Raw genomic sequence first — 115,343 nt, 5'->3', positions numbered from 1 at the left:
CCGGAAACCATTGCGGCGATTGAAGCCTCAAAAGAGGGCAAACTGGCTTACTGGGGACCGATCCTCAAAGAGAACGCGCCACAGTCGGTGGTGGTGCCGCAGCCGCTTCAGGGCAACAGCTTCATGGTTGACGGCCAGAAAATCGAAGTAAAAGGCCCAACGCCAGACCGCACCTATGTGTGGATCCCGGCGCTAAAAGCGGTGGTGGGCGGGGTGCCAGTTGCGGGCAATAATATTCATCTGTGGGTGGCTGATACTCAAACGCCGCAATCGCGTGCCGACTGGCAGCAAACGCTGGAAAGCATCAAAGCCCTGAAACCGAAAGTGGTGGTTCCAGGCCATTTCCTGCCGGGCGCACCGCAAACGCTTGAGTCGGTGACCTTCACGCAAAACTACCTGACGACGCTGGAAAAGGCGTTGCCGAAAGCAAAAGATTCAGCTCAACTGATTGCGGTGATGAAGAAGCAGTATCCTGACTTGAAGGATGAGTCGAGCCTTGAGCTGGGTGCGAAGGTGCTGAAAGGCGAAATGAAATGGCCGCAGTAACCAGGAGGAGAGATGACAACTAACACTCTGCATTACATTTTCGACCCGCTGTGTGGCTGGTGCTACGGTGCAGCTCCGCTTGTCGACGCGGCTGGTGAAGTCCCTGGACTGTCGATTGCTCTGAATGGCGGCGGCATGATGGTTGGCAACCACCGTCGCACCATAGACGCGCAGTGGCGCGGGCACGTTATCGAACATGATGCGAGGATTGCCGCCATGACCGGGCAGCCGTTCGGCGATGCGTATACCAATGGCTTATTATTGGATACCACGGCAGTGATGGACTCGGCCCCACCCACTTGCGCGATTCTTGCGGCGCAAAAGCTGGCCGGGCGCGGGCTGGAGATGCTGCATCTTATTCAGGTGGCGCACTACCAGCATGGAAAGCGTGTGGCCGATTTAACCGTTCTTGAGGCGCAGGCCCTGGAACTTGGTTTACCCATCCCGGCTTTTAGCGCTGAAATGCAGGCCATCAAAGGTGAAATCCTGAATCAGCATATTGCTGAAAGCCGTGCGCTACTGGCGCAGCTTGGTGGACGTGGTTTCCCAACTTTTGCGCTTCGCAATAGCCTCGGGCAGTTACAGGTACTGGATGCCGGGCGCTACCTTGGCGATGTCCCTGCCTGGCAGGAGATGTTGCAGCGAAGCGTAGCTGGCGCTTAATCCCGAACCAACAAGTCCCCATAAATCTCAGTCAACAACCCGCCCGGCGCAAACTGCTTTTTAATCCAGCGGGTTACCTGCCCGGTGGCGGCATGCTGGGTTGCCAGCAGCATGCGTGAATCCTGGCGCGGGTTGTTTATCTGGCGTGTCACCAGCAGGCCGCTATCCTGAGCCTCGCGCACCATATAGCTGGGTAAAAAACCAACGCCTTCTCCCAGAATCTGGCACTGGCACTTGGTGTTGAAGTCTGGCACCAGAATCGCTTCTTGCCCATGCAGCAGCCATCCCACCTTTTTATTCAGTGTTGATGCGGTGTCTTCCACCATAATATTGGGGTACAGGCGCAGCTGGCTTTCAGAAATTGGCTCCGGCATAAATGCCAACGGGTGGGTTGGAGCGATAGCAAACTGCCAGTGAATCGCGCCGATTTCCGTGTAATCAATCCCGCCACCGTCGAGCAATGTATCTGGCGCACCAATCGCAATATTTGCCTGGTTATTGATAATTGAGTCCCACACCCCGTTGTACACCTCTGTCGTGATAGTAATCAGGCAGGTAGGGAACTGCTTTTTTAGTATTTGCAGCAGTTTTGCCGTGTGGCGCGGGGTGTAAAGCAGTTGGTTGATACAGATGCGTACCTTCACCTCAATTCCTTGCGAGATGGTATCAACACCGCGTTTTATGGCGTGGAAATCGTTAAGTAGTTCGGTTGCTTTGCGATAGAAATAGAAGCCGGACTCGGTCAGTTCGATACTGCGGGTATTGCGCACAAACAGCACCACATCAAGGTACGTCTCGATTCTTTTGATGGTGTAGCTGACGGCAGAAGTGGTGATCCCCAGTTCGACCGCTGCCTTACTAAAACTTGAAAGGCGCGCCGTGGTGGTGAACGCCAGCAGGTTCTCTTCGGTAAAAATGGAATTCATGCGCTACTCCCGTAGATCGGATAAGCGCAGCGTCGTCCGACAGCTACCCAATCCTATTGTTGAATGTATTTGTATTCCTTATGATCCGCGACTTTGCCTTGAACCATATTTAACACTGCCGTTACAAGTGATTTGAAGAGCATCACACTTCTTGAATCTCATTTCTCCCGCTATCTGCAAGGCCTGACGGCCTTCCTCATAGAGAGAGATAAAGAGCGGCGAAAGCTCTTCTATCATAGGTAAAAGATTGCTCTATCGCACATTTTGCTCACATTGTTGAATACTATTCAACAATGCTGTCATTAACGATGAATGATTTTTAAACGGATGTTAAAGCGCTCATAGTGTTGCTATTCTCAATTCATCAGAAATAGCAAAGTATGGGAGTATGGATATGTCTCAGAAAGAACTTATTGCAGAATTTCTAAGTGCAGCAGAGCAGGGGCATCTGGAAAACCTAAAACAATGTCTCAGTGATGGTGTAGATATTAACGCTACTAATCGTCAAGGGCGTACCGCAATTACACTCGCCAGCCTCCACCAAAAATATGACTGTGTGGAATATTTAATTGCAGCTGGTGCCGATATCAATAAACAAGATCAAACCTGTTTTAACCCCTTCTTGTTGAGTTGTCTTAATAACGACCTGACATTATTACGCCTGGTATTACCAGCAAATCCCGATCTGAATTGTTTATCCCGCTTTGGTGGCGTGGGAATTACCCCAGCCAGCGAAAAAGGACACGTTGAAATTGTCCGCGAATTAGTCACACGCACCGAAATTAACGTTAACCACACTAATTTTGTTGGTTGGACGCCATTGCTTGAAGCTATCGTGCTCAATGATGGTGGGGCGAAACAGCAAGAGATCGTCAAACTACTGCTGGATCACGGTGCCAACCCGCACATGACCGATAAATATGGCAAATCCCCACTGTCTCTTGCGCGTGAAAAAGGCTATCACGAGATTGCCGAACTGCTGGTTAACTTTGGTGCCTGATACACAGGAGATGCACTATCGCCGGATATCTTCAGCGGCAGTGCCTTTTTGCACAAACGGCAGATAGCGCTTTTTTCGCCCCGGATTTATACGGTGATACAACAGGTTATGTTGAGCAGGTGTTTGACCGGGCGGTGAATATTCACCTCCCTGAAAGGCAACAGATCTTCACTTTGCTCAGTACCGATTGTGATAACGCACCAAATAGCTGTCGTTTAGCAGTAGAGCATTGTCAGAACCACTTTAAGCCCGGTGAGCGGGTAATTTTTCACAGTAACGGCATTGATATTGGCACAGATAAACGCATCGATTTCTCGCGCTGTACACGCTGGCAACCTGAAGCGCTTTTTCTAAGCCACACACGAATAAAACAGACCGATTGGCAACATCTTGCGCAAATGACACAGGCCAGTGTCATACAAAGTTCGTCACTATTTTATTTTCATGGCGATAATATTTTCTACCAGGAAATGAGCCGCCTGCTGCAATTAAATCGAAAACAGCTTATATCAGCGCTAAATACAGGGAATTGCGCTGCGATTGAAAATGGAATAAGTGGGTTGCTAGGTTTAGGTATTGGGCTAACGCCATCTGGTGATGATTATCTGGCGGGCCTGAGTGCTGTTTTATTTATTACCGGACATCCTGCGCGGAAATATAGAGATATTTTTATTGTCGCACTGGAGAAAGAAAAACATAAAACCACGCAGCTAAGCGCTATTACGCTGCGTGAAGCTATTGACCAACGTTATCGTGAAACTATTTATAGTTTTATTTATCAGGTGGTCAATGGTGATTTGGAAAATATTCAGCAGTCTATTAACGAAATTAAAAAAATAGGGTCGAGTTCAGGATGCGACATGCTTTGCGGCATGGCGGATGCCTTTGCTTTGACCAAAATTAACGGAGGAAATTATGTCGACCAGGATTGTAATTAAAAAGAATACCTATTTTGATTCTGTCTCACTGATGTCCATTTCAACCAAAGCCAACCAGCTTGACGGTGTGGAACAGGCGTTTGTCGCGATGGCGACCGAGATGAACAAAGGGGTTTTAAAGAACCTCGGTCTGTTAAACGACGAGCTGGAACAGGCCAAAAATGGCGACCTGATGATTGTCATCAAAGGAGCGAGCGATGCGGCAAATGAAGCCACGCTTGAAGCCATTGAAGGGCTCTTCACCCGCAAAGACAGCGGCAATTCACGCCACGAAGCGCGTTACGCCACACTTTCCAGCGCACATCACAATATCCCGGAAACTAACCTCGCGGTGATTTCGGTCAACGGCGCGTTTGCTGCCCGTGAAGCACGTCAGGCGCTGGAAAACGACCTCAACGTGATGCTCTTTTCCGACAACGTTTCCCTTGAAGACGAACTGGCACTCAAGCAGCTCGCACACAGCAAAGGGTTGCTGATGATGGGGCCAGACTGCGGCACTGCGATTATCAACGGTGCAGCTTTGTGCTTTGGTAACGCGGTACGCCGTGGCTCAATTGGCATTGTTGGCGCGTCCGGCACTGGCAGCCAGGAATTGAGCGTGCGTATCCATGAATTTGGCGGTGGAATTTCACAACTCATCGGCACCGGTGGGCGTGATTTAAGCGAGAAAATCGGCGGCATCATGATGCTCGACGCCATCAAAATGTTGGAAGATGACGCGCAAACCGAAGTGATTGTTCTGGTTTCTAAACCGCCTGCTGAAGCGGTAGCCCGTAAAGTGCTGGAGAGAGCCAAAGCTTGCCGCAAACCGGTGGTGGTTTGCTTCCTCGGTACTAAAGAAGCACGTGAGGATGAAGCAGGTTTGCAGTTCGCCCGTGCCACGAAAGAGGCTGCGCTGAAAGCCGTTCTGCTTACTGGAATCAAAAAAGAGTCACTGGACTTACACCCGCTTAACTGGCCGCTGATTGAAGAAGTCCGTGCGCGCATGAAACCTGAGCAAAAGTACATTCGTGCGCTGTTCTGCGGCGGCACGCTGTGTGACGAAGCGATGTTTGCGGCACTGGAAAAGTACCCGGACGTCTACAGCAATATCCAGCCGAACCCTGAATACCGCCTCAAAGATGTGAATGTCAGCATTGCCCACACCTTCCTCGATTTTGGCGATGACGATTTCACCAACGGCAAACCACACCCGATGATTGACCCCACCAACCGTATTAGCCGCCTGTTGCAGGAAGCGCGTGACCCGGAAGTGGGCGTGATCGTAATGGACTTCGTCTTGGGCTTTGGCTCCCATGAAGATCCGGTTGGAGTGATGCTTGATGCCATCAAAGAAGCGAAAGTCATTGCTGCCCGCGAAGAGCGTAACCTGGAAATCCTGGGCTATGTGTTGGGCACCGATTTGGACACGCCATCGCTTGAAAAGCAGTGCCAGATGCTGACGGATGCGGGCGTTATCTGGGCTAGTAGCAGCACCAACACCGGTTTGCTTGCACGTGAGTTTGTTTGCAAGGAGAAAGCACAATGAGTTTATTCAACCAACCGCTAAATGTGATTAACGTCGGCATTGCAATGTTCAGCGACGATTTGAAAAAGCAGAGCGTTCCCGTGATGCAACTGGACTGGACGCCACCGGGGCAGGGTAATTTAGCTGTCGTTAACGCGCTCGATTCCATTGCCGCTCCGGCACTTGCCGAAAAAGTAGCAGCGGCTAACAAACTAGCCGTTGAGCGCATCATCCAGTCACAGCCGGTTTTAGTCGGTTATGACCAGGCGATTAACGTGGTTCCGGGTATGACGCGCAACACCATTCTGCACGCCGGGCCGCCTGTTGCCTGGGAAGATATGTGTGGTGCGATGAAGGGAGCGGTCACCGGGGCGCTGGTGTTTGAAGGGCTGGCGGCGAATATTGATGAGGCCGCACAACTGGCGGCGTCTGGCGAAATCATCTTCTCGCCATGCCATGAACACGACTGCGTAGGGTCTATGGCGGGTGTGACGTCTGCCTCAATGTTTATGCATATCGTCGAGAACAAAACCTACGGCAACCGCGCATATACCAACCTCAGCGAGCAGATGGCGAAGATCTTGCGCATGGGCGCTAACGACCAGAGCGTTATCGACCGTCTTTTCTGGATGCGTGATGTGCTCGGCCCAATGCTGCGTGATGCGATGAAACTGGCGGGTGAAATCGACCTGCGTTTGATGCTGGCGCAAGCACTGCATATGGGCGACGAGTGCCACAACCGCAACAACGCGGGCACCACGTTGCTGATTCAGGCGCTCACGCCGTGGATTATTCAGACTAATTTCACCGTCGCACAGCAGAAAGAAGTGTTCGATTTTGTCGCCAGCAGCGACTATTTCTCCGGCCCAACGTGGATGGCGATGTGCAAAGCGGCAATGGACGCAGCGCACGGTATCGAATACAGCACCGTGGTGACCACTATGGCGCGTAACGGCGTGGAGTTTGGCCTGCGCGTTAGCGGCTTGCCGGGACACTGGTTCACCGGCCCGGCGCAGCAAGTGATCGGCCCGATGTTTGCGGGTTACAAACCGGCAGATTCTGGGCTGGATATTGGTGATAGCGCGATCACGGAAACCTACGGCATCGGCGGTTTTGCTATGGCAACGGCTCCGGCGATTGTGGCGCTGGTGGGTGGCACCGTGGATGAAGCTATCGATTTCTCACGCCAGATGCGTGAGATAACGGTGGGCGAAAACCCGAATGTCACCATTCCATTGCTGTCGTTTATGGGCATCCCAACCGCCATTGATATTACGCGTGTGGGCAACAGCGGTATTTTGCCGGTGATCAACACCGCCATTGCCCACAAAGATGCGGGCATCGGCATGATTGGCGCCGGGATTGTCCATCCGCCGTTTGAATGTTTTGAGAAGGCTCTGCTCGCCTTTGGTGAGCGTTACTCTTTCTGAGGGATACCCCGATGACAAACGTTAAGCTTGAGTGGAAACGCGGTGACTGGGCGGCATATTTCGGGTTGATGACCAACAACCTGACCAACTTGCTGACCATGATGGGGTTACTCATTTTTGTGGTGGGTATTCCGACTGAGATTGTTTACGGGCGCATTGCGCCAGCCTTTGGGCTGGCGGTGCTGGTAGCGAGCATTTGCTACGCCTGGTTTGGCCTGCAACTGGCAAAAGAGACAGGGCGCAAAGACGTGACCGCACTGCCTTCCGGGCCAAGTGCGCCGTCCATCTTTACCGTGACGTTTTTGGTATTGATGCCGGTCTACCAGCAAACCGGCGACGCTGAGTTTGCGATTCAGATTGGCCTGGTGTGGTGTTTTGTTGAAGCGATGATTCTGGTGGGCGGTTCGTTCCTTGGCGAAACCATCCGCAAGATGATCCCGCGTACCGTTCTGCTTTCGTGTTTGTCGGGCTTAGGTTTATTGCTGTTGGCGATGAACCCGATGCTTCAGGCATTTGAAGCGCCGACGGTTTCCTTCATCGTGCTGCTGCTGATTTTCATTAACTGGTTTGGCAAAAAGCCGATTTTCGCCCGCATTCCAACTGGCTTATTGCTGTTGGTTGCCGGTACGGCGCTGGCGTGGGTTTCCGGCCTGCAAAGCCCGGAAGCGATCAAAGCCTCGATGTCCTCATTCGGCTTTAACCCGCCATCGATTCATGTTGATAGCTTCCTGCAAGGCTTGCCGCACGCGCTGCCGTACCTGGCATCAGCAGTTCCGTTGGGGCTTGCGAACTACATTTTCGACCTGGAAAACATCGAAAGTGCCCACGCGGCGGGTGATGAGTACAACACCCGTAAAGTGATGCTCACCAACGGCCTTGCCTCCACGCTCGGCTGCCTGATGGGGAACCCGTTCCCGGTCACGGTGTACGTTGGACACGCGGGCTGGAAAGCGATGGGTGCGAGTATCGGCTACACGCTGGCATCGGGTGTGACGATGTTTATCGTGCCGCTGTTTGGCCTCGGTGCATTCATGCTCGCCATTATTCCGATGACTGCCATTGTGCCAATTCTGGTGTTTATCGGCGTGGTGACGGCAAACCAGGTGGTGCGCGAAACGCCGAAGATAGAGGTGCCGGTTATTTTCATCTGCTTGTTCCCGTGGATAGCCAACTGGGCGCTGACCATGGTGAATAGCGTGATGGCAGCGGCCGGGACGTCGGCTGCAAAAATCGGCCCTGAAGCGCTGGCGCATAAAGGGGTGTTTTACCAGGGACTGGTGCATTTGGGCAACGGTGCACCGCTCGCCAGCATGTTGTGGGGTTGCGTGGCAATCTTCGCGATTATCAACAAGCCGTTACGCGGTGCAGTGGCCGCCGCAGTTGGTGCGTTGCTGGCACTGTTTGGCGTGATTCATGCGCCGATGGTCGGCTTTGCGCAGGGCAGTTCGCTGATGTTTGTCACCGCGTATTTGATGATGGGCGCGATGTTTGTGGTGAAGCATGTGCTTGACCGTCGTGAAGCGGCTTCTGAGGTTGTGACTTCCGTTTAATACTTCCCCTCACCCTAACCCTTTCCCCAGGGAGAGGGCCGGGGTGAGGGCGTCCGTACCCTAAGGATAAAAATAATGAAACAACTTGTGGTCGTGGCAATTGGCGGCAACAGCATCATCAAAGACAACGCCAGCCAGTCGGTTGAACATCAGCAAGTCGCGGTTAAAGAAGTGGCCCAGACGGTGCTGGAAATGCTCTCGTCGGATTACGACATCGTGCTGACGCACGGCAACGGCCCACAGGTGGGGCTGGATCTGCGCCGTGCGGAAATCGCCCATGAGAAAGAGGGATTGCCGCTCACACCGCTGGCTAACTGTGTGGCAGATACCCAGGGCGGTATCGGCTATCTGATTCAGCAGGCGCTGAATAACCAGTTGGGGAAACACGGAGACAAAAAAGCGGTCACCGTGATAACTCAAGTGGAAGTGGACAAAAACGACCCGAATTTCGCGCATCCAACCAAGCCGATTGGCGCGTTCTTTAGCGAACAACAGTGCGAGGCGCTAAAAGTGGCGCATCCGGACTGGCAGTTTGTGGAAGATTCCGGGCGTGGTTACCGTCGGGTTGTGGCGTCTCCAGAGCCAAAACGCATTGTTGAAGCTGATGCCATCAGCGCGCTTATCAAACAAGGCTTTGTGGTGATTGGTGCAGGAGGTGGCGGTATTCCGGTGATTCGCAGCGAAGAGGGCGATTATCAGAGCGTGGATGCGGTTATCGATAAAGACCTGTCTACCGCGCTGCTGGCTCGCGAAGTGAACGCTGACATTCTGGTGATCACCACTGGCGTGGAGAAAGTATGTATTCACTTTGGCAAACCAGAACAACGAGCGCTCGATGAAGTCACGGTTGAACAGATGGCGCATTTCAGCGAAGAAGGTCATTTCCCTCCGGGCAGCATGCTGCCAAAAATCACTGCTAGCCTCGCGTTCCTGCGCAATGGCGGCAAACGCGTGATTATCACCACACCTGAAAAATTACCTGCAGCCCTGCGTGGCGAGACGGGCACTCATATTGTTAATGCTTAAGAGTGGGAGAACTCAATGAATAATGCAGAAAAAAGCCGCCGTGAATTTTTAAGCGGTGGCGGTAAAGTGGCTGCTGCCTGCGCACTCTTTGGCGCGACTGGCTCAATGGCGTATGCTGCGAAACCAGCCTCCCTTGCCTGTGAGACGGACAATCGCATGAGCGCCATTAAAGAATCGCATTACTACCTCGACAACGTACTGCTTGAGGCGGGTTTTAGCCGCGACGGGCAGACTATTGTTGGCACGCAAACCGAACTGAAAACGCTGGAAATTAAAGACGGCAAAATTGCGGCACTGCTCGCAAATAAACAGCATCCCGATGCCACCCTTGCCCATTACGATGCGTCAGGGAAACTGCTGCTGCCAGCGATGCGCGATATGCACATCCATCTTGATAAAACCTTCTACGGCGGCCCGTGGCGTGTGCATAACCGCCCGGCGGGAACCACCATTCTGGACATGATTGCCCTTGAGCAAAAATTGCTGCCGGAACTGCAACCGGTCACTCAGCAGCGTGCGGAAAAACTGATTGATTTGATTCAGTCGAAAGGCTCGACCATCGCCCGAAGCCATTGCAACGTTGAGCCCGTTTCCGGGCTGAAAAACCTCGAAAATCTGCAAGTGGTTCTGGAACGCCGTAAGTCTGGTTTTAGCTGTGAAATTGTCGCGTTTCCTCAGCATGGTTTGCTGCACTCTAACTCCGTTGCACTGATGCGTGATGCAATGCAAGCGGGCGCTCACTATGTGGGTGGGCTTGACCCGACTAACGTCGACGGGGCGATGGAAAAATCCTTAGATGCCATGTTCCAGATAGCCATCGACTACAAAAAAGGTGTCGATATCCACCTGCATGAAACCAGCCCAGCCGGGATCGCCGCGGTGAATTACATGGTTGAAACGGTGGAGAAAACCCCTGAGCTGAAAGGCAAATTGACCATCAGCCACGGTTTTGCACTGGCGATGATGAACGAACAAGAGGTTGATGCGATTGCTACGCGTATGGCGGCGCAGCAAATTACTATCGCGTCAACGGTACCGATTGGCACCATGCATATGCCACTCAAGCAGTTGCAAGAGAAGGGGGTGTTTGTGATGACGGGCACCGACAGCGTTATCGACCACTGGTCGCCGTATGGCCTGGGCGACATGTTGGAAAAAGCTAACCTTTATGCGCAGCTCTATATGCGTGTCAGTGAACTGAATCTTTCACGATCCCTTGCGATTGCCACCGGCAATGTGCTGCCGCTTAATGACAAAGGCGAGCGTATGTGGCCAAAAGCACAGGATGAAGCGAGCTTTGTGCTGGTGGATGCCTCATGTTCTGCCGAAGCCGTGGCACGCATCTCTCCACGAACCGCGACCTTCCATAAAGGGAATCTGGTTTGGGGTGAACTTAGCGTGTAGTGCCAGGCTTACTGATCTCACGCTGTCAGATTGACTGCGTGAGATGTAAATAAGAAGCCACTCTATGAGCGGCGACGTAAATATTAACTCCGCCAGAAAGTCCTCGAAAACAAAATCAACACCGGATAGATCTCCAGTCGACCTAATAACATAGCCGCACACATTAAGTATTTTGCACTATCGCTCAACGTACCAAATCCTGCGGCAGTTTCGCCAAACCCTAAGCCCATGTTGTTAATACAGGCCGCTACGGTGGCGAACGAAGTTAACAGGTCATATCCCTGCAAGTTCAGCATCCAGATAAAAAAGCAGGTGCACACGACGTAGAGGAAGAAAAAACTCCACACGGAACGCAGCACTCTGTCATTAACAGGCGAGTTACCAATCCGAATACTCATGATGGCGCGTGGATGTGCCAGTTGATGTACTTCATGGCGGCTTTGCTTAAATAACACCAGGAAGCGCAGCGCTTTAATCCCACCGCAGGTTGACCCGACGCATCCGCCAAAGAAACTGGCGGACAGCAGCAGAACAATGGTGTGTACCGGCCAGGAAGCGTAATCACTGGTTGATAGGCCGTTATCGGTAATCATGGAGCTGGTCAGGAAAAAGGCATGAACGAACGAGGCGGGTAGGGCGTACATACCTGCGCGCCAGACTTCCAGTGTGATGATTAAAATCACAATGCTTGCGACCATCAGGAAGAATCTCAACTCCGCACTCTTGAGAAACGGCTTAATGCTGCGACGTGCCAGGGCGACAAAATAGAGGGTGAAGTTGATGGCTGAGAGCAATGAAAAAGCCCCGGCGACAAGCTCAATAGCATAGCTGTTGTAAAAGCCGATACTTTCGGTGCGTGTAGAAAAGCCACCTAATGAGACGGTAGAAAGGCCATGACAAAGCGCATCAAAGAACGGCATGCCGGCGAGTTTGTACGCAATCGTGCAGGCAGCACCTAGCAGCAAATAAGTCAGCCACAAACTTTTAGCTGTGTCTGCAAGACGTGGCGTGAGGCGCTCTTCTTTAAATGGCCCGGGCATTTCGGACTGATAAAGCTTCATTCCCCCAATACCCAGAAGCGGCAATACTGCTACAGCAAGCACAATGACACCGAGGCCGCCGATAAAGTTGAGTTGGGCGCGGTAATAGAGGATCGATTTGGGCAATAGGGAGACATCGTTAAAAACAGTGGCTCCGGTAGTTGTTATACCCGAAACCCCCTCAAACATGGCATCAGCTAGAGATACGTTATAGCTGTCATCCAGCCACAGCGGCATGGCGCTGATTACTGAAAAAAGCAGCCAAAACAAAACGATGATAATAAATCCATCGCGGGTTTCGAGTTGAATATTAGACCGACCAGTCATCACCCAAGCCAGGCTTCCAAGTGTAAAAGTGATGATAAAGGTATAAAGAAAGCCAAACAGGCTGCGTTCTTTTTCAATTAAAGCCAGCAACATTGGCGGGATCATCGTCAGGCTGTAGAGAACAACCAAAAAAGCGCACAGATGAATCACAATTCTAAAACGGGTTGATATATACATCAGAGAAACCCAGATACCTGTGTTATTCAGGTATATCAATCAGGTAGGGATGGCAAAGTATAGGGTATTTTGGGTAGGAAAGGTTATCTGGCTTTATTGTGAAGGGAAGCATTGTTAAATGGGCAACACAGGGGTTGCCCATTTAGAAGACAGATTACTTCTTGTTATAAACTTCTGCGGTGCCGTGAATTTTATTCTCGGTATCTGCAGAGGTTACAACATAAAACTTGCCACCCAACTCATCGGCTTTCTTGGAGAGTTCGGCTTTGGCATCAGATGGTGACAATTCACCACTGGTGGTGATGGTGCCTACTTTTACATACTGATCTTTATGGTCGTTATAGGCTTCTTTCGTCAACAGTTCTGCTGACAATGCACTGAATGATACTGCACCCAAAGTTAATGCTACCAATACACCCTTAGCTATCTTCATGACGAACCTCATCTTTGCTTATGGTAGATAAATTGTTTTCCCTACCTTTAGACTATGGTTCAGAACTGTATTTCTCGCCAGCTTTGGTAAAGAAAAATTTTGTTCAAAAATAGATGCATAAGAGATTGTTCAGTATTGAAAAGCATGATTATTGCTAACCTTATCTGAGAAAAGCAGATGCAGAGTGGATGGGCACCATCCACCCTTCGCCGGGTTTACGAGGTTACTTGCTCTGTTACCGGTGCTACTGAAGCTTCTTTTTGCGATTTATTGGCCTGTTCTTCGCGATATTTCAGGTTATCCCAGATGCGGAAGAACGGGTAATACATCACCAGCGAAATCCCGAGGTTGACGATTTGCAGCACGGAACCAGAAATATGCCCGCCGGTTGCCAGGTATCCGCTGACCACGATCGGTGTAGTGAACGGCAAGGCAATACCCGCAGGTTTGGCGACAAGCCCGGTGGTCATTGCAATATAAGAAACAATCACTAATACAACAGGGGTAAGAATAAACGGCACGACCAGATACGGGTTCATCACAATCGGAATGCCAAATACCATCGGTTCGCTGATATTAAACAGGCTACCGGGGGCGGCGATTTTACCCAATTGTTTCATCTGCGCACTGCGACTGCGGATCAGCATAAATATCACCAGTCCGAGCAGGGCACCGGTGCCGCCGGGGGCAATCCACAAGTCATAAAATTGTTGGGTGATGATATGAGGAATAGGCAAACCGTTCTGGAATGCTTCAAGGTTCTCCGACATATTGCTCAACCACACCGGGCGGATAAACACCAGTACGATAGTGTCGCCATGCAGGCCCAGCATCCACAAAATACCAATCAGCAATACCGAGATAATCATACCCGGCAGTGAACCGCCAACATGACTCATCGGGATACCAACCAGTTCGGTAATCATCGTATTGATGTCGCCAAATGGTGTTGCCTCAACTAACAGACGCAGCGCCAACACTACCGCTAAAACGCAGAAGCCAGGGATCAACGCCAGGAAGGATTTAGCTACCGCTGGCGGCACGCCTTCCGGCATACGGATAACCAGATTGCGGTTATTGATAAAGCGGTAAATTTCGGTTGAAAGCAGGGCGATAAGAATGGCGACGAACAACCCCTGGCTACCAATTTGCCCCATCGGCATCACGCCCTTCACTAACTGTGCCGCACCGCCCGTAGCGGGTGTAAACATGATGTGCTGCGGAATGGTCATGATAAATGCAACCAGAGACACGGCACCGGCAGTCAACGGATCAATTGTGCGGTACTTTTCCGCCAGGCGATAAGCGATACCAAAGGCGGAGATAATCGCCATGATGTCGTAGGTCGCTTTAACCGGATAGAGCACTTTTTCCTGCCAGGTTGGGCCGAAAAAGTCGCTCATCATTTGGGCATAACCCGGTATCGGCAGATAAGCAAAAATAAGGAAGAACGAGCCAATCAACATAAATGGCATGTTCAGAATGATACCGTCACGCACCGATAGCACATGCTTTTGCCCGGCAATTTTTAGCGCGGTTGGCAGTACATATTTTTCGATAATGGATTTGTTCATAGACATAGACACCCCCTGCCCGGATACCCTTCATACTTCAAGCCGCAGGTACGTTGGCGGCACCCGCGCGCCCCAGTCACATAGTTATTAGCTATGCTCCTGGGGACTTACGGGCTGGCCGCCTTCCTGCAACTCGGATTATTTTGGGTAGAATTATAATTTTATTTAGTCGTAGGTCGGATTAGCGTAGCGACATCCGACAACACGGGTTTAAACGTTAAACTGCGGCAACCACGCTTTGTTGATACTTAACACTTCATCGACCAGCGCAGACGCCAGATTGACATCAGCAACCAGCGGGTTCGCGACCAGCGCCAGTAACGCTTTTTTCTTATCGCCGTGTACCGCCGCTTCGATGGTCAAACGTTCAAAATCTTTAACTTGCTGAGTCAGGCCGTTCATCAGCAGCGGTAATTTCCCAAAGGCCAGCGGATGTGCGCCAAGGGCGTCAATCAGGCAGTTGGTTTCAATCACCGCGTCGTCTGGTAATCCCTGAATTGCACCGTTGTTAGCGGTATTCACCACCATTTCAATACCGAGATTATTATGTAAGGCGTTAATCAATTGCACCGCGACCTCGGAGTAGAACGAACCACCGCGCTGGCTAAGTTCTTCCGGTTTTTTATCGAGGTTAGGATCGGCATAGAGTTTAAACAGTGACTCTTCTACCTTCATGACGAGCTCGGCACGAGTGCCTTTAGTGGCGGCATCAGAGAGTTCATCTTCCAGCATGGTGCGCGTTTGCCAGAAGTAACGGTGGTAAGGGCAGGGAATGGCACCTAATGCGCGCAGCAAATCCGCAGGCCATGGAATCGCTTTAATGTTGTTCATGGAAAGCTGCTCCCCATCGCACAACATTTCGATCACTTCATGAGTGGCATCGCGTCCGTTTGCCAACACTTTATGCACCCAAACCATATGATTCAGGCCTGCAAAACGTAGCGAAACTTTGTCGTGAGGCAATTTCAGCATGTCGGCAATCATATGGTGCATCGTCACCGGCACATTACACAGGCCGATAATCTTGGCCTTGCTATAGCGCGAAACCGCTTCGGTCACAATGCCGGCCGGATTGGTGAAGTTGATAATCCACGCATCCGGGGCGAGACGCTCCACGCGGTGGGCAATATCGAGCATCACGGGAATGGTGCGCAACGCTTTTGCAAAACCGCCAACCCCCGTCGTTTCCTGGCCGAGAAGCTTGTGGCTTAAACCCAGGCGTTCATCGGCGGCGCGGGCGGGAAGCTGCCCCACGCGCAGCTGCGTTAAGACAAAACTGGAACCTTTGATGGCTTCGTCAGCGTCAAAATGTACGGATACCTTGACGGACTCCAGCCCATTTCTGTCGAGCATGCGACGGGCGAGGGCGGCAATAATATCGACTTTCTCGCGACCCGCTTCTACATCTACCAATGCCAGTTCCGCCATTGGCAGTGAAGCATGGCGTTCAATCAATCCTTCAATCAACTCCGGGGTATAACTGCTTCCCCCGCCAATAACGGTAATTTTCATCTTGTTCTCCGCCTGTCTCAGGCCATTAGGGCGAGGGCTTTATCCAGCACGCGATCGCCGCGCATGGTGCCGTAATCCATCATATCTATCACCGCGACAGGTTTCCCCAGCGGTGTGGAAAGCTCAGTCAGGCGCTGTAATTCGTACTGTACTTGTGGGCCAAGCAATACCACGTCGGCATGGCGCAATTGGCCTTCAATTTCGGATACCGGGATGGCATCAATTTCGATTTCCAGAGAACGCTTCGTCGCTTCGGTACGCATTTTTTGTACCAGCATGCTGGTGGACATCCCCGCAGCACAGCACAACATGATTTTTTTCATTACAACTTTCCCCTCATTTGAAAACATATTTCATACATTAGCTGTTTTAATTAGCATGTATGAAAATTATTTTCATGAGTGTGATCACTGTTGGATTATTTCCAGATGGCACTGAGGCCGGATGAATATGTGATCTCTATAGAAAAATGGATATTTAGGTCGAGCGTTGTATAGAATAATGTGTACGTGAATGAGATGGATTGAAAAATAATTTCAAACATTTATGATGTTTTTAACGAGCAGTTAATGCCGACATTAGGACGCCTCCTGTTATGGATATTGTTTACCAACTGGTACACGGGTTATCTGGCCTGCCAGCGCAAGAATCTCGTCTGGCACGCTTTTTCCTCGATAACTTCGCGCAAATACCCGAAGCAACGATGGAAGAGTTAGCGGCAAAGGCAGGGGTGAGCTCTGCCACGTTGCAACACTTTGCACGCAGCATTGGCTGTGACGATATCAATGATTTTATCGGCCAGGTGCGCCATCAGCAGCAGGAGAACAATCTGCAAGTCCCCGCAGCTCCTATGCTGGGCGATGCTGCATGGGTAGATCCGGGGGCACTGAAAGCGCTGGCCCTTAACGCTGGTATTGGTAGCGAAATACTCGACAGATTTTCGCACTCCATAGGGTGTGAAAATAACGGCGATATTCTCGGCCAGATCCGCAACCGTCTGAATGACTTCAGCCAGCAAGAATCTCGCGTGGCGCAGACCATTCTTGATGATGTCTCTTTTGCCGCATCGGCCACCATCGACCAGCTTGCGACCGCTGCGGGGGTTAGCCCGGCAACTATTACCCGATTTGCCCGAGCGTCAGGGTGTGACGATATCCGTGATTTGCGCATGAAACTGGCGCAAGCAAGCACACCGGTAGCTGGTGGCGATATAGCTTTGCCGTGGCGTGAAAAACTGAACAGGCTGCAAAATGCCCTAAATTCACAGTTTTGCGAACTGCAACCCGCAGTCATCAATCAGGCAGTTGTTCGTTTGAAACAGGCGAAAGCGGTGCATATTTTCAGCGCCAGTGCGGCAGATACGCCTTTTGCGAGCCTGTTGCAATATCGCCTGCTGACTCAGGGTTATCCGGCCAACATTTGTCAGGACCCAGCGCTGATGAGTATTACTGCATCGATGCTTGGTGCCGGACAAGTGCTGGTGATTTTCGCAGGCTCTGCACCGGAAAATGCACTGATTGCGGCGGCCCATCAGGCGCGTCGGCTGGGTGCTGAAATCATTTTCATTGGCCGGGATAGCGGCTCGTTTATTCACAGCGACGATATTCTGTTGCCGCTAACAGAAGTGCGCTACGGTTCGTTGTTAGTTATTGATTTGCTTTGTGAAGGGATTGATAGCTGAGCCGATGGCGTAAATGTCGGGTGTAGCGAATGCTAACCCGACCGGCAAACTATTTGATCAGAAAGCTGTTTCCAACGTTTCGAGAACGTTGTACTGCTCATCAACCAGTAACAGTGCTTTCCATTTGTCGAATGTCAGGCACGGATGGGAAGTGCTGAAGACCAGAATATCCCCCACCTGGACATCAGCACCGGGTTTGAGTTTCAGCATGGCATGTTGATCCATAATGCCGGTGGTTTCGATGGTATTAGTAGCCAATTCCCGTGATTTCCCTGCTCGATAATGCGCAACAGGTTGCGGCAAACCTGCGTCAAAAGCGCTATCTCGTTTGCCAAAATTCACAATCGCGCGGTCGCTTTCCGGTACGGATTGCACCATCGCAACCAGCTCCAGAGCCGAGACTAAATCTCCACCAAGATCACAGGCGACTTTATCGCGAGCCATAAGCTCGTCCTGCGCTTGCTGGTAAATACCGGCATCGTGCGTGATGTAACAACCTGGGCGAATAACAATGCGGCAGTTTGCCGGTTTTTGCGCGGCTAGCCAGACATTACAGACCACGTCATACCAAACAGAACCGGCACCCGTGAGGATAAATTCCCCGTCAACATATTGCTTTAGCTGGCAGGCGAGTACCGCGGCATCGCGCAGCAATGCTTCCACTTTCGGCTGCGGGTTTTCGCCGTGCAGCACGCCTTCATACAGTTCCAGACCACGTAAGCGCAGACCTGAGAGTGTAGAAATTTCTTCGGCCAGGGCTTGCGCCTGTTCAGTAGTACGACACCCACAGCGCCCGCCAGGCACGCCCAGTTCAATCAAAATATCAAGCCGTTGGTTATTCGCGCTAAAGAAAGCAGAAAGCGTTTTTGCGTTGGCGAGACTGTCAACGCAACACAGGTAATCGACATCCGGATACTGTGTTTTTAGCTGTGAAACCAGCTGCATATTTGCTTTGCCGACCAACTGGTTAACCATCAACACTCGTTTGATACCGCTAACCATCGCCATGCTTGCTTGCCAGGCGCTGCCGACACCTACCGCCCAGGCTCCGGCTTGCTGCTGCTGTTGAAAAATCCACGGTGTCATGGTGGTTTTCCCGTGAGGGGCCAGGGAGACACCGCGTGTGTCTGCGTAGCGCTGCATCCACTGAATATTGTTCTCCAGCGCGCCTTTTTTGATAACGGCTGCGGGTAAGCAAATGTCTTCGTTGAGGATATTCGCAGGGGTAAACATCAAGGCTGATTTGTGTGGTACGAGGTTACTGTTCTGGTATTTCATAACATTATTCCTTTGTGATTTTCATTTCTTTCAGACAGTGTGTCATTTGTAATTTAATGAAAAATATATGTTTTATTGAAAATAATGTGATTGATTGAATAAAAGTATCATAAATTCATAGGGGTTTTGAGTAGTCTTCCACTGTTTTTTACGCTTGTAAATGGTTAACTTTAATCCAGAACATAACGGGGGTAAGGAAGACATGAAGTTCGATTACTTGTTCAGGAATGTCACGGTTATCGATGGAAGCGGCGGAGCGCAATATCTTGCTGATGTTGCGGTGCAGGGCGATCGCATTGTGGAAATCGCGCCAATGATCAGCGGCTCGGCACATGAAGAAATTGATGGTAACGGCCGAGTGCTGGCTCCTGGTTTTATTGATGTTCATACCCACGATGACATTAACGTTATCCGGATGCCGGAGTACCTGCCAAAAATTAGCCAGGGTATTACGACAGTGATCGTCGGCAATTGCGGAATCAGTGCCGCCACGGCGACTATGAAGGGTAATGTGCCGGACCCGATGAATTTGCTCGGTGAAGTGGAACACTTCATCTACCCAACGGTTGCCGCCTACGCGCAAGCCGTAGAGCAAGCTAAGCCCGCGGTTAACGTTGGCACATTAATTGGCCACACGGCACTTCGTAACAATCATATGGATGACTTGTTCCGCGCCGCCACAAGCGAAGAAATTAGCGCCATGCGCGCGCAGCTTTTTGAGGCGTTGCAGCAGGGCGGTCTAGGGTTAAGTACTGGTCTTGCCTATGGCAGCGCGTTCCATTCCACAACCGAAGAAGTAATGGCGCTCGCGGAAGAGTTGGCGGCGGGGAAAGGAATTTACACCACCCATCTGCGCTCAGAATTTGAGCCGATTCTTGAGGCGCTCGACGAGGCCTTTCGCATTGGTCGTCATGGCAAAGTGCCTGTTGTTGTTTCACATCATAAGTGCGCTGGAGCAAAGAACTGGGGGCGGACGGTTGAAACATTGAAACTATTCGACAAGGTGCGCCAGCAGCAGGATGTGTCCTGCGACTGTTATCCCTATTCTGCGAGCTCTTCTACGCTGGACCTGAAACAAATTACCGACGAATTCGACATTGTGATTACCTGGTCGGAGCCACATCCTGAAATTGCCGGGCAGTCGCTAAAACAGATCGCGCAAAACTGGTCGATGACGCTGACTGAGGCAGGGAAATTGCTGATGCCGGCAGGGGCGATTTACTACAACATGGACGAACAGGACGTGCGGCGTGTGTTGAGCTACCCGGTCACCATGGTCGGCTCAGACGGCTTGCCGAACGATCCGATGCCGCATCCGCGTTTGTGGGGAGCCTTCCCGCGTGTACTGGGTCACTACAGCCGCGATGAGAAGCTATTTCCGCTGACTGTTGCAGTGCATAAGATGACGGGAATGTCGGCTGCTCGTTTCCAGCTTGACGGGCGCGGACTGGTGAAGTGCGGCTATTATGCTGATTTAGTGATGTTTGATCCTGAAACCGTGCGCGATGTGGCAAGCTTTACCGATCCGCAACAACCGGCTGCTGGTATTGAAGCGGTAATGGTTAACGGTGTAATGAGTTATGGTCGGGATCAACAAGTTATCGGGCGTGCCGGGCGGTTCTTACGTCGCTAAAACGCACCTTCATTTCGCCCCTCTTTCGAGAGAATGAAAACAAATAAGGAACAACAATGAGCATTAAACGTTATGGAGTCGGTGGCAGCACTGGAACAGGCGGGCAGCATTTACCCTTCGCAAAAGCGGTAGAAGCGGGTGGTTGGCTTTATGTTTCCGGGCAAACACCAATGAAAGATGGTGAAGTCGTTGAAGGTGGCATTATTGAGCAGTCGCGCCTGGCGATTCAGAACTGCGTGGACATCATGGAAAGCGCGGGCTACACCCTGGCCGATGTGGTGCATGTGAAGGTTTATCTTACCGACGCGCGCTATTTCCAGTCGTTTAACAAAGTGTTTGGTGAGTTCTTTGCCGAGCATCCGCCCGCTCGTGTCTGTTGTGTGGCTGACCTGGTGGTGGATTGTAAAGTCGAAGTGGATTTGACCTGTTATCGGGCAGACCGTTAAGGGTTTGCTTACTCACGTGGCTCCCTGCCACGTGCCCCCCGACTGAAGGGTGAAAAACGGCGCGATTGAAGCCGGAACCAAAGGTCAACGTCAAAACCCAAAGACAGCACTGAGCGGGTTTTGACCTTGTACCCGGTATAAATTGCCCCAGTGTTCGCCATAAGTCAGGGTTGAGCTGCCGGGAGCAGCGAAAGAGAGCGATCGTCGGGAACGAGTCGCGAGCGACCCTGATGTTGGGGATAAGCTGGGGTTTACCGCGCAGCGGCAATTTAATGACCGGGCGCCAGGATTATCAAGGAGAGGGCGTTCTCTCCTTGATACGTTCACCGTTTTCGGGAATTAAAGAGATAACTGAACGCACGGGTGAACGGAAAATGAGCGAGGCTTAAAGATCTCACCCTGACAAAATTACTGAGGCGCGTTGTGTGTAAGAGACAACTGCACCCGGCAAGCCGCTAATCCCCCAGAGGCTGCCTGTCCGCACCACCCCGATGGCTATCCAGGGCAAGTTTGATGCGGCGCAGGCGGTCTTTGGTCTGGTTTTTATTGGCCATAGCAAGCTCCGTCGCCAACACATCTACCATCGCTAACATCGCATAACGCGAGGTGCTGGGCTTAAAAATGTAGTCGTTTTCCCGCACTATCAGCGGCAGCACAATATCGGCGTTTTGCGCCAGCGGTGAGTCTTGCGGGGTGATGGCAATCACTTTTGCGCCATACTGCCGGGCGATAGCCGCACTTTCAATCACCTCTGGTGTGTAGCCTCCCAGCGATAAAGCCAGTACCACATCGTTGGGTGACACAGCCGAACACATCATTCTTACCAGCAGACCATCGCTCTGGCTGACCACTGGAAGGCCAAGACGGAACAGACGGAATTGTACTTCCTGGGCACAAATTGTGGAGCCACCGCCCATCCCGATAGCCAGAATTTGTCGGCTCTGGCTCAACCATTCCACTGCTTTGTTAAGCGAATCGGTATCGAGCGCCCGGCGATTAATATCCAGCACATTAATGATAGTTTCGTAGATACCTTGCACGCCTTCGAGGTCAGGCACATCCAGAATAAAACGTTGCCCTACCGCCAACGACTGTGCAAGTTTCACTTTTAGCTCGCGCACATCTTTGCAGCCAATCGCGCGTGCAAAACGGGTAATTGATGCCTGGCTGGTATCTGTAAGCCGCGCCATTTCTGAAATCGACAAAGTCGTAGCTGATTGCACATCATCGAGAATAAATTGCGCAATACGCTTTTCTGTCGTGGTCAGCTCCACAAAACGATCGGTGATACAGGAAATAATATCGATGGAAACAGACATGGCACGTCCCTGAAAATGGTTAAAAACTGCTGGTACTTTGTACCACAAAAATCATTTGCTGTGGGATTAGCCTGAGTTCAACTGAGGTTTAAGGGGGATGGTGTTGATGCTCCTCATCACCCGAGGCAAGAATATTATTTTGCCGTTGTTTGATTGCTGCTGCCTGGCTATTGTTTCTCTGGAAATGGTTTGTGTGCTAACAGTAGCCTTGTTTCCAGATATGGACTCATACTCATAATGGCTTGCTATTAATTAGCAGCGCTTTGATAGCTTAATGCCGCACTTATTCTCATTAAGTTGATTCGTGTTTGTTAAAAATAAACAAAAAACCGTTTTGTTATGTGCTAATAAGGCTGGTTTAATACTTGGGTTTAATACTTGGGTATAACACGAAATAATTACTCTGCAGAAAGAATATCCCCCTCAATGATGTTGGGGGATTGTTGTCATTTCATTCTTTTCTGGTGATGCATTCATTGGTGAGTGAGGTGTTACGAACGCTATCGTGATGTTTTCGATTGCATAGGTGTTTTTTTACAGAGCTAAATTCTGATTTTTTGTTTTTATTTATGCGGAAAATGCTATCGAAAATAGAATGATGTTGTATAGATTTTATTTTTTATGTTTGTTTTTAGATGGTAAGCCGGGCAGTCACCCTCTTTGTGCCATTTTTACAGTAATGTCTGTTTGTTCTATTATCAAAATAGTTAATAAAAACCAACGGGTTTATATTACTGGGCACAATCTTATCTTTTAAAATGCAATGCCAGCGATCTGCTGTCCCGGTCATTAATGCTTGAGATCTGGATAGTTACGTAGTCACTATCACCTGGAATAACTGCATCATGGAAATTAATGATACCCCCTTAGCTGAGAAAAGACTGGTTGCCAGATTTCTGGATATGTTCATCAAATTTGGTCTCATCCTCGCATTAGCCTCCTTCTGTTTTACTGTCATTTCGCCTTTTATGAATATGCTGCTGTGGGCACTTATTCTGGCAGTGACTCTCTATCCGCTTCATCAACGTTTTGCTGCGCGTATGGGAAATAAACAGGGATGGGCTGCGACCTTGCTGGTGTTGCTGGGAGTGTTGCTAATCGTTGTACCTACCATCGCGATGATTAGCTCCCTGGGTGATAGCGTCAGTGTACTTATTACGAAAGTCACCAGCGATAGCCTGGTCATCCCGCAACCTTCAAATCGCCTGGTGGCAATACCGATTGTGGGCGAAAAAATCTATGTCGTGTGGATGAAGGCTGCGACAGATTTACCGGCCTTAGTAAAAAGCTATGGCCCGCAGCTAGGTGAGATTACCCGCCAGGTAATTACCATTCTGGCTAGCATGAGTGGCGGTTTGATTGGCTTTGTATTCTCCTTTATCGTCGCCGGCATCATGATGGCCTGGGGCGCTCCAGGTGCAGCAAGTGCAACGAGTATCGCCACACGTATCACCGATGAAAGAAAAGGTCCTGCCCTGACAAAACTCTGTACCAATACTATTCGAGCAGTAGCGATGGGGGTTATTGGTGTTGCCTTCATTCAGGCGTTGCTGGCCGGTATTGTGATGGCATTCGCCGGTATTCCTGCCGTGGGGATCTTCTTCGTTCTGGCTCTGATTCTGGGTATTGCCCAGGTTCCAGTGATACTGGTTACCGCTCCGGCTATCGCGATTATGTGGATGACGGGCGACAATGGAACGGTGCTGAATATCATTTTCACCATTCTGCTGATTATTGCCGGTATGGCTGACAACGTGCTGAAACCTTTGTTGTTGGGGCGCGGTGTAGATGTGCCAATGCCTGTGGTGCTGTTGGGGGCGCTGGGAGGTATGGCAACCAACGGTATTCTCGGCATGTTTATTGGCGCGACACTGCTTTCTATTGGTTATAGAATCTTCATGGCCTGGGTCAAAGAAGGTCCGTCTGGCCCGACGTTGAGCGGGCAAGATGCTCTGTGAAGACAGATTCAGGCGCCTCCTGATAACGGGGGGCGCAAGCCTGGTCTTGAGCGCATGTACCACTCTGGGACCCGACTATAAAACCCCGCAAGTTCCGGAGCTGACGCAATGGCAGCCGGTGACGAAGAGCATGGCATCTGGCGTATCCCAGAACAGTTATGACCAGTGGTGGATACAGCTTAATGACCCAACACTTACCATGCTCGTCAACGAGGCCTTACGGAAAAACCCTGACGTTAAAATTGCCGGTCTGCGCCTGCTGGAATCACGTGCACAGTTGGGAATTGCAGAAAGCTTACTCTCACCTCAGGCAACCATTGGCGATGGGCAAGTCGTTACTGGCGGTCAACTACATGATGACCGTTACATTGCTAGCACCAACTACGGCGCGGGCTTTAACCTGGGATGGGAGATAGATTTCTGGGGCAAGTTCAAACGTGGTGTTGAATCTGCCGATGCGAGTTACTTCGCAACGCTTGCGCAATATGACGATATTCAGGTGCTGATGGCGGCACAAGTCGCACAGCTGTATGTGAATATCCGTACGCTTGAAGCGCGCCTGCAAATTACCCGCAATAACGCCAAAATTCAGCAGCGTAGCCTGCAAATTACAGAGCGTTTGTTCCTCAGCGGCAACAGTGCTGAGCTGGATGTACAGCAAGCGAGAACCCAATATCTATCAACCCTCTCAAGTATTCCTCAACTGGAAACCAGCCTGCGTCAGAGCCAGAACGCATTGAGCGTGCTACTGGCGCGAAAACCAGGTCCGTTACCCGAAATGGTCGATAGCACAGGGGTTCTTCCGAAGGGCAACCTGGCGCTGGTGTCGGAATTGCCTGCAGATTTGCTGCGTCGCCGACCTGATGTGCGAGCGGCTGAAAGGCAATTAGCGGCACAGTCAGCCTTAATAGGCGTGGCAGAAACTGAACTCTATCCGTCTATTTCTCTTATTGGCAGCGTGGGAATTAGCGCCCGAAATGGCGGTAGTAGCACTCTGTCCTGGGCGGCGGGGCCGACATTTAGCTGGAACTTGCTTGATCAAGGGCGGCTGGGTAACCAGGTGCTGGTACAAGATGCGCGGTTCCTGCAACTGCATGAACGCTACCGGGATACGGTATTTCAGGCTGCACGTGAAGTGGATGATGCAGCCGTTGCTTACGCCAATGACAAACAAGAGATCGATCTGCTGACCCAAACTGGGCAAGCGGCAAACCGTTCTTTGGATATCGCCAACACCCAATATCGTGAAGGTATGGCTGACTTCCAGCGTGTACTGGATTCACAAAGAGCCTTGTTCAATCAACAGGAGCGGCTAGTGAATAGCCGTGGTGCCCTGATGCGTGACTTGATTACGCTCTATAAGGCTCTGGGCGGTGGTTGGGAGAAAGGGCGGGAACGCCCACTGGTTGATAAGCAAACCGATGCTCATTTACGCCAGCGTGATAACTGGGTGCCTTTATTGGATGCCCCTTTGCCATCAGCAACGTTACCCAAAGAAGGTAAACAGCAATGACAGAATCCTCATCTCCGGCGGGGCAAGCCAGTCGACGTGGAGTGATAGGTCTCCTCGTGGTCATCATTTTATTGCTTTGCTGGTATCTGGCGGCGGACCGCCTCACGCCTTATACCTCTCAGGCAAGGATTCAGGCATTTGTTATCCCCATTGCTGCGGAAGTGGGAGGGCAAATCCAAAAGGTCTATGTTCGCGATAATCAGGAGGTCTCGCCGGGCGATAAGCTGTTTGAGCTTGATCCCGAGCCTTATGACATCGCGTTGGCTAAGGCTCGTTCGGACTATGAAACAGTGCTCAGTTCGGTCAAAGCCAATAATGAAACCATTGCCGCGGCCAAAGCGGGTTTACAGGCGGCGACAGCCGCTTATCAAAATGCGGCTAAAGACGCTGAACGTCAGGAGCGTTTGTATCGTGAAGATCCCGGCACCATCTCAGTTCGTCGCCTCGAAGTGGCACAAGCCACGCGGGAAACCGCGCGTAGCCAGATGGCAGCAGCCGCCGCTGATGTGCGTAGAGCGACTGAAGCGGCGGGCGTTTCCGGGGAAAAAAACTCACAACTGCTGAGCGCTCGTTCTGCGGTGCAAAAAGCCGAACTGGACCGGAAAAATACCGTAGTTGTTGCGACTAACCGCGGTCTGGTGACGGATCTGCGGACTGATATCGGCCAGTTTCTTGGCGCAGGGGCACCCGTTATGACGCTGGTGGCGATAAACGATGTCTGGATTAGCGCGGATATGACCGAAAATAACATCGGTAATGTGAATATCGGTGATGAGGTCGCCATTTTGCTCGACAGCATGCCGGGGCATATTTTCAAAGGCCAGGTGCGCAGCATCAGTTATGGCGTAAGTGCGACGCAAAGCCAGCCCGCCGGTGTTTTGCCTGCGGTCGATAATAGCCGTGACTGGCTACGTCAGGCGCAGCGGTTCCCGGTGAAAATTGCCTTTGTTAAAGACGATTTCCCTCCGGTTAAAAACTTGCGGGTCGGTGGGCAGGCTGATGTGTTGGTCTATGCCAATGGTGCTGGCGTCATGAGCTTCTTCGGTAGCATCTACATACGACTGATGAGCTGGTTCTCGTATATCTACTGAGGTAGGCCATGCATAACGGGGATCGTGCGGTACTGAGAATTGGAGTGGGATCGGCCATTGCGGCGCTGGTCTGCTACGGCCTTGCGCTACCGATGCCACATTTGGGCTGCATTATGGCCTGGATTGTGTTGTGTCAGGGGAAACCTTTACCCATCAAAAAGGGGATTATTGTTGGCTTAGTGCTAACGATGACCATGGTTGGTGGCGTGCTGATGGTGCCTTTACTGACGCACTACCCATTATCTGCATTGCTGTTTACGGCGCTGCTGCTTTACCTGCTGATGCTGATGGGGCTTAGAGGGAAGGGAACCCAGGCCATGCTACTGACGACGGCCATTACCATCATTCCGATTGCCGGACTCATCGAGCAGTCACTTGCTATTGGTATTGCCCAAATGATGGGGCTTGGCATCATCATTGGTACGGTGGTTAACCGGTTTGCGTTAGTACTGTTCCCCCCGCAGGCCACTCCTTCCTCAGCAGCTAAGGTGCTACTGCCTCCTAAATCTCCACACCAGCTGGCTCTACGTGCGGTGCTTATCGTATTGCCGGTGTGGTTGTTAGCATTAAGCAACCCTGCGTTTTATATCCCGGCAGTGATGAAAACTGTGATGCTGGCACAGCAAACCAACACTCTTGCGGCAAAACAGGTCGGGAAAGAGTTGGTGCTATCGACTCTGATGGGGGCGCTGTTGGCGGTGGTGCTGTGGTTTGGGCTTAGCATCTGGCCTTCATTCCTGATGCTAGTGCTCTGGATGGCTCTCGTTAGCCTTTGGGTTGCGCGACGTTTAGTGCGGCTGGCGGCTAGCCGATTCACCCCCTCTTTCTGGAGTAATGCGTGGGTCACCTGCCTGATTCTGTTTGGCCCTGCCATTCAGGACAGTGCTTCCGGTAAAGATGTCTGGTTGGCATCGCTGATGCGCTGCTCTCTATATGTTGCTGTTGCCCTGTATGGCTGGGCGTGTGTGGTGGTTCTTGAACGCTGGCATCTGGCTGGTCGTCCAGCGGCCGAAACCGACTAAGGGGGTTAAAATGTTGCTGGTCTTGATAACTGGGATGCCTGTCATCCTGTGCAATATGTTGCTGCAATCACTGATGTCTATTTGGTGCATTCGCTTTTACATCAAGCGCTTTCACCAGAGAGAAGGGATGTTATATGGCGTATTGGCATTGTTTGGCATCATCATCATTGTATTGGTGGGTAACCTGCTGCAAATAATGCTGTGGGGGATTTTGTTTTTGTGGCTGGGGGAGTTTTCCTCGCTGCAAGAGGCGGTTTATCACTCGGGTGTCAATTTTGCCACGTTGGGTTATGGCGATATCGTGATGAGTACAAAATGGAAACTGCTCGGCCCACTGGAAGCGGTGAATGGTGCGCTGATGATTGGGTTGTCTGGTGCCAGCATGCTGGCGGTGCTACAGCACCATATCCGCAAGCAGTTGGGGAATTTAAAGTAATCTTTTTTATCTGGAGCAAAGTTTTTCGCTATTGCTGCAATACTGGGTTCCATAGCAGAAGTATTGACGTATTTAAAGCGGTTGAATGTGTTCAAAAATGGCAAGTTTAAGTAAAGATATTATATATGGCTGGAATGGATAATATTATACAAAAAAGAGAGGTTGATATAATATCCAGCTCACAGGGGAATTCCTTAATAGAAATAATATCTCGCGAAGAATAAATGTTACACTTATGAAAAACATCCAACCTCTTAATTACGACATTATTAAAAATGAGTGGCAGTTGTTAATTAATAATACAAATGCTGCAACTCATCAGACCCTCATGAGCCTTAGTGATGAGGAGGTCAGGCAACTGGTTGATGCGTATTATCAATATATGTTGCAGGATGAGAAGGCGAAATTATTCCTTAGCACGACCCAGGTTGAAGAGAGACTTAGTGCCAGTATGAACAACTGGTTGCGCAAAGTGCTGGGTAGTTCGTGTGAAGATTTATCAGAGTTAATTGCTCATCAGCGCAAGGTTGGTGAAGTTCACGCGCGTATTGGTCTACCTATCGATCTTGTCGCCCGTGGTGCCAGAAAGCTGAAGTATGAGCTTTTTCAATTACTATTAAATAAACCTCAGATCTCAGCAAAAGAAATTAGCGATGCTATCTTTTTTAGTGGCATGGCCATAGATTCCGCAATTGAAGTCATGACTATCGCTTTTACGCCATCACATCAGAAAATGATGCACGATCAAGAACATTTTCGCCTGCTGACTGTATATGATGATATGAACGTTGAACGTGAACGTCAGTTAGGGGCTTTGAAGGATTGGGAAAATCAGTTTATTTATAATATTGCGACTGAATTGCCATTTGAAGAGCGTGTTCTACTCAGTGATTCTGAATTCGGGCTATGGTTTGCTCATAAAGGCCAGCATATTTTCAGGCAGCCAGATTTAATTAAAAAAATCGACTCGCTAATCCAAAAAATAGATAGGGTTATTACCACTGAGTTTGCTAATGAATCCTCAGGTGCCTTTAGTCGCATTCATCTGTTACGCATGTTAAGGCAAGATGTTGAACAGGTTAATATGATTCTTAGCTCTATATTCGAAGAGATAGTGAAGAGTGAGAATGGCAAAGATCCAATGACCAAACTACTTACTCGTCGCTTTATCCCTACGATCATGGGACGTGAGATTGGTTTATCTATTAGCTCCGGCAAGCCTTTTACTATCGCTTTGTTGGACATAGATTACTTCAAAAAAATCAATGATAACTATGGTCACGCGGTTGGTGATAACACATTAAAAAATATTGCGACTTGGTTACATGAGTATGTACGCAGTAGTGATTATGTCTTCCGCTACGGCGGCGAAGAATTTATGTTGTTGCTGGTGGAAACGACACTGTCTCAGGCTCAAGTCCTGACGGAGCGACTGCGCAACCATATTGCCAGCCAGATGATTGAAGTCGATGTAGATACCTCATTTAATGTCACCATCAGTGCAGGTTTGGTCGAATTCGATAACCATCCTGATTACCAGCGGCTTATTAACAAAGCAGACCAAATGTTGTATCAGGCAAAAAATAATGGTCGCAATTGTATTGAGAGTTATCCATTCGGTATGAATAACTCACTTTAATTGCCGGGTGAAATAGGTAAACCCTGACTGATGAGGTCAGGGTTTATTGTACTGGAAGAGTTACTGCCCAATATTACGCAGCTTTTCACCCGCCATAAGTTTCTTCTCGATGTGTTCCAGTGTGACATTTTTCGTTTCTGGAATTAGCCAGAAAGTGACGCCAATAAATGCAATATTAAGCGCGGTATACATCCAGAATGTGGCCGCCGGGCCAACTGCATCTAACAGGCTCAGGAATGTTGCACCAATTATCATGTTCGACACCCAGTTCGTGGTCGTTGAACAGGTAATCCCAAAATCACGGCTTTTCAGCGGCTGAATTTCAGAGCACAGAATCCAAACCACAGGTGCGGCACTCATCGCATAGCCTGCGATACACATCATAGTCATACCGACAGACAGGTAAGACAAACCATCTGAAGCATTGCCATTATCAAACTGCATCAGGCAATAACCCAACACCAGTGTGCCAACAGCCATAACGCTAAAGCCAATCTTCAGCGCCGGTTTACGTCCTGCTTTATCGACCATGAAAATAGCAATGAAGGTGGCGAGCATAAACGTCAGGCCGACAACAATGGTTGCCATCATCTGTTCATGCGTGGTTGTGAAACCCGCCATTTCAAAGATTTTTGGCGCGTAATACATAATGATATTCATGCCGGTGAACTGTTGCATCGCTTGCAACAGCATGCCAAGGAATACGGCTCGGCGGACGTTGCTGTTCATTTTGAACAGCTCCCAACCGTGCTGTTTTAACTTGAGGCTTTCACGGATATCCTGCAATTCCTGGCGCGCTTTCTCCGAGGTATCTCGCAATTTACTTAATACTTCTTCGGCTTCAATATGGCGCCCTTTAGCGGCCAACCAGCGTGGGCTATTGGGCAAAAATACGACCAGTATCAGCAGCAGGAATGCCGGAATTGCCAACACGCCAAGCATCATTCGCCAGTCGCCGCTGTAGCTCAGGGCTGTATCTGATAAGAACGCCAGCAAAATACCCAGCGTAACCATCAGCTGATACATGCTGATCATTTTCCCGCGAATATCTTCCGTTGCCATTTCAGACAGATACAGAGGGGCTGTGTATGAAGCAATCCCCACAGCCATCCCAAGGACGACGCGCGAGACCATCAATATTTCAACCGTTGGTGCGAGTGCTGAGCCGAGTGAACCGATAATAAATAATATCGCCCCTGCCATAAGACTATATTTGCGACCCAACGCAGATGAGAGCCAGCCGTTTGCGAGTGCACCGATTGCTGCACCTAACATCATGGTACTCACAACCCACTCTTGCTGTTGGCTATTTAAAGTAAAATGCTGAGTAATAAAGGGTAGAGCACCAGAGATCACGCCGATATCAAGTCCAAACAACAGGCCCGCTACCGCCGCAGAAACGGAAACAAACAGTGTCATTCGGCGCGAGTCGCGCGCTCTGGTATTGAGGTGACTGGGGTAACCAGGCAGTACTTCATTAGACATAATAAATCTCCAAAATCCCGCAAGCGCAATGTAGTTCCAGAAAACCAATGACAGCACTTTATAAGATCTTTCCAGAAAACGTCTGACTCCGGGTAGGCAGATATATGGATTATTTTGCTGTGGTGATCATTTGTGTGATGAGTGCGACATAATTGATAAATACAGTGAATAATAAGTTAATTGCATAAATAACAATAGGATGGGTTTATTTTTTGGATGTTTTTGTGAGGTGTGGTCATGGCAATACAAATAATATGTATGGATAAATTTTGTTCTGCTTTTCGATGTTGTAAGAACCAACTGAATATATTGACGTTTGTGCTGACTATGCAGTTTATGAAAGGTAGTTATTTATCAGGTCTAAAAAATATGATTTAACAACATCAATTGCCTATGAGGAGTTGAGAATGCGCGAATTTAGCAAAATGGTAAGTGGTGAAAATTATAATATTAACGACCCAGAGTTATGTGAAATTCGCTACCGAGTACGCGATATCGTTGATGAATTTAATGCATTGAGTGCCCGTGCCGTTACCGAGAAAGAGAGATTGATTCGCACAATATTTGGCCGTGTTGGCGAGAATGTTCATTTCGAAAAAGGGATGCGTATTGATTACGGCTGTAATACCCATATTGGTAATAATGTATTTATTAATTTCAACTTTGTGCTACTGGATTGTGCGCCAGTGACTATTGGTAATAACGTATTTATTGCTCCTGATGTACAAATTTATACCGCTCAGCATCCGCTGGACCCTGATACGCGAAACCAACATATTGGCAGCGCACGGCCGATAAATATTGGCGATGATGTATGGATCGGTGGAGGATCTATTATTTTGCCTGGTGTAACTATCGGTAAAGGCAGCACTATTGGTGCTGGAAGCGTAGTGAAACATGATATTCCTGCCGGAGTCATTGCTGCGGGTAACCCATGCCAGGTAAAACGAGTTTGTTTGGCAGATAAATTGCCAGAAACCGTTGAATGAGCCTAATCTCAACAGAGAGATGGAAGACTTTATAACAACGGTGGGTACAGTTTGATGAAAAGAATCGCTATTGTCGGCGCGGGTCCTACGGGCATTTACACTCTTTTCTCCCTTCTGAAGAAGCAAGTGCCACTGTCCATTACTATCTATGAGCAGGGCAGTGAGGCAGGGGTTGGTATGCCTTACAGCGATGAAGAAAACTCCCGAATGATGCTGGCCAATATTGCCAGCATCGAAATCCCGCCTATTTTTTCGACCTACATCGACTGGTTGCGCAGCCAAAGTGAAGATCATCTGGCGCGTTATGGTGTTCGCCATGACTCACTTCATATCCGACAGTTTCTACCTCGTATCCTTCTTGGCGAGTACTTCCGCGATCAGTTTCTGGAGTTGGTTGTTCAGGCAAAAGAGCAAGGGTTCCGCGTGGAGGTTCATGAATCTTGCCAGGTCACCGATCTTGAGGCGACTAAAGAGGGAGTAAAACTGTGGGCAGAAGGCGAACCTTCGCCTGCGTTGTTTGATCTCGCCGTGATTGCCACCGGGCACGTATGGCCTGATGAGGAGAAGTCGACTCACACCTTTTTCCCAAGCCCATGGTCAGGGCTGATGGAGGCTAAAATTGCTGCGTGTAAAGTCGGAATTATGGGGACATCGTTGAGTGCTCTGGATGCCGCGATGGCAGTGGTCATCCAGCATGGGGAGTTTGTTGAATCGGAGCGAGAGCAAATCCATTTCAATCTCGATGAGGGGAGTGAAAAGCTTAACATTGTGCTTATGTCCCGATCGGGGATTCTGCCGGAAGCTGATTTCTACTGCCCAATCCCTTACGAGCCATTAACTGTCGTGACACAAGAGGCGATTAATCACGAAATTTCAGCAGGGGCCGATGGTCTTCTCAATCGAGTTTTCGGCCTTATGGTTGAGGAAATTGAACGTGCAGACCCGGTCTGGAGCAAACATCTGGCGCTCAATACGTTGGATGCGGATAGTTTTGCTAAAGCCTGGTTTGCTGACAGGAAAATAAACGACCCGTTTCACTGGGCTGAAGCCAATCTTTATGAAGTTGAACGCAATAAGCGCGACAAGCGAACAGTTCCGTGGCGTTACGTGATCCTTCGGTTACATGAAGCCGTCCAACTGATTGTGCCTTATCTGGACGAGCAGGACAGAAAGCGCTTTGACGTAGGCCTTGCGCGAGTGTTCATCGACAATTACGCAGCAATACCATCGCAATCTATTCGCCGTTTACTGGCATTACGCGAGGCCGGGATAATCAGCATTCTTACGCTTGGGCCGGATTATAAGATGGATGTAAAAGAGAAACAGACGGCGATTTCCGTCGGGCAAAATGTTTATGAGTTTGACGTATTTATTGATGCCCGTGGGCAGAGGCCGCTTAAGACCAAAGATCTACCGTTTACTACCTTACGAAAACAGCTCGAGTCTGGCGGCGACGATATTCCAGATGTCGGTGAGGACTACATATTATTACAACCGGAATCTGTTCGTGGGCGCATTGCTTTTGGGGCGCTGCCTTATCTGATGCACGATCAACCCTTCGTTCAGGGGCTGACTGTCTGTGCGGAAATTGGTGAAGCTATGGCAAAGGGGATATTTGAGTCAGCACCTCATGTGCGCCGACGATTACCATTTTTAGATTGGTAACTTCAAAGTAAGGGCTGCTATGTTTGCAGCCCCTAATAATTGAATAATTTATTGTTATTCAAAGCAATTTATAGTGCCTTTAAATATAACTCGGCAATCTCTTCAATCTTCGCTTCACGAGGATTTCCTCCCGTGCACACGTCGTCAAACGCTGCCTGTGCCAGCTCCTGAATATCTTCTTTACGCATCCCAACTTCTCTTAATGTCGCGGGAATACCAACATCACGATTAAGAGATTCTACTGCCTGAATTACCACTTCTCGCGCATGTTCAAGAGTTGCATGAGTTACTTTAAGGTCCATTGCCTGCGCAATATGACGATACTTCTCACCGGTAAACTCTGCGTTGTAGCGCATCACGTGCGGCAGCAAAATTGCATTAGCGACGCCATGAGGTGTGTTGTAAAACGCACCTAACGGGTGCGCCATCCCGTGAACCAACCCTAGCCCTACGTTTGAAAATCCCATTCCTGCCACATATTGCCCTAATGCCATTTTCTCAACGGCTTCTGCTTTACCTGCAACTGAGTCCCGAAGAGAAGATGCAATAATTTCAATGGCTTTGAGATGCAAAGCATCAGTGAGCTCCCAGGCGCCACGAGTGATATAGCCTTCGATGGCATGGGTTAGCGCATCGACCCCGGTTGCTGCTTTTAATGAAGGGGGCATTCCGTCCATCATGTCAGCATCAATAAAAGCGGCCAGCGGGATATCGTGAGGGTCGATGCAGACAAATTTGCGGCGATTTTCTTCATCAGTGATGACGTAGTTGACGGTCACTTCTGCCGCAGTACCCGCTGTGGTTGGAATCGCCAAAATCGGCACGCTTGGGCTGCGTGTTGGGGCCATACCTTCCAGACTACGTACATCTTCAAATTCTGGATTAGCGCTGATGATGCCAATAGCTTTACAGGTATCCTGTGGAGATCCTCCACCAATGGCAATCAGATAATTGGCGCCACTTTGGTGAAAAGCTGCTAACCCTTGCTGTACTACTTTGATTGTTGGATTAGGTGTAACGGCATCAAAAACCTGGTAATGAAGCCCAGCAGCATCCAGTTTTGATGTCACTTTTTCTACCACGCCACAGGCAACCAATTGGGCATCGGTCACTATTAGTGCCTTGCCATAACCCCGGCGCATAACTTCTGGCACTAATTCATTGATAGCACCACGCCCAAACCATGACGTTTCATTCAAAATCATTCTTTTGGTCATCATGACAATCCTTGCTTAGAAATGAATTTCTGGCGGGTTTATTCTTCTACACGCAGGCCGTAGCTTTTAAACTTCTCAAGCACAATGGCGATTTCTTCATCAGGCAAGACCGGAACGGAATCAGTGATTGGCAGAGTTGAAAGATAGAGCTTCGCTAAAACTTCAACCTCGTGAGCCAGCCAAAGAGCCTTCTGTAAGTTCGCTTCACAAGCGATCATGCCGTGATGCTGCAAAAGCGTGGCTTTGCGGTTTTTAAGCGCTACCGCAACGTGCTCAGAAAGTTTTTTGGTGCCAAAGGTGGCGTAAGGCGCACAAGGAATGGTGCTACCGCCTGCTGCGGCAATCATGTAATGAATGGCCGGAATTGGGCGGTTAAGAATGGATATCGCTGTGCAATTTACCGCGTGGTTATGTACGACAGCATTGGCATCTGGACGAGTTTGATAAGCCACCTGATGAAAGCGCCACTCGCTGGAAGGAACCTTTCCCTCTTCATGTTTACCGTCGGCATCAATATAAACAATCTGCTCCTCTGTGAGATTTTCATAAGGAATGCCAGTGGGGGTGATGAGTAACCCATCCCGGTAACGCACACTGACGTTGCCAGCGGTTCCCTGATTTAGACCCAGGCGAGTCATTTCCAGACAGGTGTGAATGATTTCACGTGCGAGTAAATCTCTTTCCATTTTATTGCCTCTCTAAACTTCTTGAATAAAAAATAAACATGAATGGGGAATGTGATTTTTATCTTTATACAGCAAGAGTTATTAAGAAGTTGCCAGTTGTGGAAGTGTGATCCTCATCAAGTTAAATGGCTTATTTAGATTAAACAACGCAATTATGGAAATAGTAAAAATGTCCGTTTTATCTCAAGTGGATTTAAACGGGCAATTTATGACAATTCATGTCGTTAAATATCTAAAAGTGCCCGTTTTAAAATAAATAAAATCATTCGGGCATGCATGTTGTGTTTTTTATTCAATGCATGACGGAAACGGGCATATTAATTCTTTTAGTGAAGTGATCATGCTCACACTTCACCTGCCAATAATGCTTAATGTGACTGAACTCATATTTTTAAGCGTTTTTTGTTTTAAGAATAGCTCCACTTACCGCACAAGTAGCATGATTGTCAGATTAGAAATTAGCTGACTGTATTGATTATGTTGCTGCGGAAATAAAAGCAGATGTACTTAATATTTAACGAGGGTGCTATGGGACAAGTTTCAATTCAGTCAGAGAGCTACTGCGTTGCCAGCCATGAGCGCAAAGGGAACTATGCCATTCCTTTTGCATTATTATGTTCACTCTTTTTCCTGTGGGCTGTAGCAAACAATCTTAACGATATTTTACTACCGCAGTTCCAACAGGCTTTTACGTTAACAAATTTCCAGGCTGGACTTATTCAGTCTTCATTTTATTTTGGCTACTTCCTTATTCCTATCCCAGCAGGGATATTGATGAAGAAGATGAGTTATAAAGCCGGTATTATTACTGGGTTGTTATTGTATGCCATCGGTGCAGCTTTATTTTGGCCTGCAGCGGAAGGCATGAGCTATTCATTGTTTTTAATCGGCTTGTTTATTATAGCCGCAGGCCTTGGTTGCCTGGAAACTGCAGCAAATCCGTTTGTTACTGTATTAGGGCCTGAGGAGTCAGGGCACTATAGAATTAACTTAGCCCAGACCTTTAACTCTTTCGGGGCTATTGTTGCCGTAGTATTTGGGCAGGGCCTAATTCTTTCCCACGTTCCACATCAATCAGATGATGTATTAAAGAGTATGACACCTGAGCAGCTTGGTGCTTATAACCACAGCCTGGTGCTCGCCGTTCAGTCACCCTACATGATAATCGTAGCGGTTGTATTAGTTGTGGCGCTGTTAATTGCGTTGACCAAGTTTCCTTCGATTCAAAGTGATTCCCATGACGACAGTAAAGAAGCAGGTTCAGTCATGGCTTCCATATCTCGGCTGCTGCGTATTCGCCACTGGCGTTGGGCTGTATTAGCTCAGTTTTGCTACGTCGGCGCACAAACAGCCTGTTGGAGTTACCTGATTCGTTACGCTATCGAAGAGTTACCGGGGACTACACCAGGGTTTGCCGCCAACTATCTTACCGCCACCATGGTCTGTTTCTTCATCGGACGCTTCAGTGGCACATGGTTAATCCGCCGCTATGCACCTTTTAAAGTCCTGGCAATCTATGCCTTCGTTTCCATGTTGCTGTGCATTATCTCCGCAGTGATGGGGGGGCATCTTGGCCTGATAGCTCTCACCTTATGCAGCATGTTTATGTCCATTCAATATCCAACAATTTTCTCCTTAGGCATCAAGGGATTGGGACAGGATACCAAATATGGTTCATCCATTATCGTGATGACTATTGTCGGTGGCGGGATTGTCACACCGATTATGGGGTTCGTCAGTGATGCGGCGGGCAATATCCCGACTGCTGAAATCATCCCCGCGCTGTGCTTCGCCATTATTTTCATTTTCGCCAAATTCAGATCAAACGTAATGCCGCGTGTAACGGCTTAAGCAATTCAACCTTAATAAGTTCAATTTACTGATTAATTTGAGGAATAAAATGAACAGCCAACACCAGTCTAAAAATCTACCAAAAATTGGTATTCGCCCTGTGATTGATGGCCGCCGTATGGGGGTACGTGAATCACTGGAAGAGCAGACCATGAATATGGCGAAAGCCACGGCAGCACTGCTGAGCGAACAACTGCACCATGCCTGTGGTTCACCGGTTGAATGCATTATCGCTGATGGCTGCATCGCCGGAATGGCAGAGTCAGCAGCTTGTGACGACAAATTCAGTAAACAGAATGTTGGCCTTACCATTACTGTGACGCCTTGCTGGTGTTATGGCAGTGAAACCATCGATATGGACCCGTTCCGCCCGAAAGCTATCTGGGGGTTCAATGGTACAGAGCGACCGGGCGCAGTTTATCTGGCCGCGGCGTTAGCTGCCCACAGCCAAAAAGGGATCCCCGCGTTTTCAATCTACGGTCATGACGTACAAGATGGCGGCGATGAATCTATTCCTGCAGATGTACAAGAAAAATTGCTGCGTTTCGCCCGGGCAGGCCTTGCTGTGGCGAGTATTAAAGGCAAAAGCTATATGTCTCTGGGTGGCGTTTCAATGGGGATTGCCGGTTCCATTGTGGACCACAATTTCTTTGAATCCTGGCTTGGCATGAAAGTGCAGTCTGTTGATATGACTGAGCTACGTCGTCGTATGGATCAGAAAATTTATGATGAACAGGAACTAGAGCTGGCGCTGGCCTGGGCCGATAAAAACTTCCGCTATGGGCCGGATCTTAACACGGAACAATATCGCCGCTCCCCTGAAAGCAGCCGTCAGGTATTGCGTGAAAGCCTGCTGATGGCGATGTGTATCCGCGACATGATGCAGGGCAATCCTGCGCTTGCACAAAAAGGTTTTGTTGAAGAATCCCTTGGATATAACGCCATCGCAGCCGGTTTCCAGGGGCAACGTCACTGGACGGATCAATACCCGAATGGTGATACCGCTGAAGCCTTGTTAAATAGCTCCTTTGACTGGAATGGGGTGCGCAAACCATATGTGCTTGCGACCGAAAATGACAGTCTGAACGGTGTGGCAATGTTGTTTGGCCATATGCTCACGGGCACAGCCCAGGTATTTGCTGACGTGCGTACTTACTGGTCACCAGAAGCGGTCAAACGCGTAACCGGTACCGATTTGACCGGGCATGCTGAGCACGGAATTATCCACTTAATTAACTCAGGTTCCGCAGCGCTTGATGGTTCATGCCGCCAGCTTGACGAGCAGGGCAAGCCAACCATGAAGCCGCATTGGAAAATCAGCAAGAAAGAGGCTGATGATTGCCTGCAAGCTACCGAATGGTGCCCGGCCATCCATGAATATTTCCGTGGCGGCGGTTATTCATCACGCTTCCTCACTCGCGGTGGCGTGGCATTCACGATGTCCCGTATCAATATTATTAAGGGCATTGGGCCGGTCTTGCAGATTGCAGAAGGCTGGAGCATTGAGCTACCAAAAGATGTGCACGACATTCTGGATAAGCGCACTAATGAAACATGGCCAACCACATGGTTTGCCCCACGCCTGACAGGCAAAGGCCCATTCATTGATGTTTACTCTGTGATGGCAAATTGGGGCGCGAATCACGGTGTTCTGACTATTGGCCACGTGGGTGCTGACCTTATTACCCTTGCGTCAATGCTGCGCATTCCAGTGTGTATGCATAACGTGGAGGACGGTGACATTTATCGCCCATCTTCATGGGGTGCTCATGGTATGGACGTGGAAGGCCAGGACTATCGCGCCTGCCAAAACTACGGGCCACTGTATAAAAAATAATGCTCCATGGGGCTGCTTATAACCAGGCCCCTTTGTCGCCTCCCTTTGTCTTGAGGGGGGCACATTTATACTTATCAAAGGAAGCATCATGAAGCGTGATGTGGTGATTGTTCTGGACTGTGGTGCCACTAACATCCGTGCCATTGCCGTGGATTCGCAAGGCAATGTGGTCGCGAAAGCGGCTTTACCTAATGTAAGCCTTGCAGCTGAAGAAAATGACCAATGGCACATTTGGTCGCTCGATGACATTTTGCAGCGCTTTTCTGACTGCTGTATGCAAATTATTCCGCAGCTCAAAGGCGATAAAATTCACGCGTTGAGTGTCACAACGTTTGGTGTGGATGGCGCGCTAGTGGATGCCCAAGGGGAGCTCATTTATCCGATAATTAGTTGGAAATGCCCCCGCACGTCAGAAATTATGGAAAAAATTGACCGCTATATCACCCCCGGCGAGCTACAAACTATTTCGGGTATCGGTCAGTTCAGTTTTAACACGTTATATAAACTTATCTGGCTAAAAGAGAATCGCCCTGAGTTACTGGAAAAAGCGCACGCTTGGCTATTTATCTCTTCATTGATCAATCAGCGGCTAACCGGTGAATTCACGACAGACCGCACTATGGCGGGAACCAGCCAATTATTAGATGTTCGGCAGGAAATCTTCAGCAAGACTATTTTTCAGCGAACCGGCCTGCCGATAGAGCTGTTTCCACGTCTTGTCGCCGCAGGTGAACATATCGGCAATCTCTTACCTCATATGGCACAACGCTTTGGAATACCAGCTGGAACAGCGGTTATTTCAGCCGGGCATGATACCCAGTTTGCGTTGTTTGGTTCCGGCGCGGGGTTAGATCAGCCAGTGCTTTCATCAGGAACATGGGAAATCCTGATGGTACGCACCCCGCAGGTTAACACCTCATTGCTGCCACGTTTTGCAGGTTCAACATGCGAGCTTGATAGCTGTTCTGGCCTGTTTAATCCCGGTTTGCAATGGCTGGCCTCCGGTGTTCTGGAATGGGTTCGTAAGCTGTATTGGCCGGATGCAACATTGCCTACTGTATATGAGCAGATGATTGCTGAAGCCAAAATGATCCCACCAGGCTGCGAAGGTTTACGTATGAACTGCCAACTTCTCGACAGGCGCGAGCAGGCAGGCTGGAGTGGTGTGCATCTGCATACAGAACGCGGGCATTTCTATCGCTCGGCGTTAGAGAGTCTTTCATGGCAGCTACAGCAAAATTTGATAGTGCTGGAAGATATCGGCGGTTTTAAAGCTAAAGAGTTGCTGCTGGTTGGGGGAGGGAGCCGAAATCTACTGTGGAACCAAATTAAAGCGGATGTCCTCAATCTACCTATCAAAGTATTACAAGATGCAGAAACGACCGTTCTGGGAGCAGCAATGTTTGCCTGGAGTGGTGTCGACTTTTACACCTCACCAGAACAAGCACGCCAGCAAGTTAACTATCGCTACCAGTCTTATTATCCAGGCAAGCAAAGCGTGCAATATCAAGACTTCGCTTGCCAGTGCTCCGAAGTATTTGAAGAGGTTTAACGATGTTAAAAACCATATCTCCATTAATTTCGCCTCAGCTACTTAAAACATTGGCTGAAATGGGCCACGGCGATGAAATCATTTTTTCAGATGCGCATTTTCCTGCCCATAGCATGGGCCCGAATGTTATCCGTGCCGATGGTTTAAAAGTGAGCGAGTTACTGGCCGCAATTATTCCGTTATTTGAACTCGATAGTTACGCGCCTCCGCTTGTCATGATGGCGGCAGTTGAAGGTGATAAATTAGACCCAAGTGTTGAAACTCGGTATTTGCAGGCTTTATTTGGTGATAAGCAGCAACATAAAGTCAGCCGTATTGATCGCTTCGCATTCTATGAACGAGCGCAGCAGGCATTTGCGATCGTCATCACAGGTGAGACCGCCAAATACGGGAATATTCTGTTAAAAAAAGGGGTTACGCCGTAGTCTCAGACTCCTTGTTTTGCCATGCGCCACCGGCGCATGGTTTTTTCAGGTAGAGGAGAGTGCTTGTGAAAACGGCGCGCCATGCGGCAATAGTAGAACTCATACGACAACATGAAACCCTAACAACTGAAGATCTTGCCGAGCTATTAAAGGTCAGTAAAGAAACCATCCGCCGTGATCTGAATGCACTACAGACGCAGGGGAAAATCATTCGCCAGCATGGGCGAGCTAAAAGCATCAAGCGCGACACTCATGACAGTGGAGACCCATTTAGCGCTCGCCTCAAAAGCCATTTTGCCAGCAAAGCCGACATTGCGCGCCAGACACTACCGTGGATTAGTGGTGGAATGACTATTGCGCTCGATGCGAGTTCAACATGTTGGTATCTGGCAAAACAACTCCCGGATATTGATATCACTGTTTTTACCAATAGTGTGCGTATTTGCCAGGAACTGGCAAAATGGGAAAATATACAGCTCATTAGTTCCGGTGGCTTGCTTCAACGTAAATATGCTTGTTACGTCAATCCTGCAATTATTTCCCAAGTTAAAGAACTGGATATCGATCTGTTTCTTTTTTCTTGTGAGGGAGTTGATAAGGATGGCGTGCTATGGGATTCCAATACTTACAATGCTGAATTTAAATCATTACTCATGAAGCGCGCGGCGCAGTCTTTATTACTTATCGACAAGAGTAAAATAAATAGAACCAGTGAAATAAAAATAGGCTGTGTGGAAGATGTTGTACTAGTTATTTCAAATCAAAATGCCTAGCACAACCACGGGCTGTTAAGACAATTAATGAGATAATCCTACAAAAAAAGCGCAGCTCACCAGACCATGGGTTGAAATTAATCTATTTTTACAATAAATTAATGCGAGCAACGTGAGTTGGCCTTTAAAACGCTATCTTCATATAAAATAAACATATGTAACAAACACTTACATCACTGTTCGTTTATTGTCCGCTTATTTATTCTATAGTATCTCTTCTCGCGTAATATTTAGAAGTAAATATTCGAATTTAATTTTCCATAATTAAAGACACCACGCGAAATGCGTTAACATTTCCTTAAAACTTAATCATATAACTAAACAAATTGATAGGTTTTATCGATCTATTGTTGGCGAATGATCTATGAGACCTATTGATTAAATCTATCGAAATTAATTTATTGATCGTTTATATCGATATGTGTTTATATATTAAGCATGCTAATGACTGCCTGACTAACACTGCACTAACAAGCGCGGTTGCGTTGCATCATAAGCGGCAAAATATAAGCATCTTTCCGGCAACACTAATTAATAAGAAAATCTGATGAATTAGAACTCATACCAAAAATTCAACATTTGGAAATATTCGGAATTTTTATAAATATAGTTGTCAGTCAGGCAATAAATGTCCAAAAAAGAGTATTTTTGAGATGAGCACATGGTTTCAGAACACTTTTATTTATCAGCTTAATAACAGCAGGATTTTGTTATTTAATAACCGAATTATAAAATCTATTGTTGCAAGCTCTTTAGCCATTGTTCCCTTTGCCATCATCCGCGCACTACTTCTCATTAGCTCGATTATCTGTGATCAATTGGGGTGGGGGCGTTTTTCTGTACAGCTGTTCCAGCTACAAGAGACGCTTACAGACTTTATGCCAATCGCAATAAATGCCTTTATGGCTTTGCATTGGGCAATTCGTAATCGCTACTCAGTTATCCATTTTCTGACCATTAATTTATGTAGCTTGCTATTTATTAGCCGAGTTATAAGTAATGACAAGCTTTTCTTCTTTGATATCACTGTTCCTTTAGCATTGCTTTCCGGCATCACTGTCAATTTTTTGCTAGAAAAGGCCATCGCTTTGGTCGATTCGATTCATTTCCTGAAAAGCAAAAGCCGGAAAACATCCGCTCTTTTTTTCTGTTCTGTACTCATTATCTCCTTTGCCACATTGATTATTGGTATGTTGGCCCATTCCCTATACCTTTTAGTTTTCCCAGTAATATCTCAAACGCTACTGCACTCTTACCCTGATAACTTCATCGATGGGTTGATTTATATTGTTCTACGCTGCATACCGTGGTTCTTTGGTATTCATGGGTATTTTATTTGTGCCGATATTGATGCTGGTTTTATTTCCGAAATGAATAGCAATATTGCTGCCTGGCATGCAGGGCAAGCACAGCTAAACATCATTAGCCCTGTTTTTTATAATATCTGGTGCACGATGGGCGGTACAGGAAACACTCTGGGAATGCTGCTGTGTATACTGCTAAATAAAAAATCTCCCCACCGGCATATGCTTGGCTTATCGCTTCCTCTGTCACTGTTTAACGTGAACGAACCCTTGATTTTTGGGTTGCCGATAGTCATGAACCCCTTACTGATTATCCCCTTTGTTCTGGTGCCAGCGGTGTCCTATACGTTAGCGTACACGGCAACTGTCTGGCATCTGGTACCGCCGGTTTCTGAAGCGGTAAACTGGAGCGTTCCACCTATTTTGAGCACCTGGCTTGCCACTGGGGGGTCGGTCTCCGCCATTATACTGAATATCGTTATTATTGGCGTAAGCGCGGTTATCTACACACCATTTGTCAGAAAATGGTCTATTAGCAAACTAAAAACCCCTGAGCTGAATTTATTTTTACCACCGACAAATTTAGACCTGGTTCCTGGGCACACGCTTCAGTCCGAAGAAAAATCTTATCTGGATGCACTGAGCAAGGTGCAACATTTACAATCGAGTGGTCATTTCATTCTTTATTTTCAGCCTCAGGTACGGATTTCCGACCGTCGAATTATTGGGGTAGAGGCATTAATCCGCCATCAGGGTGAAGATGGGAAAATTACGCCACCTATTTTCCTACAATACTATGATCGCCTCAAAGCGATGGCAGATATAGATTTTTGGGTTATCGAGCAATCTGTTAATTATCTACATCATCATCTTCAAGAATTTAATGAAATGACTCTGTCGGTCAATATCTCGGCGCAGACACTGCTAGATAAGAGATTATTTAAAGTCATATCCCAAGTGCTGGATAAACCTTTGCCTCCAGGCTGGACTCTTGAGATGGAAATCACAGAGTCACAAGCTGTTATCGACCCGGTAAACGTAGCCTCGGTGCTGACAAAATTAAAATCAATGGGGATTCGTATTGCTCTCGATGATTTTGGGGCAGGGTACTCAACACTGAATTATCTGACACGATATCCACTCGACAAGATAAAGCTTGATCGTTCACTTGTGCAGGGGCTAGCTGAAAATGGTGGGCTGCAGTTTTTAAAACAAGTAACCAGACTGTGCCGACTCACGCACTGCAATCTTGTTATTGAAGGTGTTGAAACTGAAGATGAGCTGCGCCAGGTTCTTATTGAAGGGATTGAAACAGACCAGGAACTTGCCCAGGTCTGTTCAGTTGGTATCGAACTGGCACAAGGGTTCCTTTTCTGGCGTCCATTACCAGTTGAAAAATTATGCCAGGTCCTGAAAGAAAATCATCATTGCTCTAATAATGTTTCAACCTATGAAAAGGAGCTGCAATTAACATCATGATGTTAAAGCGGGGCTTAATCTCACACGGATGTTTTTTTGTACATATTGAAAGATGGAAAGTTGTGTAATGCAAATAAGTACAGAAACCAGAAATACGACTAAATGCATGATTGAAGCTTGTTTCTTGTTGTTTCTGTTTCATTACGTTTTTAGTCTACTAATGAGTAGTGCTGAAGTAGGTGGATATGCTCTGACATTTTATGATCTCAGGCTACCATTGTTTACTGCGCTACTGGTTTTATATGGTGTCAGAGCCATGCCGGCACTCGGGCTGCTTTTTATCTACAGCTTAAACACGCAATCCGTATTGCAAAACCTCACTGTTTACTCACAGTTATTGGCCGCTTCAATCAGTTGTCTGATATATTTTATATCTGTTGGAAGCAAAGGTGCAGTTAGTTTCGGGCGGTACAAATTAACATTTCATCGTATCGGTTGGTTGGTTGTTTTTAACTCTGTAGTGTTTGAGTTTGTCCATCAGTTAATGTTGTTTTTATTCCATTTTGATGAGGTTTTATATGGTGATTTTTTTAGCACCAAAAACTTGATTAACATTCAGTGGATGATGACATCTTGCCTTACTGGTGTACCATTCTGTTATCTTATTCTTAGATGTATCAGCAATACCGCATGGTGTTCGCGTTACCTTAATGAACAAAAGAAAATAATATTTTCAGGTTCGCGAGTAGTCTATCGGATAATATGGTTATGCTCTCTCATTGGTATCATGTATTGCTTACTATCTACTAAGCATATATTTTTGTTATTTACAGGGTATGGTTTGTTATTGCTTCTCCCGATAATGGTCTGGGGAACAGTAACTATTGGTCATTCATTTATTGTTCCCATCTGGAGCGCTATTTTAATTCTGCTCGGATTCCACAGCGATGGTTATATACAATATAATTACGCCATCAGTGAACTTGAAATCCTTGAACCTTTGGCAACTGCCTCTGCCACAATATTAGTTGTGTCCTTCTCTTTAGTTTTATCTGGAGTGCTGGTTTCAAGTAATCGCTCATATATAAAAAAGATAACCAGACTCATGCTAACGGAGTATTATACTGGCTTGCCGAATGTTTATGCGCTCAAGAGATCTCTTGTTGAATATCCAGGGGCAGGGCTCGCTTTAATTCACTGCCCTGAGCTTTGGTCTTTGACTCAAACGCATGGCCTTAGCATTAGATTTATGTTCGTTAAGTCATTGACCGCCTATCTTCTTCCTCATCTCCAGGATAATGAAGATATATATTATCAACCAGGTTACGGGCTTTATATACGACTGGGCACACCTGATAAAGAGCATATTCACAACATCTATTCTTTAGTTAAAGCATACCGTTTCTCGTACGGCAAAAATACATTTGGCATTAATTCTGGTCTGACTTATATGTTGAGCTTGCCAGAAAAATATAATTTATTGATGATTGTTGGAAAGTTGTCTGCTGTCGCCGCGGATTCTATAAATAGTGAAGTTCCGGTGATGGTGACTTGGGATGACAACGAATGTTTGACTGTGGCAAGCAATATAACGAGTAATGACAATATCAGGAGTGAGCTGCAAAGTGCTGTTGATAACCAGTCGTTTGTGCTTATGGCTCAACCTATAATTTCATCGAGTACGGATTCATACTATCATGAAGTTCTGATCCGTATCAGAAACAAAAATGGAAAGCTGTTATTTCCTGACTCTTTTCTACCTATTGCAGCGCAAGCAGGTATCCTGGCTCAGTTAGATATGACTGTTATTGAACAAACATTCAGATTTATACAGTCACTTGATGAATCTAAATCTGAAAGTAAATTTAGTATTAATTTAGCCCCACGGACGCTTCATCATATCTATTTTATTGACCATTTGACGGTGCTATTCAAGAAGTATGAAATATCACCGGACAGAATTATTTTTGAAATTGTCGAAACAGACATCATTGATACTAAAGTAGCCGCTTTAAAGCTTGAAAAGATGCGCAGTCTTGGTTGCAAAATAGCCATTGATGATTTTGGTACCGGTTGCTCTAGCTATTCTCGCCTGGAAGAAATAGAAGCTGATATTCTTAAAATAGATGGTTCATTTATCCGCAAGATTCTTCATGATGACTTAAATCACTTTTTAGTTAGATCTTTCTGCACCGTTGCTAAAATAAAGAAAATGCAGGTCGTTGCAGAATTTGTTGAAAATGAAGAGATCAGGCAAGAGCTAATAAGAATAGGTGTAGATTGGTTACAGGGATACCACACGGGTAAGCCTGTGCCGATTGAGGAAGTAATACTTTAAATTAATCCAGAAGGTATTAATAGGGCACTTATGATATGAACAGTCGAACGGATGTCGCGCGCTCAGTAAAAGTAGTCGGTGAAGAGATAGAAAAATGTAAACATGCATTTTTTGCAGTTAGAAAAAAGGGGCAGCACGTAGAGCTCATTCAGGATAATCAGGTCGCATTCCTTAAATCTGGCGTTGTAACCATTCATCGTATTGAAGATGGGCTACTGACTAACTCTATTAAAGCGCCCGCAGTTATTGGGCTTGGGCATATACGTGATATTGGGCTGACACATTTCATTCAGTGTAAAAGTGAATGTTCTATGTGGATACTTGATTCGAATATTGTTTTTGACTTATTTACAGAGAAAAACTTGTGGCAAGAAGCTTTCTTTATAATTAGAAGCTATTTATATATTTGCATGCCTAAAGGAAAACTAATTCATAAATCATCGGCCAGGGAAATAGTTATTGAACATTTGAAGGAAATTTGGGCTTTAGATGAACCAGAAAGACACACAACATCTGTGTACAATTTTATTATATCCAGAAATAATATATCGAGGAGTGCCGTTCAGAAGGTTGTAAGAGAGTTAGAAGACTCAGGAGATATAAAATTTTACCGCGGGAAATTGATTGAGTTGAATGAGATGGCTTGATCTTACAACACATCATCATTTCTATGATGGTTTACAACAAATAGTGGCATGATCCCACCATGGATTATGATTCAGGTCGGTGTAAATAATCGAGAATCCCTGCTTGCTGATCTCTTCTTCCAGCAGTGTAAGAGGCTTTAAGGTTCTCCATGGCTGGCCATTCCTCATTAAATGATAATTATCGGCATCAAAATCTCGTAAATCTTCAGGTTTTTTCGGTTTCCCAGCCATAGTACTGATAACAACCGTACCTTCTGGTTTTATCAGACGTCTTATTTCTGCAAGACACAACTCACGCTGTGAACCAATAAGGCAATGCAAGCAACTTCCATCAAAAATAACATCATATGAATTTGCTTCCAGCTGCTTAAGATGGCAGACATCGCCTTGGGTAAAATGCCCTTTAAGCCCAAGTGTCAAAAATCGCTCTATCGCCCACTCAATTGCAGTTTGTGAAATATCAACACCGGATACTTCGTAGCCACGCTCAGCCATATATTGAGAAGACATTGCACCATTCCCACAGCCTAATTCCAGAAATGAAGCTCCGGGGGAGGGGAGAATACTACGTTGTTTTAATTCTTGCAGAATGACAGCTAATTGTTGATGAGCTCGCTTATAACCTTCACCAGCCCACGCCTGCGCACCATTGTGCTTTAATAGTCGATATTGCTCTTCATAGATATTCATCATAACCACCGTTTTTCCAATTAAAAACAGGATGCGCTGCCGATACTATCCCTAAATTGGCACTCTGTGTACAACGGTGATCCCTTGAAATTTGATCTGGATTGCTTGGGTTGCGAATAGTCTGAGAAGGGGGACTTTGGGAGGATAAGGAAGCTAATCTCATGAACCGTATCTGAAAGAAGGTTCCCGGAGTGCAGGCTTTTTGATGGAGGGTGTCTGGTCTTCAGGCATAAAAAAAGACGTCAATTGACGTCTGTTTGCTTCGAAATGGTACGCCCTACAGGGCTCGAACCTGTGACCTACGGCTTAGAAGGCCGTTGCTCTATCCAACTGAGCTAAGGGCGCACTGTATTCCTTTCGGAAGCATTGCGGATTCGGATTATACGGTCAGTACCTTACGAGTCAATGGCTTTTGAACTGCCTGCGCGACAATTGAGCATAAAGGCTTAACAATGCCTGACAGCGAGCCACGCTTCTGACAAAATAGAAACAATCCCCTCCCTTTTCGATTACAGACGGAATCATCTGACTGATGGCAGCAAAGATTATTGACGGTAAAACGATTGCGCAGCAGGTACGGCTTGAAGTTGCTGAAAAAGTGAAAGCCCGAATTGCCGCTGGAAAACGTGCTCCAGGACTTGCGGTTGTTCTGGTTGGCGAGAATCCTGCTTCGCAAATTTATGTTGGAAGTAAACGTAAGGCATGTGAAGAAGTGGGCTTTATTTCCCGCTCGTATGATTTGCCTGACACGACTTCTGAAGCAGAGCTGCTGGAGCTGATTGATACGCTCAACGCAGATAAAGAAATTGACGGTATCCTGGTGCAGTTACCGCTGCCCGCAGGTATCGATAACGTGAAAGTTCTGGAGCGTATTGACCCAGATAAAGATGTTGATGGTTTCCATCCTTACAACATAGGTCGCCTGTGCCAGCGTTCGCCGCGTCTGCGCCCTTGTACGCCGCGTGGTATCGTGACATTGCTTGAGCGCTACAATATCGACACCTACGGTTTGAACGCGGTAGTGATTGGCGCATCCAACATTGTTGGCCGTCCGATGAGCATGGAGCTGCTGTTGGCCGGTTGCACCACAACCGTCACACACCGCTTCACCAAAAACTTACGTCAACACGTTGAGAACGCCGATCTGGTCATCGTCGCGGTGGGCAAACCAGGCTTTATTCCCGGCGAGTGGATCAAGGAAGGGGCGATTGTGGTGGACGTGGGTATTAACCGTCTGGAGAGCGGTAAAGTGGTCGGTGACGTAAATTATGATGAAGCCGCTGCCAAAGCCTCGTATATTACGCCGGTTCCGGGTGGCGTTGGCCCAATGACCGTCGCCACTCTTATCCAGAATACCTTGCAGGCTTGCGAGGAATATCATGATGTCCATGGAGAATAAAATGGCGACCTTCTCATTAGGTAAACACCCACACGTTGAATTATGCGATCTGCTGAAGCTGGAAGGCTGGTGTGAAAGCGGCGCACAGGCGAAAGCGGTGATTGCAGAAGGGCTGGTGAAAGTAGACGGCGAAGTAGAAACCCGCAAACGCTGCAAAATCGTTGCGGGTCAGACAGTGGTTTTTGAAACACTGAGCATTACGGTCGAAGCTTAAACTTCCCGTTTAACCCTCGCTTTCCAGCGAGGGTTTCCCTTCTGAATTAATTTTCTGCAATTCTATAAATATTTCCGGACCTGCTCAAAGAATGAGGCCTGCCATCAGACCGGCCTCATTGCGGGTGACGATATGACTCAGGCATTGCTCACTGGTTTTTGTTCTGTCTTCACCTGAGCATTTTCCAGCATTTTGCGTACCGGAATAATCAGCACGAACAGTACAGCCGCACAGATCAGTAACGCAATCGAACAACGCGCGAATAGGTCAGGCAGCATATCCAACTGGTCGGCTTTCACGTGACCGCCAATCAGACCTGCCGCAAGGTTACCCAGCGCGCTGGCGCAGAACCACAGTCCCATCATCTGGCCACGCATTCTTTCTGGAGCCAGCAGCGTCATGGTCGCAAGTCCAATTGGACTCAGGCACAGCTCGCCGAGTGTCAGCATCAGGATGCTTCCCACCAGCCAAAGTGGAGACACACCAGCACCGCCGCTGTTCAGAACGTTTTGTGCTGCCAGCATCATCAAACCAAAGCCCGCAGCGGCGCATAAAATACCGATGATAAACTTGGTGATACTACTTGGGCGGATGTTATTACGTGCAAGGCGCGGCCATGCCCAGCTAAACACCGGTGCCAGTAAAATGATAAACAGCGCATTGATTGACTGGAACCACACTGCAGGGATCTCAAAATCGCCGATCATGCGGTCGGTGTAGTCATTCGCAAACAGGTTGAACGAAGTGGGTTTTTGCTCAAACGCAGACCAGAAGAAGGCCGCAGAAACCAGCAGAATAAAGCAAACCAGCAGCCTGGCGCGCTCTTTGCGGTTAAGTCCCGCGAACATGAACAGATAGATAAAATAGAGCGCTACCGACGCTGCAATCACGTATACCAGCACACTGGCAACTGCAACAGGGTTAATGACGATCACACCTTTTGCAATCAGCGTCACGATAACGGCCACGCCCACCGCCAGTGCCAGCAACCAGCCACCGACACCGTTTTTCTTAGACACCGGGTTGTTCCAGGTTGAATCCAGGCCCACTTCACTGTCGTAGCGTTTCATGGCCGGAACGGCGAACACACGGAAGATAACCAGCGCAACTAGCATTCCGATACCGCCAATACCAAAGCCCCAGTGCCAGCCGTGAGTTTTTATCAGCCACCCGGAGATCAGGGGGGCAATAAACGAACCCATGTTGATGCCCATATAGAACAGCGAGAAACCGCCGTCACGGCGCGCATCGCCTTTTTTATACAGCGTTCCGACCATGACTGAGATGCATGTCTTAAACAGGCCAGAGCCAAGAACGATAAACATCAGGCCGATGAAGAACAGGTTGTTACCCATGAATGCGGAAAGCGCAATCGACAGATGACCAAGGGCAATGAGAATCGAGCCATACCAAACTGCTCTCTGCTGCCCCAACCAGTTATCAGCAAGCCACCCACCAGGCAGCGCCGCCAGATACATACAACCAGCAAAGATACCGACGATTGCCGATGCGTTTTCACGCGCAAGCCCCATACCGCCGTCGTAAACCGTTGCTGCCATAAACAAAATGAGTAAGGGACGGATCCCGTAAAACGAGAATCGCTCCCACATCTCAGTAAAGAACAGTGAGCCTAACGGGTAAGGATGACCGAAGAAGGTTCGGCTCTCGTTGTTGTTAACCGAGGATTGCATAAATTCTCCAAGAGGGTGTGCGGTTGTGTTTATACGTGGCGAAATGCCTGGCGGCTAGCTGAGTTGCCGCTCTTTAACATTCAGCCATTATTATTAGTTAGCGGGATTTGTCTAATGCCAACCGCAGAACTTTTAGATGAAAAGTCGACAAATGTCTACGTTTACAGATTTTATAGCGGCAGGTATGAGATGTCGATTGGCAGATTCTAGTGTGAAGACCCTGCTCTCGAAGCCATAAATTATCACGGTGAAACATTCCCTTTCGCACTGGCAGGTAGAAGGGAAGCTGCGACCAGTTTCGGATGTTTAGCCTGGTTTCTTTTTGTTTATCCTGAGCTATTCTGCTGTTTCCACTCACCAGACAACGCCTTCTATGCCAACTATCATCACTCACGCTGCGGTACCCGTTTGTTTAGGATTAGGGCTTGGCAAAAAAATTATTCCTCCACGTCTGCTATTGGGCGGGATCATTCTGGCGATGTTGCCGGATGCCGATGTACTGGCGTTTAAATTTGGCGTGGCGTATGGCAATGCTTTTGGTCACCGTGGGTTCACGCACTCTTTGCTGTTTGCATTTGTGGTGCCGCTAGTGTGTCTATTTGGCTATCGTTGGTTCCGCGCAGGTTTTGTTCGCGTCTGGTTATTCCTGACTGTGTCTCTGCTTTCGCATAGCCTGTTGGACTCGGTTACGACCGGCGGCAAGGGTGTTGGCTGGCTATGGCCGTGGTCAGATGAACGATTTTTTGCGCCATGGCAGGTGATTCGTGTCGCACCTTTTCAGCTCTCTCGCTACCTCGAACCCCGTGGTCAGGCGGTAATTTGGTCTGAGCTACAATGGGTTTGGTTGCCGGGCTTGCTGATGGCGTTCTTGCTGTTTGTTGTACGTAAGAATTTGCGCTAACGGCATCATGTTTTTTGGTGGATGACGCGAGCTTATCTGCCTTACAACATCTATTCACTTCCAATAAGTCCCCATAAATTGCAGGTCAAAACCTGCTCAACTTCAAATATTCGATAACAGTATGGCTACAACGCATATTTTAGTTGCCGGGCAAAAAACGTTTCGTCAGTATAAGTAGAACGTTCTACTAGAACGTTCTACCAAGCATAAAAACGCGTAAAACCAAAAACGCGTAGGCGGCGTCAACACCGGGGGATTGTTTATGAGTTTGCTATCAAGTGTTACAAAATCGTTATCTAAATTGTCGATGATAGGCCGCGCATTAATGCTGCCTATCTCTTTGTTGCCGGCGGCAGGCTTGTTACTGGCCTTCGGCGATAAATTCCATTTGCCGTTAATGATGAATGCGGGTGGGGTGATTTTCGACAACCTGCCGATGCTGTTTGCGATTGGCTCGGCTGTGGGTTTGGCTGCTGAATCGGGGATTGCTGCACTGTCGGCGGCGGTATCAGTCTTTATTATTAACGTCACGATTGGCACGGTGATGCATATCACGCCAGAAATGGCGGCGGCGGGCGGCAAATATGCCATGGTGGTCGGTATTCCCACCTTGCAGATGGGGGTGTTTGGTGGCCTGATTTCCGGCATTCTGGCCGCATGGTGCTATAACAAATTCCACACCATGCAGCTCCCTGAATTCCTTGGTTTCTTCTCGGGTAAACGCTTTGTTGCCATTGCTACCGCGTTTTTATCCTTCCTGCTCGGGATGGCATTGCCATGGATTTGGTCATATATCCAGTCGGGAATTGATGCGCTGTCGGTTATTGTGAATGGTGATAATCAGGCGCTTTCAACCTTTATCTTCGGCCTGGTTGAACGTGCGTTAATTCCATTGGGACTACACCACATCTGGTATCCGTCATTCTGGTATTCATTTGGTGAGTACACGACTACAGCAGGTCAGGTTATCCATGGTGACCAGACAATCTGGTTCAAGATGCTAGAAGAAGGTGTGAAATCCTTTAGCAGCGACAGCTACCATAATGCAGGCAAATTCATGCAGGGTGAATTCCCACTGATGCTTTTTGCACTGCCTGCGGCATGTCTGGCGATGTACCACGAAGCGAACACCAAAAATAAGAAAATTGCCTCCGGTATTCTGTTCTCTGCGGCATTGACCTGTTTCCTGACAGGCATTACTGAACCGGTTGAATTTACCTTTATCTTTGTTGCGCCAATCCTGTATGTATTCAACGCAATTATGGCTGGTCTGTCTTACATGTGTATGTACCTGCTGCATGCGCATATCGCCAAGTCTTTCTCGGCGGGGATGATTGACTATATTTCCTTCGGCATTTTGCCGTCGTTCAACGGTTATCAGACTAACTTCTTGTCGGCTGTGATTGTCGGTATACCGATGGCGCTGATTTATTACTTCACTTTCCGTTTTGTTATTCGTCGTTTCGATGTGAAAACACCGGGCCGCGCTGATATTACTGCCAACGCTAATGATAAAACTGACACAGAACTTGCTGGCGATATTATCGGCTTGCTGGGTGGTGCAGAGAACATTAATTCTGTTGGTTCATGTATTACGCGTCTGCGTCTGGAAGTGGAAAAAAGCGACCGTGTAAACAAAGACGGTCTCAATAGTCTCGGCGCGCGCGGCGTAGTGTTTGTTGGCGACTCGGGCATTCAGGTGATATTTGGCGCACGAGCTCAATTTATCGCACAGACGATGTCCACAATGATTGGTAAATAACTTTCCCCGTCATCCTTCAAGCTGCGGATGCGTTGGCTGCATTCACTTACCCCAGTCACTTACTCAAGTAAGTTCCTGGGGCTAAGTTCTTTTGCCGCCTTCCTGCGACTTGAATGCTATAGGGGAAAGAGATGCAAAATAGTTAGCCCCCGGTATGTTTACTGGGGGCTTTATGGTATTGATAACAAGGATATTTGGTGCAAAGGAACGGGATGAAAAAGGTCAATATTATTGATGTAGCCCAACTGGCGGGAGTTTCTGTCTCCACCGTGTCATTGGTGCTGCGCCAAAAAGGTAAGATCTCTGAGGCAACTATTGAAAAGGTTAACGCTGCGATCAAACAGCTTGGCTACGTCCATAACGTTGCGGCGGCGAACCTGCGTTCCAGCACCTCAAATCTTATCGGCCTGGTTATCCGTGATTTCAATGACTCCTTTTGTGTAAACGTTATGGCAAGCGTCGTCCATTATCTGGAAAAACAAGGCTATATGGTTTTTCTGGGTCACCCGCAGGACGATGATCAACAGCTTCAACAGTGTTTAACATCTTTTTCGCAGCAAGGCGTGGCGGGTGTTATTTATCTGGATGCTAACCATCGCTTAGCCTCTATTCCGGCGCTGATTGCACAATGCCCGTTGCCAACAGTCATCATCGCTGAATCGACTGTAAGCAGCCATCGGGATGTCATTGGTCGAGATAATCGCCAGGCCGGAAATCAGGCAACGCGTTACTTGCTTGACCGTGGACACCGAAATATCGCCTATTTGGGTGGAACTGCATCGAACTTGATGCGCGAAGAGCGTTTGCTGGGCTATCGCAATGCACTGGCTCAATACAATTTGCCGTTTCGCGAAGAGTGGGCTCCAGTTTGTGAAAACGACACCGAGAATGCTGCACGTTTAACACGTCAATTGCTTGAGAAAAACAGCAAAATCACCGCAATGCTCTGCCATTCACCATCAGCAATTATTGGCTGCCTCAATGGTATCCAACAGGTTGGGCGCACGGTCGGTAAAGACGTGTTTTTGACTCAGCAGGTTTCGTTAATTGGCTTCGAAGACATGATGCACATTAATCTCACCTCACCGCGCTTTACCTATGTTTCGGCATCCAGCGAAGAAGCAGGCCGACAGGCGGCAACATTGATTGTGAATAAGATTAAAGAGCCGGCGTTGCCTGCTCAGAAGATTATTATTTCAGGAGAGTTGGTGCTAAGGGAATCGGCCTGACAATTATTGTCCCCCTTCAAGAAAAGGGGGACACATCATTTAACGGTGGTACTCGCCAGCGGCTTCCGGCTGGTATTGCAACTCCAGCACTTCCAGATGCGTCTGGTTACCGTTCGGTAACGTCCAATTAATTGTCGCACCAACACGCAAACCCAGCAGTGCTGCGCCAACCGGCGCCATGACTGAGAGTTGATTGTCGCTGTCTGTTAGGTTTACCGGGTAAACCAGCGTGCGAACATGCTCCTCTTTTGAGGAGAGATCGCGGAATTTTACGCGGCTGTTCATCGTAACGACGTCGGCCGGAATATCTTCAGGCTTACACATTTCTGCTCTGTCCAGTTCTGCGTTCAGCACTGTAGCTACCGGCTGGTTAGCAAATTGTGGTTGCTCCAGCAAACGGTCAATACGCTCGGCATCGAGTTCATTAATGATAATGGCTGGTCTGGACATATTTCTCTCCGTGTAAAAAACAGGCACTCATGTGCCTGATGGGGACCTTACAAAAGAAAACCCTCACCGGTAAGAGTGAGGGTTTGGTCTGCAGTGATAATACTGAGCTTAACGTATAGTTTAAAGTGACCTGAGTCACAAACTGCAGTTAGAGAATAATGCTACCTACTAATGCGAACAGGAAAGCGATAGTACCAATCAGCGTTTCCATCACAGTCCAGGTTTTCAGTGTGGTTTTCTCGTCCATTTCCAGGAAACGGCCAACCAGCCAGAAACCGGAGTCGTTAACGTGAGACAGAACAGTCGCACCACCTGCAATTGCCACCACGATGAAGCACAGATCGAACTGGCTCAAGCCTGGAGTTGCCGCAACCATTGGCGAGATAAGTGCCGCAGTGGTAGTCAGAGCAACGGTCGCAGAACCTTGTGCCACACGCAGAGCGGTAGAGATAACAAACGCGGCTACAATTACCGGCATACCGGTATCAGACAAGATACCCGCAAGTGCATCACCAATGCCGCTGGCACGTAGAACGCCACCGAACATACCACCCGCACCGGTCACCAAAATGATGCCGCAGATTGGGCCAAGCGCGCCATCGCACACTTTTTCCAGGTGCTGGCGGCTATGACGACCACTAAACACAGCAAGAGCAAAGAACACAGTTATCAGTAATGCAATTGGGGTTTTACCCAACATACGCAGGAACTGAACCACGGTATTGTCAGCAGTTACCCAACCGAGCACGATTGCTGTGTTCAGGCCAGTATCAAGGAAAATCAGCACCAATGGCAGCAGAAGAATCGACAAAACAGTGCCAAAAGATGGTGGCTGGTGGTTTGGATCAGCCTCTACATTACCGAGGAAAGAAGAAGGCAATGGTACTTCGAATTTCTTGCCAGCATACAGGCCAAACAGATACGCACCGAGATACCAGGTTGGAATCGCGATTACCAGGCCAACAATGACCAGAAGTCCAATGTTCGCGCCCAGCAATTCACTTGCAGCAACCGGACCCGGATGCGGTGGCAAAAGTGCGTGCATCACAGCGAATGCACCCGCGGCAGGCAGCGCATATTTCAGCGTGGAACCACCGAATTGTTTTGCTACGCTGAAAATAATTGGCAGCATTACCACCAGGCCCGCATCGAAGAAGATTGGGAAGCCAAACAGCAAAGATGCAACGCCAAGCGCCAGTGGTGCGCGGTGTGAACCAAATTTCCCGACCAGTGTGTCAGCCAATACTTTGGCACCGCCAGAAATTTCAAGTAAACGACCAATCATGGCACCAAGGCCAACCAGCAGGGCAACGCCTGCCAGGGTACTCCCAAAACCGCCCAAAATCGTTGGGACAATTTTATCGAACGGCACACCGGTGACCAGTGCAACAACAACACTCACAAGAGTTAATGCTAAGAATGCATGCACTTTGAAGCGCATGATGAGAATAAGTAGGAGTACGACTGCACAAGCTGCGATCCCAAGTAGGGTCCCTGCGCCGTAATGTGCTGTTATTTCGGTCATATGTTTGTCCTCTGCGCCGAATTAATAGGCAAGATATGCATTAAGCATAATTCACCATCTCTCTGATACCGGTAACATGATATCGGTAACATGACGTCTTCGGGAATGGAGTGCGCCATGTTTATTAACATTTTGAGAGCAAGTTCAAACTATCGAAAGAAACCGTCCATAAGCCGCATTGATTAATTGCTGACCGTAAATAAACCTGCCATGGGCAAAACTTGCATTACTCTTTATAGGCACGTTTCACTCAGGCCTTGTGCGGTCATCACCTGAACCGGAGATATCATGAGCCATTACGACAAACTCACGTTAAAGGACGGCAGTTCTCTTTACTTTAAGGATTGGGGAGAAGGGCAACCGGTAGTATTCAGCCACGGCTGGCCATTAACGGCGGATGCGTTTGAAGACCAGATGTTTTTCCTTGGGCAGAAGGGATTTCGGGTTATTGCTCATGACAGGCGAGGGCATGGGCGCTCATCGCAAAGTTGGGATGGGAATAACATGGACCAGTACGCCGATGATCTTGCCGAACTGACCGCGCATCTCAATCTCAAGGATGCGGTCCACGTTGGGCATTCAACCGGCGGCGGGGAAGTGGCGCGTTATATTGGCCGCCATGGCACCAGCCGTGTGGCAAAAGCGGTGCTGATAAGTGCCGTTCCGCCGATCATGGTCAAAACGGACTTCAACCCAAACGGTGTACCTATTGATGTGTTCGATGGTATCCGCGAAGGCGTGCGTGCGAACCGCGCGGACTTCTTCAAAGAGCTGACTTTGCCGTTCTACGGTTATAACCGCTCGGGGGCTGAAATTTCAGAAGGTGTCAGAGAGAGTTTTGTTGAGCAGGGCATGCAGGGCGGCATCAAAGCGTTGTATGACTGTATCAAAGCGTTCTCGGAAACCGATTTGCGCGAAGACCTGAAGAAAATGACCATTCCGACGCTGGTTATTCATGGCGATGACGATCAGATTGTGCCCTTTGAAACCTGCGGTAAGGTGACAGCGGCAACACTGCCAGATGCGACGTTCAAAGTTTATGAAGGTGGCTCACACGGTATTTGCACTACGGAGAAAGACCGGGTTAATGCTGATTTGTTGGCGTTTTTGAAAGGTTAGTTGTTGTAGGCGGGTAAGTGACTATTACCCGCCATTCAGCCACTCATTTAACCGCGACCGGCAACATAATCTCTTTTAAAATTTCATAGCGCTGTTGGGGTGAAAGCCAAATCAAACCCAACAGCTTATGCGCTTTTTCTTCACGTTCGAACTGGGCTTTTAACTGCATTAAAAAACGTTTCGTTGTGTTCATAATTACCTCCGCATTTGATAAACAAAGCATATGCCTGCAAACCCGGAACTAATAGTGAACTGATTGTTTTTTGTCTTCCGTATTTAATTCAACAGCTGTTATTTGCTAATCAAACTCATATCTATCTTCGCCACAATTTTCCTCAGCGCAGCCGGTTCATTTAGCGTTGCCATAGGGCGATGAAGCTCGCCGGGGAAAAGAATCGTCAGGTCCCCCGGTCGTAGTTTTATCAATGTTTCACAGCCCATGTTTTTATAGAACCCGATATCATTTTGCTCATCGAACCCACCGTCTTGTTGCTGCTGCTGATCCACCGGTGCGGCACCGATTATCTCTTCGCCTTCCAGTACGATATGTACGTCAATATAGCGGGCATGCAGTTCGGGGCGTTGTTCTTCCAGCAGTTTAGTTTTGCCATCAAACACCGAGAAATAGATAAGTTCGCCTTCAATCGGGTATTTGCCGTTGGCTAATTGCTGTGGACGGTTTGCGATAATTGCTTGTAACGCATGGCGAATCACAGTTGGGTACACCGGGTTTTGAGCGGCGTTCTCAAGTTTATCAATAATCATATTTCCCCCCTTAGACCGCAACCAGCATGCCGCCATCAACAAACAGCAGGTGGCCATTCACGAAGTTGGACGCTTTTGATGACAGGAACACCGCAGCACCAATCAACTCCTCAGGATCGCCCCAGCGAGCCGCTGGTGTGCGTTTGCAAAGCCACTGAGTGAAAGCTTCGTCGTCGACCAGCGTTTTGGTCATATCTGTTTTGAAGTAACCTGGTGCAATACCGTTAACCTGGATGTTGTAGCGCGCCAGCTCCACGCACATACCGCGGGTCAACATTTTCACCGCTCCTTTTGCCGCGGCATATGGCGTAATTGTGTCGCGGCCCAGTTCGCTCTGCATTGAGCAAATATTGATTATTTTCCCGGCCTGGCGTTTTACCATGCGTCGTGAAACAGACTGTGAAACTAAAAATACGGCAGTTTGATTTACTGCAATAATATCGTTCCATTCATTAACCGGAAATTCAGTAAATGGATGGCGGCGCTGGATGCCAGCATTATTAATTAATACATCAATCGGCCCGATCTCTTGCTCGATATTTTCAATCGCAATTTCCACCGCTTCCGGGTCGGTAACATTAAATGCAGCAGTCCAGGCGGTATAACCACTGTCACGTAATTTCATTGCCGCATGTTCGGCGCGTTCAGCAGTAATATCATTGATGATAATTTCAGCGCCATGCTCAGCAAGACCTTGTGCTAATAAAAAGCCTATTCCTTGTGCAGAGCCGGTAATTAACACGCGTTTGTTGTCGAGCGTAAACAAATTCGTCATGGTGAATTCCTGTTATTTTTGCATCGTATTTAATATCCCTTATCAAAGCGGTTCAGAGCGGGTAAAACTGTGAAGTAGATCACTGCGAAAGGTGTTACGCCCGCATGATACCTGGAGTGTGAAGTGTGGTAGCTTTTCTTTTGTTAAGGATGCGAGGCATAATCCTTTTCCCGCGGGTTATCAGGAAAACCAGATGAAGTACCAGCGCATTACATTGCAGGACATTGCCGCCCTTGCGGGGGTGACAAAAATGACCGTCAGCCGTTATTTGCGCACGCCGGATAAAGTCGCCCCGGAAACTGCCGCCCGAATTGCTGAAGTTATGGCGGAAGTCAATTATATGCCTGACCCTGAAAACAGAGCCTTGGCGAGCAATATGCAGCCGCGAATCGGCGTCATTATTCCCTCCTTTAATAACCAGATTTTTGCCGATTTACTGGCAGGTATTGAATCCGTAACAAAGCCGATGGGTTACCAGACGCTGGTGGTTAATTACGATTACGACCGCGAGCGCGAAGAAGAACAAATTGCCACAGTGCTGGGTTTTAACGTTGCGGGACTTATCCTGACGGAAACCGTGCATACGCTGCGGACTGAGAAGTATTTAAGTGCTGCCGGAATCCCTGTGGCTGAAGTGATGGACCTGGTATTTGGTAGCGGGCGCATTAACGTCGGCTTTGATAACTTCCGGGCCGGATTTGATATGACCAATATGCTGATTGCCAGCGGCAAGAAGCGCATTATCTATCTAGGTTCGATGGCCGATGTGCGTGATATCAAGCGGTATGAAGGGTATTGCAAAGCCATGGCTGACGCGGGTTTGACTGACGGACGGCTAATGCCAAATAAAGTTTCTTCTGTAAGCGTAGGAACAGGAATGATGGCGATGGCGCGCCAGATGTACCCGGAGATGGACGGTATTTTATGTACTAATGACGATCTCGCCGCAGGCGTGTTACAAGAATGCCAGGCTGCCAACATTCGTGTGCCGGAACAGATGGGAATTGCTGGTTTTCACGGCCTGGAAATCGGCCAGGTCACGGTTCCAAAACTTGCCAGTGTTGTCACGCCACGCTTTGAGATAGGGAAAGTCGCCACGGAAATTTTGTTGAAGAAAATCAATAAACAACCAACAATTGAACAAGTCGATTTGCACTATCGCTTATCTCTTGGCGGCACGCTTTAGTCGCTTAAATGCTGAAGCGATCACGCTAACGGTAACACGGTTTTCTAACATGGATTGGCGTGACCTACGTCGCAAAACCCTGCGCTTAAAAAGGCTTTGATGTTAAGCAGAAATATTGACTTAGCTGACTTAACCGGGGGAACCATGTCGCAACCTACCCAACACGTATTACTTATTGCTCCAGTGATGGATGCACTTCAGCAGCAGCTGGACACTCATTACACCGTTCATCGCCTTTACCAGCAGTCTGACGCTGCGGCCTGGCTTGCTGACAACGGCGCACAAATTGGTGCTGTTGTGACGCGGGGTGATATCGGCGTGACTACCGCCGTGCTGGAAAATCTGCCTCAGGTTGGTGTGATTGCCATTTTTGGTGTCGGCACTGATGCGGTGGATCTTGAATATGCTCGCCGTCGCGATATTGCGGTGACCATTACTGCCGGTGCGCTCACTGATGATGTCGCCGACCTGGCTTTCGGTTTGCTGTTGAGTAGCGCTCGTCAACTTTGCCAGGGTGACCGCTTTGTACGAGAAGGGCGTTGGCTCCAGGAAAGCCCTGCATTAGCAACCCAGGTGAGCCGTAAACGTATCGGAATTTTTGGGATGGGGAATATTGGCCGAGCCATTGCCCGTCGTGCCATCGGCTTTGATATGGAAATTTATTACACCGATCGCGAAATGGATAGCTCGCTGCCGTATCACTGGTGTGAAGATGTATTAAGTCTTGCCCGCAATAGTGACTTCTTTATTGTTGCGGTATCGGGTGGCAAGGCAAGTCACGGCATTGTGAATCGACAAGTATTCGAGGTACTGCCTAAACATGCGTTGGTCATTAATATCGCTCGCGGCAGTATTCTCAATGAGCATGACTTAATTACCGCCTTACAAAATGGTGATATTTCCGGTGCTGGGCTGGACGTTTTTGTGAATGAACCTAATGTACCTGCTGAATTAATCTGTATGGAGAATGTGGTATTACAACCGCATGTTGCCAGCGCCACACATGAAACACGCCAGCGTATGAGTAATATCGTATTTGAAAACGTTGAGGCTTATTTCAATCATAAGGTTCTGCCGCACCGTATTAATTAATTCCCGGAGCCCTTTATTAAAAAGGGCAATGACTTTTATTGTCACGGATAAATACCATGGAAAAGAAAATCCCCGGCACTCGCTGGTGGCGCGTGGTCGCGCCTATTTTAATCGCCTGTATTATTTCTTTTATGGATCGGGTGAATATTAGTTTCGCACTTCCCGGTGGAATGGAGGCTGATTTAGATATAACCAGCCAAATGGCAGGTCTCACCAGTGGGATATTTTTCATCGGTTATCTTTTCTTGCAGATCCCCGGTGGGCGTGCGGCGGTGAACGGTAGTGGTAAACGGTTTATCGCCTGGTCGCTGGTGGCGTGGGCTATCGTTTCTGTCGCCACAGGTTTTGTCACCAACCACTATCAGGTCTTAGTTCTACGGTTTGTGCTTGGTGTCGCCGAGGGGGGGATGCTGCCAGTTGTGCTGACGATGATCAGCAACTGGTTCCCGGACCGTGAGATTGGGCGTGCTAATGCTTTTGTCATGATGTTCGCTCCCATCGGCGGTATGGTAACAGCGCCAATCTCGGGTGCGATTATTCAGAGTCTGGACTGGCGCTGGCTGTTTATCATCGAAGGCCTGCTGTCGATTGTGGTGTTGGCTGTATGGTGGTGGCTGATTAGTGATCGCCCGCAGGAAGCTCGCTGGTTACCTGCTGCAGAGCGTGAATACCTGCTGGCGGAATTTGAACGCGACCGTCAGGCGCGAAGCCTGAAGCAGCCGGTAAGTAATGCACCGTTGCGCGACGTATTTCGTAACAGCAGTCTAATGAAGCTGGTGGCACTTAACTTTTTCTACCAAACCGGTGATTACGGCTACACGCTGTGGCTGCCGACCATCCTCAAAAATCTTACCGGTGCGAATATGGCGGGTGTTGGGCTGTTGGCTATAGTGCCGTTTGTCGCGACGATTATCGGTATCTATGTCATTTCAATGCTGAGCGATAAAACAGGTAAACGCCGACTGTGGGTGATGATTTCACTGTTGTGCTTTGCCGCGGCGTTGCTGGCATCGGTAGTTTTACGTCATAACATTATTGCGGCCTACATTGCTTTAGTGGTGTGCGGGTTCTTCCTGAAGGCTGCAACCAGTCCGTTCTGGTCGATTCCGGGTCGAATTGCATCTCCAGAAGTTGCCGGCGGGGCACGTGGTGTAATTAACGGTTTAGGTAACCTGGGGGGCTTCTGCGGCCCATGGTTGGTGGGGATGATGATTTATCTCTACGGGCAGAACATGGCAGTCTGCGCCCTGGCTGGTTCGTTGGTGATTGCTGCACTGATAACCCTGACGTTACCAAAGAACTGCGATCTGACTCCAGATAATGGAAAGCCAGTCGCAGATGAGTCGGCTAAACAACCACACGTTGCTTAACCGTCAGTAACCCACAGCATCCAGGCGGAACTGCTTCGCGCAGTTGCCTGGATTTCTTTGTGTGGCAAACGAGCTTTCATTAAGCGGGCTATTAATTTTTGCCGCTGCCAGCGAGATTTGCATTTCCGTCAGGTATGCAGGGTTACCGTTACAGGTCAGTTTTACCGCCTTCACCGCATCACTTCCCCAGCTCTTTTCCAACGCTTTATTGAACGCTTTTCGCGTGACGATTTTGCCGTAGTTTGTTGCCAAAAAATCACCGAAAGCGCTTTGTTTGAATTCATTGTTCAGGCGAACCATGGTGCCGAAATAGGCATTGGGGTTAAAACCAAAACACACGCCATGTTTTGCGAACTCATAGCGTTCAAGGCACGACTGACCTCCAGCCCCTGGCATGACGCCCGCAAGTTTGCTGGCGATATCTGTTGATAGCGCAGGTGCTGGCGCCTGGCATTTTTGCGAACCGCGAGCTTCGGCCATGTTCGGCACCGGGCGGGTTGAACAGCCGTAGCGCATCCACCGTTTTTCATCCACGCCTCGCGCCGCAACTGATTTTGGCAAACCAGGCCACAGGCCGTGCACGGTTAAGAAAGTGCGCTTGTCATTTTGCTCTTGCTGCGTTTTACATTCGGCAGGTTCGTTGCGGTTACGCTCATGCATGCTCTGGCAAAAACCGGTTTGCCAGGACAGAGCCAACACGTAACGGTCGAAATCGGCATACTGTTTGGCGGTGAGTTCTTCCGCTTGTGACAGATGGCTGGTGGCCAGTAGGGAAGTCAGGATTAGCGTGTTTTGCCACATTAATTTCATCGTTTTCTCGCTCGGGCTTCCAGAAGTCACTTTATTTAAACATAAAAAAAGCGCCTCAATGAGGCGCTTATTGCAAAGCTAAAGATTAAGGCAGAATAGCTGCAGACGGCACCAGAATTTCGGTGGCAATAATCACGACAATCAGACCAACAGCAACGGGTACTGACGTACGTTTTACCACTTCGAATGGAGAGATTTTTGCCATACCCGCAACCGCAACAACCACACCGGAAACCGGAGAAATGGTGCGTCCAAGATTGGAGGCTTGCAGCATCGGAATCGCCAGGTATGCAGGGTTGATACCAGATGAGTGAGCCAGTTTAGGGATCATCTCGACAAAGGCATAGAACGGTGCGTTACCGGAGCCGGTAGTCATTGCTGCCAGCATGGTGAGTACGACCAGCACCAGCATCAGAATGATACTTGCTGAACCGAACGAGGTAGCAATTGAGATTAGGCTCTGGATAAAGCCGATAGTGCTAAGGCCTTGTGCAAATACACCCGCAGCAACCAACAGCATAACCACGTTTGCGAAGGCATCAGCCATCCCGCGATAGCAGACTTCAAGGCCGGAGAAAACGGTTTGTGCTTTGAAGCTGCGGAAGAATTCAATCACCGCGGCAATCAGAATACAGATCACCAAAATAGAGATGATATGCAGCTGTGGACCCCATTTGCCGTCGAAAATCAGCACGCCGATAATTGGTGTAAATGGCAGAATGGCATAGAAAGAAGGTGCAGTAGTCTGGATTTCGCTGACATCGAGCATTTCGTGGCTGACGTTTTCTTTTTTATCCAGGTAGCGCTGCCAGAAGAAGTGGGCAATCGCCATGGCAATAATGGCAGCGATAGAAATTGGCACGGTGGTTTTAAAGGCAAAATCAACCAATGACATTTCTGCAGCTTTTGCCGCCAGCACTACGTCGCCAGAAGTTGGAGACAGGATGATTGCCGCAGGAGAAGCACAAATTGCTGCCGCCGCACCACGACTAATCCCCACGTTCACCATAACCGGGAACAACGTTGCCATCAACAACACACCCAGGCCGGTTGCAGATGAAACCGCCAGTGACATAAGACAAGCCACGAAATAAGCGGCGATCATCAGAATATAGGGTGAGTTGATTAATTTCAGCGGCTTAGATGCAAGCTTAACCACCATATCGTTGGCGCCGATATGTGTCATATAAGCTGCAAAACCGCACAGCATCATGATCATCATGCCGAGATCGCCACCGCGGCTCATCAGCAGGATTTTGACATATTCAACAATATCGGTTGCGGTATACCCGGTGCTTTCGGCATTGCCAGGTAAAACCTTGTGGCCCATCAGGGCACTTATAATCAGTAATGTTAAACCACCGACGAATAATACGCCGGTCGCGGAGTAGCCCTTGATGATGTAGCGAGCTACACCGACAATAACCACAACCCCAATAAGTAATTCAAGAGTAGTTAGCATTTGAGTCCCCTGTCGCGTTCGGCATCTTTACCCATTGAAGCGGGTGAGTAGTACCTGAACGCAACGCCATGCCAGAAAATAAAAAAATAAGACGCTTTGCAGTCGTCGGCGAAAACGGTGCCAATCTGCCTGAATCGTTCGAGCAGATTTCTGATGAGCATCAAATTTAGTAAGCTTCGTTCTGCTGCTATGACACTTTTGTCGGCAGCATTGCAATTATGACATTTACTTATTGATTAGCGGTATATATTTATATCGCTTATTGCTCTGTTAATAATCACATGAGGATTATTTAATTAAAATTATATTACATAATTGTTAATTACCCATCTAAATGTAAAGCAACCAAAAATCTCTTTAAAATAAAAAGGTCTAATGCTTATACTGCCGCCTCGTATATTTTGGGGTAACCAAGTTGCAATCCACTTTCTGGTCGACAAGCCGTTTACGCTTCCTCAGAAAGCATCTTTTGATGCTGCTGTTGGCGTTTGGCTGGCTGTTTGTCAACAGCCAGGTCGCAGTGGCATCGCATGACTGCCCGGTAGAAATTAGTGCGCCATCCCTTTCCGTTCAGCATAGCGAGCATATGCTGATGAAAAACCATTGGGATATGGTGAAAGCGAAGGGAACGCTGTGTGATAAACACTGCATTCCGGACGTGATGCAAAAAGATAACGGCTATAGTGCTTTGGCCGCATTACCGGTCACCGACACTCTGGCCTTAGTGATCCCCGAATGTACCGAAACGGTTACCTCGGTTGCCTTATTAACCCCGCCTGCAACTGGCCCTCCGGCCACAATACGGTTTTGTCGTTTTAGAGAATAACTCCAGCACTGTCTTGGTTCATCCCTTACGGATTTCATCCTTTGACTTTAGTTCTGGAGATTTTTATGTCTGCTATTTCTGCACGTTTCTTCATGGCCGTTGCGCTGTCTGTATCTACTTTCTTTACCGTGGCTCACGCCGCTTCTCACGATATGAATCATGAAATGTCGATGGCTCAGCCAATGGCCGCTGAGGTTTACCACGGCCATGGTGTGGTAAAGAAAGTCACCAACGATTCCATTTCCATCGCCCATCAACCTATCGCGGTCCTTAACTGGCCAGCAATGACCATGACATTCAGCTTGCCTGAAGCGGGAGCATTGCCGGTGGTGAAAGCTGGTGAAACGGTTGACTTCACCTTCAGCCAGCAGTCTGAAGGCTACAAAATCGCTTCGGTTACCCCGACTAAGTAACTGAGGTCATCATGAAACAACATTCCTTGAGCTTGTGGCTCGGCGGGGTGCTGTTTGCTGTGTCTGTCTCTGCCGCAAATGCGGCAGAGTTCAGCCTGCAACAGACCCTGTTCGCTGCTGAAAATTATTCCGCTGAACTGTCCGCTAACCGTAATCAGAGCGATGCGCTGAGTTCAATGGCTGATTCCGCACGCCAGCTACCTGACCCTAAATTGAAATTTGGCATTGAAAATGTCCCGGTGCAGGGCAGCAATAGCCATCGATTTACTCGTGAAGGCATGACCATGCAACGCATTAGCGTCATGCAGGAGTATGTCAGCGAGGATAAACGCGACCGTAAAGCCGAAACTATTTTGGCTCAATCCGCCAGCAGCGCAGCCAAAGCCGAAGTGATTCGGACGACATTACAAAAAACGACTGCTCAGGCCTGGCTTGATCTGGCGTTATCGCAAAAAGTGCTTACAACGGCGCAAAAACTGGTGGGCGAAACCGAGCGCCAGGTGGGTGTGCAAAAAGCGACAGTCGCTAGCGGTAGTTCACCGGCTTCAAGCGTTGTGGATATTCGCATGACGCTCTTAGGGATGGAGGACAAAGTCACGCTCGCGCAGCGTGATGTAGCTCTGGCCCAGACGCGCTTACTGCAATTGACGGGTAAACAGATTGATAAAACTAGCGGTACGTTGCCGCGTTATCAGCGTTTGCCTGCAGATCCGGCATTACTGGAACAAAATGTCGGGCAGCACCCGGAAGTGATTGAGGCGGCGCGCGAGGCCGATGTAGCCAAAGCTCGTTCGGCACAGTCAGCGGTAGCGGCGAAACCGAACGTCGGTGTTGAGGTTTTTTATGCTCATCGTGCGGATGATTACGATGACATGGCTGGCGTGATGTTTACCGTCGATTTACCCATGTTTAAATCGCAGCGTCAGGATAAAGACCTTGCGGCAGATATGTCCCGATCTATGGAAGCCAACGACCAATTAGCATTGGCGAATCGTGAGCGTGTAGCACTGGTGCGCACACTTGTCGCGCAGTATCAGGCAGCCCAAACACTCTGGTTGCGCCAGCAAGATGAAATATTGCCTCTGCAGCGCCAGCGCCTCTCGCTGGTTGAAGCGCAATACCGTTCTGGGCAATCGACCCTCTCCGACTTACTCAATGCTCGCCGTACTTTGCTTGATACCGAACTGACCGCGCATAGTGCAGAAAAAAATGTGGCTGAAACCTGGGCCGCCATTCGTTATCTGACGCCACAGGAAAACAACCAATAATGAACACCATAACGAAAATTTCATTGTCAGCGCTCACTATCGCGGCGGCACTTGGCGCTGGGTATTACGCGGGTAAACAAAGCCATTCCACCACAACTACACAAGTTGTTCAGCCAGAACGAAAAGTTCTTTATTGGTACGACCCGATGACGCCAGGTCAGCGCTTTGATAAGCCGGGTAAATCGCCGTTTATGGATATGGACTTAGTACCGCGTTATGCCGATGAAGCTACCGAAGATGGTGGTGTGACGGTAAGCGCTCGCCAACAACAAAACCTCGGAATCAAAACTGCGTTGGTTGAGAAGAAAACCCTGGAATATCAATTTGATGCTTTTGCTACTGTCTCTACAGATGAACGTAGCGTGCAGATTATTCCGGCCAGTGCCAATGGCGTTGTTGAGAAGTTGTTTGTTAATGCGCCGCAGCAATTCGTCAAAGCGGGTGAACCACTTGCGCAGTTGTGGATACCTGAATGGACGGCCGCACAGCAAGAGTATCTGGCGGTGCGTCGTTTGGGAGATGGCGCATTAAGTACCGCCGCTCGAGAACGTCTGCAACTCCAGTTTATGCCTGCGGAAATAATTCGCCAGGTGGAGAAAACCGGGAAACCGCAAACTCGTGTGACGGTGCGTGCTAAACAAGCAGGCTACATCAATAAGCTAGATACACGCGAGGGTGCGCAGGTCGCGGCAACAGCGCCTTTATTTGAAATTGCCAGCCTCGAATCTGTGTGGATTGTGATTGATTACCCGCAAACCCAGGCCCAGGTGCTGCAAGTGGGGAGTGAAATTCAGGCCGCAAGTGACAGCTGGCCTGGTGAGGTTTTCCATGGGCGAGTGAGTGAGTTGTTACCCAATATGGAAACGACTACCCGAACGCTTAAAGCGCGCATCGTGCTGGACAATCCGCAAATGAAGCTCAAGCCGGGGATGTATCTCAATGTGAAACTAGCCAGGCAGCTTAATCTCCCTCCAGTTCTGGCTATTCCAGAAGAGGCGATGATTGAAACGGGCAGCAATAGCCGGGTGTTAGTCGCTCAGGATGATGGTCATTTCAACCCGGTGAATGTAGTGGTTGGGGCGGCGCAAAATGGCTGGGTTGAGATTAAACAAGGATTGAAAGAGGGCGATAAAGTTGTGACCTCCGGGCAGTTCCTGATTGATTCCGAAGCAAGCCTTCGCAGCGCATTGCCACAGGAGATAGTTGCAACTACTGCCACCCAGGAATACCAAGGCGAGGCAGTGGTGAAAGAAATTACTGATGATGCTGTCACCCTTGCGCATAAGCCTATTGCGGCGTTGAAGTGGGGGGCGATGACCATGGACTTCGCACTGAAATCGGCGGCTGACGCGCAGGGTGTAAAGGTTGGCGACAACGTGATGTTCAGTTTCACAATGGATGACGAACATGGCGCAGTAATCACTCATCTGATGCCGATGGCGGGGGCAATGAAATGATTGCTGCCGTTATTCGCTGGTCACTTAAAAATCGGCTGCTGGTGTTGCTTGTGGCGATCATGATGGCGGCGTGGGGAATTTGGTCGTTGCAACGCGCACCGCTGGATGCGCTGCCAGATCTCTCTGACGTACAGGTGATCATTCGTATTAATTACCCAGGCAAAGCGCCACAAGTTGTTGAGGATCAGGTTACTTATCCGCTTACCACTACCATGCTTTCGGTACCAGGCGCGAAAACTGTGCGCGGTTTTTCGATGTTTGGTGACTCATATGTCTACATTTTGTTTGAAGATGGCACCGATCCTTACTGGGCGCGCTCGCGGGTTCTGGAGTATTTAAGCCAGGTTCAGTCTCAGTTACCCCCTGAAGCTAAAGCTTCGTTAGGGCCGGATGCGACGGGAGTGGGTTGGGTTTATGAATATGCGCTGGTGGACAGAACCGGCAAACATAGCCTGGCAGATTTACGCGCTCTTCAAGACTGGACGCTTAAATTTGAGCTAAAAACTGTGCCGAACGTTTCGGAAGTTGCGAGCGTAGGCGGCATGGTTCGACAGTACCAAATTGTTCTCGATCCACAGCGCATGCGGGCGCTGAACATCACACATCAACAAGTTATTAGTGCAGTGCAAAGTGCTAACCAGGAAGGTGGCGGTTCGGTCATCGAAATGGGTGAAGCCGAATATATGGTGCGCACAGCAGGTTACCTGAAGAACCTGAATGATTTTAAACAGGTAGTGATCACCACACGTGAAGGCGTGCCGGTGTTATTGAGCGATGTAGCAACACTGCGCATGGGGCCTGAAATTCGGCGTGGCGTAGCGGAATTTAATGGTGAAGGCGAGGTTGCGGGCGGCATCATCGTAATGCGCTACGGTAAAAATGCGCTGGATACGATTAATGCGGTAAAAGCGAAGCTCCAGCAAGTTCAGAAGAGTTTGCCTGCGGGTGTCGAAATCGTTCCGGTATATGACCGCTCACATCTGATTGAAAATGCTATTGAAACACTCTCCCACAAGTTGCTGGAAGAGTTCATCGTAGTGGCAATTATCTGCGCACTATTCTTGTTCCATTTCCGTTCCGCACTTGTGGCGATGATAACCCTGCCGCTGGGGATTCTGGGCGCGTTTATCGTCATGCACTACCAGGGGGTGAACGCCAATATTATGTCGCTGGGCGGGATAGCCATTGCGATTGGGGCAATGGTTGATGCCGCGATCGTGATGATTGAAAATATGCATAAAGTGCTGGAACAGTGGCGGCATGATAATCCTGATAAGCAACCTTCTGGTGCTGATTACTGGCGAATTTCTGAGCAGGCGGCGGTGGAAGTGGGGCCGGCATTGTTCTGTAGTTTGCTGATTATCACGCTCTCCTTTATTCCTGTGTTTTCCCTCGAAGCACAAGAAGGGCGCATGTTCTCCCCACTGGCGTTTACCAAAACCTACGCTATGGCTGTTGCTGCGGGGTTGGGTATCACGCTGGTACCGGTGCTGATGGGCTATTTCATTCGCGGAAAAATTCCTGATGAGAAGGCTAACCCTATCAACCGTTGGCTGATAGCCGCCTATGAACCACTGCTGGATAAAGTGCTGGCGCGCCCGAAAACCACGCTGTTGGTTGCAGGGTTAGTATTACTGGCGACGTTATGGCCGCTGAGCCGACTTGGAAGTGAGTTTATGCCGCCGCTTGATGAAGGTGATTTGCTGTATATGCCATCAACGCTGCCGGGTATTTCCGCACGTGAAGCCGGACGTTTACTGCAACAGACAGACCGCTTAATCAAAACCGTACCTGAAGTGGCGACGGTATTTGGTAAAGCTGGGCGCGCAGATACCGCAACCGATCCTGCGCCGCTGACCATGATCGAGACCACTATTCGTTTTAAACCGCGCGATCAATGGCGGCCAGGAATGACGATGGACAAGCTGGTTAGTGAACTCGATAGCGTGGTGAAAGTACCGGGGATTGCTAACGTTTGGGTGCCACCTATCCGTAACCGCCTGGACATGTTAGCGACGGGTATCAAAAGCCCGGTAGGCATTAAAGTAAATGGCAATAATATTGCCGCTATTGAGCAGGTGGCTGAGCAAATCGAGCGGGTGGTGAAGCAAGTTCCTGGTGTCACATCCGCTCTTGCGGAACGACTCGGTGGCGGGCGCTATGTTGATATTAATATCGACAGGCTTAAAGCGGCGCGCTATGGCGTCTCAGTCAAAGAGTTACAGTCATTAGTCGCAACGGTGATTGGTGGGCAAAATATCGGTGAAACGATTGAGGGACGTGAACGCTATCCGATCAACGTTCGCTACCCACGCGAAATACGTGACAACGTCCAAAAATTGCAAAACTTGCCGGTAATTACCGCAAATGGTAGCCAGATTGCGCTTTCTGAATTGGCAGACATCAGCATCACTGATGGCCCACCAATGTTGAAAAGTGAAAATGCCCGTTTATCTAATTGGGTTTATGTGGATTTACGTGGACGCGATTTAAAATCAGCAGTGGAAGATATGCAGCGTACAGTTTCCCAGCAGGTGAAATTACCTGACGGCGTCTCATTATCCTGGTCTGGTCAATTTGAATATTTGGAGCGCGCGAGTGCTAAATTAAGAATAGTCTTACCATTCACCCTGGTTATTATTTTCGTCTTGCTTTATGTAACATTCTCCCGTGTAAGTGATGCGTTGTTAATAATGGGGACTTTACCATTCTCACTCATTGGTGGTGTCTGGTTGCTATATTTGCTGGGATATAATTTATCCGTTGCGGGTGCGGTAGGATTTATTGCATTGGCTGGGGTAGCAGCTGAATTTGGCGTAATAATGGTACTTTATTTAAATCAAGCGATTGCGAGGCATAAAGCGCTAGATCCACAGGGAGGAAAACCCATGCTAATGCGCGCCCTACATGAGGGAGCAGTGCTACGCGTCAGGCCAAAAGTGATGACTGTTGCGACGATAATGGCGGGTTTATTGCCGATTATGTGGGGCGATGGTACTGGATCAGAAGTAATGCGCCGCATTGCGGCTCCGATGATTGGCGGCATGATTACCGCTCCATTGCTATCGATGTTGGTCATCCCAGCAATTTATGTGTTACTAAAAAAACATAAATAATAGTCGGTTGCCCCTGTTGTTTTTTTTAGCTTGAAAAAAACAATAGGGGTGACTTTTATGGGATGTTCAAATAGGCGTGAAAGGGTTTTTTAGGAATTAGCCATAGGTTTATTTAGCTTTTGTTAATATATAATTTGTTAGGCTGTGTATTGGATTTTGAAGTGGAAATCAATGTGACTCTAACAAATAAAATTATCTTTTCTTTTATTATTTTTGCATCACCATTAATGGTGCCGCCTGCTGCAATGGCGAGCCAAAATAATGTATTAGGTGACGCCTGGAATACTTTGTCTGATAACGTTTCACAAACGTGGAACGAGCCGCAACATTATGATTTATATGTGCCCGCAATAACCTGGCATGCTCGCTTTGCCTACGATAAAGAAAAAACAGATCGCTATAACGAACGGCCTTGGGGTATTGGGTTCGGGCAAACGCGTTGGGATGACAGCGGTAACTGGCATGGTTTATATCTGATGGCGTTCAAAGATTCCTATAACAAATGGGAACCTATCGGTGGCTATGGCTGGGAGAAGATCTGGCGTCCTTTGACTGATGATAACTTCCGTCTTGGTCTGGGCTATACACTGGGGGCAACAGCGCGTGATAACTGGAACTACATTCCGATTCCCGTGATTCTACCTTTGGCATCGGTAGGTTATGGCCCTGCAACGTTCCAGATGACTTATATACCCGGCACGTACAACAACGGTAACGTTTACTTTGCCTGGGTACGCTTCCAATTCTGATGGGCATTGGTAGTCTGGAATCATACAAATCGCGTATTTTTGCTGTCTGGTATTCAAAAATACGGACTGCTGCACAGTTTTTAAAATAGGTAGTAATTTTTATCACTTTTTAGCAATTCTGGGCTGGACAAAATCCATCACAATTGGTGTACTGATGCCCGACACAGCATTTGTGTCGTTTTTCATGTAAAGGTAATTTAGATGTCTAAGATTAAAGGTAACGTTAAGTGGTTTAACGAGTCAAAAGGCTTTGGCTTCATTACTCCGGAAGATGGTAGCAAAGACGTGTTCGTACACTTCTCTGCAATCCAGAGCAATGGTTTCAAAACCCTGGCTGAAGGTCAGCGCGTTGAGTTTGAAATCACTAACGGTGCCAAAGGCCCATCTGCTGCAAACGTAATGCCTATCTAAGGCTTTACCAGTAGAATATAAAAACCCGCTAAGGCGGGTTTTTTTTGCTTTAAATTTAAGGGAAAAGATAAACTTTCACAAAGCACATCACAATCAGCGTGCTCATCAGCACCGCTGTCCATCCCGCAACACGTTCTTTCATAAGTTTGCCTCACACTCATTTTGATCCAGAGTGGCAGACAAAAATTAAGCTAACCTTAACGTGGCTTGAATCAATGACCGTAGGCTAAAGAAACTAACCAAAATGCGACGGCAGTCATGGTGAGTGAACCTGCGAGGTTAATCAGCATATTCAATCCAGCCCAGGCCAGACGCCCATCTTGTAATAAGAAAACAACTTCTGCCGAGAAAGTTGAAAACGTCGTAAGGCCTCCGCAAAAACCTGTGGTGATTAACAGTTTCCAGACAGGGTCGAGGTGAGTCATTCTGGTAAACAGCGCCAGCCCAAGCCCAATAATAAACGCGCCGACCAGGTTTGCAGTCAATGTCCCGACGGGAATCGCCGCATGTACTGGGTTGAGCTTCATACTCAATAACCAACGCACAACACTTCCTGTCCCACCGCCAATAAACACGGCTAAAAGCATCTGCAACACGATAGTTTCCTGTTCGTTCTTATTTTAAAGTGCTTGAGTGTAACTTCAGCATGGGAAGTTTCACACCCGGTATACTGAAATTATTCGCAGCCTGTTGAGAGATGACAATGAAAGTTGTAGTAGGGCAATTTGCGGTGAGCAAGGTATGGCAGGAAAATGTACAAACCTGCCAGGAGTTGATGACGCAAGCGCGAGCAGCAGGGGCACAATTGCTGGTATTACCCGAAGCTGTCCTGGCTCGTGATGATAGCGACCCCGATTTATCAGTAAAATCAGCGCAAACAATGGACGACGAATTTATCGATAAGCTTTGCGAGCAGAGTCGTAATGATAATCTGACCACCATACTGACATTGCATATCAAAACCACGGTGGGCCGTGCGGCAAATACTTTGCTGGTAATTCGTGGCGGCGAGGTGATAGCTCGGTATCAGAAACTTCATCTCTATGATGCGTTTAATGTACAAGAATCGCGCCTGGTTGATGCGGGTGATGTATTGCCACCATTAATTGAGGTCGCAGGTTTTAAAGTGGGGTTAATGACCTGCTACGATCTGCGTTTTCCGGAGATGGCTTTGAGTCTGGCTTTAGCGGGCGCTGATATTTTAGTCTTACCTGCGGCATGGTTACGTGGCCCAAATAAAGAGATGCATTGGTCAACGTTACTGGCGGCTCGTGCACTTGATACCACATGTTATGTTGTGGCATCAGGTGAATGCGGTAATAAAAACATTGGTCATAGTCGAGTTGTGGATCCGCTCGGCGTTGTCATTGCATCGGCAAATCAGCGACCGGCTTTGATCTATGCTGAGTTGGATAGCGAATATTTAACTGAAGTAAGGGCCATGTTACCTGTCTTGAAAAACCGCCGGTTTGGCTTACCCAAATTGTTATGATGTTTTTTAAGTCGATCTTGATTCAACTTGTTACAGGTTGCTATTGTATCGTGCGAGAAAATGACCGTTAATTGTCTCAGTGTATTGTTCGCCGTATCCACGGCACGCATGATTAAAGAAGGTTGTTATGGGTGAGATTAGTATTACAAAGTTGTTGGTGGTCGGTGCGCTGATTGTTTTGTTATTTGGCACCAAGAAGTTGCGCACCCTGGGTGGTGATCTCGGCTCGGCAATCAAGGGCTTCAAGAAAGCCATGAATGAAGACGAGACTACCGCTAAGTCTGCCAACGATACGGATGCAACAACTGACCGTATTACGCATAAAGACTGATCACGACGCAGCTTTCGACCAGATATAAAAAAACCGGCATCATTTATGCCGGTTTTTTTGTGCTTGGCGCAAATTAAAGGTAACGATTTGTTACATCGTTATTTAACTTCCATACCTTTAGCTTGTAGATCTGCGTGGTATGAAGAGCGAACAAACGGGCCGCAAGCTGCATGGGTAAAGCCCATAGCCAGAGCTTCTGCTTTCATCTCTTCGAACTCGTCAGGGCTAACATAACGCTGCACTGGCAAGTGATGACGGCTTGGCTGTAAATATTGGCCCAGAGTCAACATAGTGACGCCGTGGCGACGTAGGTCGCGCATCACTTCCACAATTTCTGCGTTCGTTTCGCCTAAACCTACCATCAAACCTGACTTGGTTGGGATATCAGGATGCGCTTCTTTAAAACGCTCCAACAATTTCAGCGACCAGTTGTAGTCAGCGCCAGGACGTACTTTGCGATAAATACGCGGTACGTTTTCCAGGTTGTGGTTGAACACATCAGGCGGCGTGGCGGTAAGAATTTCTAGCGCTTTGTCCATTCGTCCACGGAAATCAGGCACTAATGTTTCAATTTTGATGGTCGGATTTTTTTCGCGAATTGCGCTTATGCAATCGGCAAAATGTTGAGCTCCACCGTCGCGCAGGTCATCACGGTCAACTGATGTGATGACGACATAACGTAATGCCATGTCAGCGATAGTTTGGGCCAATTTGGCTGGTTCATTGGCATCTGGTGCAACAGGGCGACCATGAGCCACATCGCAGAATGGGCAGCGACGAGTGCAGATTGCACCAAGAATCATAAAGGTTGCCGTTCCGTGGTTGAAACATTCCGCCAGATTAGGGCAGGAAGCTTCTTCACACACAGAGTGCAGACCATTTTTACGCATTGCCGCTTTGATACCCTGAATTCGGGTCGAATCAGATGGAAGTTTGATCTTCATCCATTCTGGTTTTCTTAACAGCTCCTGGCGCTCAGTGACCACGTTTTTAACCGGGATCAGAGCCATTTTATCGGCGTCGCGATACTTGACGCCGCGTTCCATTACAATAGGTTTACTCATATCGTACGTGTTCCAGTTGCTGAAAAAAATCAGGCTAATCGAATGTTTTATTTATCAACTATTTTTTAATAGCGCCCGAAGTATATCATCACTGAAGGGAATAAATCAGCCTGACAGAGCAGTAAATGGGGAAAGAATTGTAAATGAGTTGTTGGATTGTGCGCTTTTCGAGGTTAACAATTAGCAAATCGACCTCATAGCAACCGCCGGGAGGTCGATGTGACTACGCAGCCTATAATTTGTGCAGGATGCAGTTGTCAGAATAATAAATACTAAGCAGGTAAGTATTTAACCGGCGGATTATTCAATAACTCGATGAATTTATTGATGAGCAATGGTTGTACATCTTCAAGTGACGTTCCAGCGCGTAGTGAACTGACCTGTGTCATCTCAAGACCTGCATATCCACAAGGGTTGATTCGCAGAAAAGGGCTGAGATCCATATCAATATTCAATGCCAGCCCGTGAAATGAACAGCCCTTACGAATACGTAAACCCAGAGAGCAAATCTTACGTCCATCAACATAGACACCAGGAGCATCCGCGCGTGGATAAGCTTCTATCTGTAATTCTGCAAGGGTATTGACCACGGTTTGCTCAAGAATGGTGACCAGTTCCCGAACACCGAGCTTACGACGTTTAAGATTAAGCAACACGTACATCACTTGCTGACCTGGTCCATGGTAAGTGACCTGGCCGCCCCGGTCGCTTTGAATCACGGGTATATCACCAGGAACGAGCACGTGCTCCGCTTTACCTGCCTGGCCTTGTGTAAAGACACGCTCGTGTTCTACCAGCCAAATTTCATCGGCGGTCGTTTCATCACGGGTATCGGTAAAATCATGCATCGCCTGAGAAATGGGTTCGTAGGGTTGCAGGCCAAGTTGGCGGATTTGAATAGTATCTTGAGACAAAACATCGTCTCCGGCAGGTTAGAAAGATGAGGGAGTATATATCACCGGGGCAAAAAGCAGTACCCGGCCTATTGGCCGGGTATGAATTACAGCACCATACGAACGATTTCGATCTTGCCGAGCTCTTCGTATAGGGTCTCAACTTGCTCAATGTGAGTCGCTTTAATGGTAACCGATACAGAATGGTAATTACCTTTGCTGCTCGGTTTAACCTGCGGGGTGTAGTCACCAGGTGCGTGGCGCTGCACCACCTCAATGACCAAATCAACCAGCTCGGGTTTCGCCAAACCCATCACTTTGTAAGTAAAGGGAGTCGGGAATTCGAGCAATTCTTTCAGATTGGTTTTCATGGTAGCTCCAGCGTTACGGCATTAAAAATGATAACTCCCGCCAGGAGGGGCGGGAGTTGCTTTGATTCATAGTATATGGGGATGACTTCTATTCTTTCAAGTGTTCAATTATTAACCAAACCAATGATGGAATGTCAGTTTGATGTAATCAATGATACGACTGAAGAAATTACCTTCTGGCATTTCCTGAAGGACAACCAGTGGGCGTTGCTCGATAGTTTTTCCATCGAGTTGGAAATTGATGGTACCAACAACCTGGTTTTTCTGCAGTGGTGCATGCAGTTCAGTGGTGTTAAGTACATAGCTCGCTTTCAGATCTTTCATGCGGCCACGAGGGATTGTCAGATAAACGTCTTTATCAACCCCGAGCGATGCACGGTCGTTATCACCAAACCAGGCTGGCTCAGAAGCAAACTCTTTACCGGCTTTCAGTGGTGAGACAGTTTCAAAGAAACGGAAACCCCAGGTCAGCAGTTTTTTGCTTTCGGTTTCACGACCTTTGTACGTACGTCCACCAAGTACTGCAGAAATCAGGCGCATCTGGCCTTCAGTTGCAGAGGCCACCAGGTTATAACCTGCGGCATCGGTATGACCAGTTTTGATGCCATCAACTTGCAGGCTGGTATCCCACAGCAAGCCGTTACGGTTTGTCTGGCGGATATTGTTGAAGGTGAACTCTTTCTCTTTGTAGATAGCGTATTCGTTCGGCACATCGCGAATCAGCGCCTGGCCAATCAACGCCATATCACGCGCTGAGCTGAATTGGCCTTCGGCATCGAGACCGTGTACGGTCCCGAAATGGGTATTCTTCAGACCCAATGCGGAAACATAGCTATTCATCAGGCCAACAAATGCATCCTGGCTGCCGGCCACGAAATCGGCCATTGCAACACATGCATCGTTACCTGATTGCAGGTTAATACCGCGAATCAGCTGAGATACTGGCACCTGCATGCCAGGTTTCAGGAACATCAATGATGAACCTTTAAATACCGGATTACCGGTCGCCCATGCATCCTGTCCAACAGTCACAATCGAGCTTTCGTTAAATTTACCGGCTTTCATCGCTTGACCGATGACGTAGCTGGTCATCATTTTGGTCAGGCTTGCAGGATCACGACGTGTATCAGCATTAGACTCGGCCAGTACTTTACCGGAGTTGTAATCGATCAGGATGTACGCTTCCGCATCAATCTGCGGGACGCCTGGGATCATGGTTTTAATGTTCAGGTCGTCAGCGTGTGCGACAGCCATCCCCGAAAGAGTGAGGGCCGTAGTGAGCGCCAGGCGTTTAACAAAACGAAAAGAAGGGGCTGTATTCATGATTAGAACAACGACATCCATGATGGGAATAAAAAAAGTGCCTTACTATAGCAAAAGCGATTTTTGCTGGCATCCGTCTTTGCGCATCATTTGTTAATGGAATTTACATTAATTGACGCACGACGGATGCCAGACACAACCACTTACATAGCGGGTGCGTTAGTGATGAAAGATTGCTGCTGGGCTTCGCTCATTAAACGTTGTTGCACAGCAGCAGCTTCGTTCCGACTGCCAAATGGCCCAAGCTGTACACGGAACATAGCACCGTTAGTGGAAACCTTGCCCGGCACGCCAAATTGCTGGCTAAGTTTTTGCTGCCACTGAGTTGCACGAGTCTGATCGCTGACTGCACCGACCTGAACGACATAACGCCCGGAAGCTGTGGCAACTGGAGCTGCTGTCTGTACGTTACCCTGAACTGAGCCTGGCGCAGTAACCGGTGCATTTTGTTGTACATGTGCTGCCGTTTGAACTGGTGTTGCTGCTACTGCAGGAGCCGTGGCAACTACAGGCTGGTCATTTTCAATCACGCCGGGGGCCAGTGGAGTTGCAGCACCTAAGAAACCACTGCTATTTACTGGGGCTCCGGTTGTGTCTTCACTTTTCAGTGAGGAGTTACTAATGGCGCGTACTTCACCTTGCGGAGCTTCTGTTGGCATTCCTGAAGAAGCACTGCCCATTCCACCACTTAAATCAGGGCGAGCGGGGAGGATGTAGGTCTGTTTGGCAACAGTTGTACACACAGTCCCAGGTCCGGACATGGAACCATCCTGGGCAACAATAATTGGGTCGATGCGTACTTTGGTGTTGTTTGAGTTGTTCAAACGGTCGGCTGCGGCGCGTGATAATGAAATGACACGATCATTGCCATAAGGACCACGATCGTTAATACGCACGACAATCATGCGCCCATTTGCGAGGTTTGTGATACGCGCATAGCTTGGAATAGGAAGTGTTGGATGGGCAGCAGTCAGGGCAGTCGCATCAAATGGCTCGCCTGATGCTGTCAGGTTGCTACCGGGTTCCGCATCATAAATAGCGGCAAAACCTGCCTGGCTAAAGTTTGCCGGATTCTGCACGATTTTGTAGCGTTTACCGTTATTTTCGTAATCCTGATTAGCCGAAGGATTCAACGGTTCAAAGCGCGGTTCCGCACCGCTTATCTCAACCGTCGGTCCATTACACACCGCCGGTTGCGGTTGCTGGTTTACCTGTTGTTGATCACCGTCATCAGACGAGCAGCCAGCCAGTATTGCAGCAACGACACAGATCCCAAGCCAACGCTTAACCATTACGCACCTCATCCACTTACACGCTTTTTGATAACATTTTTCTGTGGGTATGTATCGACATCACGATACCAAACCCGGCCATCAGAACGATCAGGGCCGAGCCCCCGTAGCTCACCAGCGGCAAAGGTACGCCGACCACCGGTAAGATACCACTAACCATACCAATGTTAACAAACACATATACGAATAAAATCAACATCAGCCCACCAGCCATTACTCGACCAAATGTGGTCTGAGCACGAGCGGCAATGATAAGGCCGCGCATAATAAGCAATAGATAGAGCGCCAGTAACACCAGAACACCCACCAAGCCTAGCTCTTCGGCAAGTACTGCAAAGATAAAGTCAGTGTGGCGTTCGGGTAAGAATTCGAGTTGCGACTGTGTTCCGTGTAACCAACCTTTGCCACGTAATCCGCCAGAACCAATAGCAATTTTAGACTGAATAATATGATAGCCAGCACCGAGAGGGTCACTTTCCGGATCAAGCAGCATCATTACGCGTGCACGTTGGTAATCGTGCATCAGGAAGAACCACAGAATCGGAATAAAGGCGGCAACCAATAGCACGGCAACACCGATAAGTTTCCAGCTCATACCGGATAAGAACAGCACGAACAGTCCTGATGCGGCAATGAGAATAGACGTTCCCAGATCGGGCTGAGCGGCAACCAGCAGCGTCGGCATGAAAATGAGTATCAGCGCGATGCCGGTATTCTTCAGTGTTGGTGGGCAGACATCGCGGTTAATAAAGCGCGCCACCATCAGCGGCACGGCAATTTTTGCGATTTCGGACGGCTGGAAACGCACAATACCGAGGTCAAGCCAGCGTTGTGCACCTTTGGATATCGCTCCAAACGCATCCACCGCCACCAATAATATTATGCAGACAATATACAGATAAGGAGCCCAGCCTTCGTACACGCGAGGCGGGATTTGCGCCATCACGATCATCACAACCAGCCCCATCAGGATCTGGCCAATTTTACGCTCCATCATGTCCATGTCCTGGCCACTGGCGCTCCAGATTACCAGCGCACTAAAGATAAGCAGTGCCAGAACGGTCACAAGGAAGAGCGGATCGATGTGGATTTTATCCCAGAACGACTTTTTATTTGGATTATCAGTCATGGTTATTGATCCTCTGCACCTGCTGCTGCCGGTGCTTCAGTAGGCAGAACCGTATTGTCGTCCCCAAGCATAATATGGTCGAGGATCTGGCGCATGATGGTGCCTACAGCGGGGCCTGCGCCGCCGTTTTCCAGAATCATGGTGACGGAAACCTGTGGGTTATCGTATGGAGCGAAAGCGGTCATCAGTTTATGGTCGCGTAAGCGTTCAGCAATTTTATGAGCGTTATAAGTTTCATTAGCTTTCAGACCAAAGACCTGTGCCGTCCCTGATTTCGCAGCAATCTTGTACGGTGCATTGGCAAAGTATTTATGGGCTGTACCGTTAGGGCGGTTGGCTACGCCATACATCCCATCTTTGGCAATTTCCCAGTAACCTGAGTGAATATCGCCAACCGGCGGTTGAACCGGCTGCTGCCACGGCACTTTTTTGCCGTTCTCAACGGTGCTCGACAAAAAATGAGGGACACGAACGATGCCGTCGTTAATCAGGATCATCATTGCTTTGCTCATTTGAATCGGAGTCGCGGTCCAGTAGCCCTGGCCGATACCAACAGGAATTGTGTCACCCTGATACCATGGCTTTTTAAAGCGTTTCTGCTTCCATTCGCGTGTTGGCATGTTGCCGGACCTCTCTTCAGAGAGATCGATACCGGTATAGTGCCCGTAGCCAAACTTACGCATCCACTCGCCCATACGGTCGATGCCCATGTCGTAAGCGACCTGATAGAAATAGGTATCAGCGGATTCTTCAAGCGCTTTGGTGACGTTCAGGCGGCCGTGGCCCCACTTTTTCCAGTCACGATAGCGTTTTTCAGAACCAGGTAACTGCCACCAGCCTGGGTCAAAGAGGGAAGTATTGCGGGTGATTACCCCAGCACTTAACGCGGATACCGCCATATACGGTTTCACCGTGGAAGCCGGAGGGTAAACCCCTTGCGTTGCACGGTTAATAAGCGGCGTGTTCGGGTCATTGAGCAAACCGGAATAGTCTTTGCTTGAGATGCCATCAACGAACAAGTTCGGGTTGTAACTTGGCATCGAAACAAGCGCCAGAATGCCGCCGGTGCGTGGGTCGGTGACCACAACTGCTGCACGGCTTCCTGCTAATAAGGTTTCAATGTAATTCTGTAGCTTAAGGTCGATAGTCAGATAGATATCGTGCCCAGCTTGTGGCGGCACTTCCTTGAGCTGGCGAATGACACGGCCACGGTTGTTGACTTCAACTTCTTCATAACCAGTCTTGCCATGCAAGACATCTTCGTAATAACGTTCAATACCGAGCTTGCCGATATCATGCGTTGAGGCGTAGTTTGCCAGCTTGCCGTCTTTATCAAGGCGTTCAACGTCTTTATCGTTAATTTTGGAAACGTAGCCAATGACATGTGTCAGTGCTGAGCCATAGGGGTAGAAACGACGTTTATAGCCCTTGACCTCAACACCCGGGAAACGGTACTGATTCACGGCAAAACGGGCAACCTGCACTTCGGTGAGGTTGGTTTTCACCGGAATAGAGGTGAAGCGATGAGAACGTGCTCGCTCTTTCTTAAAGTTGGCAATATCGTCGTCAGTTAAATCTACGACTGAACGTAACGCTTCAAGCGTCGCCTGCACGTCGTCCACTTTCTCAGGCATCATTTCCACTTGGTAAATGGTGCGGTTGAGGGCGAGTGGTGTGCCGTTGCGATCGTAGATAATGCCGCGGCTAGGCGGAATGGGGACCAGTTTTATGCGGTTTTCATTCGAGCGAGTTTGGTAGTCAGTGAAACGGACGATTTGTAAATTATAAAGGTTGGCGACAAGCACACCGCTTAGCACCAAAATGCCTAGAAACGCGACCAGCGCCCGGCGCACAAAAAGCGCAGACTCAGCTGTATAGTCACGAAAAGAATTCTGTAATTTCATCCGCAGCTTTGTTCTACCTGACGATATCTACTCACGGTGATAAGGATGGTTGGTCGTAATGCTCCACGCACGGTAGAGGCTTTCTGCTACCAGCACCCGAACTAAAGGATGTGGCATTGTCAGAGTGGACAGTGACCAGCTTTGCTCTGCCGCAGCTTTGCATGCTGGAGCGAGTCCTTCTGGGCCGCCAATCAGCAAGCTTACATCTCTACCATCCTGTTTCCAGCGTTCAAGCTGCACGGCAAGGTGCGGTGTATCCCAAGGTTGCCCTGGGATATCCAGCGTGACAATTCGGTTGCCCTTGCCGGCTGCAGCCAACATCATTTCGCCTTCTTTTTCGAGAATGCGTTTGATATCGGCATTTTTGCTGCGTTTTCCCGCAGGAATTTCTACCAGTTCGAATGGCATATCCTTGGGAAAACGACGCAGGTACTCGGTAAAGCCGATTTGCACCCAGTCAGGCATTTTGGTGCCAACTGCTACTAATTGCAGCTTCACTCATTAACCCCAGAGCTTTTCCAATTCGTATAGCTGGCGGCTTTCTTCTTGCATCACATGGACGATAATTTCGCCAAGGTCAACAACCACCCAGTCAGTCGCATTCACGCCTTTCACGCCCAAAGCTTCAAAACCGGCTTTGCGAGATGATTCTACGACGTGTTCAGCGATGGACATAACGTGACGGTTAGAGGTGCCGGTACAGATAATCATGCAATCAGTGATGCTTGATTTACCCTGAACATCCAGAGCAATGATGTCCTGGCCTTTGAGGTCGTCGATTTTATCAACGATGAAATCTTGAAATTCTTTACCCTGCAAGTGTTCCCCCTGGGAAAAGTAGAGTGTGTTCGATTTAGCCCGCATGATACCCATAATGGGGCAGCTTTACTGACAATTCGGCAATGCGGCGCTCAAAGCGGGGTATCATCCCACCGAGTGGCCTGGTTTGCATCGCCATTTTTGTAAAACTATTTTGGAAAGTCATGCTTGCGGGCAGGAAATTATGGCAGCGGAGCATAACAGTCTGAGGTGTAGTGTCAATGGTTGACGATACCAGAGACGTTGGCAACTTATTGCACCGGCGGACAAATAGCCCGGTTATTGAGAGTCCTGAGTGTGGTAAACCCCTCTCGAATCTCAATTGAACTCCATGCCCCTTGTTCAATTACAAAGTGCCACAATGACGCGGGCGGCATGTTGAGCAGGGTAGCGATAAGCAGACTCAGTACGCCCTGATGGCTCACAATCAAAACATTTTCATCTTTTGGCAACGTGGATAACGATGCGGAGAATTCGCTGACACGGCGGGAAAAAAGCTGGAAGCCCTCACCATTGCGGGGAATAACGTTCTGCCAGTCGTTGCACCATGCGGCGTAGTTTTCGCTATCCAAACGCTGTAAATCACGGTGATGGCGCATCTCCCAGTCACCAAAATTCATCTCATTTAGGCGTGGTTCGGTAACTACAGGGATTTTACGTTGCTGGAGAATCAATTGAGTGGTGTGTTGCGCCCGGCCCAACTCACTGCAAAGCACCTTCTCAAAAGCAACATGACTTAGCATATCGCCTACCGCTTCGGCCTGGTTGATGCCTTCCGCAGTCAGTGGAGTTTCAGAAATGCCACTGTAAAGACCGTCTAAATTTGCCTGGGTTTGTCCATGGCGCACTAACCATAATTTCATCTCATCCTCGCGCAAACATTGGCTGGCACTGGCATAAGTGTATCATTGCACCTCAAGTTCGAAGTCTGTTTTATTGGGGGACGTATGGCGTTCAGTAGTCAGCACGGCGGCAATATCATTGAAGCTGCAGCTGTTATGGGTGTGGATGCGAATTCACTTATCGATTTTAGTGCCAATATTAACCCATTGGGTATGCCCGATTCATTGAAGCGCGCCATTACCGAAAACCTGGCTATTGCTGAACGTTACCCTGACGTTGAATATCGCGCGCTGCACCAGGCTTTGGCCGAACATCATCAAGTCCCCCAAGAATGGGTATTGGCAGGTAATGGCGAAACGGAGCTGATATTTAATCTAGTACAGCAACTCTTGCCACATAAGGCGCTGTTATTGACGCCGGGTTTTGCTGAATATCGTCGTGCGCTAACGCGAGTTAATTGCGAAATAATTGATTTTCATCTTAGTGAAGAACAAAGCTGGCAACCTGATGAATCATTATTGCAGGCATTAACCCCCGATTTGGATTGCTTGTTTTTATGCACACCGAATAACCCGACTGGTTTGATGCCTGAGAAATCTTTGCTTTTGGCCATTGCACAGCGTTGCCAGGAAAACCATATTGATTTAATTCTTGATGAAGCCTTCCTCGATTTTTTACCCAATGAGCCAGGCCTGATTCCGCACTTAGCAAAGTTCTCCCGACTTTATGTTCTGCGCTCACTCACCAAATTTTTTGCTATTGCCGGTCTACGACTTGGTTATATGGTGAGTGCCAATACAGAAGTGGTTGGACGTATTCGAAGACAAAGAGAACCATGGACCATTAATGCATTTGCTGCATTGGCAGGAGAGGTGATTCTCAATGACAGGGCTTATATTGAGGCGAGTTATCGTTGGCTAAGCACCGAACAACCTCGCTTGTTTAAAGGTCTTGGTGAGCTATCGGGAATTAAAGTATGGCCTCCACGGGCGAACTATATTTTTCTACGTTGTGAAATTGAAGGTTTAGATCTGCAACAACGGTTGCTGGAAGAGAATATTTTAATTCGTCACTGTGCAAATTATCCGGGACTAGATTCGCGCTATTACCGTGTGGCGATTAAAAGCCCTGTCGACAACGACAAACTGCTGGCTGCCATGCAGCGCATTCTCAGCAATACAGATTGTGCTGGCGAATAAACTCAGCGACTGCTGGGGGGAGTAGATCATCACAGGTTTGATGCTGCTCTAATCGTTGGCGGATAGCCGTTGCCGAAATGTCATACATTGGCGTTTGCGCGAGGTAAATCTGACCGGCAGGCTGGCTATGGAGCTCTTCAACCGAATCGGTTTGATGCGCTTCAAGCCATTGCTGTTCCTCAGGTGTGTTCATCGACAGAGAATATCCGGGACGTTGGCAAACCAGCAGGTGGCATAACGTCAGCAGTGTTTCCCAACGATGCCAGCGTTGCAGGCTAAGCAAGGAGTCCTGTCCCACGATAAACGCCAAAGGTTGTTCAGCTCCAATCTCAGCACGCAACTGTTCCAGAGTTTCAACGGTGTACGACGGTGTTTCACGTTGTAATTCACGGTCGTCTAGCTTAAATAGCGAGTTCCCGGAAATAGCCAACTCCACCATTGTCTTACGCTGCTGGCTATTCGCCAGTGGCTGAGGGCGATGTGGTGGGACGTTATTCGGCATGATAGTGACTTGTTGCAGTGCCACCTGTTTTGCCAGTGCTTCGACCGGTCTTAAATGCCCGTAATGGATGGGGTCGAATGTCCCGCCATACAGAGCAGTTAACCTCGGCGCACTCTTAGCCATCGATGAAAATTTCCGGCAGTGCTTTATGGCACAGCAAAAGAGAAAGCCCTTCCAGCTCGGCCCAGACCGACTGGCCGTAATCTTTTTTCAGCGTCATTTCGATTTGACTCAGCAAACGCACCGCCTGATAAAGCTGTTCTGCAGATAAGCGATTGAGTGCTTCCGTCACCAGCGCACGACGATTCTGCCACACGCGCTGTTGGTCAAATAAAGTACGTAGCGGAGTATGCGCTGACTGGCGTTTAAGATTAACCAGTTGCAGTAGCTCGCGCTGGATTGTTCGCAGCAAAATCACTGGTTCGCTTGCTTCCAACCGGAGCTGTTGCAGAATATGCAATGCACGCTTACTTTTCCCTGCCAGAATCGCATCCACCCAATGGAATGGAGTGAAGTGAGCTGCATCGTTTACCGCTTGCTCAACCCGAGGCAAGGTCAACGTACCATCAGGCCAAATCAGCGAAAGACGTTCCAGGGCTTGTGACAGTGCCAGCAGATTTCCTTCATAGCAATAACACAGCAGTTGGTTGGCCGCATCATCGAGTGTGAGATTCATCTGTTTAGCGCGTTGGGCTACCCAGCGAGGCAATTGAGCCTGTTCCGGAGTTTGACAGGTCACAATAACGCAACGTTCGGCCAGTGGACTCAGCCACGCGGCATTTTCTTGAGCTTTGGTGAATTTGTTACCACGCACCAGCAGAAGAATGTCGTCATGCAGCAGGGACACCAGAGTTTCTAGTTGGGCATTGATCGCAGCGTTTGGACCATTTTCTGGTAACAGCAACAGAAGTGTCTGGCGACTGGCGAACAGGCTTAAAGCCTGGCAAATCGAGAACAGATCTTGCCAGTCGGTACTGACATCAATCTGAACGGTATGGTGTTCTTCGAAACCCTGGGTGCCAGCCATTTGGCGAATGGCATCCTGGCTCTCCTGGAGTAATAGCGGATCGTTACCGAGTAGCAAATACGCCGCGCGCAGCCCTTCATTGAGCTGCGCGCGAAGTTGTTCAGGGTACAACCTTATCATTGGCTACCAGATGTGGCCGAAAGCGTGGTCGAAGTGCGGCCTGCTGGCGTAGAAGTTGAGGTTGTGCCTTTAACCGGCGTCTCAGCTGCTTCGGTTTCAGCGACATCAGCAACATGCACGGTCATCAGCTTACGAATAAGCTGTTGAGCTGCAGTGGTGTACATCTCTTTGATCAATAAATCTTGCTCGGCATCTTTTTGCAGTGCAGCAAGTGGGTTATCAAAGAATGACTTATACACTCTGGCGTTAATTGGATAAATGTCATGACCCGGAATCAGCACCTGCGCTGAAACTGTCATAACCATTTGATACTCCGCTGTGCGACCATCCTGGAAGACAGATGCAGTATCTTTTCCGAGTGAGCTGCCTAGTAAGCGCAGCGACGGAATATCCTTGCGAACTCCCGTTCCGGTATCGCTGACTATCGTAACGCCGTTAAGGCGCAACTGAGAGCGTACTTCACGCGCTAGTGGGCCGTTCGGATCACCAGAGTTGAAGATCAAGGTTTTCATTTGATCTGGAACCTGCGTGCTGCCACGCAGGTGAAAACCACACCCGGCAGTGACAAGCACCGCCAAAGTAACTAACAAGCTGATAAAGGGATGTCGCACGGTTCCTCCTGCGCTTAGCCCACAACCAAATTGAGCAGTTTGCCCGGAACGTAAATCACTTTACGTACGGTCACACCCTCAAGATATTTCGCAACCAGATGTTCCTGACCTGCGCGTTCCTGCACTTGTTCTTGCGTTGCATCCGCTGGAACAGTGATTTTGCCGCGAACTTTACCGTTCACCTGTACAACCACCAGCAGCGAGTCTTCGACCATCGCTTTTTCATCAGCCTGTGGCCATGGTGCGTTGTCGATATCGCCTTCGCCACCCAGTGACTGCCACATATCGAAGCAAACATGCGGGGTGAAAGGATAAAGCATGCGAACCACAGCAATCAGCGCTTCATTCAGCAGCGCGCGGTCTTGATCGCCGTCCTGTGGTGCTTTCGCCAGTTTGTTCATCAATTCCATGATGGCAGCGATTGCGGTGTTAAAGGTCTGACGACGACCAATATCATCGGTCACTTTCGCGATGGTTTTATGAACATCACGGCGCAATGCTTTTTGATCTTCGCTAAGAGCTGCAACGTCAAGCGCTGGAGCTGCACCGCGGCTGGTGTGCTCGTAAGCCAGTCTCCAGACACGTTTCAGGAAGCGGTTAGCCCCTTCAACGCCAGATTCCTGCCATTCCAGCGTCATATCCGCAGGAGAGGCAAACATCATAAACAGGCGAACAGTATCTGCGCCGTAGCGTTCAACCATGACTTGTGGGTCGATGCCGTTGTTTTTCGACTTCGACATTTTACTCATGCCAGCATAGACCAGTTCATTGCCCTGTGCGTCGCAGGCTTTGATAATACGGCCTTTCTCGTCACGTTCTACAATCGCATCAACCGGAGAAACCCAGTTACGCTCACCGTTAACACCGGTGTAATAGAACGCATCAGCCAGAACCATACCCTGACACAGCAGTTGTTTGGCGGGCTCGTTAGAGGTCACCATGCCTGCATCACGCATCAGTTTGTGGAAGAAGCGGAAGTAGAGCAGGTGCATGATGGCGTGTTCGATGCCACCAATGTAGATATCAACCGGCAGCCAGTAGTTAGCTGCTTTGGAATCCAGCATACCTTTGTCGTACTGCGGGCAGGTGTAACGCGCGTAGTACCAGGAAGATTCCATAAAGGTATCGAAGGTATCGGTTTCACGCAGCGCAGGTTTGCCATCAATAGTGGTTTTTGCCCACTCAGGATCGGCTTTAATTGGGCTGGTGATACCGTCCATTACGACATCTTCAGGCAGGATAACAGGCAGCTGATCTGCAGGCGTTGGCATAACGGTGCCGTCTTCCAGAGTCACCATTGGAATTGGCGCGCCCCAGTAACGCTGACGGGAAACACCCCAGTCGCGCAGACGATAGTTAACTTTACGCTCGCCAACACCTTTAGCTGCCAGTTTGTCGGCAATAGCGTTAAAGCCGTTCTGGAAGTCCAGACCGTCGAACTCACCTGAATTGAACAGAACGCCTTTTTCGGTCATTGCTGAAGCCGTCAGGTCTGGTTCGCTGCCGTCAGCATTCAGAATAACCGGTTTGATTTGCAGACCGTATTTAGTCGCAAATTCCCAGTCGCGCTGGTCGTGGCTAGGAACAGCCATCACCGCACCGGTGCCATATTCCATCAGGACGAAGTTTGCTACCCAAACTGGAACAGATTCGCCAGTCAGTGGGTGAATAGCGTTAACGCCAGTCGCAACACCTTTCTTCTCCATCGTTGCCATTTCAGCTTCGGCAACTTTGGTGTTACGGCACTCTTCAACGAACTCAGCCAGCGCTGGGTTGTTCAAGGCTGCTTGCTGCGCGATTGGGTGACCTGCGGCAACGGCCAGATAGGTCACGCCCATAAAGGTGTCCGGACGCGTGGTGTAAACAGTCAGTTTCTCAGCGCTGTTTTCCACATCGAAAGTGATTTCAACACCCTCAGAGCGGCCAATCCAGTTACGCTGCATGGTTTTGACCTGCTCAGGCCAATGGTCCAGCGTATCCAGGTCGTTTAACAACTCGTCAGCGTAAGCGGTGATTTTGATAAACCACTGTGGGATCTCTTTACGCTCAACTTTGGAGTCACAACGCCAGCAGCAACCGTCGATAACCTGTTCGTTCGCAAGAACGGTCTGGTCATTCGGGCACCAGTTAACCGCGGAGGTTTTTTTATAAACCAACCCTTTGTTATACAGCTGTGTAAAGAACTGCTGTTCCCAACGGTAATATTCCGGGGTACAGGTCGCCAGCTCGCGGCTCCAGTCATAACCAAAGCCCAGCGTTTTGAGCTGGTTCTTCATATAGTTGATGTTGTCGTAAGTCCACGGTGCTGGAGCGGTGTTATTTTTTACCGCTGCCCCTTCTGCTGGCAGGCCGAACGCATCCCAGCCGATTGGCTGTAGAACGTTTTTGCCAAGCATGCGCTGGTAACGTGCGATAACGTCACCGATGGTGTAGTTACGAACGTGGCCCATGTGTAGTCGGCCAGAAGGATAGGGTAGCATCGAGAGGCAGTAATACTTCTCTTTGCCTTCGTCTTCGGTTACTTCAAAAGTACGCTTCTCTTGCCAGTGAAGCTGTACGTTGGATTCTATCTCTTCCGGGCGATATTGCTCTTGCATGGCAGCCAATGGTCCTGTGATGAAAAACAGCTACAGGTTAGGTTTCATTCCTAACGTGTGATTTGATCCGCATAGCATAGCCGATAAGAGTGCGGCAAAACAGCCTTTCAAGGGCCGTGATCACCATTTCTCATTTGCAGATATTTACCTTGCTTGTGGTCAATCTAACAAAGAGATGCCCGATTAAGGTCTACTATTATAGTCAGTTACATGACACTGAACGCATGAAACTCTTCAAGGAGGCAGGTAGACAATGAACAAGGTTGCTCAATTTTACCGTGAACTGGTGGCCTCACTCACCGAACGGTTACGTAATGGAGAGCGCGATATTGACGAACTGGTCGACAGCGCGCGTAAACGCATGAACGAAACCGGGGAGCTGACTCGTACCGAAGTAGATGAAGTGACGCGTGCAGTCCGCCGTGACTTAGAAGAGTTTGCTCGCAGTTATAACGAAAGCCAGGATGAATTTACTGACAGCGTCTTCATGCGCGTGATTAAAGAGAGTCTTTGGCAGGAACTGGCTGATATCACCGACAAAACGCAGCTCGAGTGGCGCGAAGTTTTCCAGGATCTCAACCATCACGGTGTTTATCATAGCGGTGAAGTGGTAGGCCTTGGCAATTTGGTTTGCGAGAACTGCCATTTCCACCTGGCGATTTATACCCCTGATGTGCTGCCCGTTTGCCCAAAATGTGGGCATAACCAGTTTAGCCGTCGCCCATTTGAACCTTAATTTTCACAACGCGAGGGAACCGCAATGCAACGAAAATCCCTGGCCAGAAAAATTCTGGCCGTCTTCCTCACCATGATGCTGATGCCCACCACGGTATCGGCAGTTCAAATCCTGAAATATTCCGACCATGAACCACTGGGCGGAATGCGCACCAGCTTTATCAAGAACATTTTCTTTACCGAAATTGAAAAGGAATCGCACGGCCGCCTGAAGGTTGACGATCACTGGAACAGTGAACTGGCTCGTAGCTATGATGCTCTGGGTGTCGTTAAAGAAGGGAAGGTTGCTGATATGGCAATCGTGGTGCCTGAATATACGGCGAAAGAATTTCCCCTGCAGCAGATCTTCAAAAGTTTCCCTGTTGGTCCAACGGGTGAAAAACAGGTTGAGTTTTTCCGCAAGGCTTACGCCACTATCCCTGAGTTCCAGGCTGAGTTAGCAAAGCAAAATGTGGTTAACATCTTCCTTGCGACCGGCTATCCCGTGGCTTTTTTCAGTACTAAACCCCTGAGCGCATTAGGTGATATCAAAGGAACAAAGTGGCGTTCAGCCAGTTTCTGGCATCAGGATTTCCTGAAAAATAGCGGTGCAATTCCCGTTTCTATGCCGTGGGGCGAGGGAATTTATGACGCGCTGAAAGCGGGAAGTCTGGACGGATTAATGGTTAACGTCGACAGCGGTTATGAGCTCAACGTGCATAAAACGGCTCCTAATGTTTTGATCTCCAAAGATCTGTGGTTGGGCCATGTTTATCCGTTGGTGATGAATAAAGACACCTGGAATAAACTTGCCGATCAAGACAAGCAAGCCATTCAACGCGCCGCTCAAAAAGCGTATCAAACTTTAGGCTCGGTGATGGACAGCAGTTTCGATGTCATGGTGAGTGAGTCGCGTGATAAAGGTGTAAATATTCGCGAGCTGAAACCTGATGAAGTAAAGCATTGGGAAACGGCGACCCATTACCAGGATGTGCAAAGCAAATGGGTGAAGGAGCAAGAGAGTAAAGGCGTGAAGGACGCAGGTCCGGTGATGAATAAAGTCACAGTGTTAATGAACGAGACTATGAAGTAATTTTGCCGCGCAACCACCGCTCGAGAGGGTGATTGCGCGACTTAATACCGAATCAGTGCAGGATTTTCGCCAGGAAGTCTTTCGCACGTTCGGACTGCGGGTTGTTGAAGAAATCCTCTTTATTCGAGTCTTCGACAATCTTCCCTTCATCCATAAAGATCACGCGATTTGCCACTTTACGGGCAAAGCCCATCTCGTGGGTCACCACCATCATAGTCATCCCTTCGTGTGCCAGCTCAACCATAACGTCCAGCACTTCATTGATCATCTCAGGGTCAAGGGCTGAAGTCGGTTCATCAAACAACATGGCAACCGGGTCCATACACAGTGCACGAGCAATCGCCACACGCTGCTGTTGGCCGCCAGAAAGTTGCGCCGGGAATTTATCCGCATGTGCGGTCAACCCAACACGCTCAAGCAGTTTCAGCCCCTTTTTACGCGACTCTTCTTTGTTGCGTTTCAGCACTTTCACCTGCGCTAACGTCAGGTTTTCAATGATCGACAAATGGGGGAACAGCTCAAAGTGTTGGAATACCATACCGACGTGCGAGCGTAACTCAGCCAGATTGGTTTTCTTATTATTCACCTGGGTGCCGTTCACCACGATTTCGCCTTTCTGCACAGGTTCCAGGCCATTCACGGTTTTAATCAGCGTTGATTTACCCGAGCCAGAAGGCCCGCAAACCACAACGACTTCGCCTTTTTTCACTTCGGTTGAGCAGTCGGTTAGCACCTGAAAGTGACCATACCATTTAGAAACATTTTTCAGGGAAATCATTACACTGTCCTTTTCTTCAAGTAGCTGACCAACAGCGAAGCACTCAGGCTGATTGCGAAATACACCATACCGGCAAACAGGATCATTTCGACCTGGGTTCCGTCGCGCTCACCAATGGTGGAAGCGGTACGGAAGAAGTCAGCCAGACTTAATACATATACCAGTGACGTATCCTGGAACAAGACGATACCTTGCGTTAACAGCAATGGCACCATGGCGCGGAACGCCTGTGGCAGGATAATCAGTTTCATTGATTGCCAGTGCGTCATCCCCAGCGCAAGGGCGGCATTGGACTGCCCTCGAGAGATACTCTGGATACCGGCACGAATAATCTCTGAATAGTAGGCGGCTTCAAACATTGAAAACGCCACCATGGCAGAGATCAGTCGAATATCTGTTTGCGGTGAAAGCCCCAGCACTTTTTGCAGGATCCCTGGCACAACCAGATAAAACCACAGCAGCACCATCACCAGCGGGATAGAGCGGAAAACGTTGACGTAGGCGCTGGCAAACCAGGCTATGGGCTTAATCGGCGACAGGCGCATCACCGCCAGCAGCGTACCCCACACGATACCGAAGATAATCGCCGTAACGGTGATTTTCAGGGTGATGATCAACCCCTGCATCAGATAAGGCATCGCGGGGAGAATAGAACTCCAGTCAAACTCGTACATTATTTGCCTCCCATATTGCCAGGCAGGCGAATTTTGCGTTCAACGACATACATCACCAGCATAATCACAGCGTTAATGAGGACATACGCGAGGGTGATTGCTGTAAAGGATTCATAGGCGTGCGCGGAGTAATCCAGCAATTTACCCGCCTGAGCGGCCATATCGACCAGACCGATAGTTGACGCAATGGCTGAGTTCTTCACCAGGTTCATCATTTCAGATGTCATTGGCGGCACGATAACGCGATAAGCGTTTGGTAACAGTACGTAGCGGTATGCTTGTGGAAGTGTCAGCCCCATCGCCAGTGCGGCATTTTTCTGGCCGCGTGGCAAAGACTGAATGGCTGCACGAACCTGTTCGCATACGCGAGCGGCGGTAAACAGGCCAAGGCAAATCATTGATGACACGAAGAATTGAACATTCGGGTCAAGCTCAGATTTAAACCACATGCCGAGATTTTCAGGCAGTAATTCCGGCACCACTAAGTACCAGGTAAAGAACTGCACGATAAGCGGCACGTTACGGAACAGCTCGACATACAGCGTGCCAAGGCTCGACAGCCATTTATTGGGAACGGTACGTAAAATGCCGAACAGAGAGCCGACGAGGAAAGCGATTATCCATGCACAGATGGACAGGGCGACGGTGACCTGGAAGCCATTCCAAATCCAGCCCAAATAGGTGGTGTTGCCGAACGGGGCGGGCTGTAGAAATATTCCCCAGTTCCAGTCTATAGACATAACATACTCCGAGAAAAAATTGAGGGTAGCGAGTTACGCTACCCTCGAAGATTGATGAGAAGCTTGCACCCTGATTTCAGATCTATGCCTGAGATTTATTGGGGTGCTTTCACGCCGGATGGGGAACGGCCATCCGACGCATAGTCTGTCCGAGCTTCAGTTCGTCAATCGAGAGGGCTGGGTCATCCCGGCCCCTTGTTCTATACCCACCATCCTTCAAGCTGCAGGGGTGTTGGCTGCACTCACTTACCCGAATCACTTACTGAAGTAAGCTCATCGGGATAAGCTCACTGGCCGCCTACCTGCAACTCGAATGCTAACGGGTATGTTTAGTTCAGTGCTTTATCGTTTGGTTCTTTGAACAGGGCTTTCATGTCGTCAGACAGAGCGAAGTTCATGTTGATGTTTTTCGGTGGAATTGGATTCATGAACCACTTATCAAACCATTTCGCCGCTTCACCTGATGTCTGTGCCTGAGCGATGGTGTCATCCATCAGCTTCTTAAACTCTGGATCGTCTTTACGCAGCATACAGCCGTAAGCTTCGCGGGATTGCGGAGTGCCGAGGATTTCCCAGTTATCTTGTTTCTTCGCTTTAGCACGTTCGCCAGCCAACAGGGCATCATCCATCATAAAGGCAACGGCACGACCGCTTTCCAGGGTACGGAAAGAGTCACCGTGGTCTTTGGCACTGATGATACGCATATCCATTTTCTTCTCTTCATTCAGCTTGTTCAGCAGAACTTCAGAAGTGGTACCAGAAGTCACAACAACTGCTTTGCCTTTCAGGTCAGCGAAGTCCTTAATCGGGCCGCCTTTCTTAACCAGCAGACGGGTACCGACGACGAAGATCGTGTCAGAGAACGATGCTTGTTTCTGGCGTTCCAGGTTGTTGGTGGTAGAGCCACACTCAAAATCGAAGGTGCCGTTTTGCAGCAATGGAATACGGTTTTGTGAAGTAATCGGGATCAACTTAACCTGCAGGTCAGGCTTGTTGAGCTTTTTCTTCACGGCTTCAACGATAGCGTTGGAGTAATCCTGTGAATAGCCGACGACTTTTTGTTGGTTATCGTAGTAAGAAAAAGGAACAGAAGACTCACGGTGACCGACCACAATGACGCCGTTTGCGGCAATCTTATCAAGAGTACTTTGTTGAGCTGCAGGTTTAGCATCTTCGGCGTGTGCGATTCCAGCGCCTAAACCCATAACCAGCAAAGCTGAGGCTAGTTTACGTAATTGCATTACCAACTCCTTTATCTTAATGCCATGAGGCATTGATACCCGTTGTGAGTGTTTTACCTGTCATCCCTCGAGCCGCAGTGGCTGAATGCTGCCAAGTATATTTTTGTTGTTGTGTGTTATTGAATAAGCTTAATTCTTTGTCTTTTTGTTAACACTTAACCTAGCTTAATGTAAAGATTTTGCTATCCAGATGTTTATTTTTGCGAAGCGTGCCGCACCGTTTAGAGGCAAAAATCTTCCGTTGCACTACTTTGGTGCTGGCTTTGTCATCGTTTGGTGCATCTCAATGCTTCATGCTGCTCACAGGGTAGTGATTCAGCATTTTGTATCTTTCTAGTGAGTAATATTTTGCAAAGGTTGTGCCAGAAATGAAAATGACCAGCATGAGCTGGCCATTTTTAGGTAATGCAGAATCAGGATTTGCGGCGTGTGCGCAGTGCCAACAGAACAGAGGCAAAGCCAAAGATGAGTGTTGCGCCCCACAGTGGCCAGTTGCCAAAGCGTGCATATGGCGTAATACCGCGCGTTGGCGTGACCTTCGCTTCCAGAACTTCGCGAGTAAACTGCGGGATCATTGCGTCGATATCACCGTTAGCATTAATCACGGCGGTAATACCATTGTTCGTGCTGCGCAGAAGCGGACGACCCAGCTCCAGTGAACGCATACGTGCCATCTGGAAATGCTGCCATGGGCCAATCGATTTGCCGAACCATGCATCATTTGAAATAGTCAGCAGGAAATCTGTATCAGGGCGGAAGTTATCGCGCACTTGCTCGCCAAGGATAATTTCATAACAGATTGCTGGCGTGAGCTTGATACCGTTGGCTGCCAGCTGTGGTTGTAAATACGGGCCACGGCTGAACGACGACATCGGCAAATCAAAGAAGGGAGCCAGTGGGCGCAGAATCGATTCTAAAGGTACGAACTCACCAAACGGCACCAGATGGTTCTTGTTATAACGATCGGCGCTGTTGTAGCTGTACTGATTACCTTCGCCGAGTGTGATAATGGTGTTGTAGGTGTCGTAGCGATTCTGTTTATTCAAACGCGCATCAACAATACCGGTAATGAGCGAGCTGTGTTTAGAACGCAGCAGGTCGTCCATCATCGTCAGGAATTGCTGCTGGTTAATCTCAAGATCCGGGATCGCCGATTCAGGCCAGATAATCAGTTGGGATTTCCCCATCTGCGGCTGCGTTTTATCGAGATAAATTTTCAGCGTATTGAGCAGCTGGTTTTCATCCCATTTCAGGGATTGCGGGATATCACCCTGAACCATCGCGACATCAATCGTGCGTGCAGTTTGTGGCTGATACCACTGAATAGAACGTAAAGGCCACGGCAGGAGCAGCAGGGCTGCAGCAATGACCACAGGACGCCAGTTACGTTCGTGCAGTGCAAACACCAGCAGGCCGCTGATAATCATCAGCAGGAAGGTCACGCTTTCAACACCGAGAATCGGGGCGATGCCTTTTAGCGGGCCATCAATCTGGCTATAACCAAATTGCAGCCACGGGAAGCCAGTTAATACCCAGCCACGCAGGAATTCGGTGAGTTGCCACAGCATGGGTGCTGCGATAGCCACGCGCCACCAGGTGGTTTTGGGGCAAAGCTTGCTGAGGAAACCGCCAAACAAACCGGTGTACAGCGACAAGTAAGCCGCAAGCAGCACCACCAGGAAGATATTAACCGGGCCAGGCATTCCGCCAAACTGCGCGATGCTGACATAAACCCAGTTAATGCCCGAGCCAAATAGCCCCAGCCCCCAGAAGAAACCAATCCACGCACTTTGAATAGCGCGTCGATTTAGTGTCAGCCCTTGAAGCCCTGCCAGAGAAACAATCGCGGCAGGCCAAAAATCGTAAGGGGAGAAAGCCAGCGTTCCGCAGGCACCAAAAAGCAGCGCCAGCAGCAGACGCACACGCTGGCGTTGAAGGAGTAGGGCTATAGACATCTTTGAATTAATCTTCCAGTTTCGGTTGTGGCGAGTCGTCCGGAATTCTGACATGAACCTGAATAACACGGCGGCTATCTGCCATCGCGACTTTGAACTGATAACCATCAATTTCGATGGTTTCGCCACGGGCAGGTAAGTGGCCAAAGGCCTGCATTACCAATCCACCAATGGTATCCACTTCGTCATCGTTGAAATGGGTGGCAAAGGTGTCGTTAAAATCTTCGATTGAGGCCAGAGCGCGAACCGTCCAGGTGTGACGGCTTAACTGGCGGAAATCACCATCTTCTTCATCGTCATACTCATCTTCAATTTCCCCAACAATCAGTTCGAGAATATCTTCGATGGTGACAAGTCCGGATACACCGCCAAACTCATCAATCACTATCGCCATGTGGTAGCGCTGCTGACGAAACTCTTTGAGCATTCGGTCAACACGCTTACTTTCCGGCACAACAACTGCCTGACGTAACACTTTTTCCATGCTAAATGGCTCAGTATCGCTGCGCATAAACGGCAGCAGATCTTTAGCCATCAGAATCCCTTCGATATGATCTTTGTCTTCACTGATCACCGGGAAGCGGGAGTGTGCCGATTCGATGATCACATCGAGGCATTCGTCCAGCGTCTGGTTGTGTTTGAGCGTTACCATTTGAGAGCGAGGGATCATGATGTCGCGGACGCGTTGGTCGGCGATATCCATCACGCCTTCAAGCATGTCGCGGGTATCTTGATCGATCAGATCATTTTGCTCAGAATCACGGATGAGTGTCAGCAGATCGTCACGGTTTTTAGGCTCACCGTGGAATAGCTGGTTGAGAATCAGGGAAAAGAATCCCTTCTTACTGGCAGGTGTGTCACTGTTTTGGGAATTGTCGTCGCTCATGGCGTTAGGTTTGTGGCCCCTCGGTTAATTAATAGATAGCAGGCAGTTAATGGCTCGCTGCCTGCACCTGATGCGTTACGGTAATCATTTACCGTAGCGACTATTCTTTCTCGGCAATGTACGGATCAGCATACCCAAGAGCAAGCATTATCTCTGTTTCCAGGGATTCCATCTCTTCGGCTTCTTCATCTTCAATATGATCATAACCAAGCAGATGCAAACTGCCGTGGATGACCATATGTGCCCAGTGCGCATCCAGTGGTTTTTGTTGCTCTTTTGCTTCTTGTTCCACAACCTGACGGCAAATAATCAGGTCTCCCAACAGTGGCAGTTCAATACCTGGAGGGGCTTCAAACGGGAACGAAAGCACATTTGTGGATTTATCTTTCCCACGGTAAGTGAGGTTCAAATCGTGACTTTCTGCATCATCCACCAGGCGAATCGTGACTTCTGACTCTTCCTGAAATTGTGGGATGACCGCATCAAGCCATGCCTGAAATTGTTCTTCCGTCGGCAGGCCGTTTGCGTCTTCACACGCGACCTGTAAATCCAGTATAACCTGACTCATTTACTCTCCTGAGCGGCGGCATTAATAGCCATCGCTTCTCGCTTGCGCTCTGCTGCGAGTTCATCTTTACGAACCTGTTCCGCGTTTTCCCACGCTTCATAGGCATTCACAATACGTGCCACAACCGGGTGGCGGACAACGTCTTCACTATTAAGGAAGTTAAAGCTGATTTCATCGACTTCGGCCAGTACGTCGATTGCATGACGTAAGCCCGATTTCAGATTTTTTGGCAGGTCAATTTGCGTGACATCGCCGGTAATCACGGCTTTTGAGTTAAAGCCTATGCGCGTCAGGAACATTTTCATCTGTTCGATGGTGGTGTTCTGGCTTTCATCCAGAATGATGAATGCATCGTTTAACGTGCGGCCACGCATATAGGCGAGTGGCGCGACTTCAATAACGTTGCGCTCTATCAGCTTCTCAACACGCTCAAAGCCGAGCATTTCAAACAGCGCGTCGTACAACGGGCGCAGGTAAGGGTCCACTTTCTGGCTTAAATCGCCTGGCAAGAAGCCGAGCTTTTCACCCGCTTCGACGGCCGGACGGGTCAGCAGAATGCGGCGGATATCCTGGCGTTCCAGTGCATCGACTGCTGCTGCAACCGCAAGATAAGTTTTACCGGTCCCTGCTGGGCCGACACCAAAGGTGATGTCGTGGTCGAGAATATTGGCGATGTACTGCGCCTGGTTTGGTGTACGTGGTTTGATGACGCCACGTTTGGTCTTGATGTTGACCGCTTTGCCGTACTCTGGAACGCTTTCGGCAGACTGTTCCAGCACGCGAATTTCTTTAATGGCGAGGTGGATTTGTTCCGGTGTTATATCCTGAATTTCACCACGCATCGGCGCAGTATCGACATACAGGTTACGCAGAATATCTGCGGCAGCATTGACCAGAATCGGGCGGCCCGTGAGCTTGAAGTGATAGTCACGACGATTGATTTCGATCCCCAGCCGACGTTCAAGCTGCTTGATGTTGTCATCAAATGGGCCACACAGGCTTAGCAGACGCGCATTGTCTGCGGGTTCTAGCGTAATTTCACGTGTTTCGATATTCAAACTTATCCTCGCAGGGCCAGTAGAATGTATTGCTGCATTAATGCAGGCCATAAAAATGATTATTTACGGCGTGGGCGGATGGCGCAAGCCTGCTTTTTGATATTTGGGTGGATGCTTCCGAATGCAAGTGCAACAAATGAAAATGCCCACGGGGTCACGGCGTTAGCGAACCCACGGGCATTGAGGGGGGACTAAGGCTGATAGAACCCTACGCCTATCTCATTCTCTTTACGTGTGCGAGCAATTACTGACTCCGGAGACTCGGCAATACGCAGCCCCATCTCATCTTCGGTACGAACGACTTTACCGCGCAGTGAGTTGTTAGTGGCCACTTCAGTAATTTCGACATCGACAAATTTACCGACCATGTCCGGGGTGCCCGCAAAGTTGACGCCACGATTGTGTTCGGAACGTCCGGTCAGCTCCATAATGTTTCTGCGTGAGGTGCCTTCGACAAGGACACGCTGCGTGGTGCCAACCATCTTACGGCTAAATTCCATGGCCTGCTGGTTGATACGCTCTTGCAAAATATAGAGGCGCTGCAATTTCTCTTTTTCTGGCACGTCATCCACCATATCGGCGGCGGGTGTGCCCGGGCGGGAAGAGAAGACGAAGCTGTAGCTCACGTCAAAATTCACATCGCCAATGACCTTCATGGTTTGCTCGAAGTCCTGCTGGGTTTCACCAGGGAAGCCAACAATGAAATCAGAACTAATTTGAATGTCAGGACGTACGGCGCGCAGTTTGCGAATAATGGATTTGTATTCCAGCGCGGTATGGGTACGGCCCATCAGGTTGAGCACACGGTCTGAGCCACATTGAATCGGCAGGTGCAGGAAACTCACCAGCTCAGGCGTGTCGCGATAAACCTCGATGATATCGTCGGTGAATTCAATCGGGTGGCTAGTGGTGAAACGAATACGGTCAATACCGTCAATTGCAGCCACCAGACGCAGTAGTTCAGCAAATGAACAGATACCGCCATCGAAAGTCGGCCCGCGGTAAGCATTCACGTTCTGGCCGAGCAGATTCACTTCACGCACGCCTTGCGCTGCGAGCTGTGCGATTTCAAACAGCACATCATCACACGGGCGGTTCACTTCCTCACCGCGGGTATAAGGCACCACGCAGTAAGTACAATATTTGTTACAGCCTTCCATAATAGAAACGAAAGCTGTCGGGCCATCGGCTTTTGGCTCTGGCAGACGGTCAAACTTTTCGATTTCCGGGAAGCTGACGTCAACGATTGGGCTACGGTTGCCACTCACTTTGTTGATCATTTCAGGCAGGCGATGCAGCGTTTGCGGCCCGAAAACAATATCAACATAGTGTGCACGGCTACGAATCAGCTTACCTTCCTGTGAAGCAACGCAGCCGCCAACGCCAATAATGATATTGGGATTTTTACGCTTTAAGAGTTTCCAGCGGCCAAGCAGATGGAACACTTTTTCCTGGGCTTTTTCACGGATCGAGCAGGTATTGAGTAGCAATACGTCCGCTTCTTTTGGGTTATCCGTAAGCGTATAGCCATGTGTGCTATTCAGCAGATCGGCCATCTTCGATGAATCGTATTCGTTCATCTGACAGCCCCAGGTTTTGATATGGAGTTTTTTTGTCATCGACTTGCCATTGCTCAGTTAAAGCCAGGAATTCAGGCGGCGTATTGTAATGCTTTGGCCTTGATGTGACCAGCCTACGAAACTGGCGTAAAAATCCGGTAGAATCAACATAGACAATTTAAGGACAAAATCATCATGTTGAATGAGTCAATTGATGTTGCGGTAGTGGGCGGGGGGATGGTCGGTGCGGCTGCAGCCCTTGGCCTCGCGCAAAATGGTTTTCAGGTCGCGGTGATTGAGCATCAGGCTCCGGCAGCTTTTGATGCCGCAAGCCCACCTGATGTACGCATCTCGGCCATCAGCAGCGCCTCAGTTGCGTTGCTGAAATCCCTTGGTGTGTGGGGTACCATTCGGGCAATGCGTAGCCATGCGTATCGCCAGCTCGAAACCTGGGAGTGGGAAAGTGCGCACGTTAGCTTTAATGCGCAGGAGCTTGGGCTACCAGAACTCGGTTATATGGTGGAAAACCAGGTTTTACAACTCGCGCTATGGCAGACGTTAGAAGCCCATCCAAATGTCAGATTGCTGTGTCCCGCGCGCATTGACAGCATGCACCAGCAGGCAGGGCGTTGGACGCTCCATTTTGCCGATGAGCACACCTTAACGGTGCCGATGGTGATTGGTGCGGATGGAGCAAATTCGCAGGTACGACGTTGGGCAGGAATTGGTATTCATGCCTGGCAGTATCGTCAATCGTGCATGCTAATTACGGTTAAGTGCGAACAAACGCCGGGCGACAGCACCTGGCAGCATTTCACCCCGGCAGGGCCGCACGCGTTTTTACCCCTCTTTGATAACTGGGCTTCGCTGGTGTGGTACGACTCTCCGGCCCGTATTCGCCAGTTGCAGAATATGACCATGCCGCAGCTGCAAAAGGCGATTGAAGCGAATTTCCCGGAACGATTAGGTCAGGTAACACCTGTCGCCAGCGGTGCATTCCCACTGACTCGCCGCCATGCGTTGCAATACACCCAACAAGGGCTGGCACTGATCGGCGATGCGGCACATACCATCCACCCGTTAGCCGGGCAGGGCGTGAATCTTGGCTATCGTGATGTGGATGCGTTGCTGGATGTCATGCTTAAAGCACGTAGCTACGGTGAAAACTGGGCAGATGCACGTATTTTGAAGCGCTACCAGACGCGCAGGCAGGCGGATAATTTCCTGATGCAAAGCGGTATGGATCTGTTCTACGCAGGTTTTAGCAATACTTTAGGGCCGTTACGCGTGATCCGAAACTTAGGGCTGATGGCGGCAGAACGCGGCGGCGTGCTAAAACGGCAGGCGCTGAAGTATGCGTTAGGGTTATAAGTCGATAGTCTTTTGTGGGTCGGATTAGCGTTAGCGACATCCGACTTATATTCTGACGAGATTATCCAAATGCAGAAAAGCAAAAAGCTCGCCGAAGCGAGCTTTTCATTTTTGGCTGGGGTACGAGGATTCGAACCTCGGAATGCTGGTATCAGAAACCAGAGCCTTACCGCTTGGCGATACCCCAAAAATATGGTGGCTACTACGGGAATCGAACCTGTGACCCCATCATTATGAGTGATGTGCTCTAACCAGCTGAGCTAAGTAGCCTAATTTTAAAACTTTATTCTTTGACTGGCTGGGGTACCTGGATTCGAACCAGGGAATGCCGGTATCAAAAACCGGTGCCTTACCGCTTGGCGATACCCCAACTATGGGCGCACAAAACTAATGTGCTATGTCAAAAAATTGGCTGGGGTACCTGGATTCGAACCAGGGAATGCCGGTATCAAAAACCGGTGCCTTACCGCTTGGCGATACCCCAACTATGCAACGCTTTAAAATGGTGCGGGAGGCGAGACTTGAACTCGCACACCTTGCGGCGCCAGAACCTAAATCTGGTGCGTCTACCAATTTCGCCACTCCCGCGCTAAAAAAAGAATAATGGTGGCTACTACGGGAATCGAACCTGTGACCCCATCATTATGAGTGATGTGCTCTAACCAGCTGAGCTAAGTAGCCTTCTTTTTTCTGCGTAACCTTATCGGCGTTGCGGGGCGCATTATGCGTAGTTGGCCTTCTAGCGTCAACAATTTTTTCCCGAAAATTGGCGTAAATTGTCTGTTTGATTAGCTTACGAACAGCTTGATGCAATATTCGTCAAAAATCGGTTATTTCGTGGTTTTATGTGAGGGAAAAGCCCAGATAAGAGGTGAGGTATATTGCAGAAACAAAAACGGGCCCGTAGGCCCGTGTGTTTCATTTTGCTCAATTATTTGTAAGCGGACTGGTGAACGCCTACTGCACGGCCTGATGGATCATTCATTGTTTTGAATGCTTCATCCCATTCGATGGCCTTAGCTGAAGAACAGGCAACAGACGGGCCGCCTGGAACGCACTGCGCAGCGCTTGGCAGTGGGAATAACTCTTCAAAGATTTCACGATACAAATAAGCTTCTTTAGAGCCTGGTGTATTGTACGGGAAGCGATAGCTTGCGGTTTCCAACTGTTGGTCGGTGACCTGGCCCGCCGCAACTTCTTTCAGCGTGTCTATCCAGCTGTAACCTACCCCATCAGAGAATTGCTCTTTCTGACGCCATGCAACGCTTGCTGGCAGGTAAGATTCAAAACATTCACGCAGGATATGTTTTTCCATCTTGCCGTTGCCGCACATTTTGTCTTTCGGGTTGATGCGCATCGCTACATCAAGGAATTTCTTGTCCAGGAACGGTACGCGAGCTTCAACGCCCCAGGCTGACATCGCTTTGTTAGCGCGGGCACAGTCAAACATATGCAGAGCTTGCAGCTTGCGAACGGTCTCTTCATGCAGCTCTTTATCGTTTGGCGCTTTATGGAAGTACAGGTAGCCGCCAAACACTTCATCAGAACCTTCACCAGACAGGACCATCTTGATGCCCATTGCTTTGATTTTACGTGACATCAAATACATTGGGGTAGAGGCACGAATGGTTGTCACATCGTAAGTTTCAATGTGATAGATAACATCGCGAATCGCATCCAGGCCTTCTTGCACGGTGAAATGAATTTCGTGGTGCACAGTACCTAAGTGGTTTGCCACTTCTTGCGCTGCTATCAGGTCAGGAGAACCGACCAGGCCAACCGCAAAGGAGTGCAGTTGTGGCCACCAGGCTTCTGAACGCTCTTCATCTTCTACGCGTCGTGCAGCAAATTTCTTAGTAATTGCTGAAATAACAGATGAATCCAGACCACCGGACAGCAACACGCCGTATGGTACGTCAGACATCAGGTGGCTTTTTACGGAATCTTCCAGCGCCTGACGCAATTCGTCTTTGTCAGTCACGTTATCTTTTACTGCATCATATTCGAACCAGTCACGCTGGTAGTAACTGCGGATTTCACCGTCTTTACTCCACAGATAACTGCCTGCCGGGAACTCTTTAATAGTGCGGCAAACAGGAACCAGCGCTTTCATTTCGGAAGCAACGTACATGTTGCCGTGTTCGTCATAACCCATATACAAAGGGATGATACCGATATGGTCACGGCCAATCAGGTAGGCGTCTTGTTTTTCGTCATACAGAATGAAGGCAAACATACCTTGCAGATCGTCAAGGAATTCAGGGCCTTTTTCCTGGTAAAGCGCGAGGATAACTTCACAGTCAGAGCCTGTCTGGAATTCGTAACGGTCGCCGTATTCTGCACGCAGAGCCTGATGGTTGTAGATTTCGCCGTTCACAGCCAGAGCGTGAGTTTTTTCTTTGTTGTATAGCGGCTGGGCGCCAGCGTTAACGTCAACAATGGAGAGACGTTCATGGGAAAGAATGGCTTTATCGTTAGCGTAAACACCAGACCAGTCTGGGCCGCGATGGCGCATCAGGCGAGATAACTCGAGTGCTTTCTTACGCAATTCGACCGCATCGGTCTTGATATCCAGAACACCAAAAATTGAACACATAGAACTCTCTCCGTAATGCTTCTTTGAGCCATTAAATTGTTATGTTGCATCGCATGACTATGAAAATGCGCAATCATTGATGTGAAAGCAAGTCCTTTAGCCCTGGAGGGATAAATAGTTCAATGGTGATTATTGATTACTGAAAAATGATGAGGAAATGAGCGGAATAATTAGCGGATCAGCAATTATTGGTGAAATCGCCAGGCTGGCATTCAGTGAAAGATAAAATGATTGTTGAATCGATAAAACGCCCGACAAAAACCGGGCGAATCAAGAATTAGATAATATCGACTTCAGCGACTGACGGGTAAATCCAGGAAGGGCGGAACGGCATAGCATCAATGTCGTTTAGCGTCGAAACACCCGACAGTACCAGAATGGTTTCTAAACCAGCCTGGAAGCCTGCGAGGATATCAGTACGCAAGTTATCGCCAACAATAACGGTATGCTCTGAATGCGCCTGCATCTTGTTAAGTGCTGCGCGGATAATCCACGGGCTTGGTTTTCCAACACAGAATGGTTTGCGGCCAGAAATTTTCTCGATACCCGCGCAAAGCGCACCACAGGCTGGATAGTAACCACGGCCATGTGTATCTGGGTTAGTCGCAATAAAGCGCGCACCGTTTGCTACGAAGTAGGCGGCCTTATGCATCATTTCCCAGTTATAAGAACGGGTTTCACCGACAATTACAAAGTCAGGGTTGATATCGGTGATAGTAAAGCCTGCTTTATACAGCTCATGAATCAATGCGCCTTCACCAACAACGTACGCTTTTTTTCCTTCCTGACGGCGCAGGAAATCCGCGGTTGCCATTGCGGAGGTATAAAAGACGCTGTCCGGCACATCAATACCCGCGGATGCAAAACGGTTCGCGAGATCCTGACCTGTCTGCGACGGGTAGTTAGTCAGCAGAACCAGCGGCATACCCTTTTCCATGATGCGGGCTAAGAATTCATTAGCACCCGGTACGGCGACGTTATCGTGCATCAGCACGCCGTCAATATCACAAATTACATTCTGAATGGTCATTAACAGCTCATGCTCACATTTCTGGAGGGCGTAAAGAAGGCGTAACTATAGCGTAAAAAAGCGTGTGACTGGATTAACTTTCCAGCAAACGTTGAAGCAGAACGCCATTCAGCATCGAACGTTTTACCAAAGCAAAGGCACCAATGGCTGAACGGTCATCGAGTTTTGAGCACACGACGGGTAGGTTCTTACGGAATGCTTTCAATACCTGAGTATTGATGCAGGCTTCGATAGCGGGGAGAAGCACTTTTTCGGCTTCGATGATTTCCCCAGCAATGACCACTTTTTGCGGATTAAACAGATTAATCGCGATGGAAATGGCTTTGCCTAAGTGGCGACCAACATGTTCAATCACTTCGCAGGCCAAGGAATCGCCCTTGTTCGCAGCTTTACAAATCGCGGTAATATCGCAGTCTTCAAGTGTCAGGCGGCTGTTATAACCTTGCTCAAGTAAATGGCGCACACGGTGTTCAATAGCAGCATTGGCGGCGATAGTTTCCAGGCAGCCAAAGTTCCCGCAGTGGCAGCGCTCGCCTAATGGGTCAACCTGAATATGGCCAATTTCACCAACGTTGCCGTTGCGGCCAATAAAAATACGTCCATTAGACAAAATCCCCGCACCTGTACCACGGTGGACTCGCACCAAAATGGAGTCATCGCAATCGTGCGTTGCACCAAAGTAGTGCTCGGCAAGAGCCAGGCTACGGATATCGTGACCCACATAACAGGTCACTTTGAACTGTTTTTCCAGGCTATCGACTAACGACCAGTTATTCACCTGGATATGCGGCATGTAACGAATCACACCGCTTTCAGGATCGACCAGGCCTGGCAGGATTACGGAAATCGCAATCAGCTCACGCATTTTACGTGTGTTTTGTTCGATAAATTGGGCAATAGCGTTTAGCAGTGCATGCTCGAGCGTTTCCTGAGTTCGTTCAGGAAGAGAATAATGCTCTTCGGCAATCGGTTTAGCGCTAAGGTCAAATAGCGTGATGGTTGCATCGTGGCGGCCAAGACGTACGCCAATAGCATGGAAATTGCGGGTTTCTGTGATAATTGAGATAGCGCGGCGGCCCCCGGTGGAAGCCTGTTGATCAACTTCTTTGATCAGTCCGCGCTCAATTAACTGGCGAGTAATTTTCGTGACGCTGGCAGGTGCTAGCTGGCTCTGTTCGGCAATCTGAATGCGAGAGATTGGCCCATGTTGGTCAATCAGGCGATATACCGCCGCGCTATTCAGTTGTTTTACCAGATCGACATTACCAATTTGAGCCTGTCCGCCAGTCGTCATGCCTTAATTACTCAGTTACGACCTCGTTACCATTAACAAAGGTCTTGGTGATTTTAAAATCGCGGGTAAAGGTCGTCAGGTTGGCGACTTTCCCTGCTTCAATAGTACCTAATTGCTGCTCTACACCCATTGCACGGGCAGGGTAGAGGGTGGCCATACGTAAGACTTCGTCTAATGCGATGCCCGCATGCTCAACCAGGTTACACACCCCTTCAATCATCGTCAGGGCTGAACCGCTCAGCGTACCGTTCTCATCTACGCATAAACCATCACGGTAGTATATTGTTTTTCCTGCGAAAATGAACTCATCGATATTTGCGCCTGCCGGAGCAGTTGCATCAGTCACCAGGCACAGCTTATCGCCCTTGACCTTTTTCGCAGTACGAATATTGGCATAGTCCACATGTAAACCATCGGCAATGATACCGCAGTAAACATCTGGCTCATCAAAAATTGCCCCAGCAAGACCCGGTTCGCGGCCAGTAATATACGGCATTGCGTTGAAAAGGTGGGTTGCGAAGGTGATGCCTGCACGGAAGCCGACTTTAGCTTCTTTTACAGTGGCATTGGAATGCCCGGCTGAAACGATAATGCCGGAAGCAACCAGTTTACTAATCACCTCAGGCCCAACCATTTCTGGTGCCAAAGTGACTTTAGTGATCACATCTGCGTTTTGGCACAGGAAATCAACTAGTTCTGCATCAGGTTTACGTACGAAGCTTGGATTGTGCGTTCCTTTTTTCACCATGTTTAACCATGGGCCTTCAAGATGCAGACCGAGAGCCTGGTGCTGATATTTCGCCAGGTATTCGCGCATCACTTTCACGCCTTGCTTCATCAGCTCATCGCTGCTGGTGATCAGTGTCGGTAAGTAGCTGGTACAGCCAGAACGCTCGTTGGCTTTCTGCATGATTTCCAGCGTTTCAACGGTAACCGCATCTGCGGAATCGTTGAACTGAACGCCACCACAACCATTAAGCTGCACATCAATAAAACCGGGGGCGATGATTGCACCGCCCACATCGCGAGTCTCAATACCCGCAGGGAGATCTGAGCGCGGGCAAACGCGTTCAATCAGGCCGTTCGCGATAATAACCGCGTGATCATCAAGAATTTCATGGCCGGTATAAATTCGACCGTGAGTTAATGCAAACATAGGTACCCCCGGTTATACCCTTCATACTTCAAGTTGCAGGGATGTTGGCTGCAACTCGAATTATTTAGGGTATAAGTTAGTATTTAAAGATCTTTGATGTTTTCTGCTTCTAATTCGTTGAAGTACTTCAGCGTCTTAACTTTGAGTTCCATGGTGGATGGCTCATCACACACGACGACTGCTTTAGGGTGCAGTTGCAGACAGCTAATAGTCCACATGTGATTCACGTTGCCTTCCACTGCTGCTTGCAGAGCTTGCGCTTTCAGATGACCAATTACCAAAATCATCACTTCTTCTGCATCAAGCAGAGTGCCCACGCCCACAGTCAGCGCAAATTTTGGAACCTGAGTAACATCGCCATCAAAGAAACGGGAGTTTGCAACACGGGTGTCATGAGTCAGCGTTTTGATACGAGTACGTGAAGCCAGAGAAGAAGCCGGTTCGTTGAACGCGATGTGACCATCGTTGCCCACGCCACCCATAAACAGGTGAATTTTACCGTATGAACGAATTTTTTCTTCATAACGACGGCACTCTGCGTCAACATCATCAGCATTGCCATTCAGCAGGTTGATATTTTCCGCTGGAATATCAACATGATCAAAGAAATTGCGGTGCATGAACGTATGATAGCTTTCTGGATGCTCTTTTGGCAGACCAACGTACTCATCCATATTAAAGGTGACGACGTTTTTAAAGCTAACCTGGCCCGCTTTGTGCATCTCTACCAGCGCTTTATATGCTTCAAGTGGAGTACCACCGGTTGGCAGGCCGAGCACGAAAGGACGATCTGCTGTCGGATTAAACGCATTGATACGCTTAACGATATGGCGTGCTGCCCATTTGCCAACTTGAGCTGGGGTAGCCAGGGGAATCAGTCTCATCATTCACCTCATAAGTTAATAGAAAGTAGCTTTAGCCAGATTGTTATCCGAACCCTCTAAGGGTAAACCAGTTTAGAACCAGTTATTACGGGATCAATCCGTCTTGATTTTTCGGATGATAAAATAAGTTTTAGTCGATAGCTAGCCAAAGGGGAGTGGAATAACAATATTTGGTGATTTTAATCACAAAAAAAGGGTGTTTAATTTGCGATACGAATTAATTTTTCACACACTCTGAAAGTTGGCGAATCTTCGTCATGCTTTCAAGGTTTGTTACACAATAATAAAACTGCTTTGAACGAGCCTTAACGGGGTCTCATAGGGGGAATTAACGTGAGTATTCTAGGTTATATGCAAAAGGTTGGCCGTGCGCTGATGGTGCCGGTAGCCACGCTACCAGCCGCAGCCATTTTAATGGGTGTTGGTTACTGGATTGACCCGGTTAGCTGGGGTGGTGATAGCGCATTAGCTGCGTTGTTCATCAAATCTGGTGCTGCAATCATTGACCACATGGGAGTGCTGTTTGCCATTGGTGTGGCTTACGGTATGTCCAAAGATAAAGATGGTGCTGCTGCACTAACCGGTTTTGTCGGTTTCCTGGTTTTGACGACTCTCTGTTCGCCAGCCGCTGTTTCCATGATCAAACACATTCCGTTGGATCAGGTTCCATTGGCGTTCACTAAAATTGAAAACCAATTTGTGGGCATCATGGTGGGGATTATCTCCGCAGAGTTGTACAACCGTTTCAGCAGCGTCGAGTTGCCGAAAGCGTTGTCCTTCTTCAGCGGTCGTCGCCTGGTTCCAATTCTTACCTCATTTGTGATGATTGCTGTTGCCTTCATCATGATGTTTATCTGGCCAATCGTTTTCAGCGGCCTGGTGAACTTTGGTGAGCACATCCAGAAAATGGGTTCAATTGGCGCAGGTGTTTATGCGTTCTTTAACCGTCTTCTGATTCCAGTTGGCCTGCATCACGCTTTGAACTCCGTGTTCTGGTTTGATGTTGCAGGTATTAACGATATTCCTAAATTCCTTGGCGGTGCTAAATCTATCGCTGAAGGTACTGGTATCGTTGGTATTACTGGTCGCTATCAGGCTGGCTTCTTCCCAATCATGATGTTTGGCCTTCCAGGTGCTGCATTGGCAATTTACCACTGCGCGCGTCCTGAAAATAAAGCCAAAGTATTGGGTATCATGATGGCGGGTGCGTTTGCTGCCTTCTTTACTGGTATCACCGAACCGTTAGAATTCTCCTTCATGTTCGTGGCTCCAGTTCTGTATCTGATTCACGCAGTGCTGACCGGTATCTCTGTATTTATCGCAGCAAGCATGCATTGGATTGCTGGTTTCGGCTTCAGTGCTGGTCTGGTGGATATGGTGCTTTCTACCCGTAACCCACTGGCGACACATTGGTACATGCTGATTCCGCAAGGCATCGTGTTCTTCGTGATTTACTACGTTGTGTTCCGTTTCACTATCCTCAAATTCAATCTGTTGACTCCAGGTCGTGAACTGGCTGTTGCAGGTGATGAAACTGATGGTCAGGACGTGAATGTCAGCGGCAATACCAATCAAGATGTTAATGAGTTGGCTCGTCAGTACATCGCAGCGGTAGGTGGTTCAGCTAACCTGACTGGTATTGATGCATGTATCACTCGTCTGCGTCTGAACGTGAAAGACTCTTCATTGGTTAATGAAGCGTTGGCGAAACGTCTGGGTGCAACCGGTGTTATCCGTCTGAACAAAACCAGCGTGCAAATTATTGTTGGCTTTGTAGCTGAGAAAATCGCCAACTCTATGAAGACTGTAGGTGAAGTTGCTGCTGCTCCTGTGAGTACAGCTGCCGCGGCGCCAGTGGCTGCTGCTAAACCACAAGCAGTTCCAAATGCTGTAACCATCGCTGCTCTGGTTTCACCAGTGACAGGTGATGTGGTTGCGCTGGATCAGGTTCCTGATGAAGCCTTCGCCAGCAAAGCTGTTGGTGATGGTGTTGCTGTTAAGCCAACTGGAAAAACAGTTGTCGCTCCAGCTGCCGGTACTATCGTAAAAATCTTTAATACCAACCATGCGTTCTGCCTGGAAACCGAGAAAGGTGCAGAAATCGTTGTCCATATGGGCATTGATACTGTTGCACTGAACGGCCAGGGCTTTACTCGTTTGGTAGAAGAGGGTGCTGAAGTGGTTGCTGGCCAGCCGATTCTGGAAATGGATCTTGATTTCCTGAATGCTAATGCCCGCTCCATGATTAGCCCAGTAGTTTGTAGCAACATCGACGACTACAGTGGTCTGGTACTCCAGGCACAAGGTTCTGTTGTTGCGGGGCAAACACCTCTGTACGAAATTAAAGGCAAATAATCGCTCCTGAGTTATGTGCCCAAAATAATGCGAGTTGCATCGCGGCGGCAAGAGAACGAGTCCCGATGAGCTTAGTGTACTAAGTTGATTACTCGGCCCATCCGTGGGCCTCACCCCTTCGGGGTGCTACTCACAGCGTTCAAATCTGCTCCTGGCAGATTTGTCGGGTGAGTGAACGTAGCCAACAAAGATGCAACTTGAAGTATGAAGGGTAAGATTGTGCCTTTAGCGGCTGGAGAGTCTTTTCTCCAGCCGCTTTTTTATGCCCTCCCGTCCGTCCTCCCCGATACCCTTATTTATGCAACTAAAGGTTGTTTCCGACGCTTGCTTATAAGATCATGTGTCGATAACTAAAGTTTTTGCACAGAGGAACCCGCGATGAGTGAGGCAGAAGCCCGCCCAACTAACTTTATTCGCCAGATTATTGATGAAGATTTGGCCAATGGTAAGCACGACAGTATTTGCACCCGTTTTCCGCCAGAGCCAAATGGTTATCTGCATATCGGTCATGCAAAATCCATCTGCCTGAACTTTGGTATCGCGCAAGATTATCAAGGCCAGTGCAACCTGCGTTTCGATGACACCAACCCAGTAAAAGAAGACATCGAATTCGTAGACTCAATTAAGCACGACGTTGAATGGCTTGGTTTTCATTGGTCTGGCAACGTGCGTTATTCTTCAGATTATTTCGATCAGTTGTTCAACTATGCGGTTGAGCTGATCAATAAAGGTCTGGCGTATGTTGACGAACTGACTCCGGAGCAGATTCGTGAATATCGCGGCTCATTGACTTCGCCTGGGAAAAACAGCCCATATCGCGACCGTACGGTTGAAGAGAACCTCGCGCTGTTCGAGAAGATGCGTAACGGTGAGTTCGCTGAAGGGACTGCGTGCCTGCGTGCGAAAATCGATATGGCTTCGCCATTTATCGTGATGC

Annotated in this window: 101 protein-coding genes and 7 tRNA genes (2 of these 108 cut by a window edge); 52 read left to right on the top strand and 56 right to left on the bottom strand. The window is 48.7% G+C overall.

Going from position 1 to position 115,343, the window contains the following annotated elements; all coding sequences use genetic code 11:
* A protein-coding gene (locus EDF88_RS07715) for an MBL fold metallo-hydrolase (RefSeq protein ID WP_134183877.1) crosses the window boundary here: on the top strand, positions 1 to 546 show its 3' portion. It extends 321 nt beyond the left edge of the window; the window shows 546 of its 867 coding nt (coding positions 322-867); the start codon falls outside the window, past its left edge; it ends in the stop codon at positions 544 to 546.
* A 12-nt stretch (positions 547 to 558) separates the two neighbouring features.
* Positions 559 to 1,209 (top strand): DsbA family protein, encoded by a 651-nt coding sequence (locus EDF88_RS07710; RefSeq protein ID WP_134183875.1) that lies wholly within the window; start codon positions 559 to 561, stop codon positions 1,207 to 1,209.
* Here the strand turns inward: EDF88_RS07710 and EDF88_RS07705 are convergent.
* Positions 1,206 to 2,135 carry a LysR substrate-binding domain-containing protein gene (locus EDF88_RS07705; protein ID WP_064516888.1) on the bottom strand — a complete coding sequence of 310 codons (930 nt, stop codon included), beginning with the start codon at positions 2,133 to 2,135 and terminating at the stop codon, positions 1,206 to 1,208. The genes EDF88_RS07710 and EDF88_RS07705 overlap by 4 nt on opposite strands.
* A 394-nt stretch (positions 2,136 to 2,529) precedes the next feature.
* On the opposite strand from EDF88_RS07705, the gene EDF88_RS07700 reads away from it, so the two are divergent.
* From EDF88_RS07700 to EDF88_RS07670, 7 genes are all read left to right on the top strand, one after another.
* Entirely contained in the window at positions 2,530 to 3,135 is a 606-nt protein-coding gene (locus EDF88_RS07700; RefSeq protein ID WP_134183873.1) for an ankyrin repeat domain-containing protein, read from the top strand.
* A gap of 119 nt (positions 3,136 to 3,254) precedes the next feature.
* Positions 3,255 to 4,073 (top strand): DUF2877 domain-containing protein, encoded by an 819-nt coding sequence (locus tag EDF88_RS07695; protein WP_243839597.1) that lies wholly within the window; start codon positions 3,255 to 3,257, stop codon positions 4,071 to 4,073.
* Complete coding sequence (gene fdrA, locus EDF88_RS07690; RefSeq protein ID WP_134183871.1) at positions 4,051 to 5,601, top strand: acyl-CoA synthetase FdrA; 1,551 nt, start codon at positions 4,051 to 4,053, stop codon at positions 5,599 to 5,601. The genes EDF88_RS07695 and fdrA overlap by 23 nt, the downstream gene beginning before the upstream one ends.
* Complete coding sequence (locus EDF88_RS07685) at positions 5,598 to 7,010, top strand: DUF1116 domain-containing protein (protein ID WP_134183869.1); 1,413 nt, start codon at positions 5,598 to 5,600, stop codon at positions 7,008 to 7,010. Before fdrA ends, EDF88_RS07685 begins: the two co-directional genes overlap by 4 nt.
* An 11-nt stretch (positions 7,011 to 7,021) precedes the next feature.
* On the top strand, positions 7,022 to 8,560 hold the full coding sequence (locus tag EDF88_RS07680) for a hypothetical protein (protein ID WP_064516896.1): 1,539 nt from the start codon (positions 7,022 to 7,024) through the stop codon (positions 8,558 to 8,560).
* Between the two features lie 75 nt (positions 8,561 to 8,635).
* Positions 8,636 to 9,586 carry a carbamate kinase family protein gene (locus EDF88_RS07675; RefSeq protein WP_064516898.1) on the top strand — a complete coding sequence of 317 codons (951 nt, stop codon included), beginning with the start codon at positions 8,636 to 8,638 and terminating at the stop codon, positions 9,584 to 9,586.
* A gap of 15 nt (positions 9,587 to 9,601) precedes the next feature.
* Positions 9,602 to 10,990: an amidohydrolase family protein gene (locus EDF88_RS07670; protein WP_134183867.1), complete on the top strand. Its 1,389-nt coding sequence runs from the start codon at positions 9,602 to 9,604 to the stop codon at positions 10,988 to 10,990.
* Positions 10,991 to 11,073: 83 nt separating this feature from the next.
* Here EDF88_RS07670 and EDF88_RS07665 read toward each other — a convergent pair whose 3' ends face one another.
* From EDF88_RS07665 to EDF88_RS07645, 5 genes are all read right to left on the bottom strand, one after another.
* Positions 11,074 to 12,534: a TrkH family potassium uptake protein gene (locus EDF88_RS07665; protein ID WP_064516922.1), complete on the bottom strand. Its 1,461-nt coding sequence runs from the start codon at positions 12,532 to 12,534 to the stop codon at positions 11,074 to 11,076.
* 154 nt (positions 12,535 to 12,688) lie between these two features.
* Positions 12,689 to 12,967: a DUF1471 family periplasmic protein YahO gene (gene yahO / locus EDF88_RS07660; RefSeq protein ID WP_064516924.1), complete on the bottom strand. Its 279-nt coding sequence runs from the start codon at positions 12,965 to 12,967 to the stop codon at positions 12,689 to 12,691.
* 215 nt (positions 12,968 to 13,182) lie between these two features.
* Positions 13,183 to 14,541: a PTS cellobiose transporter subunit IIC gene (gene celB / locus EDF88_RS07655; protein ID WP_134184193.1), complete on the bottom strand. Its 1,359-nt coding sequence runs from the start codon at positions 14,539 to 14,541 to the stop codon at positions 13,183 to 13,185.
* 210 nt (positions 14,542 to 14,751) lie between these two features.
* Positions 14,752 to 16,053 carry a 6-phospho-beta-glucosidase gene (locus tag EDF88_RS07650; RefSeq protein WP_134183865.1) on the bottom strand — a complete coding sequence of 434 codons (1,302 nt, stop codon included), beginning with the start codon at positions 16,051 to 16,053 and terminating at the stop codon, positions 14,752 to 14,754.
* A 17-nt stretch (positions 16,054 to 16,070) separates the two neighbouring features.
* Entirely contained in the window at positions 16,071 to 16,376 is a 306-nt protein-coding gene (locus EDF88_RS07645; RefSeq protein ID WP_064516930.1) for a PTS sugar transporter subunit IIB, read from the bottom strand.
* 272 nt (positions 16,377 to 16,648) lie between these two features.
* Here EDF88_RS07645 and EDF88_RS07640 point away from each other — a divergent pair, with 272 nt between their 5' ends.
* A complete protein-coding gene (locus tag EDF88_RS07640; protein ID WP_134183863.1) occupies positions 16,649 to 17,734 on the top strand; it encodes a MurR/RpiR family transcriptional regulator in 1,086 nt (361 codons plus the stop codon).
* A 57-nt stretch (positions 17,735 to 17,791) separates the two neighbouring features.
* Here EDF88_RS07640 and EDF88_RS07635 read toward each other — a convergent pair whose 3' ends face one another.
* On the bottom strand, positions 17,792 to 19,012 hold the full coding sequence (locus EDF88_RS07635) for an amino acid deaminase (protein ID WP_134183861.1): 1,221 nt from the start codon (positions 19,010 to 19,012) through the stop codon (positions 17,792 to 17,794).
* Positions 19,013 to 19,214: 202 nt separating this feature from the next.
* Here EDF88_RS07635 and EDF88_RS07630 point away from each other — a divergent pair, with 202 nt between their 5' ends.
* Both EDF88_RS07630 and EDF88_RS07625 read left to right on the top strand, forming a co-directional pair.
* Positions 19,215 to 20,645 carry a D-aminoacylase gene (locus tag EDF88_RS07630; protein ID WP_134183859.1) on the top strand — a complete coding sequence of 477 codons (1,431 nt, stop codon included), beginning with the start codon at positions 19,215 to 19,217 and terminating at the stop codon, positions 20,643 to 20,645.
* Between the two features lie 56 nt (positions 20,646 to 20,701).
* On the top strand, positions 20,702 to 21,091 hold the full coding sequence (locus EDF88_RS07625; RefSeq protein ID WP_134183857.1) for a RidA family protein: 390 nt from the start codon (positions 20,702 to 20,704) through the stop codon (positions 21,089 to 21,091).
* A gap of 455 nt (positions 21,092 to 21,546) precedes the next feature.
* Here the strand turns inward: EDF88_RS07625 and EDF88_RS07620 are convergent, their stop codons facing one another.
* Positions 21,547 to 22,410 carry a MurR/RpiR family transcriptional regulator gene (locus tag EDF88_RS07620; protein WP_064516939.1) on the bottom strand — a complete coding sequence of 288 codons (864 nt, stop codon included), beginning with the start codon at positions 22,408 to 22,410 and terminating at the stop codon, positions 21,547 to 21,549.
* Positions 22,411 to 23,255: 845 nt separating this feature from the next.
* Between EDF88_RS07620 and EDF88_RS07615 the strand changes: the two genes are divergently transcribed.
* The 6 genes from EDF88_RS07615 to EDF88_RS07590 all read left to right on the top strand — a co-directional run bounded on the left by EDF88_RS07615 (position 23,256) and on the right by EDF88_RS07590 (position 30,069).
* Entirely contained in the window at positions 23,256 to 24,368 is a 1,113-nt protein-coding gene (locus tag EDF88_RS07615; protein WP_134183855.1) for an AI-2E family transporter, read from the top strand.
* A 46-nt stretch (positions 24,369 to 24,414) separates the two neighbouring features.
* Positions 24,415 to 25,881, top strand: a complete 1,467-nt coding sequence (locus EDF88_RS07610; RefSeq protein ID WP_243839596.1) for an efflux transporter outer membrane subunit — start codon at positions 24,415 to 24,417, stop codon at positions 25,879 to 25,881.
* Positions 25,878 to 26,972: an HlyD family secretion protein gene (locus EDF88_RS07605; protein ID WP_134183853.1), complete on the top strand. Its 1,095-nt coding sequence runs from the start codon at positions 25,878 to 25,880 to the stop codon at positions 26,970 to 26,972. The genes EDF88_RS07610 and EDF88_RS07605 overlap by 4 nt, the downstream gene beginning before the upstream one ends.
* An 8-nt stretch (positions 26,973 to 26,980) precedes the next feature.
* On the top strand, positions 26,981 to 27,994 hold the full coding sequence (locus tag EDF88_RS07600) for a DUF2955 domain-containing protein (RefSeq protein WP_134183851.1): 1,014 nt from the start codon (positions 26,981 to 26,983) through the stop codon (positions 27,992 to 27,994).
* A 10-nt stretch (positions 27,995 to 28,004) separates the two neighbouring features.
* Positions 28,005 to 28,430, top strand: a complete 426-nt coding sequence (locus EDF88_RS07595; RefSeq protein ID WP_134183848.1) for an ion channel — start codon at positions 28,005 to 28,007, stop codon at positions 28,428 to 28,430.
* Between the two features lie 235 nt (positions 28,431 to 28,665).
* The gene (locus EDF88_RS07590; protein WP_134183846.1) at positions 28,666 to 30,069 is read left to right on the top strand and encodes a diguanylate cyclase; all 1,404 of its coding nucleotides are present in this window, start codon (positions 28,666 to 28,668) and stop codon (positions 30,067 to 30,069) included.
* Between the two features lie 60 nt (positions 30,070 to 30,129).
* Here EDF88_RS07590 and EDF88_RS07585 read toward each other — a convergent pair whose 3' ends face one another.
* Positions 30,130 to 31,554, bottom strand: coding sequence for a sugar porter family MFS transporter (locus EDF88_RS07585; protein WP_134183844.1), 1,425 nt, complete (start codon positions 31,552 to 31,554; stop codon positions 30,130 to 30,132).
* Between the two features lie 407 nt (positions 31,555 to 31,961).
* Between EDF88_RS07585 and EDF88_RS07580 the strand changes: the two genes are divergently transcribed.
* Both EDF88_RS07580 and EDF88_RS07575 read left to right on the top strand, forming a co-directional pair.
* Positions 31,962 to 32,543, top strand: a complete 582-nt coding sequence (locus EDF88_RS07580; protein WP_134183842.1) for a sugar O-acetyltransferase — start codon at positions 31,962 to 31,964, stop codon at positions 32,541 to 32,543.
* A 54-nt stretch (positions 32,544 to 32,597) separates the two neighbouring features.
* Positions 32,598 to 34,208, top strand: a complete 1,611-nt coding sequence (locus EDF88_RS07575) for an FAD-NAD(P)-binding protein (protein WP_134183840.1) — start codon at positions 32,598 to 32,600, stop codon at positions 34,206 to 34,208.
* 68 nt (positions 34,209 to 34,276) lie between these two features.
* Here the strand turns inward: EDF88_RS07575 and fucO are convergent, their stop codons facing one another.
* Entirely contained in the window at positions 34,277 to 35,425 is a 1,149-nt protein-coding gene (fucO, locus tag EDF88_RS07570) for a lactaldehyde reductase (protein WP_134184191.1), read from the bottom strand.
* Positions 35,426 to 35,463: 38 nt separating this feature from the next.
* Positions 35,464 to 36,111 (bottom strand): L-fuculose-phosphate aldolase, encoded by a 648-nt coding sequence (gene fucA, locus EDF88_RS07565; protein WP_134183838.1) that lies wholly within the window; start codon positions 36,109 to 36,111, stop codon positions 35,464 to 35,466.
* A gap of 501 nt (positions 36,112 to 36,612) precedes the next feature.
* Between fucA and fucP the strand changes: the two genes are divergently transcribed.
* The 8 genes from fucP to EDF88_RS07525 all read left to right on the top strand — a co-directional run bounded on the left by fucP (position 36,613) and on the right by EDF88_RS07525 (position 48,257).
* Positions 36,613 to 37,962 (top strand): L-fucose:H+ symporter permease, encoded by a 1,350-nt coding sequence (gene fucP / locus EDF88_RS07560; protein ID WP_279586331.1) that lies wholly within the window; start codon positions 36,613 to 36,615, stop codon positions 37,960 to 37,962.
* 49 nt (positions 37,963 to 38,011) lie between these two features.
* Positions 38,012 to 39,799, top strand: coding sequence for an L-fucose isomerase (fucI, locus tag EDF88_RS07555; protein ID WP_134183834.1), 1,788 nt, complete (start codon positions 38,012 to 38,014; stop codon positions 39,797 to 39,799).
* An 88-nt stretch (positions 39,800 to 39,887) separates the two neighbouring features.
* On the top strand, positions 39,888 to 41,351 hold the full coding sequence (gene fucK, locus EDF88_RS07550) for an L-fuculokinase (RefSeq protein WP_134183832.1): 1,464 nt from the start codon (positions 39,888 to 39,890) through the stop codon (positions 41,349 to 41,351).
* A 2-nt stretch (positions 41,352 to 41,353) separates the two neighbouring features.
* Positions 41,354 to 41,776: an L-fucose mutarotase gene (fucU, locus tag EDF88_RS07545; RefSeq protein WP_134183829.1), complete on the top strand. Its 423-nt coding sequence runs from the start codon at positions 41,354 to 41,356 to the stop codon at positions 41,774 to 41,776.
* Between the two features lie 65 nt (positions 41,777 to 41,841).
* Positions 41,842 to 42,549 (top strand): L-fucose operon activator, encoded by a 708-nt coding sequence (gene fucR, locus EDF88_RS07540; protein ID WP_064516959.1) that lies wholly within the window; start codon positions 41,842 to 41,844, stop codon positions 42,547 to 42,549.
* Positions 42,550 to 43,202: 653 nt separating this feature from the next.
* Positions 43,203 to 45,332 (top strand): EAL domain-containing protein, encoded by a 2,130-nt coding sequence (locus EDF88_RS07535; RefSeq protein WP_134183827.1) that lies wholly within the window; start codon positions 43,203 to 43,205, stop codon positions 45,330 to 45,332.
* A gap of 67 nt (positions 45,333 to 45,399) precedes the next feature.
* Entirely contained in the window at positions 45,400 to 47,610 is a 2,211-nt protein-coding gene (locus tag EDF88_RS07530) for an EAL domain-containing protein (RefSeq protein ID WP_166671956.1), read from the top strand.
* Between the two features lie 35 nt (positions 47,611 to 47,645).
* Positions 47,646 to 48,257 (top strand): helix-turn-helix domain-containing protein, encoded by a 612-nt coding sequence (locus tag EDF88_RS07525; protein WP_134183823.1) that lies wholly within the window; start codon positions 47,646 to 47,648, stop codon positions 48,255 to 48,257.
* Between the two features lie 21 nt (positions 48,258 to 48,278).
* Here the strand turns inward: EDF88_RS07525 and EDF88_RS07520 are convergent, their stop codons facing one another.
* Together EDF88_RS07520 and EDF88_RS07515 are read right to left on the bottom strand one after the other, a co-directional pair.
* Complete coding sequence (locus EDF88_RS07520; protein WP_134184189.1) at positions 48,279 to 48,947, bottom strand: class I SAM-dependent methyltransferase; 669 nt, start codon at positions 48,945 to 48,947, stop codon at positions 48,279 to 48,281.
* Positions 48,948 to 49,215: 268 nt separating this feature from the next.
* Positions 49,216 to 49,292, bottom strand: a tRNA-Arg gene (locus tag EDF88_RS07515).
* Positions 49,293 to 49,479: 187 nt separating this feature from the next.
* On the opposite strand from EDF88_RS07515, the gene folD reads away from it, so the two are divergent.
* Together folD and ybcJ are read left to right on the top strand one after the other, a co-directional pair.
* Complete coding sequence (gene folD / locus EDF88_RS07510; RefSeq protein WP_064516969.1) at positions 49,480 to 50,346, top strand: bifunctional methylenetetrahydrofolate dehydrogenase/methenyltetrahydrofolate cyclohydrolase FolD; 867 nt, start codon at positions 49,480 to 49,482, stop codon at positions 50,344 to 50,346.
* A gap of 1 nt (position 50,347) precedes the next feature.
* On the top strand, positions 50,348 to 50,560 hold the full coding sequence (gene ybcJ / locus EDF88_RS07505) for a ribosome-associated protein YbcJ (protein WP_064516971.1): 213 nt from the start codon (positions 50,348 to 50,350) through the stop codon (positions 50,558 to 50,560).
* Between the two features lie 137 nt (positions 50,561 to 50,697).
* On the opposite strand, the gene EDF88_RS07500 is transcribed toward ybcJ, so the two are convergent.
* On the bottom strand, positions 50,698 to 52,251 hold the full coding sequence (locus EDF88_RS07500) for a peptide MFS transporter (protein ID WP_064516973.1): 1,554 nt from the start codon (positions 52,249 to 52,251) through the stop codon (positions 50,698 to 50,700).
* A gap of 373 nt (positions 52,252 to 52,624) precedes the next feature.
* Between EDF88_RS07500 and EDF88_RS07495 the strand changes: the two genes are divergently transcribed.
* The 3 genes from EDF88_RS07495 (at position 52,625) to malI (ending at position 56,143) form a co-directional block, all read left to right on the top strand.
* The gene (locus EDF88_RS07495) at positions 52,625 to 53,152 is read left to right on the top strand and encodes a metal-dependent hydrolase (protein ID WP_134183821.1); all 528 of its coding nucleotides are present in this window, start codon (positions 52,625 to 52,627) and stop codon (positions 53,150 to 53,152) included.
* 262 nt (positions 53,153 to 53,414) lie between these two features.
* The gene (locus tag EDF88_RS07490) at positions 53,415 to 54,914 is read left to right on the top strand and encodes a PTS transporter subunit EIIC (protein ID WP_134183819.1); all 1,500 of its coding nucleotides are present in this window, start codon (positions 53,415 to 53,417) and stop codon (positions 54,912 to 54,914) included.
* A 212-nt stretch (positions 54,915 to 55,126) separates the two neighbouring features.
* Positions 55,127 to 56,143, top strand: a complete 1,017-nt coding sequence (malI, locus tag EDF88_RS07485; RefSeq protein ID WP_134183817.1) for a Mal regulon transcriptional regulator MalI — start codon at positions 55,127 to 55,129, stop codon at positions 56,141 to 56,143.
* A 39-nt stretch (positions 56,144 to 56,182) separates the two neighbouring features.
* Here the strand turns inward: malI and rnk are convergent, their stop codons facing one another.
* Both rnk and EDF88_RS07475 read right to left on the bottom strand, forming a co-directional pair.
* Positions 56,183 to 56,593: a nucleoside diphosphate kinase regulator gene (gene rnk / locus EDF88_RS07480; RefSeq protein ID WP_064516981.1), complete on the bottom strand. Its 411-nt coding sequence runs from the start codon at positions 56,591 to 56,593 to the stop codon at positions 56,183 to 56,185.
* Positions 56,594 to 56,741: 148 nt separating this feature from the next.
* The gene (locus tag EDF88_RS07475) at positions 56,742 to 58,118 is read right to left on the bottom strand and encodes a GntP family permease (RefSeq protein ID WP_134183815.1); all 1,377 of its coding nucleotides are present in this window, start codon (positions 58,116 to 58,118) and stop codon (positions 56,742 to 56,744) included.
* Positions 58,119 to 58,406: 288 nt separating this feature from the next.
* On the opposite strand from EDF88_RS07475, the gene EDF88_RS07470 reads away from it, so the two are divergent.
* Positions 58,407 to 59,237, top strand: coding sequence for an alpha/beta hydrolase (locus EDF88_RS07470; protein WP_134183813.1), 831 nt, complete (start codon positions 58,407 to 58,409; stop codon positions 59,235 to 59,237).
* Positions 59,238 to 59,280: 43 nt separating this feature from the next.
* Here the strand turns inward: EDF88_RS07470 and EDF88_RS24660 are convergent, their stop codons facing one another.
* From EDF88_RS24660 to idnO, 3 genes are all read right to left on the bottom strand, one after another.
* A complete protein-coding gene (locus tag EDF88_RS24660) occupies positions 59,281 to 59,430 on the bottom strand; it encodes a hypothetical protein (RefSeq protein WP_166671955.1) in 150 nt (49 codons plus the stop codon).
* 98 nt (positions 59,431 to 59,528) lie between these two features.
* Complete coding sequence (locus tag EDF88_RS07465; protein WP_134183811.1) at positions 59,529 to 60,002, bottom strand: YhcH/YjgK/YiaL family protein; 474 nt, start codon at positions 60,000 to 60,002, stop codon at positions 59,529 to 59,531.
* Between the two features lie 10 nt (positions 60,003 to 60,012).
* Positions 60,013 to 60,777 carry a gluconate 5-dehydrogenase gene (gene idnO, locus EDF88_RS07460; RefSeq protein WP_064516989.1) on the bottom strand — a complete coding sequence of 255 codons (765 nt, stop codon included), beginning with the start codon at positions 60,775 to 60,777 and terminating at the stop codon, positions 60,013 to 60,015.
* Positions 60,778 to 60,970: 193 nt separating this feature from the next.
* Here idnO and EDF88_RS07455 point away from each other — a divergent pair, with 193 nt between their 5' ends.
* From EDF88_RS07455 to EDF88_RS07445, 3 genes are all read left to right on the top strand, one after another.
* Complete coding sequence (locus tag EDF88_RS07455) at positions 60,971 to 61,963, top strand: LacI family DNA-binding transcriptional regulator (protein ID WP_134183809.1); 993 nt, start codon at positions 60,971 to 60,973, stop codon at positions 61,961 to 61,963.
* Positions 61,964 to 62,107: 144 nt separating this feature from the next.
* Complete coding sequence (locus tag EDF88_RS07450; RefSeq protein ID WP_134183807.1) at positions 62,108 to 63,055, top strand: 2-hydroxyacid dehydrogenase; 948 nt, start codon at positions 62,108 to 62,110, stop codon at positions 63,053 to 63,055.
* Positions 63,056 to 63,111: 56 nt separating this feature from the next.
* Positions 63,112 to 64,425: an MFS transporter gene (locus EDF88_RS07445; protein WP_134183805.1), complete on the top strand. Its 1,314-nt coding sequence runs from the start codon at positions 63,112 to 63,114 to the stop codon at positions 64,423 to 64,425.
* Positions 64,426 to 64,428: 3 nt separating this feature from the next.
* On the opposite strand, the gene rna is transcribed toward EDF88_RS07445, so the two are convergent.
* Positions 64,429 to 65,235, bottom strand: coding sequence for a ribonuclease I (gene rna / locus EDF88_RS07440; RefSeq protein ID WP_134183803.1), 807 nt, complete (start codon positions 65,233 to 65,235; stop codon positions 64,429 to 64,431).
* Between the two features lie 85 nt (positions 65,236 to 65,320).
* Positions 65,321 to 66,697 carry an anaerobic C4-dicarboxylate transporter DcuC gene (dcuC, locus tag EDF88_RS07435; protein WP_034456731.1) on the bottom strand — a complete coding sequence of 459 codons (1,377 nt, stop codon included), beginning with the start codon at positions 66,695 to 66,697 and terminating at the stop codon, positions 65,321 to 65,323.
* Between the two features lie 415 nt (positions 66,698 to 67,112).
* Between dcuC and EDF88_RS07430 the strand changes: the two genes are divergently transcribed.
* From EDF88_RS07430 to cspE, 7 genes are all read left to right on the top strand, one after another.
* The gene (locus EDF88_RS07430; protein ID WP_243839595.1) at positions 67,113 to 67,523 is read left to right on the top strand and encodes a DUF2946 domain-containing protein; all 411 of its coding nucleotides are present in this window, start codon (positions 67,113 to 67,115) and stop codon (positions 67,521 to 67,523) included.
* 65 nt (positions 67,524 to 67,588) lie between these two features.
* Positions 67,589 to 67,936: a copper-binding protein gene (locus tag EDF88_RS07425; RefSeq protein WP_134183801.1), complete on the top strand. Its 348-nt coding sequence runs from the start codon at positions 67,589 to 67,591 to the stop codon at positions 67,934 to 67,936.
* An 11-nt stretch (positions 67,937 to 67,947) separates the two neighbouring features.
* Positions 67,948 to 69,204, top strand: coding sequence for a TolC family protein (locus EDF88_RS07420; RefSeq protein WP_134183799.1), 1,257 nt, complete (start codon positions 67,948 to 67,950; stop codon positions 69,202 to 69,204).
* Positions 69,204 to 70,661 carry an efflux RND transporter periplasmic adaptor subunit gene (locus tag EDF88_RS07415; protein WP_134183797.1) on the top strand — a complete coding sequence of 486 codons (1,458 nt, stop codon included), beginning with the start codon at positions 69,204 to 69,206 and terminating at the stop codon, positions 70,659 to 70,661. The genes EDF88_RS07420 and EDF88_RS07415 overlap by 1 nt, the downstream gene beginning before the upstream one ends.
* Positions 70,658 to 73,777: an efflux RND transporter permease subunit gene (locus EDF88_RS07410; protein ID WP_134183795.1), complete on the top strand. Its 3,120-nt coding sequence runs from the start codon at positions 70,658 to 70,660 to the stop codon at positions 73,775 to 73,777. Before EDF88_RS07415 ends, EDF88_RS07410 begins: the two co-directional genes overlap by 4 nt.
* Before the next feature lie 191 nt (positions 73,778 to 73,968).
* Positions 73,969 to 74,526 (top strand): lipid IV(A) palmitoyltransferase PagP, encoded by a 558-nt coding sequence (gene pagP / locus EDF88_RS07405; RefSeq protein ID WP_279586334.1) that lies wholly within the window; start codon positions 73,969 to 73,971, stop codon positions 74,524 to 74,526.
* Between the two features lie 201 nt (positions 74,527 to 74,727).
* Positions 74,728 to 74,937, top strand: a complete 210-nt coding sequence (cspE, locus tag EDF88_RS07400; RefSeq protein WP_004100146.1) for a transcription antiterminator/RNA stability regulator CspE — start codon at positions 74,728 to 74,730, stop codon at positions 74,935 to 74,937.
* Between the two features lie 212 nt (positions 74,938 to 75,149).
* Here cspE and crcB read toward each other — a convergent pair whose 3' ends face one another.
* The gene (gene crcB, locus EDF88_RS07395; RefSeq protein WP_064517008.1) at positions 75,150 to 75,533 is read right to left on the bottom strand and encodes a fluoride efflux transporter CrcB; all 384 of its coding nucleotides are present in this window, start codon (positions 75,531 to 75,533) and stop codon (positions 75,150 to 75,152) included.
* A gap of 107 nt (positions 75,534 to 75,640) precedes the next feature.
* On the opposite strand from crcB, the gene EDF88_RS07390 reads away from it, so the two are divergent.
* The gene (locus EDF88_RS07390) at positions 75,641 to 76,429 is read left to right on the top strand and encodes a deaminated glutathione amidase (protein ID WP_134183793.1); all 789 of its coding nucleotides are present in this window, start codon (positions 75,641 to 75,643) and stop codon (positions 76,427 to 76,429) included.
* 127 nt (positions 76,430 to 76,556) lie between these two features.
* Positions 76,557 to 76,760, top strand: a complete 204-nt coding sequence (tatE, locus tag EDF88_RS07385; RefSeq protein WP_064517012.1) for a twin-arginine translocase subunit TatE — start codon at positions 76,557 to 76,559, stop codon at positions 76,758 to 76,760.
* Between the two features lie 98 nt (positions 76,761 to 76,858).
* Here the strand turns inward: tatE and lipA are convergent, their stop codons facing one another.
* The 10 genes from lipA to EDF88_RS07335 form a co-directional block, all read right to left on the bottom strand.
* Positions 76,859 to 77,824, bottom strand: a complete 966-nt coding sequence (gene lipA / locus EDF88_RS07380) for a lipoyl synthase (RefSeq protein WP_064517014.1) — start codon at positions 77,822 to 77,824, stop codon at positions 76,859 to 76,861.
* 272 nt (positions 77,825 to 78,096) lie between these two features.
* The gene (gene lipB, locus EDF88_RS07375) at positions 78,097 to 78,738 is read right to left on the bottom strand and encodes a lipoyl(octanoyl) transferase LipB (protein WP_134183791.1); all 642 of its coding nucleotides are present in this window, start codon (positions 78,736 to 78,738) and stop codon (positions 78,097 to 78,099) included.
* Between the two features lie 86 nt (positions 78,739 to 78,824).
* Positions 78,825 to 79,088, bottom strand: coding sequence for a DUF493 family protein YbeD (ybeD, locus tag EDF88_RS07370; RefSeq protein WP_034456720.1), 264 nt, complete (start codon positions 79,086 to 79,088; stop codon positions 78,825 to 78,827).
* Between the two features lie 111 nt (positions 79,089 to 79,199).
* On the bottom strand, positions 79,200 to 80,411 hold the full coding sequence (gene dacA, locus EDF88_RS07365; RefSeq protein WP_034457229.1) for a D-alanyl-D-alanine carboxypeptidase DacA: 1,212 nt from the start codon (positions 80,409 to 80,411) through the stop codon (positions 79,200 to 79,202).
* 143 nt (positions 80,412 to 80,554) lie between these two features.
* The gene (gene rlpA, locus EDF88_RS07360) at positions 80,555 to 81,703 is read right to left on the bottom strand and encodes an endolytic peptidoglycan transglycosylase RlpA (RefSeq protein WP_134183789.1); all 1,149 of its coding nucleotides are present in this window, start codon (positions 81,701 to 81,703) and stop codon (positions 80,555 to 80,557) included.
* A gap of 16 nt (positions 81,704 to 81,719) precedes the next feature.
* Positions 81,720 to 82,832 (bottom strand): peptidoglycan glycosyltransferase MrdB, encoded by a 1,113-nt coding sequence (gene mrdB, locus EDF88_RS07355; protein WP_064557196.1) that lies wholly within the window; start codon positions 82,830 to 82,832, stop codon positions 81,720 to 81,722.
* 2 nt (positions 82,833 to 82,834) lie between these two features.
* Positions 82,835 to 84,736 carry a peptidoglycan DD-transpeptidase MrdA gene (gene mrdA / locus EDF88_RS07350; RefSeq protein WP_134183787.1) on the bottom strand — a complete coding sequence of 634 codons (1,902 nt, stop codon included), beginning with the start codon at positions 84,734 to 84,736 and terminating at the stop codon, positions 82,835 to 82,837.
* A 27-nt stretch (positions 84,737 to 84,763) separates the two neighbouring features.
* Complete coding sequence (rlmH, locus tag EDF88_RS07345; protein WP_064517027.1) at positions 84,764 to 85,234, bottom strand: 23S rRNA (pseudouridine(1915)-N(3))-methyltransferase RlmH; 471 nt, start codon at positions 85,232 to 85,234, stop codon at positions 84,764 to 84,766.
* A 3-nt stretch (positions 85,235 to 85,237) separates the two neighbouring features.
* Complete coding sequence (gene rsfS / locus EDF88_RS07340; RefSeq protein ID WP_064517029.1) at positions 85,238 to 85,555, bottom strand: ribosome silencing factor; 318 nt, start codon at positions 85,553 to 85,555, stop codon at positions 85,238 to 85,240.
* Between the two features lie 251 nt (positions 85,556 to 85,806).
* Positions 85,807 to 86,418 carry an adenosylcobalamin/alpha-ribazole phosphatase gene (locus tag EDF88_RS07335; protein ID WP_134183785.1) on the bottom strand — a complete coding sequence of 204 codons (612 nt, stop codon included), beginning with the start codon at positions 86,416 to 86,418 and terminating at the stop codon, positions 85,807 to 85,809.
* A gap of 84 nt (positions 86,419 to 86,502) precedes the next feature.
* On the opposite strand from EDF88_RS07335, the gene cobD reads away from it, so the two are divergent.
* A complete protein-coding gene (gene cobD, locus EDF88_RS07330; protein WP_134183783.1) occupies positions 86,503 to 87,597 on the top strand; it encodes a threonine-phosphate decarboxylase CobD in 1,095 nt (364 codons plus the stop codon).
* On the opposite strand, the gene nadD is transcribed toward cobD, so the two are convergent.
* From nadD to leuS, 4 genes are read right to left on the bottom strand one after another with little or no spacing between them, the layout of a single operon-like run.
* Positions 87,569 to 88,222: a nicotinate-nucleotide adenylyltransferase gene (nadD, locus tag EDF88_RS07325; protein WP_134183781.1), complete on the bottom strand. Its 654-nt coding sequence runs from the start codon at positions 88,220 to 88,222 to the stop codon at positions 87,569 to 87,571. The two genes, cobD and nadD, sit on opposite strands and share 29 nt — an antisense overlap.
* The gene (holA, locus tag EDF88_RS07320) at positions 88,215 to 89,246 is read right to left on the bottom strand and encodes a DNA polymerase III subunit delta (protein ID WP_134183779.1); all 1,032 of its coding nucleotides are present in this window, start codon (positions 89,244 to 89,246) and stop codon (positions 88,215 to 88,217) included. The genes nadD and holA overlap by 8 nt, the downstream gene beginning before the upstream one ends.
* Positions 89,243 to 89,857, bottom strand: a complete 615-nt coding sequence (gene lptE, locus EDF88_RS07315) for an LPS assembly lipoprotein LptE (protein WP_134183777.1) — start codon at positions 89,855 to 89,857, stop codon at positions 89,243 to 89,245. The genes holA and lptE overlap by 4 nt, the downstream gene beginning before the upstream one ends.
* Before the next feature lie 14 nt (positions 89,858 to 89,871).
* Positions 89,872 to 92,454, bottom strand: coding sequence for a leucine--tRNA ligase (leuS, locus tag EDF88_RS07310; RefSeq protein WP_134183774.1), 2,583 nt, complete (start codon positions 92,452 to 92,454; stop codon positions 89,872 to 89,874).
* A 253-nt stretch (positions 92,455 to 92,707) separates the two neighbouring features.
* Here leuS and EDF88_RS07305 point away from each other — a divergent pair, with 253 nt between their 5' ends.
* The gene (locus tag EDF88_RS07305; RefSeq protein ID WP_064517046.1) at positions 92,708 to 93,190 is read left to right on the top strand and encodes a zinc ribbon-containing protein; all 483 of its coding nucleotides are present in this window, start codon (positions 92,708 to 92,710) and stop codon (positions 93,188 to 93,190) included.
* A 24-nt stretch (positions 93,191 to 93,214) separates the two neighbouring features.
* Positions 93,215 to 94,261 (top strand): TRAP transporter substrate-binding protein DctP, encoded by a 1,047-nt coding sequence (gene dctP / locus EDF88_RS07300; protein ID WP_134183772.1) that lies wholly within the window; start codon positions 93,215 to 93,217, stop codon positions 94,259 to 94,261.
* A gap of 52 nt (positions 94,262 to 94,313) precedes the next feature.
* On the opposite strand, the gene EDF88_RS07295 is transcribed toward dctP, so the two are convergent.
* From EDF88_RS07295 to miaB, 9 genes are all read right to left on the bottom strand, one after another.
* Entirely contained in the window at positions 94,314 to 95,039 is a 726-nt protein-coding gene (locus tag EDF88_RS07295; RefSeq protein WP_064517051.1) for an amino acid ABC transporter ATP-binding protein, read from the bottom strand.
* Positions 95,039 to 95,713 carry a glutamate/aspartate ABC transporter permease GltK gene (gltK, locus tag EDF88_RS07290; RefSeq protein ID WP_134183770.1) on the bottom strand — a complete coding sequence of 225 codons (675 nt, stop codon included), beginning with the start codon at positions 95,711 to 95,713 and terminating at the stop codon, positions 95,039 to 95,041. Before gltK ends, EDF88_RS07295 begins: the two co-directional genes overlap by 1 nt.
* Entirely contained in the window at positions 95,713 to 96,453 is a 741-nt protein-coding gene (locus EDF88_RS07285; RefSeq protein WP_134183768.1) for an amino acid ABC transporter permease, read from the bottom strand. Before EDF88_RS07285 ends, gltK begins: the two co-directional genes overlap by 1 nt.
* A 329-nt stretch (positions 96,454 to 96,782) precedes the next feature.
* Entirely contained in the window at positions 96,783 to 97,694 is a 912-nt protein-coding gene (locus tag EDF88_RS07280; RefSeq protein ID WP_064517055.1) for an amino acid ABC transporter substrate-binding protein, read from the bottom strand.
* A 413-nt stretch (positions 97,695 to 98,107) separates the two neighbouring features.
* A complete protein-coding gene (lnt, locus tag EDF88_RS07275; RefSeq protein WP_134183766.1) occupies positions 98,108 to 99,649 on the bottom strand; it encodes an apolipoprotein N-acyltransferase in 1,542 nt (513 codons plus the stop codon).
* A gap of 7 nt (positions 99,650 to 99,656) precedes the next feature.
* On the bottom strand, positions 99,657 to 100,535 hold the full coding sequence (corC, locus tag EDF88_RS07270) for a CNNM family magnesium/cobalt transport protein CorC (RefSeq protein WP_034494022.1): 879 nt from the start codon (positions 100,533 to 100,535) through the stop codon (positions 99,657 to 99,659).
* 100 nt (positions 100,536 to 100,635) lie between these two features.
* Entirely contained in the window at positions 100,636 to 101,103 is a 468-nt protein-coding gene (gene ybeY / locus EDF88_RS07265) for an rRNA maturation RNase YbeY (RefSeq protein WP_034456694.1), read from the bottom strand.
* Entirely contained in the window at positions 101,100 to 102,161 is a 1,062-nt protein-coding gene (locus EDF88_RS07260; protein ID WP_064517059.1) for a PhoH family protein, read from the bottom strand. Before EDF88_RS07260 ends, ybeY begins: the two co-directional genes overlap by 4 nt.
* 191 nt (positions 102,162 to 102,352) lie before the next feature.
* On the bottom strand, positions 102,353 to 103,780 hold the full coding sequence (miaB, locus tag EDF88_RS07255; RefSeq protein ID WP_064517061.1) for a tRNA (N6-isopentenyl adenosine(37)-C2)-methylthiotransferase MiaB: 1,428 nt from the start codon (positions 103,778 to 103,780) through the stop codon (positions 102,353 to 102,355).
* 135 nt (positions 103,781 to 103,915) lie between these two features.
* Here miaB and ubiF point away from each other — a divergent pair, with 135 nt between their 5' ends.
* Complete coding sequence (gene ubiF, locus EDF88_RS07250; RefSeq protein WP_134183762.1) at positions 103,916 to 105,091, top strand: 3-demethoxyubiquinol 3-hydroxylase; 1,176 nt, start codon at positions 103,916 to 103,918, stop codon at positions 105,089 to 105,091.
* A gap of 112 nt (positions 105,092 to 105,203) precedes the next feature.
* Here ubiF and EDF88_RS07245 read toward each other — a convergent pair.
* The 11 genes from EDF88_RS07245 to nagB all read right to left on the bottom strand — a co-directional run bounded on the left by EDF88_RS07245 (position 105,204) and on the right by nagB (position 112,051).
* A tRNA-Gln gene (locus EDF88_RS07245) sits at positions 105,204 to 105,278 on the bottom strand.
* 6 nt (positions 105,279 to 105,284) lie between these two features.
* Positions 105,285 to 105,361, bottom strand: a tRNA-Met gene (locus EDF88_RS07240).
* A gap of 25 nt (positions 105,362 to 105,386) precedes the next feature.
* Positions 105,387 to 105,461, bottom strand: a tRNA-Gln gene (locus EDF88_RS07235).
* A gap of 39 nt (positions 105,462 to 105,500) precedes the next feature.
* Positions 105,501 to 105,575, bottom strand: a tRNA-Gln gene (locus EDF88_RS07230).
* Positions 105,576 to 105,594: 19 nt separating this feature from the next.
* Positions 105,595 to 105,679: transfer RNA gene (locus EDF88_RS07225), tRNA-Leu, on the bottom strand.
* Between the two features lie 16 nt (positions 105,680 to 105,695).
* A tRNA-Met gene (locus tag EDF88_RS07220) sits at positions 105,696 to 105,772 on the bottom strand.
* 250 nt (positions 105,773 to 106,022) lie between these two features.
* Entirely contained in the window at positions 106,023 to 107,687 is a 1,665-nt protein-coding gene (gene asnB / locus EDF88_RS07215; protein ID WP_064517065.1) for an asparagine synthase B, read from the bottom strand.
* Between the two features lie 277 nt (positions 107,688 to 107,964).
* Positions 107,965 to 108,717: an HAD-IIA family hydrolase gene (locus tag EDF88_RS07210; RefSeq protein ID WP_034456689.1), complete on the bottom strand. Its 753-nt coding sequence runs from the start codon at positions 108,715 to 108,717 to the stop codon at positions 107,965 to 107,967.
* Positions 108,718 to 108,790: 73 nt separating this feature from the next.
* Positions 108,791 to 110,011: an N-acetylglucosamine repressor gene (locus EDF88_RS07205; protein WP_064517067.1), complete on the bottom strand. Its 1,221-nt coding sequence runs from the start codon at positions 110,009 to 110,011 to the stop codon at positions 108,791 to 108,793.
* 7 nt (positions 110,012 to 110,018) lie between these two features.
* The gene (nagA, locus tag EDF88_RS07200; protein ID WP_134183760.1) at positions 110,019 to 111,167 is read right to left on the bottom strand and encodes an N-acetylglucosamine-6-phosphate deacetylase; all 1,149 of its coding nucleotides are present in this window, start codon (positions 111,165 to 111,167) and stop codon (positions 110,019 to 110,021) included.
* Between the two features lie 83 nt (positions 111,168 to 111,250).
* Entirely contained in the window at positions 111,251 to 112,051 is an 801-nt protein-coding gene (gene nagB, locus EDF88_RS07195; protein ID WP_064517071.1) for a glucosamine-6-phosphate deaminase, read from the bottom strand.
* Between the two features lie 333 nt (positions 112,052 to 112,384).
* Between nagB and nagE the strand changes: the two genes are divergently transcribed.
* Entirely contained in the window at positions 112,385 to 114,406 is a 2,022-nt protein-coding gene (gene nagE / locus EDF88_RS07190; RefSeq protein ID WP_074392049.1) for an N-acetylglucosamine-specific PTS transporter subunit IIBC, read from the top strand.
* A gap of 378 nt (positions 114,407 to 114,784) precedes the next feature.
* Positions 114,785 to 115,343 carry the beginning of a glutamine--tRNA ligase gene (gene glnS / locus EDF88_RS07185; RefSeq protein WP_134183758.1) on the top strand. The gene runs 1,109 nt beyond the window's last position, so 559 of the gene's 1,668 nt are visible here — the first part of the coding sequence; its start codon is at positions 114,785 to 114,787; its stop codon lies off the right edge, out of view.

This window comes from Buttiauxella sp. BIGb0552, from assembly GCF_004366275.1.
GTDB classification, from domain to species: Bacteria; Pseudomonadota; Gammaproteobacteria; order Enterobacterales; family Enterobacteriaceae; genus Buttiauxella; species Buttiauxella gaviniae.
The sequence above is the reverse complement of the archived record's forward strand: the minus strand, read 5'-3'. Positions and strand labels throughout refer to the sequence as shown.

Bases quoted from the DNA above. Each gene is read 5' to 3' on its own strand.
- EDF88_RS07410 (WP_134183795.1), top strand. From the start codon at position 70,658: ATGATTGCTGCCGTTATTCGCTGGTCACTTAAAAATCGGCTGCTGGTG.
- asnB (WP_064517065.1), bottom strand. From the start codon at position 107,687: ATGTGTTCAATTTTTGGTGTTCTGGATATCAAGACCGATGCGGTCGAA.
- cspE (WP_004100146.1), top strand. From the start codon at position 74,728: ATGTCTAAGATTAAAGGTAACGTTAAGTGGTTTAACGAGTCAAAAGGC.
- EDF88_RS07630 (WP_134183859.1), top strand. From the start codon at position 19,215: ATGAAGTTCGATTACTTGTTCAGGAATGTCACGGTTATCGATGGAAGC.
- EDF88_RS07465 (WP_134183811.1), bottom strand. From the start codon at position 60,002: ATGATTATTGATAAACTTGAGAACGCCGCTCAAAACCCGGTGTACCCA.
- fucU (WP_134183829.1), top strand. From the start codon at position 41,354: ATGTTAAAAACCATATCTCCATTAATTTCGCCTCAGCTACTTAAAACA.
- leuS (WP_134183774.1), bottom strand. From the start codon at position 92,454: ATGCAAGAGCAATATCGCCCGGAAGAGATAGAATCCAACGTACAGCTT.
- EDF88_RS07525 (WP_134183823.1), top strand. From the start codon at position 47,646: ATGAACAGTCGAACGGATGTCGCGCGCTCAGTAAAAGTAGTCGGTGAA.
- EDF88_RS07455 (WP_134183809.1), top strand. From the start codon at position 60,971: ATGAAGTACCAGCGCATTACATTGCAGGACATTGCCGCCCTTGCGGGG.
- fucK (WP_134183832.1), top strand. From the start codon at position 39,888: ATGAAGCGTGATGTGGTGATTGTTCTGGACTGTGGTGCCACTAACATC.
- nadD (WP_134183781.1), bottom strand. From the start codon at position 88,222: ATGGCTAAGAGTGCGCCGAGGTTAACTGCTCTGTATGGCGGGACATTC.
- EDF88_RS07605 (WP_134183853.1), top strand. From the start codon at position 25,878: ATGACAGAATCCTCATCTCCGGCGGGGCAAGCCAGTCGACGTGGAGTG.
- EDF88_RS07685 (WP_134183869.1), top strand. From the start codon at position 5,598: ATGAGTTTATTCAACCAACCGCTAAATGTGATTAACGTCGGCATTGCA.
- EDF88_RS07500 (WP_064516973.1), bottom strand. From the start codon at position 52,251: ATGCAATCCTCGGTTAACAACAACGAGAGCCGAACCTTCTTCGGTCAT.
- EDF88_RS07295 (WP_064517051.1), bottom strand. From the start codon at position 95,039: ATGATTTCCCTGAAAAATGTTTCTAAATGGTATGGTCACTTTCAGGTG.
- corC (WP_034494022.1), bottom strand. From the start codon at position 100,535: ATGAGCGACGACAATTCCCAAAACAGTGACACACCTGCCAGTAAGAAG.
- EDF88_RS07205 (WP_064517067.1), bottom strand. From the start codon at position 110,011: ATGACGACTGGCGGACAGGCTCAAATTGGTAATGTCGATCTGGTAAAA.
- EDF88_RS07635 (WP_134183861.1), bottom strand. From the start codon at position 19,012: ATGAAATACCAGAACAGTAACCTCGTACCACACAAATCAGCCTTGATG.
- EDF88_RS07590 (WP_134183846.1), top strand. From the start codon at position 28,666: ATGAAAAACATCCAACCTCTTAATTACGACATTATTAAAAATGAGTGG.
- EDF88_RS07390 (WP_134183793.1), top strand. From the start codon at position 75,641: ATGAAAGTTGTAGTAGGGCAATTTGCGGTGAGCAAGGTATGGCAGGAA.
- EDF88_RS07280 (WP_064517055.1), bottom strand. From the start codon at position 97,694: ATGCAATTACGTAAACTAGCCTCAGCTTTGCTGGTTATGGGTTTAGGC.
- EDF88_RS07650 (WP_134183865.1), bottom strand. From the start codon at position 16,053: ATGAAAATTACCGTTATTGGCGGGGGAAGCAGTTATACCCCGGAGTTG.
- gltK (WP_134183770.1), bottom strand. From the start codon at position 95,713: ATGTACGAGTTTGACTGGAGTTCTATTCTCCCCGCGATGCCTTATCTG.
- EDF88_RS07675 (WP_064516898.1), top strand. From the start codon at position 8,636: ATGAAACAACTTGTGGTCGTGGCAATTGGCGGCAACAGCATCATCAAA.
- ubiF (WP_134183762.1), top strand. From the start codon at position 103,916: ATGTTGAATGAGTCAATTGATGTTGCGGTAGTGGGCGGGGGGATGGTC.
- fucO (WP_134184191.1), bottom strand. From the start codon at position 35,425: ATGACCAAAAGAATGATTTTGAATGAAACGTCATGGTTTGGGCGTGGT.
- EDF88_RS07595 (WP_134183848.1), top strand. From the start codon at position 28,005: ATGTTGCTGGTCTTGATAACTGGGATGCCTGTCATCCTGTGCAATATG.
- EDF88_RS07710 (WP_134183875.1), top strand. From the start codon at position 559: ATGACAACTAACACTCTGCATTACATTTTCGACCCGCTGTGTGGCTGG.
- EDF88_RS07535 (WP_134183827.1), top strand. From the start codon at position 43,203: ATGAGCACATGGTTTCAGAACACTTTTATTTATCAGCTTAATAACAGC.
- EDF88_RS07475 (WP_134183815.1), bottom strand. From the start codon at position 58,118: ATGACCGAAATAACAGCACATTACGGCGCAGGGACCCTACTTGGGATC.
- EDF88_RS07620 (WP_064516939.1), bottom strand. From the start codon at position 22,410: ATGTCTGTTTCCATCGATATTATTTCCTGTATCACCGATCGTTTTGTG.
- EDF88_RS07680 (WP_064516896.1), top strand. From the start codon at position 7,022: ATGACAAACGTTAAGCTTGAGTGGAAACGCGGTGACTGGGCGGCATAT.
- lipA (WP_064517014.1), bottom strand. From the start codon at position 77,824: ATGAGTAAACCTATTGTAATGGAACGCGGCGTCAAGTATCGCGACGCC.
- fdrA (WP_134183871.1), top strand. From the start codon at position 4,051: ATGTCGACCAGGATTGTAATTAAAAAGAATACCTATTTTGATTCTGTC.
- EDF88_RS07415 (WP_134183797.1), top strand. From the start codon at position 69,204: ATGAACACCATAACGAAAATTTCATTGTCAGCGCTCACTATCGCGGCG.
- rnk (WP_064516981.1), bottom strand. From the start codon at position 56,593: ATGTCCAGACCAGCCATTATCATTAATGAACTCGATGCCGAGCGTATT.
- mrdB (WP_064557196.1), bottom strand. From the start codon at position 82,832: ATGACTGATAATCCAAATAAAAAGTCGTTCTGGGATAAAATCCACATC.
- lnt (WP_134183766.1), bottom strand. From the start codon at position 99,649: ATGTCTATAGCCCTACTCCTTCAACGCCAGCGTGTGCGTCTGCTGCTG.
- cobD (WP_134183783.1), top strand. From the start codon at position 86,503: ATGGCGTTCAGTAGTCAGCACGGCGGCAATATCATTGAAGCTGCAGCT.
- ybeY (WP_034456694.1), bottom strand. From the start codon at position 101,103: ATGAGTCAGGTTATACTGGATTTACAGGTCGCGTGTGAAGACGCAAAC.
- EDF88_RS07520 (WP_134184189.1), bottom strand. From the start codon at position 48,947: ATGAATATCTATGAAGAGCAATATCGACTATTAAAGCACAATGGTGCG.
- EDF88_RS07670 (WP_134183867.1), top strand. From the start codon at position 9,602: ATGAATAATGCAGAAAAAAGCCGCCGTGAATTTTTAAGCGGTGGCGGT.
- folD (WP_064516969.1), top strand. From the start codon at position 49,480: ATGGCAGCAAAGATTATTGACGGTAAAACGATTGCGCAGCAGGTACGG.
- EDF88_RS07335 (WP_134183785.1), bottom strand. From the start codon at position 86,418: ATGAAATTATGGTTAGTGCGCCATGGACAAACCCAGGCAAATTTAGAC.
- nagA (WP_134183760.1), bottom strand. From the start codon at position 111,167: ATGTTTGCATTAACTCACGGTCGAATTTATACCGGCCATGAAATTCTT.
- EDF88_RS07665 (WP_064516922.1), bottom strand. From the start codon at position 12,534: ATGTATATATCAACCCGTTTTAGAATTGTGATTCATCTGTGCGCTTTT.
- fucI (WP_134183834.1), top strand. From the start codon at position 38,012: ATGAACAGCCAACACCAGTCTAAAAATCTACCAAAAATTGGTATTCGC.
- EDF88_RS07210 (WP_034456689.1), bottom strand. From the start codon at position 108,717: ATGACCATTCAGAATGTAATTTGTGATATTGACGGCGTGCTGATGCAC.
- EDF88_RS07530 (WP_166671956.1), top strand. From the start codon at position 45,400: ATGCAAATAAGTACAGAAACCAGAAATACGACTAAATGCATGATTGAA.
- ybcJ (WP_064516971.1), top strand. From the start codon at position 50,348: ATGGCGACCTTCTCATTAGGTAAACACCCACACGTTGAATTATGCGAT.
- EDF88_RS07600 (WP_134183851.1), top strand. From the start codon at position 26,981: ATGCATAACGGGGATCGTGCGGTACTGAGAATTGGAGTGGGATCGGCC.
- EDF88_RS07700 (WP_134183873.1), top strand. From the start codon at position 2,530: ATGTCTCAGAAAGAACTTATTGCAGAATTTCTAAGTGCAGCAGAGCAG.
- rlpA (WP_134183789.1), bottom strand. From the start codon at position 81,703: ATGGTTAAGCGTTGGCTTGGGATCTGTGTCGTTGCTGCAATACTGGCT.
- dctP (WP_134183772.1), top strand. From the start codon at position 93,215: ATGCAACGAAAATCCCTGGCCAGAAAAATTCTGGCCGTCTTCCTCACC.
- EDF88_RS07705 (WP_064516888.1), bottom strand. From the start codon at position 2,135: ATGAATTCCATTTTTACCGAAGAGAACCTGCTGGCGTTCACCACCACG.
- idnO (WP_064516989.1), bottom strand. From the start codon at position 60,777: ATGACGAATTTGTTTACGCTCGACAACAAACGCGTGTTAATTACCGGC.
- EDF88_RS07285 (WP_134183768.1), bottom strand. From the start codon at position 96,453: ATGTCTATAGACTGGAACTGGGGAATATTTCTACAGCCCGCCCCGTTC.
- EDF88_RS07625 (WP_134183857.1), top strand. From the start codon at position 20,702: ATGAGCATTAAACGTTATGGAGTCGGTGGCAGCACTGGAACAGGCGGG.
- EDF88_RS07575 (WP_134183840.1), top strand. From the start codon at position 32,598: ATGAAAAGAATCGCTATTGTCGGCGCGGGTCCTACGGGCATTTACACT.
- EDF88_RS07450 (WP_134183807.1), top strand. From the start codon at position 62,108: ATGTCGCAACCTACCCAACACGTATTACTTATTGCTCCAGTGATGGAT.
- EDF88_RS07495 (WP_134183821.1), top strand. From the start codon at position 52,625: ATGCCAACTATCATCACTCACGCTGCGGTACCCGTTTGTTTAGGATTA.
- EDF88_RS07305 (WP_064517046.1), top strand. From the start codon at position 92,708: ATGAACAAGGTTGCTCAATTTTACCGTGAACTGGTGGCCTCACTCACC.
- celB (WP_134184193.1), bottom strand. From the start codon at position 14,541: ATGAACAAATCCATTATCGAAAAATATGTACTGCCAACCGCGCTAAAA.
- EDF88_RS07420 (WP_134183799.1), top strand. From the start codon at position 67,948: ATGAAACAACATTCCTTGAGCTTGTGGCTCGGCGGGGTGCTGTTTGCT.
- EDF88_RS07490 (WP_134183819.1), top strand. From the start codon at position 53,415: ATGAGTTTGCTATCAAGTGTTACAAAATCGTTATCTAAATTGTCGATG.
- fucA (WP_134183838.1), bottom strand. From the start codon at position 36,111: ATGGAAAGAGATTTACTCGCACGTGAAATCATTCACACCTGTCTGGAA.
- ybeD (WP_034456720.1), bottom strand. From the start codon at position 79,088: ATGAAAACCAATCTGAAAGAATTGCTCGAATTCCCGACTCCCTTTACT.
- EDF88_RS07580 (WP_134183842.1), top strand. From the start codon at position 31,962: ATGCGCGAATTTAGCAAAATGGTAAGTGGTGAAAATTATAATATTAAC.
- dcuC (WP_034456731.1), bottom strand. From the start codon at position 66,697: ATGCTAACTACTCTTGAATTACTTATTGGGGTTGTGGTTATTGTCGGT.
- EDF88_RS07425 (WP_134183801.1), top strand. From the start codon at position 67,589: ATGTCTGCTATTTCTGCACGTTTCTTCATGGCCGTTGCGCTGTCTGTA.
- EDF88_RS07445 (WP_134183805.1), top strand. From the start codon at position 63,112: ATGGAAAAGAAAATCCCCGGCACTCGCTGGTGGCGCGTGGTCGCGCCT.
- nagB (WP_064517071.1), bottom strand. From the start codon at position 112,051: ATGAGACTGATTCCCCTGGCTACCCCAGCTCAAGTTGGCAAATGGGCA.
- EDF88_RS24660 (WP_166671955.1), bottom strand. From the start codon at position 59,430: ATGAACACAACGAAACGTTTTTTAATGCAGTTAAAAGCCCAGTTCGAA.
- tatE (WP_064517012.1), top strand. From the start codon at position 76,557: ATGGGTGAGATTAGTATTACAAAGTTGTTGGTGGTCGGTGCGCTGATT.
- fucP (WP_279586331.1), top strand. From the start codon at position 36,613: ATGTACTTAATATTTAACGAGGGTGCTATGGGACAAGTTTCAATTCAG.
- EDF88_RS07615 (WP_134183855.1), top strand. From the start codon at position 23,256: ATGGAAATTAATGATACCCCCTTAGCTGAGAAAAGACTGGTTGCCAGA.
- miaB (WP_064517061.1), bottom strand. From the start codon at position 103,780: ATGACAAAAAAACTCCATATCAAAACCTGGGGCTGTCAGATGAACGAA.
- malI (WP_134183817.1), top strand. From the start codon at position 55,127: ATGAAAAAGGTCAATATTATTGATGTAGCCCAACTGGCGGGAGTTTCT.
- EDF88_RS07645 (WP_064516930.1), bottom strand. From the start codon at position 16,376: ATGAAAAAAATCATGTTGTGCTGTGCTGCGGGGATGTCCACCAGCATG.
- mrdA (WP_134183787.1), bottom strand. From the start codon at position 84,736: ATGAAATTACAGAATTCTTTTCGTGACTATACAGCTGAGTCTGCGCTT.
- rna (WP_134183803.1), bottom strand. From the start codon at position 65,235: ATGAAATTAATGTGGCAAAACACGCTAATCCTGACTTCCCTACTGGCC.
- holA (WP_134183779.1), bottom strand. From the start codon at position 89,246: ATGATAAGGTTGTACCCTGAACAACTTCGCGCGCAGCTCAATGAAGGG.
- dacA (WP_034457229.1), bottom strand. From the start codon at position 80,411: ATGAATACAGCCCCTTCTTTTCGTTTTGTTAAACGCCTGGCGCTCACT.
- yahO (WP_064516924.1), bottom strand. From the start codon at position 12,967: ATGAAGATAGCTAAGGGTGTATTGGTAGCATTAACTTTGGGTGCAGTA.
- EDF88_RS07640 (WP_134183863.1), top strand. From the start codon at position 16,649: ATGGATATTGTTTACCAACTGGTACACGGGTTATCTGGCCTGCCAGCG.
- EDF88_RS07470 (WP_134183813.1), top strand. From the start codon at position 58,407: ATGAGCCATTACGACAAACTCACGTTAAAGGACGGCAGTTCTCTTTAC.
- EDF88_RS07585 (WP_134183844.1), bottom strand. From the start codon at position 31,554: ATGTCTAATGAAGTACTGCCTGGTTACCCCAGTCACCTCAATACCAGA.